Genomic DNA, 115,343 nt, shown 5'->3' on the forward strand with positions numbered 1-115,343 from the left:
CACCGGTCAGTTGGAAGGAATAAACAATCGAATAAAGGTGATCAAGCGGATGGCGTACGGTTACCGGGATAGCGAGTTCTTTTTCATGAAGATCAAGAGCGTCTTTCCCGGTAATCCGTGAAGAACCAAAAAAAAGCCCGCAGGAGCGCGGGCGAACCGTAGTTTCTTGAATGAGCGAGCGGACTGTACAAGGCTTGGCCGCGCAGCTGCAGTGAAGAAAAATTCATCTCGATGGGCGGCTCCAATGCAGTCCGATGCGCAACCGAGCGCCGGGGTTTCGCCCGTCAATGGCGGGTTTCAGGCCCGGTAGTGTTCAGCGGTTTCTGCGGATCAAGATTGTCCCGTGCCCGACAAATCAGGATCTCGGCCAGTGCGCTCAATTGCTTCATGGCCACCGCCACATGGCGTTTCGAGCCGTCGAACTCATCGGCAAAGGTTGCGCTGATGGCCGCGAGGGAATCGAGGATCTCACTGGCGTGGGTGAGCAGGGTCAGGGTGTCGACATCGTCGCGCACCCTGATGAGCTGATTGAGCGGGATGCTACGGCGCCGCTTGTGCGCTTCGCTGCGTGCGCTGGTATTCGATGGCGGTTGGGTGCTGGACGTTGGCGCATCGGACGGTGCCGGGCCAACCAGCGAAAGGCGGGGGATTTTCTTCATGACGTAGCTCCGTGGAGTGAACATTCACTGCAATTGCGGCTGCCAAACCGTCCGCTGGATGGCAGTGGTCATGGAGCGTAACGCCCTGAGGAACTGTGCACCAGTTCATCAAAGTCGACGCGTGTTGCGGGAATTTTCCTAGGACGTTCGATGTGGGAAGGAGGGCGTGGCGACAAAACCAATGGCAGTCGCGGTGATCACGGACGTCATTTCAAGGCAGGTGGTCAGCAGCAAAGTCAGCCTCTGACCGGGCACGCAACTGCCCCTTGCGACACGCCGTCTGGAAGCGTTCGAAGTCACGCTCGTTCTGCGCGGTGTAATGTTGCGCGTACTTCAACAGCGCATCCGCCAGCGCATCGCCTTTGCCGATGTAGCCACTGATCTGCGCAGCGAGACCGGAGGCCTTGGCATGTGCTCGAGCGAGGGCGCGGCCGCAAACGCGACCGTAGGCAGCAAAGGTTTCACCGTCGAAGTTTTCCAGTTCGGCAGAGATCTTCATGTCGCGTAATTGCCGCACGTAGAATTGCCGACCGCTGGGGCCGGTCGTCCAGCCCAGAAACAGGTCGCTGGCCGCCTGCATCAGGCGCTGCCCCTCGACCACGCGCTGCCCTTCATGACGCACCCTGGATTTGCTTTTGACGTAGTCGGCGAGCACCGAACGCCGGGCTTCCTTGAATTGCAGGAACAGCGGGAACTCCTGATCGTCCGTCAGCAGCGCCACCAGACAACGCGTGCCGACACTGCCGACGCCCACCACTTTGAACGCCAGATCCTGCACGTGAAACCGCGACAACAACTCGCGGCGGTCGGGTTGCAACGTGCTGCGATACTCGCGCATGAAGGTGCCGAAGAGCGGCCGCCAGTCCGCGAGCCGCAGCCAGTCATCCTCGGCATCCAGCAGCGTGGTGTTTTTGTGCAGGTGAAAAATTTCCGGCAGGTCATCGCGAATGATCAGACGCCCGTGGGTATCGCGCTCGCTGATTTTCGGCAGCAGCTCGGCGTGTGTGCGCCGTTCGGCCTTCTCGATGGCGCGCTCCACATGTTCAAGGGTACTTTTGCGTGCCTGCGCCAGCAGGTCGTTGTAGCTGATCGACTCGTACCAGTTTTCCAGCGTGCTCTGCTCGGCGCACTCCAGAAGCGTGGTCTGATAGGCGCCGACCATTTCACGACACACCTGTTCCTCGACCGACTCACCGTGGCGCAGGTCGCGGGCTGCCACCACGCAACTTGCCGCCAGACGCTTCAGATCCCACTCCCACGGCCCGGGATGTGCTTCGTCGAAATCGTTGACGCTGAACAGCAGATTGCGCTCAGGCGTGGCGAAACCGCCGAAATTCATCAGATGGCTGTCACCACAGATGGGCAAGTTCAGGCCCATGTTCGCCGTGCCCGACAAATCGTGCGCCTGCAACAAGGCATTGCCGCGAAAGAACGTGAACGGCGACACCAGCATGCGCCCGTAACGCAGTTCGACCAGCGACGCGACGCGGCCCTGGCTGGAGGCCTTGATCAACGGAATCGGGTCACGGTTCATCTTGCCGGTGGATGCCTGAGCGCTGCGCGAGCACTGCTTGCGGGCGTCCTTGCCTTGTTGCATGCGGTCTTTGAGTGAGGTCATTGGGCTCGGTCCGGCGGAAGGGGCGCTGTGAGTGTAGAAGCGCTTTTGGGGTTTATCCGTTGGCGTGAGCCCGGTGACGTCAACTCAATACTCCGCCACCTTATCTTCGCGCAAAACCCACCCGGCCTCGCCCGCCATCAACGTGTATTGAACCTGGCGCATCTTCCCCGTGCGGCCTGCGCCTGCGTCAGTGCTGTCATACACCGGGAAGCGCTGCACCAGCGCGTTTTCCACCACTGCAAACGAATCCTCGCCCTGATAGCCTTCGGCGATTTTCGGATTGTCGCTGACCGGCGGCAGGTAGATTTCGCTCAGGGATTTCTTGTTGTTGGCGGAATAGGCGATCAGATCGCTCGGCATGCCGCGTCCGGGCGAGCGGGTAAACACGTAGAGTTCGGGGGAGCCGTCGTTATTGAGGTCAGCAACCTCGGCACGCACGACCTCACCGGTGAGCGCCCGGCTGATGACCGCGTTATCGATCTCCAGACCTTTGGGGGTGATGCGCAGCGTCGGTTTGCCATCGACCTGTTCGGTGCTGGCGTGAAAGGCAATGCCCTGCAATTCCAGCGTCTGCTCGAATGGCTGTCTCCCGCTGGTGGCGTCGCCATTGACCCGTCTCAGAGACAGCTCGTAGTTGGCCACTTCGTTGCGCCGTGCGGCATTGCGCATGAGATAGACCTGAACCGTGTACTCGCCATCGGCCGGCAGTGTTCCGAGGAAATGATTGCCCATGATCGAACCGTTGAACAGCGCGTAATCCGCGCCCTTGGCGGTGATGTTGAAGTAAGCGGAGGTGTTGGACGGTTTGAAATCGACGGTGAGCAACTGGCCGGCCTTGGCGTTGAATCTGTACTCCGCCGTCTGGTTGCCCTTGATCGACTGTTTGCGCTGAACACTGTCGGCGCTGGTTGGGAAATCGATCGGTTCGACGCGCACAGCGCCAGTATCTGCTGCGAGGACCGGCAGAGAAATCAGTGCGGCCAACGCGGCGGCAATCCAGGTTTTCATCTTCAACTCCATTGCATCTCGATGTACGCAGCATAGAGGCTGCGTCGAGCAGGCACCCACTGATTACGCGGTTTATATGTTGCTGGATTTGAGCGCGTGCTTGAGGTGATGTTTCTGACACGAATCAGCTGTTCACATAATTCTCACCTCAGTTTTGCCATGATCATTACCGGTATTCCATCGGCCCGAGCGAGTGATCCCGTCATGAATGTGAGCGTTCTCTACGCTTTGGTTGCGGCAGCATTGTTTGGCGCCAGCACGCCACTCGCCAAGCTGCTGGGGGTACAGATTTCACCGATTCTATTGGCCGGTTTGCTCTATCTGGGCAGCGGTCTGGGTTTGGCCGTCCTGCGTTTCGCCCGCGATCGAGGCTGGCAGCGTTCCGGACTGGGCACAGGCGAATGGCCGTGGCTGGTCGGAGCGATTGGCTTCGGCGGTGTGCTGGCGCCAGTGGCATTGATGTTCGGTTTGACCAGAACGTCCGGCGCGAGCGCGTCACTGATGCTCAATCTGGAATCAGTGCTCACGGCACTGCTGGCCTGGGTCGTGTTCAAGGAAAACGCTGATCGACGAATCGTGATCGGCATGCTCGCCATCGTGGCCGGCGGTGTCGTGTTGTCCTGGCCGCAAGAGACCGTGTCGGCGCAGGACTGGACAGGCCCGCTGGCCGTCGCCTTCGCCTGCTTTTGCTGGGCCATCGACAATAACCTCACGCGGAAAGTCTCTGCCTCGGACGCACTGTTCATCGCCGGCAGCAAAGGCCTAGTCGCCGGTCTGGTCAACTGCGGCCTGGCCTTGCTCATCGGCACGCAAATGCCTGCGGCCACCACGCTGGTGCCCATCCTGCTGGTCGGATTTCTCGGCTACGGCGTCAGCCTGGTGATGTTCGTCCTCGCCCTGCGCGGGCTGGGCAGTGCGCGCACCGGCGCATACTTTTCCACCGCACCGTTTCTGGGCGCAGCGATCTCGATTCTGCTGCTGGGCGAGTCGGTATCGCTGATGTTCCTGCTCGCAGCAGCGTTAATGGCCGTGGGGGTGTGGATTCATCTGATGGAGAACCATATTCATGAACATCAGCACGAATTGCTCGAGCACGATCATCGCCACATACATGATGAGCATCACCAGCATACGCATGGGTTTGAATGGGATGGTAGGGAGCCGCACAGTCATCCGCATGTGCATACGCCGATGCGGCATAGCCATGCGCATTTTCCGGATGTGCATCATCGGCATGAGCATTGAAGTGTGTGGGGAGGGATTGGTTTTTTGCGGTAGGGGCAGGATGGGATGGCCAGATGCGACAAAGCCCGCACTTGGCGGGCTTTGTCGTTGAAAGTTGGGCCGGGGTAAGTTGAATTATGTTAGCAACATATTGATTAATTGTGGGAACTCCGGTTTGTATTTTGAGCTGGAATACCGATTGGAATACTGCGGCACGTATTCATGGCCTACCGATAACCAGCGCGGCCGCCCACTGTCGGGCGACCCTGTTCCAAGAAAAACCACTGAGCTAAAGCACTACGGCTTAACAGGCGTTTCTAGTCTGTCCAGCATCAGCAGAACAATGAGTGGAAGCCGCGTGCCGGGTTGGCGCAATCATGCATTTGATCGCGGTTGACGCTTCGAAGAGCTAAGTGTCAGAACTTCATCAGTCACGGCTGCAGTTCCTGGAGGTTGCTCACCACCAGTTGCTGGGCCTCAGGCAGTATTGCCATGTTGCGGTGGTCGATCTGATAGCGCTGCAGCACATACTTCACCAGTGCCCGGCGGCTGGAGACCACCAGTTGTCCCTGCGTCATGCCGAAGTCTGTTTCGATAATTGCCTTCTGCGCCGCGTTCAACCGCCAGTCAGGCTCGAAGATGATCGGTACCTCGACATTCCAGTCTTCGTCCTGCTCGCGGGTGTTTGGCGATGCGTCGAGCAAGTCTGGCTGCCCACGCAGGCGGCTGAGGACAAAGTCGCGGTACTGGCCGTTCTTTTCGCAGTAGGCCCGCACGTGCCAGCGCATGCCGGTGTAGACCTGCGTGTGCGGTGCGATCAGGCGCACCTCGACGTTGGGGGTGTTGAAGGAAACGTATTCGGTTTCCAGGCGCAGGCCTTCGTGGCAGCCCTTGAGCAAAGGGCGCAGCACCTCGGGCCGAATGGGCCGATCAGGCACTTCCAGCACCCTGGTATGCGCATAAGCCAGTGCCAGCCCGTCGATGTGCAGGGCATATCAACATTATGGCTATATGCCATTTATGGTCGAGCGTTTACCATAGCCTCGGCTACCCCGCATGTTCAGGGCTCCAGTTGATTGCGTTTATTGGCAAACAAAATCCTGCCTGACATTACTTCATTACAAGGACGCGCAATGAACGCCACTGAAGATCTCAACCGCCTCTATACCGATGTCTCGGACAGTATTGGCAGCGCCATGGAAGACATCCTCGCGCTTAACGTCGAGCACAAAGATGGCAAGCGTGAAATCGGTAACATCACCGAAAAACTGCGTGACATTCGGGGGCGGTTCGACAGCGAACTGGAACAGTTGAAAACCCACGCTGAGTGGGACACGTTCACCCTGGCGTTTTTCGGTGAGACCAACGCTGGCAAGAGCACGATCATCGAATCACTGCGCATCCTGTTCAAGGAAGAATCCCGCGAGGCACTGCTGCAACAGCATGCCGATGACTTGGAGCAGTTCTCGCAAGCCCTTACCGCTCGCTTCGAGCATGTGCGCGAAGGCTTGCACGCCTTGTACAGCGAGTACACGGGTGAAGTGGTCAGCATTCGCCAAAGCACAGCCCAGCTGACGCAAATCGTTCAGCGCGAAGCCCAGGAGCGAAATGCGATTGATCAAGCTGAAGCCGATGCTAGAGTGCGGCTTGCCCAGCAAGAAACTCAGGCACGACTAGAGTTGCAGCAGCATGAAGCCGCGCATCGCCAACAAGTAGTTGAGGTAGAAGCGGAGGCCAAGCGCACCCTCGCCGAACAGGAGTCCAGCGCTCGCCTGGTACTGGAGCAACAGGAAGCCTCACAGCGTCTGGACATTGCGCGAGCGCACGCGATATCGAGCCTCAAGGCCCGGCTGTCGATGTTCGCCATCGGTGGAGTGCTGTTCGGCGCTGTTGCTGCGGTGGCGGTACTGAAGTTGGCAGGAGCCTGAAATGTCCCAGCACGAACTTGATGAGTTGTTCGATGAGGCCGTCTCGACCCCTTCGCCTGTCTCCCCCGATGACACGCCGGTTCTCCAACGCATTGAGACGCGCTCTCCTGCACTGGATGGCCTGCTCAATCAGCAGTTCAAAGGGCTGCACGACGATCTGTTGGCTTATGAACATAAGAAGGCCCAGGCACATCGTGTAGACGGCTCGATCATCGGCACGGGTGAAGCCGATTTCACCAAGGGCAATACGCTCTACCCCCTGAACTACAAGGGCAAACGCTTTCAGTTGATCGACGTGCCTGGTATTGAGGGTGACGAGGCCAAGTATGCGCATATGGTCCGCGAGGCCGTTGCCAAGGCGCATCTCGTTTTCTATGTAAACGGCACCAATAAAAAGCCTGAGAAAGCCACCGCAGAGAAAATTCGTTCTTATCTACGTTTGGGTACTCAGGTGTGCCCCTTGGTCAACGTGCGTGGTAATGCCGACGCCTACGAGTTCGAGGAAGACCGCGAGTCACTGACTGCGCACGGCGACTCCACCGCCGCCTTGCAACAGACCGAGGACGTACTGCGCTCGGTACTGGGCAGCAAAGTTTTACAGACAGGCCACTACGTGCAGGGCTTGCTGGCATTTTCGTCGTTGGCGAGCGATGCGCAAACTGGGCGTACCACAATCGACCCCGCCCGTAGCCAAGACCTGGTGATTCAGCAGCGCAATTATCAGAAGCACTTCGCCTCGTCGAAAGAGATGTATGAATTCAGCCAGATCAAGTCCGTCGCCAAGGTGCTGCATACCAAGCTCGCGACGTTCCGAGAGGACATGATCGAAAGCAACAAGACCAAGGTGTACGAATTGCTGGTTGAAAACATTTCGACCTTGCAAGCGTTGCACGCAACCCATGAAGCCTTCGTTGCCAGGACTGAGCCGGAATTCGAGAAGTGCCGCGAAGCGATCAAGGCGGCCCGGGAGCGATTCGAACGGCTGGTCGTTGCGGGAAGGCGGAATCTTTGGGATAGCCTTTTCAACGACCTCAAGGAAGATGCCGACGATATCGTCGAAAAGAACTTCGGTGAAAACGACGTTATTTCCACCCAGATCAATCGTGCTTTCAAGCGTGGGCAGAATGAGCTCAAGGAGAAACTCCAGGAGCAGTTCGAAGCCTACCTAAATGATTTGGGGCAGGACCTGCATCAAGCCATCCAGCGTCTGATGGAGGACGTTGCGCGGGTAGAGTTCGAGCAGCTTCTCTATGACGCCGAATCCCTGAATATCAACTACAAAACACCTGACTTGGACCTTGGCTTCGAACTGGGTGACTACGGGTGGATGGCCTTCAACATAGGCTCCTACGCATTGGCTGGTGCAGGCATCGGCACCGCGTTTCCGGTGATCGGCAACCTGATCGGCGCCGTTGCTGGCGCTGTGGTGGGCATCTTTGTGAGTGTGTTGAGCATCTTTACCAGCAAGGAAAAACGCATTCGAAAAGCACAGGGGCAAGTTCAGGAGAAGATCGATGACGCATGCACCGAAGCCCGTAACGCCTTGAAGGAAGAACGCAAAACGCTGTTTACCCCTGTTCGCAAGCAAATTGACGAAACCGTATTGCCCCGCGTGCAGCAGCTTGAGGAGTCGCTCAAGCGCCCTCTGGACGTCATCGAGCAGCAGATCGCGCTGATGACCCTTATTAAAGAGCAGTTGGAGAACATGCCGTATGGAACAATTCAATCAGTTCAAAGTTGAGAAGCAGGCAGCGCTCAAGGGGCTGGAGCAACTGCGTGCGGTGCTCGACGAGTTGGGGGAGATGGGCGTCGACGTCGGTAGCGAGTTGAACAAGATCGACTCGGCAGTACAAGCCGTCGAGTCCGATGTGCTGCGCATCGCCTTGCTGGGTGCCTTTTCCGACGGCAAGACAAGCGTTATTGCCGCTTGGCTGGGCAAGATCATGGCCGACATGAACATCAACATGGACGAGTCCTCTGATCGCTTGGCAATTTATTCTCCAGAGGGGCTGCCGGAGAAGTGCGAAATCGTCGACACCCCCGGCCTGTTCGGCGACAAGGAAAAAAGTGTCGACGGCGAGCAGGTCATGTATGAAGACCTGACCAAACGCTACATCTCCGAGGCGCACCTGATTCTGTATGTCGTGGACGCTACCAACCCACTCAAGGAAAGCCACAACGACATCGTCAAGTGGGTGCTGCGGGACTTGAACAAGCTGTCTTCGACCATTTTCGTGATCAACAAGATGGACGAAGTGACTGACCTCACCGAGCAAGTACTGTTCGATGCTCAGGCCACGATCAAGAAGGACAACCTCAAAGGCAAACTGCAGCGTGCAGCCAACCTGAGCCCGGATGAACTGGCCAAGGTGAATATCGTCTGCCTGGCCTCCAACCCGAATGGACGCGGCCTGCCGTTCTGGTTTGGCAAGCCAGAGCACTATGAAAGCCGCTCGCGCATCAACGACCTCAAAGCCATGACCACGCAAGTGTTGCGGCACAATGTGCCTGCGGTGCTGATTGCAAAGACGGGCATGGATGTAGTGCGAGATGTCGTCGGCCAGCATGTGGTGCGCGCCGAAGAACAGTTGGAGCGGCTCAAGGCTTTTGCCGATCAGAATGCCGAAGAATCGGCACGTATCACCCAAGACATTGAATCGGGTCGTCGTGAAGTCAAACGCCTGGCCGGTGAGCTGTTCGAAGAACTTCAGAACCTTGAGAAAGGCATGCTGGGCAAGTTACGTCCGCTTGGCTTGGAAAACATTCGTGAATTCCTTGAGGACGAGCTGGGTTACACCGAGGATGGCGTAGGTTTCAAGTTGAACCTGAAAATCAAGGGCGCAATTGACCGCTCCTTCGACCAGTCTTCCAAAGTAACCAGCCGCATCTCTCAGGATATTGGCCGTCAGCTCAACTCCAGCGAGAGCTTCCTCAATGCCATGGGTGACAGTGCATTGAAGTCGATGGGCGGGGCTGCCAAGGGCATTGCCAACCTGAGCCCAGACATCATCAAGGGGGCGGTATTTGCAGCCCGTGATGCGCTCAGCGCAGTGACTGGCGTGGCGATCAAATTCAAGCCTTGGCAAGCGACCAAAATCGCCGGCGCCATTTCAAAGTGGGCAGGCCCTGCAGGCGCTGCAATCACACTTACCTCGGACCTGCTCAACGCCTATAAAGCGCATGAACTGGAACAGGAGTTGAAGAACGCCAAGGAGTCGATCGCCGAGATGATCAAAAGCGCCTTCAAGGATATCTACGACATCATTTCTGACGACGAAAAGCTGTTGGACTTCTTCGCACCGCAGCTCAAGGCGTTTGAGAAGATTGTCGAGACGGTGGAAGAGCGCTCGCGCTTCATCAGTGCCAACCAAGCCAAGCTGCAAACCGTGAAAGCCAAGCTGAATGCCCTGACATCATCGCCTGCGCGGCTTGAGGCAACTGCATGAAAAAGCTCGGCAAGGAGTAGTGCCAGTCAGTTGAGCCAAATTGGGCTGCCCTGCAGACCTTCGCGAACAAACCTGCTCCTACAAGATTGCGCAGTACCTGTAGGAGCAGATTTGCCCGCGAAGGGCCGCAAAGCGGCCTAAGGTATCTGGCGCACATCTTCACTTCCTGAACCCGCGCTCACTCCCCCAATGAACCCGCGCAAAAAATACTATTGCCACTGCCGGCACCAACGCCGAGTAGCCAGGTTTCAGTGCGGTCTTGAAGTTGGTCGCCCAGCGGCCTTTCATCTGCTTGCCTAGCAATCCGGGTAACGCCGACAGCATGTTCCAGCTTGCCAGTTGCGTGATGTTGAGCGTCCCGCCGGTGACTGTCAGCGATTGGGAGGTTTCCACCTGAGGAGCAGAGGCTGAAGCCTTGACGTAGGAGGCCAGGGTCAATCGCTCAGCCAGTGCGTCGACATGGCTGAAATAGGTGTCCGCAGGCATGGCCTTCACTGCGGCAATAGGCGAACTGCTGAAGGCATGGCCTTCCGGGAACGCGTTGTCGAACACTTGCCGAACCAACACCGCCTCTAACTCCACGACGGCGCCGCAACGTTGTCGGTCATTGCCCAAGTCGAAGTGCTCCACCAGCATGTCCAGCAGCGCGGCGTAGGCAATGCCCCGGCCCCGCACGAAATTCACCATGCAGTGGCCACCCAGGTGCTGCATTTCTCGGATGAAGGAGTGCAGCGGCTGTTGCTCGTCGATGTTGATCCAACTGCTGGTTTTGAGGTGTTTGATGCCTTGGGCCAGTACCTCTTGCGGGACGCGCTGGAGCAGGCCATACAGCAGGACGTCGTTGAGCACCGGGTCTTGCAACTGGGGCTGGCCGAGTTGTTGGCCGTTGAAGCCGGAAAACTGCGTGCGCATGAGCACGTCGTGCAGTTTCGGCCAGTAATCCAGGTGGCCGAACTTGGTCATTTCAACGTTATCGAAGGGCTTAACTTCATGCCGCCCCAGGCACTTTTCATCGGCATTGAGCAGCAACACACCGTCTGACTTGGAGTAGGCGTTAATTACACGTTCTGCGGTGTCGTTCAACGCCTGCGCTTCATCCGCCGACACTTCCACAGCCGCAGCCATCAATAGCACGTCATTGATGACCAAGTCGCACGCATCCCGGTTTTGGGCCAGTTTGCGCAGCGCGCTGATCACCACTCGTCCGCCCAAAGAGTGGCCGACAAGGTTTACGTGGGTGACGTAGGGGTAGTGCTCCAGCAGGTAGTCCCCCAGCTCATCGAGCAGGGCTTCGCCAACGAGATTCGCGCGTTTGCGGGACATCGCGAAATGCACGGCCCTGTCCCCAGCAAACGCCGCCAGCGTTGCTGCGGGGTGCAGGCGCGAGGCGCCGAAGATGACATTGCGCGAAAGCTTGCTGATTGAACCGAAGTGGCTGGATTCCCAGAACATCAGCAGGTTGATATCGGTATTCAGGGCCTGCGGAATCTGGCTGACCAGCAGTGCCCGGTCGGTGAAGTTGTGGCCCGCGGAGTAACCGTGGATAAACACGTTGGCGGTGGTGGTAGTGCTGTTGAAGGATTGGGTGGTGAAACTGAAGTGTTGGGGTTTCAAGGGCGAGAGCTCCGTGCGAGGGCGCGATCCACAGAGGCTTAGCATGTCAGGCTGGGTGGCAAACTGCCAGCTTATCCTCTCGTCTACATTGCAGCGGGAGTTGTCCAGTCCAGTGGATACAGAAATAGTTTTTGTGCTGTTTTTCTGTGCAATTCGCAGGTTTAGATTGGTGCATCGATACTCCTCTCAATGCAGATTGGACCTTCAAACATGAGCAATAACCTGTCAGGAAAAGCGGCCTTGGTTACGGACAGGGGCAATCTGAGCTAACGGCCTAAATATTTGATTTAAAACAAAAAATATCTATCAAGAAATTTTCTTTGGAATACCGTTTGGAATATCAAGGCCTTGAGTTATCGGTTTAAATGGAAGGAGGATATCCGTGTAGTAGCAGTCGTTTCAGTGAGCCTACGATTCTGACGCAGAGTTGTCAGGGGGGCCTGCTTTAGTTGTTTGCCTGTGCGCACGTCGAGCCTTGGCGATGGCAGCTTCAGGAGCTTAATGCGCGTGGAGATCCGTATATACCTGGCCAAAGCTCAATGGAAGGCTGGAGCCTGACTATAAATGTTGATCTGGACGATCGATGTCGATGCGACTACAACGATCCAGCAAGTTGTATGAAATCTTCAAAGAACTCAAGGAGCAAGTCATGACTTGGTTCATCCCTAAGGTCATCTCTTACGGCGGCATCCTCTTAAACTCCAGTGGCTAGGTTCTCCTATGCGAGCCAGTCAATCATTACGATGGCTATGTCTGGGCATTCGCCAAGGGCCTGCCCCTAAGCAATGAGACACCGGAGCAAACGGCTCGACGCGCACTCCGCGGCGAGGTTGGGAACAATTAAGGTTATAGGATTACCACCTAGCGTCTATAAGGGGGGGCAGCACGACCAATAAAAGTTTCCTGATGATCTCTGAGCATAGGCAGGGTTCGACCAGCCAAGAGACCCAAATCGTTCGTTGGGCAAGCCTCGAAGACGCACGGGTGTTTATAAAAATGACAACCAACCCCATTGGCCGGCAGCTTAATCTGCAGCTACTCGAAGGCGCTCAGCGGTGGTTGGAGGTCAACTACAAAGGGTTGATTGCGTTTGAACAAAGAGGCTCAAGCGGATGGGCCATCAAGTAAGACTGGATGACCGAGGAAATGCGGGACACGTTTTGTGACCTTGCCCTTGAATTTCTATCTTGGTCCTCAGGACGCTGAGGCGATCCACAAAGGCTACATTCCGTCTGCGATGGAAGAGAAATGGTTTAGCTATTTTGTGAACAGCAAGCTTTACCAGCACGGGAACTGGACAGGCTTCTAAATCAATAGCATCAGTTTTGTTGAGGAGCGGGGTTGGATTGCTCTCGGTGCAGGTGGATTTTAATAGGCTGTACGAGCAGTATTCAAAAACAGATGATGCAGAAGGTGTCGCTCGGATTGCACTGATGGCTCGCAAATTGGCTGAGCAGAATCAAAGTTTTCGACACTGATTAAATCGCAGATGGGGTAGAGCGGATTTGGTGTCTCTTTACAGTGGTCGCTGGGCACAAACCCGATAAGCCTATAGGGTCTCTCAGATCAGGACCCCATTGATCGCGTCCAGCTTTACGGAGGTCAAGGCTCAGGCTAAGGTGCTGGCATAAGGACATGATTTTCTAACATTTGTCCACGGAAGGTTCCTGATTAGCCGTAGTGAAACTACCGCCCTTCCTTTCCGACTTTGTTGTGCCCTGAAAAACGCGTGCCGAGCAAGTTGCTGTCATCGATTCCCAACGGGATTGGCAATTGACGCGTCAATGTGGGTGTTGCAGGCGTCCCAAACATCAAAAAATTGCTAAATTGAAGGCGGAAAGTATGGAATTTTCGACGCTGTTGCATTTATGGGGTGCAGCTAGCTCCGAGCAGCTGATCGCGCCAATAACGGTAGTTGGCTTCGTTTTTATTTTGTGCGCTTGGTACTTTGTCCGTTATTTTTGTCCATCCTTCAAACTTAGCAGTCAGCTGAAAAAACTGACTAAACGTGTGCACGGTGTGAAAGCGCTCGCCCCGTCTCAACGGCGCTCTGAATTGGAGCGCCTGTTCAATGGAAGCAAGCTGGAGCACTCTTGGCACGAATACGCTGAAACACTGCACGACCAGTTTGAGTTTCAAGAAGGCGAACAGGTTCTTGTCCGGTCGCGCGCCACCGCCGGAGCCGCGCATTTTTTCTCACCTCAAAGCGTGGTCGATACCCCGCTGGGAACCGAGTTTTATAAACACCTGCCTGGTATTTTGACCGGCATCGGTATTGTCGGAACCTTCTTCGGCTTGATGCTAGGCCTACAGCATTTTGATCCAAGCACCCCTGAGCAGGTAAATGCCAGCGTCGATAAGCTGCTCAAGGACGTGTTGTTTGCGTTCATCGGCTCCTTTATTTCAATCATGGCATCTATAGCCGTCACGATTACTGAAAAGTGGCGTCTGGGCCAATGCTACAGGCTTCTTGAAGCGTTCAACGAAACCATCGACGGGCTTTTCGACAGCGGTGTCGGTGAGGAATATCTAGCGGAGCTTGTGCGATCGAGTGCTGAAAGCTCCGTGCAAACCCGTCAGCTCAAGGACAGCCTGGTAACCGATCTGCGGGAAATGCTGCAGAACCTCGTTGATACCCAAGTCCGCGAAAGCCTCAAATTAGCGGATACCTTGTCAACGACTTACCGTGACTCTGGGCAGTTGTTGGCCGATCAGGTAAGCAGTGCGATTGAGAACAGTCTCAAATCCCCCCTTGAAGCTATTGCGGGTGCGGTTCAGGCCGCCAGTGGCGACCAGTCAGGGCAAGTACAGAACCTTCTTCAGGATGTTCTAGTTGCCTTCATGAATAAGCTGGAAGGTACGTTCGGCCAACAGTTCAACGGTCTACACGAACTGATGGGTCAGTCCGTTGCCGCAATGCAGTCGATGCAGCAAGGCTTTTCGACGCTGATCCAAGATATGCGTTTGGCTAGCGAGTCCTCGGCCCAAAACAGCTCGACTATGATCGCTCAGTTACTCTCCGATATGCAGGCCGGACAGAACGCCATGCAAGCGGGGATGAACGAGATGCTCGCCAATCTCCAAGCTTCGGTTGCCCGGATCGGCAACGAAGGGGAGGGGGCAGGTGCTCGAATGGCCGAGCAGTTGGAGAAGTTGTTTGCTCAAAGCGAGGCTCGCCAACAGGCAATGGCTGAGAATCTCCAGGCTTTTGTTGACACGATCAAGCAGAACATCGGCCAAGGTCAACAGGAAACCATGGCGAAAATTGCGGGCTCCGTTGAGGTGCTGGGTGAGCAACTCTCGGCAGTCTTCAAGCAATTGGAGCACGGCCAGCAGCAGATGGATCAAATCACCCGCGCTGCACAGGCTGACCTGCATCAAGGCACCCGTGACTTGGTGGGCGGTCTTGACGAACAGGTCAAGGCGTTGCTGCAAACAGTGTCAGAGCAACAGAAATCTGCACAGGACACCGTTAAGGCATTAAGTGCCCAAACAGAGCAGCATTTGCAGAGCATGCAGCTAGGAGCAGACAAGATGCGGGCGGCGGCTGAACGGTTTGAAACGGCCGGACAAAGCGTTGCGCGTGCCAGTGAGTCGACTGCGGGGCTGATGGGCACAGTCCAGGGCGCAGGTACTGAGCTTGCACAGGCATCACGTGAGTTGAACACCGTGGTTGCGGACTATCGAAACAATCGTGAAGCGCTGGCGAAAACTCTCGCGGTCATCGAAGGGGTTGTCGCAAGCGCACAAGGGGAGGCCAGCGGCCGCAGCCAGTATCTCCAGGACCTGAAGGTTCAAAGCGAGCGAATGCAGGCGCTTAACCGTGAAGTTTATGAATACCTGGAAAACATCAGTGGTGTGTTGGGTAACGGCTTTAAAGAGTTCGGTGATGGCATGGATCGGACCTTGAGACAGACGCTGGGTAGTCTGGATGCCGAGCTCGATAAAGCAGTCAAGAGCCTCGCTGGCGGTGTAGAAGGGGTCAAGGAAAGTCTCGAAGACTTCGGCGAGATCATGGAACGAATCAGGCAGTAACGGAGGCTAGTCGATGTTTGGTAAGCAAATGCCTTCGGTTGTCCGTTCAAAAGACGAGGGAGAGAAGCCGTTTTGGATCTCCTTCGCTGATTTGATGACTGCGATGATGATTCTATTTCTCGTGGTCATGGTGGCGGCTTTGAGTTCTGTGACGCAGCGTATTAACCAAGCGGAGCAAGGAGAGAAGAAGCGTAATAGGGACATCAGTCAGATCTGCGAGCAACTGAGCCTTAAGGCGAAGACTGCCAGTAAAACTATCGTCGTGGATTGCAAGGACAACCGAATTAGCTTCGGGGATGCTGGCCGCTTTGGGCATAACCAGTACGCGCTGAGCAACGATGGCCAGTCGGCACTTCAGGAGGTTGTGCCAATGATTCTGGACGCGGCTAACAGTGAAGAAGGCCGAAAGTGGTTCAAACAGGTTGTGATCGAGGGATCGACAGACACCGACGGCTCTTATCTTTATAACCTGCACCTTTCACTGCAGCGTTCAGAGTGGGTGATGTGCAGCCTGCTCGATAGCCGCAGCCCGCTCCAAGTCGGATTGTCCCTGGAGCACCAACAGCAAATCAGATCGATTTTCCTAGCGGGCGGTGTGTCGTTCAACAATGCAAAGGACACCAAGGAAGAAAGCCGGCGAGTCGAGTTGCGCATGCAGTTCTTTGGCTTGAAGGAAAAGGAGCAAAACCTCAAACCAGATGTGCCGGTGTTTAATAACACCGATATGGAAAAGTGTCAGTTGGCGATGAACCGATGACCAGCCCAATCGCGAGGCTTTCCGCCGCTATCAACCTGAGTCTTTCCGCGCATCGTACGGGGCCGGCACCTGAGCCGTTAGCGCGATTCCCCCGTCTGGGGGCTGCGGGAATTGATCTTTACGAAAGATTCGAACGCGCTGAAAAGGCGTTGCCGCCACCTCAGGAAAAGCGCCGCGCAGCGATAAACAAATTCCGCAATGTACTCCCACTCAACGCCTCAGAATGGCGTTTGGTTTTTGCCGGTCTCTCGGACAAGAGTGAGCGAGTCGGACCGATACTGGACGATGACCAGCTATTTGACCGAGTGCATAAAGAAATCCATCACCGTATTGAAAAACGGAGACTGAGCCGCCGAGATTGGTTGGCACTGTGCTTTAGCTACTTTGGGTACGAGGCCGCCACGCCTGATCAGAACGCCAATTGGTGTGCGTTGCGGGCAGACGTTCAGCTTGGCTTCGAATGCGTCAGAGGTCAGCAAAAACGCGAGAAGGAATGGGTGCATATCGTTCAGCAGCATCAGGAGCTTTTTTCCAAGCAGGCAGGTGCCAGGCTGGGTGACCAGATGTTCAAGGGAGAGATCAGCGACCTTTCGGCATTGCAGACGATTGCGCAGATCCCTGACAGCAGTTGGCTGTGGCGAAGGATCTTTAACGTACTTATCTCTCGTATTTTTATGTTGGATGACGCCGAGTTTTCTGAGCGCTTAGCCGACCTTGTCGACATCGGCCGGCAGCATCCGCGCTACATGAACGACATTCTGAGTGCATGCCTGTCGCGTTATCATGTGGCTGCTTATCGAGAAAAACCGTCGTCGTTGCTCAAACAGGTTGCGCTCGACAATTGGGGCAGTCCTCAGATCCGCTCCAGGCAAAATAGCTGGTTGCAGTACGTTGAAAAAGACGTCTGTGCGATGGTTGTCGCGTGGTTCGCGAAGGAAGATCTGCAGCACTTCTTCAACCTGTTGAAAGGCGATGATGACGTTGATCAGTCGCGGCTCTTTTATTGGCTACGGTTTGCCAACCAGATGAGCTACACCAGAATCGTCATGGGCTTGGATGCATGGAATAACGGCTTACGAGATTTTGTTCATTTTCGCGAAAAAAACAAAGGGCGCCTTGGTCGACTGGTAAATGCTCCTGGTCATAACAATGCAGTGATCATGCAGATCGGGAATTACTTTTTCGTGGAATTTTCGGGAATGGGTGCCTGCTACGTTTACCAGGCAGACAACTCTCCGTTTAACCCAGACAAATCACATCTTGAGCTTACGACTGAGATTAAGCAGCGCCATCGTGCGGTGGAGTGGATGCGTCACTTTCCGGCACCAAGCCGTCCAGATCGCGTTGAGGGTTGGTTGAGTAAGTTCGATGACACTCTTGAGAGGCTGGGCATTCGCATACAAAACCAGAGCGTTGAGCCAACCGCGCCGAGATTACTGTCGTTTGACTATCAGGTTCGTGAATCCATGAAGTCAGTAAAACACACGTTACACGACCGGCGCGCACAGGGCGGCGCGATCCATATTCACCTAGAAGAAAATGATCCGGCCGCCATCATCGCTCTCCGGCGTTTGGGCTTTAAACCTGAGAACCAACAGCCGCTCAGATTCTGGAGACAGTAATGCTCAAACGCTTCCTCAAAGGCATTGGCCTGCAGCCGAGTTCGGCGGTAGAAAGTACTGAACCTGTTTTTTCCATCGAGGAGCAGGGCATTTGTTATCCCCTGAACTTGGCGGATAACGCAGAGTTCTGGCCGCTGGCAAGCTATTTATATCAGTTGGAAGAAGAGGAGTTTGTCTCCCAACTCAGCGATCGCTGGCTGTTGACGTGGGATGAGCTTTATCGGCTTCTAGATGAGCCAGAACACTTAACAAGTCTGCCGCTATTGGGGTTGCCGCCACAGACAACTCTGATCCCTCAACTGAGCAGCCAGGGCAGTCTTGCCTCCGACGACTTCAAAGTTTCCATCAGTGGATGGCGTGATCCGCAGTCCAATGCAAATGCGCAGGTTCAGCGTACGGGGGCCATCGTCCAGTATCACGGAACGATAGAAGTTCTGCCTGAGTCGTGCTGGAAACTGGCTGGTGCGGTACGGCAACTTTATCTAGCACAACAAAGTGAACCAGGTGAAATAACCAATCAGATTGGCTGGGCTAGCATCAGGAAGTTGGCACGCAAGGCTGGTGCCGGTATGGATGGCTTCCTGGATAAGACCGTAGTTATCAAACCTGAAAGCCTGCGCCTCAACCCGCGAAAATCGACAGTAGGCAATACGCCGGTTATCGAGTTGCAGCCCACCTTCGAGGGGCAGCCGGCAAACTGGCTAGAGAGTTTTGATGGCGCCAGTCAGGTTCAGGATCGATACCGAGTGACCGGTGATGATGGATCGTTGACTCACGTCTTGATTGAGCCTGAAGTTAAATCGGTATTGGACTACGTGCGCTCGTTGCCCGGCCGTCGGGTCGCTGGGGATGATGCTCTTTCTTTTGTCCGCAACCCTTACAGCGCACTTGGCGAAAGTGCCGCGCATGTATTGGATGCCGAGATCTATGAAGATGAGCTGGCTGAGGCCGGGATTTTTTTTCACCGGTTTCATTTGGAGCCAAAGCTGGATGAAAAGGGAGAGCACATCCAGCTGGTAAGTTTGACTCTGGAGCCGATTTCGCCAACCCCCCAGGCATCAATTGAAATTGAGTTCAAAGCTGCTTATGAACTCGTACCATTTGTGCATGAACTACATGTGAAGTTGGCCGCTGGAATGCCAGCTGGTTTCTGGCAAGGCTATGAGCTGGAGCTCAGCGATTTTGATTTGCGCCAATTGGCAGGTATCAGCGACCTGCTTAAGCGTTGGCAAAACGAAGCAGCCGGCATCGAGTTCGATTCGGTTCTAGACCTGTCTCTTTACGGCGACCGAGTGACTGGCATCGGGGAAGCGGAAAGAATTACTTCGCCTTTCCTCGTTAAAGAGGCGACCGAAAACTGGTTGCCGAAGGATGTGGCGGCACTGGGCATTGACGCAGAAACTCTCGGGCGTTGGGACCCATCCGACCGTGCTCAATTTGAAGCGTTTGAACAGCGACTGGACGAAGCTCGTGCTGCCGGTGATGAAACGGTCTATTTACCAGAGTCCGAAACACCGCTCTCGATCGCCGCCGCCGAGCAACTGTTTGATGCTTGGGCCAAGAAGATCGCACCTGCCGAGACAGGCCTGATCCAGCAGCAGGAGAAGGTTGGCCGTGCCGTACTTCAAATCGGTCACAACATTGACGAGCCAACCTACGTTCAAATTCGGCAGGCGGCCTTACGCGCCGCGTTGAATGCAACGCCTGAGCTGCCTAACCTGCTTAAGCCTGAGATCGTACTGCGTGAGCACCAGCTTCAAGGTGTTGCGTGGTTGCAGCATTTGTTCCGCTTGTCCCCTTCGGATGTGTCGGGCTGCTTGCTCGCTGATGACATGGGCCTTGGAAAAACGATCCAGTTGCTTACCTTCCTTGTCTGGTATCTGGAACAGTACCCAGACGACAAGCCAACACTGATCGTTGCCCCGGTTTCGCTGCTCGATAACTGGGAGCGAGAGCTTCACCGGTTCTTCTTTGCTGACGCGTTGCCAGTGCTGAAACTGTATGGGGCGGCCTTGAGTGCGGTGAAGTTCAAGAAGGAAGAAATCCCTGATGACTTGAAAACTAAGGGCATCAAGAATCTACTTCGTCCAGGTTGGATGGGCGGCGCCAGAATCGTCCTGACGACTTACGAGACACTTCGCGATCAGGAGTTTTCACTGGCGCGTCAGCAATGGTCGATCGTCGTATGCGATGAAGCGCAGAAACTGAAAAACCCCGCGGCACTGGTGACTCAGGCGATCAAAGCCGTTCCGGCGAGATTTCGAGTGGCGTGTACCGGTACGCCTGTCGAGAACACCCTGATAGATCTCTGGTGCCTCTTCGACTTCATTCAGCCAGGTTTCCTGGGCGGTTTGAACCAGTTCGGGCGCGAGTATCAGCGTCCAATCGAAGCCGCGTTGGAGCGTGACACGGTTGCCCTGGAGCGCCTTCGCGTGCTTATCGACCCACAGACTCTGCGCCGTACCAAGCAAGACATTGCCAAGGACCTACCTGCCAAAATCGAAGACACGGCATGTCGTTCACTGAGCATGCACGCCTTGCAGCGCAATCTGTACCTGTCCGAAATAGCTGCGTACAGCCAGAAGCAGCAGATCGAAGAACAGCTCGATCAAAAGACCTCCGGCATGCTCGGGTTGCTGCACAAGCTCAAGCTCATTTGTGCTCATCCTTACAGCGTTCAGCCAGACAAACGACTGCGCGACAACTCGCCGAAGCTGCAGTGGTTGATGCAGACGCTTGAGTCGATCAAAAGAGCCGGGAACGGCGACAAGGTCATTGTCTTTACCGAGTTGCGTGATATTCAGCGAGAGTTGCAGTATGCGATCCAAGAGCATTTCGGCTTTCGGGCGACTGTCATCAATGGCGATACTAGTACCAGCAGTCAGAGCGCGAATAGTCGACAGAAATTAATCGACCAATTCCAGGAGCTGCCTGGCTTTGCAGTCATTATCCTGTCCACTATCGCAGTAGGGTTTGGCGTGAATGTGCAGGCGGCTAACCACGTTATTCACTTTACTCGTTGCTGGAACCCGGCCAAGGAAGATCAAGCGACGGATCGTGCCTATCGGATTGGTCAGGAAAAAGATGTCTATGTGTACTACCCAACGGTTCGAGATGCGGCGATGCCTACTTTTGAAGCGACGCTGGATGAGTTGCTAAGTAAGCGACGGTCATTGGCGCGGGATATGTTGAGTGGGGCTTCGGAAATCCAGGCTTCGGATTTTGAGGCGTTGCTGAAAGCGCGCTGAGCCCGCCTGCGGAAAATCAGTGCTGGGCGATATGTCAATCATGGGTACAGGTAAGTTCATCCTCAGCTTTGCAAGTGATCAAAAAACAGCGAAGTGGCGCCTACCTGGCGGCATAGTGCCACTGAAATGTGAGCGGATTACTTACCTGTGCACACGTCCAGTATTGGCGCCGAAAACTCAGCGGCTTACCGTGCGCGACATCCATGTCTGCTGCCCACTTTCTGCTGCTTCTCGGGTGATTGGCTTGTGGTAGTGGATGAAGACTAGAAACAAGGGCGAAATGCTGGCCCGACGAAACTGAAGCAGATAAGGTTCCCCCTTTAACCGCAGGTAAAGCTCCGCTTCGCTACAAATATCTGTCGACCCCCGTCTTTCGCCAGCGCCATGGGCATTATCCCGAGCGCATAACAGGGGCGCCTGCGCACTTACTCTTTACTCCAGTCAGGATTGCCAATGGCTATCAAGAAATCCGATCTTTACTCCTCCCTCTGGGCCTCGTGTGACGAGTTGCGCGGTGGGATGGATGCCAGCCAGTACAAGGACTACGTCCTGTTCATGCTGTTCATCAAGTACATCTCCGACAAATACGGCAATTCCGATGACTTCGCATCACCGGTGACCATCCCGGCTGGTGCCAGTTTCAAGGACATGGTTGCTCTCAAGGGCAATGCCGATATCGGCAACAAGATCAACACACAGATCATTCAACCGCTGATTGACGCCAACGCCCGGCTTGCCCGCAGTGACTTTCCCGACTTCAACGACCCGAATAAGCTCGGCGAGGGGAAGGACATGGTGGAAAAACTCACTAATCTAGTGTCCATTTTCCAGAAGCCCGAGCTGGACTTTTCGCAGAATCGTGCCGACAACGACGACATTCTCGGCGATGCCTACGAATACCTTATGCGTCACTTCGCCACCGAAAGCGGCAAGAGCAAGGGGCAGTTCTACACCCCCTCTGAAGTCAGCCGCATCATCGCCAAGGTCATCGGCATAAGCCCGGCCAATGCCGTAGCCAAGACTACTGTATATGACCCTACCTGTGGCTCGGGCTCTCTGTTGTTGAAAGTGGCCGATCAGGCGGGTACCCACATCACCCTGGAAGGGCAGGAGATGGACGTGACCACCGCCGGTCTCGCCCGTATGAACATGATTCTGCATGACTTCCCGACCGCCAACATTCTGCAGGGCAACACGCTGTCCACGCCGAAGTTCAAGGATGGCGAGCAGCTGCGTACCTATGACTATGTAGTGGCCAATCCGCCGTTCTCGGTCAAGTCCTGGAGCGTCGGCCTGACACCCGCTAAAGATCCGTACCAGCGTTTTGCCTGGGGCGAGCCGCCGGCCAAACAGGGCGACTATGCCTTCTTGCTGCACATCATTCGTTCGATGAAACGTACCGGTAAAGGCGCCTGCATTCTGCCCCACGGCGTACTGTTTCGCGGTAATGCCGAAGCGGTGATCCGTGAGCAACTGGTGCGATCCGGCTACCTCAAAGCCATTATCGGCCTGCCGGCCAACCTGTTTTTCGGCACAGGCATCCCCGCCTGCATTCTGGTATTGGACAAGGAAAACGCCAGCGCCCGCAAGGGCATTTTCATGATCGATGCCGCCAAAGGCTTTATCAAGGACGGCCCGAAGAACCGTCTGCGCGATCAGGATGTGCACAAGATTGTCGATACCTTCCTCCGGCTGGATGAAAGCGACTCGCGCTACGCGCGCATGGTGACCTTCGACGAAATCAGCGATCCGAAGAACGACTTCAACCTGAACCTGCCGCGCTACATCGACAGTACCGAGCCTGAGGACATTCAGGACATCGACGGTCACTTGCGCGGTGGCATTCCCGAGCGTGATATCGATGCCTTTGACCGCTACTGGCAGGTGATGCCAGCGCTGCGCGCGGCGTTGTTCAAGCCGGCCCGCCATCCCGGTTACTTTGAGCTGGTCAGCCCTGAGGTGAAATCGGTCATTTTCGGCCATCCGCAGTTCAATGCCTTCAAAGCGGGCATCGATAAGCTGTTCAACCAATGGCTGGTGGACGGCACCCCTCAGTTGAAAAGTTTCGCAGTCAACAGCCACCCCAAGGAGCTGATTGCCACACTGTCCGAAGACCTGCTCCGTGCCTTCGCCAAAGCGCCTTTACTTGACCATTACGACATCTATCAGCACCTGATGGACTACTGGGCCGAGACCCTACAGGACGACTGTTACCTAATCAGCGCCGATGGCTGGAAAGCCGCCGCTAAAGCGCGCGAAATCCTCAAGGTAAAGGATAAGAACAACAAGTTGGGTTGGGCTGAGAAGCATGACTACTGCCTGGGCAAGCGCCGCTTCAAGTCCGACCTGATTCCGGTCGAGATTCTGATTGCCCGCTATTTCATGGCCGAGCGTAACGCTATTGAAGACCTTGAAGCCCAGTTGGCCAGCGTTGAGCAGAGCATGAGTGAAATGCTCGAAGAGCACAGCGGTGAGGATGGCTCGCTTAGCGAAGTGATCGAAGGCGAGGGAGACAAGCAGAAGGTCACCGCCAAAGCGATCAAGGCACGTCAACGCGAGATTGGCATGGATCCGGATTATGAGGATGAGTTCAAGGTATTGGCCGAATACGACGCCTTGATTGATCAGCAAAGCAGCCTCAAGGCCAAGCTCAAAAAAACGGAGGAAGACATCGAGGACAAAATCCACGCGAAATACCCGCTGCTTGGCGAGGACGAGATCAAAAGTCTGGTGGTGGATGATAAATGGTTGTCTACCTTGGCCGTTGCTGTGCAGGGCGAACTCGACCGAGTCTCTCAGACTCTGACTGGACGCATCCGCGAGCTGAGCGAACGCTACTCTACCCCGTTGCCGCAGCTCACCGATGAAGTCGCCACCCTGGCCAGCCGTGTCGAAGATCATCTGAAAAAGATGGGGGCGGTATGGCAGTGAAGCCCGGCTATAAGCAGACGGAGGTGGGAATTATTCCGGAGGAGTGGGAGGTCGTTGCAGTCGAGAGACTCGTGGAGGAAAGAGCTCTCGCGAAACCGCTCGACGGAAATCACGGCAACATTCACCCGAAGAGCAGCGACTACGTTTACCACGGCATCCCATTCGTGATGGCGAACAATTTTTCGAACGGCCATGTGAATTTTGAAAATTGTAAGTTCATCACCAAGGAAAGAGCGGACAAACTCCAGAAAGGTTTTTCGGTATCTGGTGATGTTCTGTTGACGCACAAAGGAACGGTAGGGAGCACTGCCATCGTTGGCGAGTTGAGCACCGATTACATCATGCTCACACCTCAAGTTACCTACTATCGAGTTCTAGATGCGAATAGCCTGAACAACAGCTTTCTGCGGCATTACTTCGATAGCCAATCATTCCAATCGCTTTTTACTAGCTTGGCTGGAGGCGGAACGCGGGCCTACCTTGGCATTGTTAAGCAATTAGCTTTGCCTATTATCATGCCGCCTATCAAGGAGCAACGCGCCATCGCGGCGGTACTGAGTGATGTGGATGCGTTGCTGGGTGCACTGGAGCGACTTATCTCCAAGAAGCGCGACCTCAAGCAGGCCGCCATGCAGCAACTCCTCACCGGCCAAACCCGGCTACCCGGTTTCCACGGAGAGTGGGAGGTGAAGGCACTTGGCGGCCTCGCAGATATTCGGAGCGGCGGCACGCCAAGCACTGCAGAGCCGAAATTTTGGGATGGAGAGGTCCTCTGGTGTACTCCGACCGATATTACGGCACTCAAGGGACGTAAATATTTGTTTGAGACTAGTCGCAGAATCACTGAGCTTGGGCTGAAGTTCAGCTCGGCAGAGAAAATTCCTGCTAACTCAGTCGTTATGACATCGCGAGCCACAATCGGCGACTGCGCTATCAATACCGTTCCGGTTTCAACGAATCAGGGGTTTAAGAATTTCGTTCCGTTTCATTATGTAGACGTAGACTTTCTCTATTATCTGCTCACGACGCAAAAGCAGGGATTCATCAGTCTCTGTGGAGGCAGCACATTTCTCGAAATTGGAAAAGGGCAGCTCGTTACATATGAAGTTTGGCTCCCGCTCGACAAAGGCGAACAAACCGCCATCGCCGCCGTGCTGTCCGATATGGACGCCGAACTAGAGGTATTGGAGCAGCGCCTAGCCAAAACCCGCACCCTCAAGCAAGGCATGATGCAAGAGTTGCTAACCGGAAGAACCCGACTGCTATGACCAACCTGAGCATGGAAGCGATTCAAACGCAGCAGGCTACTGAACTCTCCAGCAAGATCATCAGCGTTTACGAACTGCTCATGGATTCTGCGCTGGATATTCCCCAGTACCAGCGCCCCTACAAGTGGACCGGCAAGAACATCAATCAATTGTTCTCCGATATCGCCATCCATAAGGACAAGTCGGCTTACCGCCTGGGCACTATCGTGTTTCACCACGAAGGTGGGATCAGGAATATCGTCGATGGCCAGCAGCGGACCATCAGTCTGCTGCTGGCGGTCCGTGCGCTGATCCAGCGGAACAAGGAAAAAAAGCTCGAACACAAAGACTTGCGCGACCGCCTGGTCGAACTTGAACAAGCGATGGTGAACCCCGGTTTTACCAGCGAGATATCGCAGAAGAATATCCACAGCAATTACCTTGAGGTGGCCCGCATCGTTTCCCGTGCGGACTTTACCGAGGCGCATATCGATTTCTTCTTGAACAAGTGCCAGGTCGTGGCGGTGGCGCTTAACGATGTGTCGGAAGCCTTCCAGTTCTTCGATTCGCAGAATGCGCGGGGCCGGGACTTGGAGCCCCATGACCTGCTCAAGGCTTACCATCTACGTGAGTTCAGCCCGCGTGACGAGCAGTTGAAGGTGACCACGGTGGCGCGCTGGGAAAGCAGTGATACCGATGAGTTGGCCACGCTGTTTTCGCAGTACCTGTACCGCATCCGCAATTGGTCGAAAGGGGTTTCGGCGCGTTACTTCAGCAAGGATGACAGTGACTTATTCAAGGGCGTTAATATCGACACGGTGGCCAGCTACCCCTATGTGGAGCAGCTGCGCATCGCCCACCATTTTGTCGATAATTACAACGTGCAATACGAGCGCAAGATCGACTCGCGCGAGCTTGGTTTTCCCTTCCATCTGGATCAGATCATCATCAATGGCCGGCGCTTTTTTGAGCTGATCAGCCACTATCTGGGCAAAGTGGCGCGGATCAGCGCCGAGTCCTGGAACGGACATGAGCTGGTGGGTGCTGAAGAGCTCGATGGCTATGCGAAAAACATCATGGATACCCTCAATAGCTACTCGGCAAGAACCCGCACCGGGGATTGTTATGTGCGGGCGATGTTTGATTGCCTGTTGATTTACTACGTCGACAAGTTCGGTCACGCGGATATCTCCCGCGCCATCGAGAAGATTTTCATCTGGGCCTACAGCCTGCGTCTGAAGATGCAGGTGGTGCAGCTGGCCAGCATGGATAACCACGTGTTGGAGAACAATCTTTTCAGGCTGATCAAGGAAGCCACACGTCCTGCTGACTTTATTAACTGCACCCTGACGGCGTTGAGCGGTACGAAGTCAACCAAAACCGTTGAGATCGAGGCTCTGTTCAAGGCGATGAAATATTATGAGTAGCGAAATCAGTCAGCTCTCCATCAAGGCCCTGCTCAGCGGTCGGGATGAGTATGTCATCCCGATGTATCAGCGCAATTACGCCTGGGAGGAAGGCGAAATCACGCAGCTGATTCAGGACGTGATCGATTACCTGCCGAAGAAGGGTGAAAACGCGCGCAATTATTACATTGGGACCTTGGTGGTGTATGAGCGCCCGGATAGCAAAACACCGGTGTTTGAAACCATTGACGGCCAGCAGCGCCTGACGACCCTCTCGCTACTGACTTCGTACTTGAAAAACACCCGGTTGGTCGATCTTGCCTGGTACTCGAACCTGAGTATCCACTTCGACAGCCGTGAGCATTCGCGCTCGACCTTTGCAGCCATCTTCGAGGGAAAATTCAACGACGACCCTGCCGAGGTATTGACTGAAAAGCAGATCAATACCGGCATCCTCAATGGTTATCGCCTCATTCAGAAAATCTTGCCGCAGAAGCTGAAAGAGAACGGCGTTTTGCTTCAGCAGTTCTACGACTACCTGTTCCGCTACGTGCAAATCATGCGGGTGAAAGTACCGGCGGATACGGACCTGAACCATTACTTCGAGATCATGAATAACCGCGGTGAGCAGTTGGAAAAACACGAGGTGCTCAAGGCGCGCATGATGGAGCAGCTGCAAGGCTGCGAGCAGAGCCAGAACTGTTTGCATGCCGTGTGGGAAGCCTGCGCGAACATGGAGCGCTATGTGCAAATGGGCTTCACGCCTGGCCAACGTGGCAGCATTTTTGGCGAAGGGGACTGGGGACAGTTTCAACTCGCTGACTTCGATTCGCTTCGGGCGGCACTGCACAAAACTCAGGATGTGACTGCCCGGCAGGACACTCGCATAACCCTTGATCAGATCATTGCCAAGGTCCCGGTAGCTGCGAAGCAGGGTGAGTCAGGTGAGGAGGCGCCAGATCGCTTCAACACGGTGATTAACTTTCCCAACTTCCTATTGCATGTACTGCGTGTCGATACGAAAGCTGACATCCCATTGGATGACAAACGTCTGCTCGATACCTTTGAAGCTTATGTGCTCAAGCAGCCAGATCCTGTTGCTGCAGTGAAGCGTTTTACCTTTAGTTTGCTGCGCTGCAAGTATCTGTTTGACCAGTATGTGATCAAGCGCGAGTTCATCAAGGGCGCTGATGGCTGGAGCCTCAAACGCTTCAAATGGAATGATGGCGGAGAGCGTAGCCGGGTGGGGCGCGGGAGCTATGTGAATACCTTCGGCGAGGAGGATGGCAACGAAGACATCAACCGCCGCATCCTGATGCTGCTGTCTGCGTTTCATGTTTCCACACCAACGCTGGTTTACAAGCACTGGCTGAATGCGGCGCTGTTTCACCTGTTTTATGTTGAACAGATTGAGGCTCAGGTTTATCTGCAGCACATGGAGTCGGTCGCCAAGGCGTTTGTCTTTGATCGCTATCTGGCTCCAGACGTAGGCCTGGATTACTTTGCGATGATCTATACCAACCGGGGCGCCTGTCAGACGCGCCGCGAAAGTATTGCGGCAGAAACGATTGAGTCCCGGCTGACGTTCGGCAACATCGAAAACAACCTGGTGTTCAACTTTCTGGACTACTTGCTTTGGCTTGAACTCAGGGCAAAAGAGTCGGTTAAATCCTACGAATTCACCTTCCGTAGTTCGGTTGAGCATTACTACCCGCAGCATCCGCTAGACGGACAAGTTCAGCTGGATGCTGACACGCTTAACTCGTTCGGCAATCTGTGCCTGATCAACCACAGCAAGAACTCTCGCTTGAGCAATTTCATGCCTTTGGCCAAGAAAGAGTTTTATAAAAACAACACCATCGATAGCGTTAAACAGTATCTGATGATGGAAACAGAGTCTTGGGATGCCGACGCCATACGCGCCCATTCCGAACAAATGAATAACGTGTTGCTCAACAGTCTCGTCAGCAAACACGAAACCGAGTAAACCCTGCAGGATGCACCTGATGATTCAACAACCTCGCTCCGAACGTCGCACCCAGAATCGTATTGTGGCCTTGTTTACGGACAAGTCACGGCCTGATTGTCTTGACTACAACTACCTGGGTGAGTGGAGCAAGCGTGGGCAAAATCGCAACATTGAAGTCGACCTGTTGCAGGCAAACCTGAAACAGCGCGGCTACTCCGATGCGCAAATATCAGCAGCTTTGCAAAAGCTGATGACTGCGGCTGATGCAACTGGCATCACGCTGTATCAGACTAATTTGCGTACCTACCAACTGCTGCGTTACGGTGTGCCGGTACAGGTAGCCGTTGGGCAGGCCCACGAAACGGTGCATCTGATTGATTGGGAGCACCCTGAGGTCAATGACTTCGCTATTGCCGAAGAAGTGACCTTGCGCGGTGGCTATGAGCGCCGTCCTGATTTGGTGATTTACCTGAACGGAATCGCCGTTGGCGTAATTGAGCTCAAGCGCAGTTCGGTAGAGGTGGGCGACGGTGTTAACCAACTGATCACTAACCAAGAGGAAATCTTCAACAAAGGCTTCTTCAGTACAGTGCAGTTGGTCTTCGCTGGCAGTGACTCACAGGGTTTGCGCTACGGCACCGCGACTACCCGCGCCGAGTTTTTTGTCGAGTGGAAGGCGTCTTCCCTGAGCGCTGGGTCTGAAGAGTTGAATACTCTGCGCGAGATGCCTGCTCGCTACCAAGTGCTGTTGGGCGAAGAAGTGCCACTGTCTGGTTACTTGCTGGACGACCCACTGGCGCAGATGTGCGAGAAGTCTCGCTTACTCGATCTGATTCGCAACTTCATCATCTTCGATGCGGGAATCAAGAAGGTGCCCCGTCCTCATCAATACGCTGCAGTCAAGACCGCGCAGGAACGAGTTCGACGTAAAGAGGGTGGGGTTATCTGGCATACCCAGGGCAGTGGCAAGAGCATTCTGATGGTGCTGATCGCCAAGTGGTTGCTGGAGCACGATCCTGAGGCGCGCATTCTGGTCATCACGGATCGCGATGAGTTGGACAAGCAAATATCCGGAGTGATGCGTAATGCCGGGGTTATCGGTAACGACTCGCCCTCGCCACGAATTACCTCTCGCGCCGATCTTGTGCAGAAGCTCTCTGCTGCCGCACCACGCCTGCTTTGTGCCTTGTTGCACAAGTTCGAGCCTGATTTGAGCGTACCGCCACCGCCCATGCATGGGCGTTTCTATGTATTCGTGGATGAGTGTCACCGCACCCAAGGCGGTGACATGAACAAACAAATGAAACAGTGGCTGGTCAATGCCCTGTTTATTGGCTTTACCGGTACACCGCTGCTGCGTAAGGACAAACAGACTACGCGCGATGTCTTTGGCACTTACATCCATACCTACAAATTCCATGAAGCTGTGGCGGATAAGGTCGTGCTGGACCTTAAGTATGAAGCGCGCGACGTACCGCAGCGTTTGACTTCGAGGGACGGAATCGATGCATGGTTTGAACGAGCAACCAAAGCTCTGAACAATTACAAGAAATCGATCCTGCGCAAACGATGGGCCACCATGGAGTCGCTCATGAGTGCTGGTGAGCGTAAGCAGCGCATCGTCGCTAGTATCATCGAGGATTTTGGCTTAAAGCCACGACTGAACAATGATCGAGGGACGGCCATTCTGGTGGCCGCCAGCATCTATGATGCCTGTCACTACTTCCGGTTGTTTAAGAACACCTATTTCGGTACGTATTGCGGCATCGTCACGTCGTATGAGCCGAACCACAACGCAATTTCCCGCGAGCCGAAGCAAAGCGATGAGCGTTACAAGTTCGATACCTACACGCAGTACGTGCTGAAGCCGGGCCAGAGCACCACCGCTTATGAAGAAGAGACCAAGCGTCGCTTCATTGAGGAACCAGCCAACCTGAAGCTACTCATCGTGGTCAGCAAGCTGCTAACTGGCTTCGATGCACCTAGTTGCTCCTACATCTATCTGGATAACGAGCTGCGGGACCATAACCTATTTCAGGCAATTTGCCGCACCAATCGGCTCGACGGTGATGACAAGGACTTTGGCTATATCGTTGACTTCAAAGAGCTGTTCGGCGACGTACAAGACGCCATTTCGGTGTACACCTCTGACGAGCTGGATGTCGATGCAGGCAGCGGGGGCAATAACAACGTTGAGCTGAAGAACTGGCTGGTTGAAGGGAAAAAGCAACTGGACGCTGCCCGTGAGGCATTGAGTTACTTGTGCGACCCCGTGCCACCACCGCGTGAGATTGAGCAGTTTATCCATTACTTCTGTGGTGCTGCCGCTAAAGCCGATGGGCTGGATGAGACCGAAGCACTGCGGGTGTCCTTTTACAAGGCGGTGGCCTCATTTGTGCGGGCGTTTGCCGACTTGGCGCAGAACCTCACCGAAGCCGGTTACTCGGCTGCTGAATCTGGGAGGCTTCAGGCAGAAGTGCAGTTCTACGCTGACGTTCGTGAGGCGATAAAGAAACATTCCGGCGAAGAGCTGGATATCAAGCCTTTCGAGGCGGACATGCGGCATCTGCTCAATACCTATATTCAGGCAGACCCTGCCGACCCGATGAGCACGGTCGATAATTTCTCGCTGGTTGAGCTGATCGTTCAGACTGGCGTTCACGATGCCATCGCCAAAAAGCTCAACGCCAAAGGCAACCTCTCCAAGGGAGCGATTGCCGAGGGCATCATCAACAACGTACGGAAGACCATCATTCGAGAGCAACTGACAGACCCTAAGTTCTACGAGGGTATGTCGCGGTTGCTTGAGGATCTGATCAAACAGAGTCGTGACGATGCAGCCGCTTACGAGGAATTTTTGCGTAAGGCCGAGGCGCTGGTCAGACAGTTGGGGCAGAAAGGACCAGGCAACTCCCCGGCTGCACTTAACGGCCATCGGGAAGCGACTGTGCTTTTTAATAACCTGGACAACATTGCAACGACCACCTTCCAGTGCCCGAAAGATGAAGGGGCAAAGGTGAAACTGGCTCTGGATATTGACCTGGCCATGCGCGGATCGGCCCCTGCTACCTGGCGAGGAGACCCTGCGCGGGAAGCGCAGGTTCTTAATGCGCTGTTCCCGCTGATGGGGCGTGACCGTGTAGCGACTTCGGCAATATTCGAGATCATCAAGAACCAACAAGGATATTGATGAACGAGATTATTGAACTGGGTGACATTTCAATTTCGGTAACCAGGAAAGACATCAAGAATGTCCACCTGAGCGTGCACCCGCCCGAGGGGCGGGTAACGTTAGTCACCCCAACAAGCACACGGCTTGAAGTCGCTCGCGCTTATGCTATTTCCAGGCTGGGCTGGATTCGCGAGCAACAGAGCAAACTGGAGGCTCAGGCGCGTGAAGCACCGCGTCAGTTTGTGGAGAGAGAAAGCCACTATGTCTGGGGGCGACGCTACCTGATGGTGATTAACCACTTGGACACGAAGCCATCGGTCGTGCTCGATCACAAACGCATCACCTTAACCGTTCGCCCGGGCAGCGATGCACATAAGCGCGCCGATGTGATCCACGAATGGCAGAAGCGGCAACTGCACGCCGTGGTGCCGGTGTTGATCAAGAAGTGGGAGCGTAAGCTGAAGGTGAAAGTGGCGGGTTATTACCTGCAGCGAATGAAAACCAAATGGGGCAGCTGTAATCATCAAGCAGGCAACATTCGACTGAACACCGAGTTGGTGAAGAAGCCGAAAGACCTGCTTGAGTACGTGATCGTTCACGAGATGGTTCACCTGCTCGAACCCACCCACAATGAGCGCTTCATCTCAATCCTTGGTGAGCATTTTCCAACGTGGCGTGAGGCCCGTGCCGAGTTGAATGAATTGCCGTTGGCTGCTGAGGTTTGGAAAGAGTGAAGTTGCACTAGCACGATTGTAAGTGCGACTGGTGGGCAAGGCTAGGACTCGTCGAATATCACATCAGCAGCTCTTGGACTCTTCCTAGTCGCTTCCAGAGAACTAGAGCTGTGAGTCGATAGTGATGCCGGATGGCCTCGGTATGGTCTTTAAAGTGCTGAGTGAGAACCAGCTCAAATGCTTGAGCTGCCAGGTCCAAGATCCCTTTGTCCTGATCATCACTCCGACCGACCAGTGCCATGGTCATCACCGTTTTCGTTTGTTTGCAGAAAGAGCAGCAGGGCTTTTCATTGGGGGCTGAGGCTGTCCATCTGCTGCCAGTGTGTCGGACGGATCAGGAGGGCATTCTCTTGATGTTGCAGCTGTGCCCCTTCTTCACGCAGTTGCTTGATCAGAAGGGTGAGGTTCGCAAACTCCAGAGGTGGTGTGGCGACAACTTGCTTCGTTTCTGGCCTGGCACGTGGCGAAGGTGGCAGCGACACGCCAGCGATGCTGGTTGCGATTGATGTTGCATCTGATAGCGTCGCGCCGTGTCATTGAGTTGAAACGTGGCGGACCTCGAAACTTTTTCCGTCGTGGCTGCACAGCCAATGATGAGTTATCAGCACAACCAATAAACGGAAGGTATGGCTAGCGCTCTTGTGGGCAAAACGAGGGTTGTTACGATTGACATCGCGGATGGTGAAGTGGGTCCTGCCTTTATGCGCCAACCAGCGCAGAAGTCGATCCGTCTCTTCGCATCGGCTATTGAGCGCCTCCTGTTCGGTCAATTGTTTCACGCTTTCGAGGCTCCCTTTGGCCTCGATTGGGCGAAGGATATTGAAAACCCTCAAAGCAGTGATTGGTCAAACGCGCCGTCTTGCTCGTCGCCAAGAGTCGAAAAAATCACCTGTCGAAGGACAGGTGATTTTCGTGTTTTCAGAATCGCTAAGAAAACTATAAGAAGACTTTCATCGCCCCGATCAAGATGCCGATCGTCACGGCGAGCATGGAAGCCATACGAATGGACAACTTGAGATCAGATTTAGCGATCTCTGCAGTCAGCCTATGATTAGTATTAGCGATCTCAGCAGTCGCCTTGCCGATTTCAGCAGTTGTTCTACCGATCTCGGCAGTCAACCGCTGGTCAAGGTTTGTGAGATCACTTTTCGTCGCGAGTAGTGTGAGCATGTCAGATTCCAATGCTTGGATAACAGCTTCGGCTTTGAGCTCAGGTACGTCGATTGCGCGCAGTGCCTGATACATCGCCAGTTCCATTTTCATTAAGGCCTCCTAAAACAAAAAAAGGCCTTCCCCACGACGGGAAAGGCCCGTCGTGGATGGGAAAGTCATGCTTCCATCGACATTCAAGTCGACTGTCCGCGCTGCCGGAAGCTATGCGGTCATTTGGTGGATCCTGCGGAGACCGCAGCGCCGTCTTGAAGATCCTGGCGGCTTGGGTGCTGAACTAATCAGCTAGATGCATAGCAAAAGTGCCCCTGAGGACTTCGGCTGTCAATCCGGTAATCGGTTTTTGACTGTTTCCTAATGTTGTATGAGGCTCCTTCCTGCCTGCGCTCACCACCACCTTCAGACTCGGGTTGTTGAAGATCGACGTCGAGCGGCCTGAATTATCGGCCGAGGTACGTAGCGGTAATTTGTGTTCTCTCATGCCCGAGTTCACGGCTGATAATTTGGCGAGCAGTACGGTCTTGAGAACGCTGCATTGGGGTCAATTCCTTGGACGATATACCTCCTGCAGCCGGAGCCTTCCATCCTGTCAAAGCTACGTAACGGCTTTGTGCATAATGATGACGCAGTCCATGCATGTGGCTCAGGCCTGCTGCCTTGCACTGACCATCGTAGGTGTTTCTCTGCTGGATGTACGTTTTGTGAGCCGGGATTAATGAGCCGGCTCCCGCTAACTGATGTGCCGCGTTCAGAACCTCGCGCTGTTGCGAAGTAGTGATCGGAACAGAGCGATCACGCCCACCCTTCGTCCATGAGCCCTTGAGGAGAATGTGATCTCCTTGATCCGCATATTTGGGCTGAAATTTGATCGCTTCCTCACGGCGTAATCCAAACGTGGACTGAAGCTGGAGACTTATGCGTACATGGGCATCGGTGATCTTGCCAAGGTCTGTACCCAGTTCCTGAGCTTTGCTGACGTTAGTGACGAAGCGCCGTTCGGCCACACCCAGTTGCGTGTTGTCCGCGGGGAGAATGCCAGCCTTGCCGATCTTTTCAGCCCACCATCGAAGGTGCGCAAGCCGATTTTTGATGGTGCCAACTGACAGGCCTTCGCCTTGCCAGCGATCCAGCAGTGCCAGTACGTGTTTGCCCTTGAGCGAGGGGGCTTTCATCTGGCGGAAACCAACCTCCCGCAGCTGGCGAGCGATCAGCCCCAATGAGCGGATACGGTCGGCCTGAGTGTTGTGACTTCCATCGCGATTGCGCCGGCAAAGTTGCCGCAGGGTGTAGGTCAAATCGTCCATATCCCATCCACGCTCACTGGTGTTGTTTTGTGCTGTTGTCCTGTCCTGAAATCAATTGGTAAGTGTTGGTGCCAACTCGCTAGGCGAGATCCCCGAAGGGCAGGGGCATGGTGTTCAGGAAACACCGGTGTCTCGGCTGAGACGTCCGTCTTCCTTCCTGCTGGAAGGTCGGACGGAGATGGAGCGGGGTGAGTTAGTTTTTAATGTTGATGAGTACTCCAAGGAATGGATGGGATTGTTAAGTGGAAGCAGTTGCCATTGCGCAAAGGCCCGCTATTTGGGACAGCGTAGTAGCGGCATATTAGGGAATAGGTCTACAGACAAAGGCGGCTCCATCCCATGGGTATGGGTCGGTATGCTTCTGGAACCTTGCATACCTGGCTAACTCCATCCTGCTGGATCAGCGCTTGCAGGAGTCCTGCGCTGTTGGGATGACGACTCTCTAACCTGTCGTCTTAGGTTTTTGCTGGACCAGTGTATGGGGGCATCATCATGTATGCCGCACGTTTTAGGATTCAGGATTTGCCCGTGATGTTGAGGCATCGGCGGGGCCGTCACTGCGGTTTGCAGTGACGGCCCATCTCATGAGTTGCGCTTCATTGGGCAGGGGGCAGCCGCTGTGATAGGTGCATATGCATCGATTGCCTGTAGTGCTGACGCGGCCTTCGGCCTTGTCGGCTCCCTGCGCAGGTGCGGCATGGTCCCCAAGCCACGCCTGCGCAGGGAGCTTTGGGAATGGCGGAGCATGGAGCTGCCTTGCCGACCAACGCCGTGAATCGCATGGGCGTGCAAGTCGACAACATTGATATACAGGTTGACCGAGAGCTTTCTGCCGAAGGTCTGGGGCGTATGATAACTAGCAGTTACAACGGGGTAGTTGGGGGCTTTTTCTACCGTTTTGCGACGGGCAGAAAACGGCCAGAAGCAGTCATTCATACTAGCGAGTAGGATCGCATCTCACTACGATCAGGTAATCACACGGAAGGAGCTGCTTAAATGGATTGCCTAACCAACGCAAGGCTCAAAATGGATGATTGGGGCCTGAAAACTGGTGACCGCATGAACAGCGATAGTTCCGCTTCGTGCCCTTGATGGGGCCTGCTAAACTCTCGCACTTCTTGCATGAAATCGAGTAGTCCTTGTAGCACGGGGTATTGCTTTGTATCCCCGATGATCGCTGCTGATTCGCTATCCCATTAAGAACGACAGCAGCACCAACGAACTTTACAACTCCACTCCAAAAACCCATTGATGTTTTCCCCAGTTTCATCCGCGCGAAATTGCGCTTTTTTACCGACCCAGCCCCGCGATGCGAGGTCTGGGGTGCACCAGGTGACTTTCCCTATCCAGCGATACGGTTTAGCTGCATGTTCTCATCCCAATCGATACCAAGGGCTGTTGCGATCTTTGCTGTGTTGATCCAAGCGCCATTCGTTCAGCGAAGAATTTTTCGCGGGCCGCGGTGTAGCAGTTATCAATATTCATTGATTCAATTTTCATGCTTGATCCTAGGACGCGAATAACGTCTCTTTCCTAGCGCATCATCACTGCTTCGTGGCTGATACGGTATAAATGTACTCGACACCGTTCTCCAAAGCCTTGTATTCGCGCTTCTCTCCGCTAGCGAGTATGTCCGTAGCGGAATGCTTGAAGCCTCCGGTCCTAGGCTGATCGATGGTGAGGTTCCCGGCCTTCACCGTTGCCATTTTCTCCAATTCAATGTAGTCCACATTGAATTTCAGACTGATACGACCATCACTGGTGATGTGCGGCGTGATGAATGCCTTGGTACCCAATGCCAAGTCCGCCATGTTGGTCTTACCCTTGGTGACTGAATTTCTATACTTGATGAGACTGATATTGCTGTGTGGTTGGGTGTGTCCATCAGTGGTAGAGCCGGAAAAATTATCGACAACCACACCGTTACGAGTCAGCTCAGTGCTTACGAAGATTGAGTCAGCAGCCGAGGCGCTGGCTGCAAAGGTGGTCACTATTGCGAACAGCATTGCTTTCATGAGTTTTCCGTTATTCATGGATTTAGTCACCAGGGATTTTCGCAAACGCGAAAATTAGCGTCTGACTAAGTTTGACGGCAGGGTTTCTGCGTACTTGAGTAACCTTTCCCTTGACTCGTAGGTGCATTGGTTAGAGCGACCTAGTATGACGTTTGATTTCCATCTCACGGCATGGCCATCGCAGGCAATCGGTACTCCGGGGCGCTATCCTATGCAGCCCAGTGGGGCTGTCGGAATTTCCTACTTGCATGGCCGTTTATGTTTGACCTAAGTCAGTACATTGAGCGGTGACAAATATTTTGATCAATCGGCGATAGACGCGATCATTTAGACGTTTTCTAGTGGTGTAAAAACACCAAGATTTTCCATATCAGCCTCATATTGTCCGAAACTCATCCACCCCAACAGTTCAATTATTGCCATCGAGCGCGAGACAGGTTCGGGGGTGAATTTTCCTGGATGGTGCTGATCTAAAGTCTTGAAGAGAGACGTCCAACTCCCAGGCTTACTATCGTCAAAGTGCATGGCTTGATTACGACCAAACCATATGATTTCTCGGGTATTCGCCCCGGAGGTTATCCGGCCCTCGATAGGACAGTATTCGATTTTTTGACCATATCGCGTAACTAGACCCTGCCTTGCAATCTGAAGAAGTGTTCCAGCTACGATGGTCATCGTCTGCTCGGTCACCTGAATCGCCCGAACGGTTGCACTCAGCTTCAATCTCTGGCGCATCAAAGTGACCTTCGCTTCCTCGCGAAGCTCATCACTACCTTCCAGAAAGGCGATTTCAGTCTGTTGACGCGAGCGCGTGGTGACGTACCGGTCTTTCTCAATTGCTTGTTCACACAACGTGCGCTGCAAATCAATAACAACCGATTTTGTCAGATCGTAATGGATATTAGCCTCAACAATCCTTGTACTCATAAGATCCTTTCCCTTAATAGTCTTGCAATTCAAATACCCCGCCAGACTGAACCATAAGCTCGCGTACCTGTTCGCTTGTTGCAGGCTCATCGGGTCCAATCGTCCATTCGCCTGTAGCATGGTGCACAACCCAGGTATCGCCAATCACCCACGTGATAGGCCCACTTCCGTCCCAAGTGCACAATCGCTTCATGGCCTCCAGTAAAATAGGCATCAACGGATCGTCGGGCAAATCGTCCATGGCCATTTCCTATATTTCAGACCGCGCCCAGCGCAGTCTGCTGATCGCTTTGAATTGATTGATACCGACTGAGCCTCGTTCGTTTCGAGCCTTTGATCCAGGCCTTGTCAGTAACGCCTCAACCGCAGAGCGATCCGCTTCAAAAATCTGGAAAGCGTTGTAATCCGCATCGAGAAGAACCAGTAAAACTGTATCAAAGGGTTGCCTTAAATCGATTGATCCCACTCGACCGCTTCGCATTCGTGGGCTGGTGCAATACCGCCCCTTGATTTGAATTCTGACTTTCAGCCCATCTCTCACCTCTGTCGCGTCGTACCCAGCTTGCCTAGCCAGTTCCAACTCGACGTTGAGGTGCCGAGCTGCCTCGTACTCTGCGATTTCCCCAGTCACACCCAGCGGTTTGCGAGTGAGTTGGTAATAACGGCGAGCCAAAACCTTGGTGTCTCGAAGGATCTGGTACACCTCATCGGCGTCCTCCATGCGAATTTCCTTTAATCGGACGCTAATCCCATGTGCATGACATACCACGCACCGACGTCCATACAACCTTCCCCAACGTAACGGCCACCAAGACGACGAAGAAAACCTTGCTTAGCTTCCTCCGTAGACAGCCTCAACCAAGGGCTATCGTCGCCATACGAGACCAAGAGCTGTCCATTTGGTGCACGCTCGGCTTTGTATTGAGCAAACTCTGTTTCACCGTCAACGGCTTCATGGAGTGCGTACACATCCTCTACGTCCGTCTGCACAGCGCCATCGAGCCATTCATCAAAATCGGTCAGTGTGAGCCTAGCCATTGTTGATTCCTCAAGTTCTCGGGTGCAAAAGTCTCACCCCTAGACGGACATTTCATTATCAATGCTGACTAGCGGTAAGAATTATCGATATCACTATGCCAGTGCAAACTCGAAAGCACGACGGATCACCTCGATGTCGACAGTTAGATACGACTTTCCACGTCGCCGGTCGCAGTCAGCACCTTTGCCGCCAGAGTGTGTGAGCCATAAGAGCATCACGTCGCGCTTTGGCAGACGGCCAGCAACAGATGCAACGCGGATCAATTGTTTGAATTCCCCTGAACGAAGGGATGCGGCGCGGCGGATGAGTATAGTCATAGGGCTCTCTGTGGACTGATGACGAATCGCCGACGGTCATGAGAGAGTTTGCAACGGGCCTCCTGAATAGCTTACAGACCCGAGCGCCGTGGTGTTCGCGGAAAATGAGAGAGGAGCATATGGAGATATACGGTATTGGCAATAAGCCAGAATTGCTTTTGGGTATGCAGTCGCATGCTGCAAGCATTCACTATCGGGCGAAACCAGAACCGAGTCGACTGTCTGCTTCTGGCCGATTTCTGCCCGTCGTAACCCGTAGAAACCAACCATTCCCAGCATCGGGTATAGGGCGCTGATAATGGTGAGCTGTGTCGTGAACACCACGATTAGAGGGGGCAGCGCAAGTCCCTCTCACGGACATAGCCCAATTCCTTCGCGTGGCCACCAGTCAGCAAGTCCATCAAATAAGCGCAGATGTCATGAACGACTAATTTAGATGTACCCGATTTTAACCGGGTGTCCCTCTGCCTTTGATTAAAGGCGAAGACGAGTGCTGTCACTCGCTCGCTTACGCAGCACTACACGCTTAGCTTTCCGGTTCACAAGAAAAAACCACCTGCCATAGGGTAGGTGGTTCTCGGTACTGCCGAAAAAGTAGATCGTTAATCAATCATCGCCATAAAGACGAAGACCGCTGCCACCACTGGGAACATCATCGTGCCAATGTTGAGGGTGAGATCAGATGCGACGCGAGATAGCTCTGTCCGAAAGTGTTCTACGTCTGGATCGGATTTAACGGTAGGAGGTGACTGCAACGCAGTCTCCATAGCTAGGATTACAGCATCGATTTTTGGCTCAGGCACGTCGATCGCTTTCAGTGCTTGATACAGCGCTAGTCGAATGTTCATTAAGGCCTCCGAATAAACAAGAAAGGCCTTGCCCGGACGGGAAAGGCCCGTCGTGGGTGGGGGTGAGTAACATGCTTCCATCGACATTGATGTCGACTGTCCGCGCTGCCGGAAGCGATGCGGTCATTCGGGAGGATCCTGCGGGAAACCGCAGCGCCGTCTTGCAGATCCTGACGGCTTTTGGGTGCTGATCACATCAGCGAGACGAGATGTGAAGTTGCTCCCTGCGGTGTTCGCTGTAAATCCGAAAACGGTTATTCGGGATTTCCTAATGTTCCCCGACTGCTTTATAACCAGTTGCGCAGGGATTACTGACGCATGCTCTAGGCAGGAAGCGGCTGGCAGGCCAAGCTTTTCATGACCTGTGCAGCCAGATCGTCTGCAATCCTTGGCCCCTTCATTATCTTGCGCATCTCGGCAACGTGCGGCAGGCCCTGCTGACTTGTCTTCGATCTTGTGGCGGGCTTTTGTTTGACCTCCGCGGCAGCCCAGGCCATTGCAGGGGGCGTAATGAGGGCGACAGTTTTCTGCTCTTTTTTACGGCCTGCCCACGGTCGGAACTCGCCGGCTAATGCTCGATTTATCAACCCGAAGAAATAGGCGACGACGTTACGCACCGACCCACGTTGACTGCGCGCCTGGAGTTCGTCCAGCACTTGCTGGCGATGTTGCGGTGGCAGTCGAGTCAGGGCTGTCAGCACGTCTTGTTGTTGATCAGCTTTGGCGTTTGCCAGGCATTGCGGCAGTGTCACTGGCCCTTGTGTCAAATGGCGATCCTCACGTGCGCGTGTGCGGTACGTACGTATTTTTTTATATTTGTTTTTATACGTACTGTCGCCGGTGCTGAGGTGTTTCTGGTCGGTCTGCTGCGTGACGGAGGTTCTTGTTGCGGGATGACTCGGTACAGGTTTTCTGGTGGAGACCGGGCGTTTTCCTGAGGGTGGCGGCTCATCGTCCTCGTCACGTTGTGCCGGCGTGAGTGCGGCATTGTCTTTGGACGTTTGCTCCCGCGTAGCTTCGATGTGCTTCGCGATGCAATCGAGATGGGTGTGCTTATGGCCGATGCAGTTCTCGAGAAGCGCTGGAAGGGTGGCGTCTAAGGCGCAGGCTTCGCGGAAGTTCAGGGCACTCTCGTTGATCTGATAGAGCTCGTTCAGAACGTTGCCCGTAATGAGGTCGCTATTCTGGCCGACCAAGCTTATCCAACCAGTTAGGCGCAGAACTGTTAGCGCTCGCGAGGCGGTTTCGTAAGAGGCTCGTTTTGCCAGCGGGGCGCACGCGAGATATGAGCGCAATTGACCCATTCCTGCCAAGGTGTACAGACCTCCAGCCGACCGTAGCGAGTGCATCACGTGCCAGCAATTGCGATCCAGAGGTGTCAGACGGTTATCGACCATAAGCGATAGGACCGCAGAGCGCGGAGCGTCTTGAGCCTGCAAGGTATGGGAGGAGTGTTGGTTGGTCATGAGGTGTCTCCGAGGTCTGGGCCACGTTGGCCTGTTACCCGACATCTCATCTAGGACTGTTCCGTATGTCAGCCAACAATGCGATCTCTGCTACGGACACATTGTTTGGCCTTTGTGATGATTGGTATCTGGGGAGTGATCTAGAACGCTGTGTTAATGATCTCGGGTGATTCGGCAGGCGAATGTCTCAGTAGTGAATACGAGACGAGCGTTATTGCGTCTATCTCACCGAGACTACGTTAAGTCCATTGGCGTTTTGAACGGCTGAAACCGACAAGCTCCCGGTTGCCGCTTGCTGGATATGTTCACTCCACCAAGCCATCATCGGGCGTCTTCGCTCTATGTAGTCCGCCCGGTTGTAGGCGCTACGGACTTCGTCTTTGTCCACATGCGCAAGCGCGACCTCGATCAGCTCCGCATCCCACCCGTGTTCATTCAAGATGGTGCTCGCCATGGAGCGCATTCCGTGGCTTACGAGTCGCCCCTCAAACCCCATCCGTTTCAGCGCCATGTTGGCGGTCTGGCTGTTGCAATGGGTGCGGGGATTACGGTCGGCGGGAAACACGTATTCCCTGTGTCCGCTGTAGGGCTTGATCGCTTCTAGAAGCGCCAAAGCGTGCTCCGTGAGCGGGATGATGTGTGTGCGGCGTTTCTTCATGCGCTCCGCTGGGATCGTCCAGATCTTCTTCTTGAGATCGATGTCAGCCCATCGGGTGGTCGCAGCTTCTGCAGGCCGAGTCATCGTGTGGAGTTGCCACTCGATGAGGCACCGGGTGGTTCTTTTGATGCTGGCGTTGGCAATTGCCACCATGAGTTCATTGAGTTCATCGGGGGGCAATGCCGCCATGTTTTTCTTTTTTGGCTTTTTGAAAACCGATCGAATTCCACTCAGGGGGTTGGCATGAATGAGTCCGTAGTTCACCCCGTAAGTCATGATTTCGTTGAGGCGTTGGGTCAGGCGCTTGACCGTTTCCAAGCTGCCTTTGGTTTCAAGTGGCCTAAGCAACTTGATGACCTGAGGCGCGCTGATTTCAGAAATTGGGGTGGCGTGTAGATCCGGGAAGATGTGCAACGTGAGCGAGCGCCAAATGTCTTCAGCGTAGGCGGTGGTCACGGAGTCTTTCTTGAGTTCAAACCAGGCTGTCGCGACGTTTTGAAAGGTGTGCTCTGTCGCAGCTTTTTTTGCTTGGCGATCTGCATCGCGTTGCTCTTTCGGGTCCAGTCCTTGGGCAACCAGCTCCCTGGCTTCAACCGTGCGTTTTCGCGCATGAGCCAGGCTGAGTTCCGGGAATGTTCCCAGTCCCATGTTGATCCGTTTCTTGGTCACGGGATGGATGTAGTTGAAATTCCAAAGCCTCGAACCGTTGGTTCGGACTCGTAACTGAAGGCCGTCGCCGTCGGTCAATGTGTAGTCTTTGTCCTTAGGCTTGGCGGCTTTGATTTTAAGGTCTGAAAGGCGTGTGGCTCGGGCTCCCATGGGTACTCCAACGCTGTTTGTGTATTCCAAAATTTACCAGTCACGGGCTTGGAATACGCCTTGGAATACATTTCAAAATGGATCTGCCTGAAGCGCTGTGGAGCTCAATGGCCCTGAAAACCCCGTATTCACTGGATTTCAGGCACAAAAAAAGACGTCCGTGGACGTCTTTAGATGTTGAAGTGGTGGAGCCGGGGGGATTTGAACCCCCGTCCGCCAGTACTCCGCTGTCGGTACTACATGCGTAGCCGTTTCTATTAAGTTAACCCTCAGCGACCCGAAGGGCAGGGTGCTTTGGGCGAGTTGTGTAAGTTTTAGCCGCTTCGTCCACAACGTACTGCACGGCGATTCTGTTCTATATGACAATCATTTTGGGTTTACAGACATCCCCTGATGATTGCTGGACCCGAAGGTACCAGGAGCATTGTCAGCTGCAATTAAGCAGCGAGAGCAACACCGTATTGGTCGTCATTGGCAACTATAAGTAGTTGCAACAGTGGATTTACGACTTCTGTTACCAAGTCGGCATGCACCTAAAGTTTCGCAACCGGCGTCGAATCCTAAACGGCCCCGAACTCATTGCTCAGTACATCTGTTTGAGCAACAAGCGTGTGCAGTGTACGCCAATCGGCCCACAAGGCCAACCCGAAGGTTGGCCGGGACGCTGATCAGTTGTTGGTACCGGTGGACTTGCGCAATTCCACGATGGTTTGCGACGTTTCCGCAATGCAATCGTCGATTTTGCCTTGAGCCTTGAGCGCCTCGGCCTTGCTCACACTGGCGTTAGCACGCTGACTCAGTTCCGGGTTCGCTGACAGCTGGCCCTTGGCATTGTTGATGGTCTGAATATTGGCATCACACAGGTCAGCAGGCTTGCCGTCAGCAAACGAAGTGGACGCCATCATCGATGCAGTAACGAACAGACCTAACAGTACAGAACGTTTCATGTGTATCTCCTTGAACCGAGTGGGTCCAGACTTCGCTGGCCGTCAGGACGGGCAACCGTATGGAAGAAAAACCCCGATCAGTCGGGGTTATTCTGTGGACTACAGTCGAACTCAAGGGTTCTATTTTTCTTCAACAGGCCTTCGCCCGGGTCACGCGATCCACCAGATAGACCAGTCCGTGGTAGTCAATTCCGCCATGTTGCGTCAGACCGATCTCACAAGTTCGACTGGTGGAAATCCCCTCGCTGCAATGCTGCACGGCATCCTTGAGCGTGCGCAGCGAGTGGCTGTTCAGCTCCGGCGTGGTGAAGCCCTTGTCGCCAGCAAACCCACAGCAATGAATGCCTTCCGGGATGACCACGTTGTTGCTGCACTTGCGCGCCAGATCGATCAACGCCTGGCTTTCGCCCAGATGCTGCGTGCTGCAGGTCACGTGTACGGCAATCGGTGCCTCTTGCGGGGTGAAGTCGAGTCGATCGAGAAGGTGCGTACGGATGAAGCGCACCGGGTCGTACAGATCCAGGCGGGTTTCTCCTACGTCCTGAACCAGTCGCAACGTGCACGGGCTGGTGTCGCAGTAGATCGGATCGAGTCCGCCGCGACTCGCATGCAGCAGTGCGCTGATCAGTTCCTGACGCTTGTGTTCGGCCTGTTCGGCGTAGCCTTTCGAGGCGAAAGGCTGACCGCAGCAGAGATTGTCCTGATTGTCCGGGAAGACCACTTGGTAGCCGGCCTTCTCCAGCAAGCCACGGGTTTTGTCGTAGAGCGACATTTGCTCTTTGTCACCCGCCGCCGGGCCCATCACTCGCGACACACACGCGGCCAGATAGACAACGCGCGGGCGCTCGTCCGACACGCTGGGGCTGAAGCGAATGGCTTTCTCCGGTTGCGGCATCGCATTCGTCCACAACGGCACCTGACCTTTGGACAGGCGCGTAATGGTTGCCGAAAGTTTCGCCAGACGCGGCGCGCCGAGCATCATTCGTGCGCCGTTGGCCACGTGTAGGGTGAAGCGTGCGCCTTGCAGGGTCTTGGCGAAATTTCCTTCGATCCAGTCAGCGGTTTTCTGATGCGTCGCGTGTCGGGCTCGGAGTTTTTTCACCAGCTCACCGGTATTGATGCCTACAGGGCAACGTTGCGCGCACAGACCAGTGGCGGCGCAGGTTTCGATGCCTTGGTACTCGTAGGCTTTTTCCAGTTCGGTGGTGTCGACACCTGCACGTTTTTTCGCCTGAATATCGCGCCAGATGACAATGCGCTGGCGCGGGCTGAGGGTCAGGCCTTTTGACGGGCAGACAGGTTCGCAGAAGCCGCACTCTATGCACTTATCGACAATCTCATCCGCCGCCGGCAGCGGCTTCAGGTGCTTGAGGTGGATCTGCGGATCTTCGCTGAGCACCACGTCGGGATTGAGAATGCTATTCGGGTCGAGCAGACGTTTGAGCTGCCACATCAACTGATAGGCGTCGCTGCCCCATTCCAGTTCCACGAACGGCGCCATGTTGCGACCGGTGCCGTGTTCGGCTTTCAGCGAGCCGCCGAATTCCACTGCGACCAGTTGCGCGACGTCATCCATGAACGCTTGATAGCGTGCGACTTCTTCTGGGTTGTTGAAGCCTTGGGTGAAGACAAAGTGCAGATTGCCTTCCAGTGCGTGTCCGAAAAGGATCGCTTCGTCGTAGGCATGTTTGTCGAACAACTCGATCAAGCGATTGACGCCGATCGCCAGTTGTTCGACCGGGAAGGTCACGTCTTCGATGATCACCGTGGTGCCGGTTTTGCGCACTGCGCCTACGGCGGGGAAGGTGTCCTTGCGGATCGCCCAGAGCTTGGCGTTCTCGGCAGGGTCTTCGGTAAAGTCGACCTGCTTCTCCACTGGGAAGTCGCTGAGCGACGCCATGATCTGCCCCAGCTGCTCCTGCAGCAAAGTGGAAGATGCGGCGCGGGATTCGATCAGCAGTGCGCAGGCATTGTTCGACAGCTGTTGTACGAAAGCAGGCATGCCCGGTTTGTCTTGCACCGAGCGCAGGCTACGCCGATCGAGCAGCTCTACGGCGGACACCGGTTGGCTTTTCAACACGGTGACCGCGTTGCAGCAAGTCTCCACATCCGGGAACACGATCAGTGCCGACGCCTTGTTCGGATGATCGATCACGGTGTCGTAAGTCACCGCGCTGATGAAGCCGAGGGTGCCTTCGGAACCGACCAGCAAGTGGCTCAAGATATCCACAGGCTCATCGAAATCCACCAAGGCGTTGAGTGACAGGCCGGTGGTATTTTTCAGACGGTATTTGTGGCGGATTCGTGCAGCCAGTTCGGCGTTGGCGCGGGTCTCGCGGCCCAATGTCGCCAAGCGTTCGAGCAGATCGCCGTGGCTTACGCGGAATGCCGCGACACTTGTAGCGTCTTCGGTATCCAGGCGCGTGCCATCGGCCAGCACCAGGCGAATCCCGGCCAGCGTGTGGTAGGTGTTTTGCGCGGTGCCGCAGCACATGCCGCTGGCATTGTTAGCGACGATGCCGCCGATTTTGCAGGCGTTGATCGACGCCGGATCCGGGCCGATCTTGCGCCCGAACGGTGCCAGCCATGCGTTGGCCTGTGCGCCGATCACCCCGGGTTGCAGGCGTATTTGCGTGCCTTGGCCGCGAATCTCGCGAGCGTTCCAGTTATCCCCAAGCACGATCAAAACGGAATCGCTGATCGCCTGACCGGAAAGGCTGGTGCCCGCCGCACGGAAGGTCACTGGAACATGGTCGCGCTGAGCCAGTTTTAGCAGCGCCACCACTTCATCTTCGGACTCGACGCGGATTACCAGTTGCGGGATCAGTCGATAAAAACTGGCGTCGGTGCCAAAGGCCAGAGTCGATAACGGATCATCAAAACGGCGCTCGGCCGGAATCAGTTGTTGCGCATCACGCAGGAAATTCACCGGAAGCGTCATTGGTCCTCCAGGATCAGCACCACGAGGTCTTTCGGGCCGTGGGCGCCGTAAGCCAGCACTTGCTCAATGTCGGCAGTTTTCGATGGACCGGAGACCAGTAGAGCATTGGTCGGCATGCCCTGGGCCCACGCGAATTCCTCTTGCACCTGATAGAAGTTGTCACGGATTTCGCTGGCCTTGAGCAGGGCGAAATGCACCGGCGGGACCAGGCTCATCAAACGCGGTTCTTCGCGGGTTGGCCAGAGGATCAGGCTGCCGGTGGCGGCGATTGCACCGAGGGTGCCGGTGAGGCTGGCCGGGGTGTCGTTGAACAGTTCGGCTTTCCACTCTTCCATTGGCCGGTCGTAGGATTTCAGTGTCGGCAGATCAGGATTGTTCGCCCAATGCTGTGTGATTTTCTGCCCGTGCGCCGTCGTCGGCGCGATCAACAAACTCGGCAACTGGCGGTCGCGCAACAATTGTGCGAGCAACGCCGGCCATTCTGCGTCGGAGGTCAGGTGGATTTCGGTGTGCACCGCTTCCATCAATTTGCGCAGTTGCGGGATGCGTTGTTCGGCGCTGTAGGTGTAAGGCTGCGTCACCAGATCGACATCGAAGTTGTCGGCAATCGGTGTGGCGCCAGTCAGACTTTTCCGCAGTTTGCCGAGGATATTTTGCTTGGCGCTCATCAGCGGTCTCCCTGTTTGGCCAGATGCTCGCGGGCCATGTCGTGCAGTGAGCGGGCAGCGGGTTTCGGCGCGCTGTGATTTTGTGTCCATGGGCCGACATTGCTCGGGGTCAGGGCACGCAGGCGCGTGGCGAAGAAGCCGAACAATCGATACAAGGTCGGAGAGCTGTTGAGCTTGGCCCAGGCGTTCCAGATGAAACGTTCCTTGCGCGAATACTTGCTGCCCTGGCCGCGCATCACTTGATTCGGGCTGTCCGGGGCTTTGACGTTCTCTTCGCGCAGGCGCCGCAGGATTGCCGGGATCGGAATTTTTACTGGGCACACTTCACCGCAGGCACCGCACAGCGATGAAGCGCTCGGGTGATCGGGGACTTTGGCCAGACCGACCATGTGCGGGGTGATGATTTTGCCGATCGGTCCCGGGTACACCTCGCCATAGGTGTGGCCACCGACGCGGGTGTAGACCGGGCAATGGTTCATGCAGGCGCCGCAGCGGATGCAGTTCAAGGTCTGACGCAGTTCACTGTCGGCGAAGGCCTGACTGCGACCGTTGTCGAGCAGCACCAGGTGCACTTCCTGCGGGCCGTCGAGTTCGTGTTCCTTGCGCGGGCCGGAGATCATGTTGACGTAAGTGGTGATCGGAATGCCCAGCGCCGAGCGCGTCAGCAGTGACAGCAGCGGCACCACGTCACGCAGGTTTTCCACGACTTTTTCGATGCCGGTGACGGCGATGTGCACCGGCGGCACGGTGGTGGTCATGCGGCCGTTGCCTTCGTTTTCCACCAGCAGCAGGGTGCCGGTTTCGGCGACGGCGAAGTTGACGCCGGAGACACCGATGTCCGCTTCGAAGAATTTCTGCCGCAGGACTCTGCGACCGATCTGAATGAGTTGGTCAACGTCCTTGGTGTATTCCACGCCAAGTTTGTCGTGGAACAAGGACGCGACCTGACCGGCATTCTTGTGGATCGCCGGCATAATGATGTGTGAAGGCTTCTCGTGGTCGAGCTGGACGATGTATTCCCCCATATCGGACTCCAGACATTCAATGTCCCGAGCCTCGAGGAAATGGTTCATCTCCATCTCTTCGCTGACCATCGATTTGCCCTTGATCACTTGCCGCGCCTCGTGAGCGCGGATGATCGATAAGACGATGCCATTGGCCTCGTCCACCGTTTCCGCCCAGTGCACTGTCACACCGTTGCGGGTCAGGTTCTGTTCCAGTTGCTCGAGCAGGTCGGGCAGCTTGGACAGCGCGCGGGCCTTGATCGAATTGCCCAGTGCGCGCAAATGTTCTCTTTCGTGGGCATCACTGAAAGCGGCTGCCCGCTTGACCATCAGTGAGTCCATGGCAGTGCGGAAATTGTTCCGTAGCTGCTGATCGCCCAAGGCATTGTGTGCCCGGGCGCGGAAATCTTCTTCTACGGCGACCGTAGGAATAATCGCGGAAGTGCTCATTGCGCACCTCCGGTTCGCTGCCACAAGAAGCTCGCGAGATGTTGCCCGCGCAGCGCTTCTTTTTGTTTCTCCAATGCGCCGTTGATGTTCATCAAACAGCCACAGTCGGCGCTCAACACCAGATGCGCGCCGGAATCCTTCAACGCTTGGGTCTTGTCAGCCACCATCGCGCCGGAAATGTCTGGCATACGGACGCTGAATGTCCCACCGAAGCCACAGCATTCGCTTTCGTGGTCATGGTTGACCCGTTCCACGTTGCTCAACTGCGCCAACAACTCGCGGCCGTGCAGGTGGGTGTTCATTTCGCGGCGTGCCGAACACGAAGTGTGCAGCGCGACTTTGACCGGTTCACCGCTGTCCTTGAGTTGCACCTTGCAGACGAACAGCAGAAATTCGGCCAGTTCATAGGTGCGGGCCGCGAGGGCCTGAACCTGTTTCAACGTCTCCGGCTCGTCCTTGAACAAGTCGGCGTAATGCTCGCGCAGCATGCCGGCGCAGGAACCCGACGGCACCACTACCGGATAATGCCCGGCAAACAGCGCCAGTTGCGAGCGCGCCACCGTCCGCGCCTGCTCGGTGTAACCCGAGGTGTAGGCCGGTTGGCCGCAGCAACTCTGCCCTTGCGGATACTCGACCCGGATCCCTTCGCGCTCCAGCAAGTGGATGGCGTCCATCCCGGCTTCGGGGTAGAACAGGTCGACCACACACGTGCCGAACAGGTAGACCCGCGACGGTTTCTCGCTGGGGTATTGCCGAGGTTCGGGCAGTGGCGGTGCCACGCGCGTCGCGTTTGGCACAGCGTTGTAAAAAAGCTCGCTCATCAGGCGTGTCTCCGGGTGGGCCCGGTTATCCGTCTGTGGCGGCTGCTGAATATAAAGAGCGTTGCTTTCAGCAGCCTTACAGACCGGGTTGTGAATTGCTGACGCCGGCATCACGAGCCGGCGTCGGTTTTTTCTGTGTTTCTTGTAGGTTTAGTGCACCAGCATGCCAGTGAACCAGTAGGCCTGGGCCAGGGTGATCAAGCCGACAATCGTTGCAAAGAATAGGCTGTGCTTGAGGGTGAAGCGGAACAGATCCGACTCCTTGCCCACCAGACCGGTCGCGGCGCAGGCCACGGCGATCGATTGTGGCGAGATCATCTTGCCGGTCACGCCGCCGCTGGTGTTCGCTGCCACCAGCAGGGTGTCGTTGACGCCGATCTGGTGAGCGGTGGTCGCCTGCAGCGAGCTGAACAGGGCGTTGGATGAAGTATCCGAACCGGTGAGGAATACGCCCAGCCAGCCGAGGAACGGTGAGAAGAACGGGAACGCGGCGCCCGTACCGGCCAGCACCAGCGCCATGGTCGAAGACATGCCGGAGTAGTTGGTGACGAAAGCGAACGCCAGCACCATGCCGATCGACAGGATTGGCCAGCGCAGTTCGTAGAAGGTCTCTTTCAAAGTGGTCAGACCAATTTTGAAATTGATCTTCAAGACCAGCATCGAGATCAGCGCGGAGAAGAAAATCGCCGTGCCGGTCGCGGAAATCGGATCGAGTTTGAACACCGCTGGAATGGCAGTCGGGACGGCTACGATCGGTGCGGTTTTGATCACTAATTGATCAAGGTGTGGGATCGCGAAGTTGAACACCCAGCTGTACATCGAACCGCCAGCGGCGAACATCGCCTTGAAAGGCTTCAGCGTCCAGATCGTTACCAGCACGGTGAGGATCAGGAACGGTGACCAGGCTTTGAAAATTTCCCCGAGGCTGTAAGGCGACGCCACGGTGGTGCGCTTCTGGCCGAAACCGCCGACGCTGGCGGTGATCGCTGCGCTCGACGTGGCGCCGGCGATTTGCGCGCCTGCGGTGCGTTTTGGCTGCCAGATTTTCAGGAACAGGGTCAGCGATATCAGGCTGGCCAGCGCCGAGGTGATGTCCGGCAATTCTGGCCCAATGAAGTTCGAGGTGAAGTATTGGGTGATGGCGAAGCTCAGGCCCGCAACCAACGCCGCTGGCCAGGTTTCACGTACGCCGCGCAGGCCGTCCATCATGAACACCAGCCAGAACGGCACGAACAGCGACAGCAGCGGCAGTTGGCGACCGGTCATGGCGCCGATCTTGAACGCGTCGATACCGGTGACTTGGCCGGCGACGATGATCGGGATCCCCAGTGCGCCGAACGCTACCGGTGCGGTGTTGGCGATCAGGCACAGGCCAGCGGCGTACAGGGGGTTGAAGCCCAGTCCGACCAGCAACGCGGCAGTAATCGCCACGGGTGCGCCGAAACCGGCGGCACCTTCCAGGAACGCTCCGAAGCAGAAACCGATCAGCAGCACTTGCAGGCGCTGGTCGTCAGTAATCGATAACACCGAGCTGCGAATGACCTCGAACTGACCACTTTTGACCGTCAGTTTGTAGAGGAACACCGCCGCGACAATGATCCATGCAATCGGCCACAGACCGTAGGCGAAGCCATATCCGGCGGCGGCGAAGGCCATATCGACCGGCATCTGGAACGCGAAGATCGCCACGGCAATCGACAGGGCGAGGGTGATGCTCCCGGCCACATGGCCTTTGAGGCGGAACACCGCCAATGCGAGGAAAAAGAACACGATGGGGATGACGGCCGCGAGTGCGGACACGCCGAGACTGCCGAGCGGGCTGTAGAGCTGTTGCCAGGTTTGCATATGGGGTGGCCCCTAATTGTTGTTGGTCAGGCACTGTCAGCGTTCTTGGATAATTGGTAAGACCAATTTACAATCGCTGTTGGCTAGGGTAAAAGCCTTGGTGTCGGTGTGTCAATTTGTCGCCCTGAAACTTTTGTCGAACAAGCGGTGCAGATCGCATCTGATCTGGTTTGGGCAAGTGGTGTCTGGTAGGTGTCGGCAAGGCGCCGATAGGCCAGAATAGAGAGCCCGGCGAGCGGTCGGGATCGTGGAGAAATGAGTTATGGGGTTTGATCAGATACGTCAGCGCCGTTTGTCTGACGATATTGTCGAGCGACTTGAGGGGATGATCCTTGAGGGCACGCTGAAGTCCGGTGAGCGGTTGCCGGCGGAGCGCACGCTGGCAGAACAATTTGGCGTATCACGGCCTTCGCTGCGTGAAGCGATCCAGAAACTGGCGGCCAAAGGTCTGCTGGTCAGTCGTCAGGGCGGCGGCAACTATGTCGTGGAAAGCCTCGGCTCGACGTTCAGTGATCCGCTGCTGCAGTTGCTCGAAAGCAATCCTGAAGCACAGCGCGATCTACTGGAGTTTCGGCATACTTTGGAGGCATCGTGCGCCTATTACGCCGCATTGCGCGCCACCGATGTCGATCGTGAGCGGCTGACCGCCGCGTTTGAAGAGCTGCAGGACTGCTATTCGCGTCACGATGAAGTCAGTCGGGCGGAGGAGGGCGCGGCGGATGCGAAATTTCATCTGGCGATTGCTGAAGCCAGTCATAACGCGGTGCTGCTGCACACCATTCGCGGGCTGTTCGATCTGCTTAAGCGCAACGTGGTCACCAACATCGGCGGCATGTACAAGCAGCGCACGGAAACCCGCGACATGCTGATCACGCAACATCGGGAATTGTATCTGGCGATTATTGAAGGTCGCGCCGAGCAGGCGCGGGAAGTCTCCAGCCGACATATTTTGTATGTGCAGGAAGTGCTGGAGGAAGTGCGGCAGGAGGTTCAGCGCATGGCTCGAGCGGAGCGGCGCAAGGGGATGTAATTCTTTAAAGCAAAAGATCGCAGCCTGCGGCAGCTCCTACACAGGAATATGTATTTCCCTGTAGGAGTTGCCGCAGGCTGCGATCTTTGCTTTAAAGGGGGGGAAGACTAGTCTTCCTTGCCCTTGTTGCGCACCGCACGCTGCAGTTCACGACCGGCATCGCGCTCGCGCTCGGTATCACGCTTGTCGTATTCCTTCTTGCCCTTGCCCAGAGCAATTTCGCACTTGACCATGTGCTTGCTCCAGTACCAGGACAGGCAGACGCAGGCGTAACCCTTTTGCTGCACAGCGGCGGCGAGCTTTTCCAGCTCGCGGCGGTTGAGCAGCAATTTGCGTGTGCGCACCGGGTCAGCGATGACGTGGGTACTTGCGGTCATCAGAGGCGTGATGTGGCTGCCGAGCAACCATGCTTCGCCATCCTTGAGCAGAACGTAGCTGTCGACCAGCTGTAGCTTGCTTGCCCGCAGACTTTTTACTTCCCAGCCGGCCAGGACCAGACCAGCCTCGAACTTGTGCTCGATGAAGTAATCGTGTCGCGCCTTTTTGTTCTGCGCGATGGTCCCTGTTGGGTGTTTCTTCTGTTTAGCCATAGGGGCGGCATTATATGGAGATAAACCGCCGTCGGCTACGGTGATGCTGCGTGCTTGAGCAGGTTGAGTGAATCCCGGACAATGCGGCCTCTTTTTCTAACGCTTGGGCGTGATAAACGATGTCGACAGACAAGGTTTCTGTCCACGGCAGTTGGGCTAGCCGCTGGGTATTCATACTCGCCGCGACCGGTTCGGCCGTGGGACTGGGTAGTATCTGGAAGTTCCCCTACATGGTCGGGGTCTACGGCGGCGGCGCCTTTGTGCTGATGTTTCTGGCGTGCATCGCGCTGATCGGCATCCCGGTCATGCTCGCTGAAACCCTGATCGGCCGGCGCGCCCGCCAGAGTCCGGCGAACGCCTTGAAGGTGCTGGCACTGGAAGCCGGGCACTCGGGCAAATGGTCGTGGGGCGCATTTGCCGGGATGATCACGGCATTGTTGATCCTGTCTTTCTATAGTGTGGTCGGCGGCTGGTCGCTCGACTACATTGTCGATATGGGTCGCGGCGACTTCCAGGGCGCCACAGCCGATCAAGTCGGCGCTTATTTCGGCAATGTCATCTCCAATCCATGGCGTCTGACACTTTGGCATACGATTTTCATGCTGCTGTCGGCCTTCGTCATCGCCAAGGGCGTGGTCGCCGGGCTTGAGCGCAGCCTGCGCATCATGATGCCGCTGCTGTTCGTGATGATTCTGGTGTTGCTGGGTTACAGCATGACCACCGGGCATTTCATGGAAGGCGTGCATTTCATGTTCGACTTCCACCCGGAAAAAGTCCTCGACGGCTTGTTGCCGGCCATGGGGCACGCGTTCTTCTCGCTGAGCGTCGGTGTCGGTTCGATCATGATCTACGGTGCTTATATGCCGAAGAGTTCATCGTTGTCGGGCACCGTTGTCGGCGTGGCACTGCTCGATACCTTTGTTTCGCTGATCGCCGGTCTGGCCTTGTTCCCGATTGTATTTGCCGGAGGCCTGAACCCTAGCGAAGGGCCGGGGCTGATGTTCGTCAGTCTGCCATTTGCCTTTGGTAACGTGGCGTTCGGTCAGTTGATGGGCGTGGTGTTCTTTGTGCTGGTGGCGATCGCTGCTTGGAGTTCGGCGATCTCCCTTCTGGAGCCGATGGTTGCCTATCTGGTTGAGCGGACCAAAATCAGCCGCGCGTGGGTGACTTTCTGGCTTGCCTTCACTTGCTGGTTCGTCGGTCTGGGCACGGTGTTCTCCTTCAATATCTGGAAGGAAGCCAAATTTTTCGTGAACGAAGGCGGGATGTTCCATCTCTACCAATGGGGTGCGCAGAGCGGTCTGGACTTCTTTGGTGTGATCGATTTCTTCACCTCACGGATCATGCTGCCGCTCGGTGGCCTGTGTTTCGTGCTGTTTGCCGGATGGGTGATGGGGCGTGAAGCGGTACGCGACGAGTTGTCGATCCGCAATCCGCTACTGTTCGCCCTGTCTTTGTTCTTGATGCGCTACGTGGCGCCCATCGGCATTCTTGTAGTGTTTGCCGCTCAGCTCTGGAAGTAACGCTCACATGACGACACATATTCAACGATCGGCGTTGCTGCCGTACCCGGCGCAATTTCTCTATGACCTGGTCAACGACGTGGCGCGCTACCCGGAATTTCTGCCGTGGTGCTCCTCGGCGGAAGTGCTGGAAAGCTCGTCGGAGCATATGCGCGCCAGTGTTGGCGTAGCCAAGGGCGGGCTCAGTCAGCATTTCGTGACGCGTAATACGCTGGTGCCAGGGCAGTCGATTGAAATGAACCTGGAAGAAGGCCCGTTCAATCAGTTGCACGGCGTCTGGGTGTTCAAGGCTTTGAATGAGAAGGCCTGCAAGATCAGTCTGGATCTGTCGTTCGATTACGCCGGGCCGCTAGTGCGCGCGACGTTGGGGCCGCTGTTCAATCAGGCTGCGAATACGCTAGTGGACGCGTTCTGCCAGCGCGCCAAGCAGATGCATGGTTGAGCCGGTGATCGAGATAGAGGTGGTATACGCGGCCGTGGATCGTCAGGTATTGCGCTCATTCAGCGTCAATGAAGGCGCGACGGTGCGGGCTGCGGTGCTTGCATCGGGTATCGCTAGCGAGTTTCCCGAGTTGAATCTGGCGGAGTGCCCGCTGGGCATCTTTGGCAAAGTAGTTGCTGACCCGGACTCGCGGGTTATTCAGGCAGGGGAGCGCATCGAGATTTATCGCCCATTGCTTGCCGATCCGAAAGAGGTTCGACGCTTGCGAGCAGCCAAGGCTGCCGAAGCCAAGGCTCGAAACGCGTAAAAAGCCAAATTGCAGGCAATAAAAAACCCGGAATTTCCGGGTTTTTTATTGCCTCGCCAATTATTGCGGCGAGGTGTCCAGCGGCTCAGGTGTCGGAACCGGAACGGTTTCCACACCATCGACGTCCTTCTGGATCTGATCCAGCAAGGAACCTGGCTTGACCGGTTTTTCCGGTTCTGGCTTCTCGGCGTTTTCAGCAGGAGCAGACACGGTCGTGCCACTGTCCTTGCCGAGAATGGCTTCGTCACGGCTTACGCCCGGCATAAAGTCACCGGACAGGCTGACAAGCTGGTCGTTTGAGTTGAAAATAACGCTGATGCGTTCCTGTTGGCGTTCACCGCCACCCGGTTGCAGGCTGTACAGATAATCCCAGCGATCGGCATGGAACGTGTCGACAAGCAGAGGGTTACCCATGATAAACCGTACTTGCGGCCGGGTCATTCCCGGGCGTAACTGGTCTATCATGTCCTGCGTGACGACATTGCCCTGCTGGATGTCGATTTTGTAAACCCCGGGGAATGAACAACCGGCGAGTGCGAGCAGTCCCACAAAGGTGAAACTGGTTAGCAAGAGCTTGGTGTTTTGCATCGGTGGGCGACTTCCACTATCTTGGCTGGGACAACGTAAACGCCGATCATACCCGCATTAAGAGAAGCTGCGAAGCAGCATCGCGAGAAAGCTGACCATGGTTGAAAATAGCGAACTACGCAAAGCCGGCCTCAAAGTGACCCTGCCACGGGTCAAGATCCTGCAAATGCTCGACTCCACCGAGCAGCGTCACATGAGTGCCGAGGACGTCTACAAGGCGTTGATGGAAGCTGGCGAGGACGTCGGTCTGGCCACGGTTTACCGTGTTCTGACCCAGTTCGAAGCGGCTGGCCTCGTGGTCCGTCACAACTTCGACGGCGGCCATGCGGTATTCGAATTGGCCGACGGTGGCCACCACGACCATATGGTCAACGTGGAAACCGGTGAAGTCGTCGAATTCGTCAGCCCGGAAATCGAAAAGCTCCAGAAGGCAATTGCCGAGGAGCACGGTGTTGATCTGGTAGATCACAATCTGGTGCTGTACGTGCGCAAGAAAAAGTAAGCATGTCGCGCGAATTTCACATTCGCGAAACGAACGAAGGCGACCCAAGGGTCGCCTTCGTGCTTTCTGTCATTGCTAAACCTTGGCAGTGACCACCATTTTTTTCGCGTGGGCCAGGGATTCCTTGGTCAGATCGATGCCGCCGAGCATCCGTGCCACTTCTTCTATACGGTCATTCTTGCTCAGTTTGGAAACGGCAGTGTGCGTCGCCTCTTCACCGCGCACCTTGTGCACGAACAGATGCTGATGGCCTTGCGCGGCCACTTGCGGCAAGTGCGTGACAGTCAGTACCTGGCCGCGATCGCCGAGACGGCGCAACAGTTGGCCGACAATTTCTGCGGTCGGGCCACCGATGCCGACGTCCACTTCGTCGAATACCAGCGTCGGAACACGGGATGTCTGTGCGGTGATGACCTGAATCGCCAGGCTGATCCGTGACAGCTCACCGCCGGAAGCGACTTTCGCCAGCGCCTTCAGCGGCTGGCCCGGGTTGGCGCTGACCAGCAATTCGACCTGCTCCAGCCCGTTGGGCAATAACTCGTCGCTGCTGTTGGCCTTCAATTCGATGGTGAATCGTCCCCCCGGCATGCCCAGTCGCTGAATTTCCTGCTCAACAGCACTGGCGAGACTGCCGGCAGCCTGATGACGCAAATCGCTCAGTTCTCGGGCTTTCTCCTGATAGTGGCGGGCGTAGGAGGCCAGTTCTTCACCCAGGCGCTCAATGGATTCGTCATTGGCGTTGAGGGTTTCGATCTCATCCAGCAATTTCTGCTGCATTTCGCCGACTTCGGTGGGTTGAATCCGGTGTTTGCGCGCCAGGGTATAAATAGCGTCGAGACGTTCTTCCAGATATTGCAGGCGCGCCGGATCGGCATCGAAGTTATCTAGGAAGCGATTGAGTTCGCCAACGGCTTCTTCGACCTGAATCTGTGCGCTGGTGAGCAAACTGCTTGCTTCGCCCAATGCGCCAACGGAATTGTTCACGCTCGACAGGCGATTAAGGCTGGCGGTCAGTGCATTCAATACATTGCCGGAATCGCTTTCGCTGCATTGTTCGACCACTTGCCGACAAATGCCCAGCAAGGTTTCGGCGTTGGTCAGGTTTTTGTGTTCCTGCTCCAGTTGCTCCAGCTCGTTATCACCGAGGCCGAGGTTTTCCAGCTCTTCAAGCTGATAGCTCAGCAATTGATGGCGGGCGCGTTGTTCGTCGCCGGAATTGGAGAGGCGCTCCAGCTCCTGGCGAGTCTGGCGCCAGCGCTGGGCGGCGAGCTGAACCTGGCGGGCCAGGTCGGTAGCGCCGGCGTACTCGTCCAGCAAGCGGCGGTGAGTATCGGTTTTCAGCAGGGACTGGTGTTCATGCTGGCTGTGGATATCGATCAACAACTCGCCCAATGACTTGAGGTCGCCGAGCGGGCAGGGAGTGCCGTTGATGTAGCCGCGTGAACGACCTTCGGAGGTGATCACCCGGCGCAGAATGCACGGGCCATCAGTCTCCAGATCGCGCTCGGCCAGCCACGTGCTGGCTTCAGGAATGTCAGCCAGATCGAAGGTCGCAAGGATATCGGCCTTGTCGGCGCCGGGACGAACCACACCGCTGTCGGCGCGATCGCCGAGGGTCAGGCCCAGTGCGTCGAGCATGATCGACTTGCCGGCGCCGGTTTCACCCGTGATCACGCTCATCCCGCGATCAAGTTCGAGATCGAGATGTTCAACGATGGCGTAGTTATGTACGGACAGGTGCACCAGCATAAAGGCCGCTCCCAAGCTAAAGGTCTGGTTATTTATACAGTGTTTTGTTTCGCGCTGACAATGCCCTCCCTTAGCTCGATTTGCTTGAACCACAAATCTGCTTAGTGCATCGAGGAATGAGGATTCGGCACTTTTTTGTAGGGTTAATGTTTGAAGGCCCTTGAAGCCTGATTTTGCGGCCCCATATATCGGGGCAGAAGCGCGAGTCAGGCTCGCGGACGAAATTGAAAGGAGAATTCTATGGCTGACGAACAGACAGTAGATACGCAAAACCCAGAAGCCAATCAGGCGCCCGAAGGTTCGGGTGATGACCTGGCGACCCGTGTACAAGTGCTCGAAGAGCAATTGGCCGCCGCGCAGGATCAATCTCTGCGTGTTGCTGCTGATCTGCAGAACGTCCGTCGCCGTGCCGAGCAGGACGTCGAGAAGGCGCACAAGTTTGCCCTGGAAAAATTTGCCGGCGACCTGTTGCCGATCGTCGACAGCCTGGAGCGCGGCCTCGAGCTGTCGAACCCGGACGACGAAAGCATTCGTCCGATGCGCGAAGGCATCGAGCTGACGCTGAAAATGTTCCACGACACCCTCAAGCGTTATCAGCTGGAAGCGATCGATCCGCACGGCGAACCGTTCAACGCCGTTCAGCATCAAGCGATGGCCATGCAAGAAAGCGCCGACGTAGAACCGAACAGCGTTCTGAAGGTGTTCCAGAAGGGCTACCAGCTCAACGGTCGCCTGCTGCGTCCGGCCATGGTTGTGGTCAGCAAGGCGCCTGCGCCAATTTCGCCTTCGATTGACGAGAAGGCTTGAAATTAGCCGCAAGGCCCCCATTTAGAAGTCAAGCGTTTAAGTATTACCGCAGTCAGCCACCACTGCTGCGGCAAAAAAATCCAAAGTTTCGGGAGAGTTAACATGGGCAAAATTATCGGTATCGACCTGGGGACTACCAACTCCTGCGTCTCCGTGCTGGAAAACGGCAAAGCAAAAGTTATCGAAAACGCTGAAGGCGCGCGTACCACGCCGTCGATCATCGCTTACGCCAACGATGGCGAAATCCTGGTAGGTCAGTCGGCCAAGCGTCAGGCTGTAACCAACCCGCACAACACCCTGTACGCAGTAAAGCGTCTGATCGGTCGTCGTTTCGACGAAGAAGTTGTGCAGAAAGACATCCAGATGGTCCCTTACAAGATCGTCAAGGCTGACAACAACGACGCCTGGGTTGAAGTGAACGGCCAGAAAATGGCGCCGCCACAAATCTCGGCTGAAATCCTGAAAAAGATGAAGAAGACCGCCGAAGACTATCTCGGCGAGACCGTGACCGAAGCGGTGATCACCGTTCCGGCCTACTTCAACGACAGTCAGCGTCAGGCGACCAAAGACGCCGGCCGCATCGCGGGTCTGGACGTAAAGCGCATCATCAACGAACCGACCGCAGCTGCTCTGGCTTACGGTATGGACAAGGCTAAGGGCGATCACACCGTGATCGTTTATGACCTGGGTGGCGGTACTTTCGACGTTTCCGTGATCGAGATCGCTGAAGTTGATGGCGAGCACCAGTTCGAAGTTCTGGCCACCAACGGTGACACGTTCCTCGGCGGTGAAGACTTCGACATTCGTCTGATCGACTACCTCGTTGACGAATTCAAGAAAGAAAGCGGCATGAACCTCAAAGGTGACCCGCTGGCCATGCAGCGCCTGAAAGAAGCCGCTGAGAAAGCCAAGATCGAGCTGTCGTCCGCTCAGTCGACCGACGTCAACCTGCCGTACATCACTGCAGACGCGACCGGTCCTAAGCACCTGAACGTGAAGATCTCGCGTGCCAAGCTCGAAGCACTGGTTGAAGACCTGGTTCAGCGCACCATCGAACCTTGCCGCATCGCCATGAAAGACGCCGGTCTGGACGTTGGCGCGATCAACGACGTGATTCTGGTCGGTGGTCAGACCCGTATGCCGCTGGTACAGAAGCTGGTTACCGATTTCTTCGGTAAAGAAGCTCGTAAAGACGTTAACCCGGACGAAGCCGTTGCCATGGGTGCTGCGATTCAGGGCGCCGTTCTGGCTGGTGACGTGAAAGACGTTCTGCTGCTCGACGTTAGCCCGCTGACCCTGGGTATCGAAACCATGGGTGGCGTGATGACCGCGCTGATCGAGAAAAACACCACGATTCCTACCAAGAAATCGCAAGTGTTCTCGACTGCCGACGACAACCAGGGCGCTGTGACCATTCACGTGCTGCAGGGCGAGCGTAAGCAAGCCACTCAGAACAAGTCCCTGGGCAAGTTCGACCTGGCCGACATTCCACCTGCTCCACGTGGCGTGCCGCAGATCGAAGTGACCTTCGACATCGACGCTAACGGCATCCTGCACGTTGGTGCGAAAGACAAGGCTACCGGCAAGACCCAGTCGATCGTGATCAAGGCCAACTCCGGTCTGTCCGACGAAGAAATCGAGCGCATGGTGCGTGACGCCGAAGCCAACGCTGAGGAAGACCGCAAGTTCGAAGAGCTGGCCGCTGCCCGTAACCAGGGTGACGCACTGGTTCACTCGACGCGCAAAATGATTGCTGACGCGGGCGACAAAGTCACCGCCGAAGAGAAGACTGCGATCGAGGCTGCTGTGGTTGCTCTGGAAGCCGCTGTCAAAGGCGACGACAAGGCCGCTATCGAAGCCAAGGTTGAAGAGCTGTCGAAAGTCTCCGCTCCGGTTGCTCAGAAGATGTACGCCGAACAGGCGCAGCCAGCTGATGGCGCAGCCCCGCAAGGCGAATCGGCTGAGAAGGCTGACGACGTTGTCGATGCAGAGTTCGAAGAAGTCAAAGACCACAAGTAAGTTGTTGGTCGGCCGGTTGACTGCCTTTAGGCAGTGACTGGTAGGATGTCGCCGCGCGGGAGCTAGCTCCCGCGTTGGCGTATCTGGAATACGCGAATTTTTACAGCATGCGACAAGGTTCGGATGTTGGCGGTATGGCCGGGAATGCTCCTGCTTTTCGCGCCGCAAGTACCGCAAGAAACAAAGACCAGGATCGTTGAATTGACGTGAGTTGGGTCCGGGCCTGTATTGGGGCTCAACGAGTTTGGCCATCCTCAGGAGGGGTTTGCCGAACGTCCTCAAGAGTGCAGAAGACTTATGGCAAAGCGTGACTATTACGAAGTGTTGGGTGTTGAGCGCGGCTCAAGCGATGCGGACCTCAAGAAGGCTTACCGTCGTCTGGCGATGAAGCACCACCCGGACCGTAATCCCGATGACAAAGCGTCGGAAGAAATGTTCAAAGAGGCCAACGAGGCCTATGAAGTGCTGTCCGACTCGAGCAAGCGTGCGGCGTACGATCAGTACGGCCATGCCGGCGTCGACCCGAGCATGGGTGGCGGTGGCGCCGGTTTCGGCGGTCAGAACTTCTCGGACATCTTTGGTGATGTTTTCAGTGATTTCTTCGGTGGCGGTCGCGGTGGTTCCCGTGGCGGCGCTCAGCGTGGCAGCGACTTGCGCTACACCCTGGAGCTGAATCTGGAAGAAGCGGTGCGCGGCACGTCGGTGAATATCCGCGTTCCGACACTGGTCAACTGCAAGCCGTGCGATGGTTCCGGCGCTAAGAAAGGCTCGTCGCCATCGACCTGCCCGACCTGCGGCGGCATCGGTCAGGTGCGCATGCAGCAGGGCTTCTTCTCGGTGCAGCAAACCTGCCCGCGTTGCCATGGCCAGGGCAAGATCATTTCTGATCCGTGCGACTCCTGCCACGGTGACGGCCGTGTTGAAGAGTACAAAACCCTGTCGGTCAAAGTGCCGGCTGGCGTCGATACCGGTGACCGCATTCGCCTGTCCGGCGAAGGCGAAGCGGGTACGCAGGGCGGCCCGACGGGCGACCTGTATGTGGTTATCAATGTCCGCGAGCACGACATCTTCCAGCGCGATGGCAAGCATCTGTTCTGCGAAGTGCCGATCAGCTTCGTTGATGCGGCGCTGGGCGGCGAGCTGGAAATTCCGACCCTCGACGGTCGCGTCAAACTGAAAATCCCTGAAGGCACCCAGACCGGCAAGCAGTTCCGCGTACGCGGTAAAGGCGTGGCGCCGGTACGTGGCGGCGGTGCGGGCGATTTGATGTGCCGCGTTGCGGTGGAAACTCCGGTCAATCTGAATCGTCGTCAGCGCGAACTGCTGGAAGAATTCCGCAGCTCGCTGGCCGACGACAATAGCCACTCGCCGAAAACCACCGGTTGGTTCGACGGTGTGAAGCGCTTCTTCGGCGATCTGTAAGGAGTCGGCATGCGACGTATAGCTGTGATGGGCGCTGCTGGGCGCATGGGTAAGATTCTGGTCGAGGCCGTGCAGCAGCGCGCGCCGCTGACCGGTTTGACCGCCGCCGTGGTTCGTCCTGGCAGCACGCTGATCGGCGTCGATGCGGGGGAGCTGGCCTCGCTGGGGCGTATCGGTGTGCCGCTGTCCGGGCATATCGAAGCTGTGGCTGAAGAGTTCGATGTGTTGATCGACTTCACGCTGCCGGAAGTGATGCTGAAAAACCTCGCGTTCTGCCGCAAGGCCGGCAAGGCCATGGTCATTGGTACCACCGGGCTGGACGCGGCGCAGAAGCAGTTGCTGGCCGACGCGGGCAAAGATATTCCGATCGTGTTCGCGGCCAACTTCAGTGTCGGCGTCAATCTGTCGCTGAAACTGCTCGACATGGCGGCGCGCGTGCTGGGTGATGAGGCGGATATCGAAATCATCGAAGCCCATCACCGGCACAAGATCGATGCGCCGTCGGGTACGGCGTTGCGCATGGGTGAAGTGATTGCCAGTGCGCTTGATCGTGATTTACAGAAAGTCGCGGTGTACGGTCGTGAGGGTCATACCGGCGCTCGTGAGCGTGAAACCATCGGCTTCGCCACCGTGCGTGGTGGTGATGTGGTGGGTGATCACACCGTGTTGTTCGCCTGCGAAGGTGAGCGCCTGGAGATCACGCACAAGGCGTCTAGCCGTATGACGTTCGCCAAGGGCGCGGTGCGTGCCGCGCTGTGGCTGGATGGTCGCGAGCCGGGTCTGTACGACATGCAAGACGTGCTTGACCTGCGTTGATACACTGCTGAACCCGGCGCAAACGCCCTGTTTGCGCTGGTTTTTTTCCGCTCGGCGACGACCTGTCGCATTCTCCGGCCTTTTAGGCTCTTTAGCGGTGGACCAAAAAAGCCTTTTTCTGTAAGCTACAGCTTTAGTGTGTCCACTAAAAGCGCGCAGAATAATTCAGTGAAGAAGCGGGGTGACGTGTCCATACGTCACTCCGCTTTTTTACAACCTGCGATCGCCCTTTCATGCGTTATTTACGGGAGGTCTTCTTGACTAAGCCAGCCATACTTGCCCTTGCTGATGGCAGCATTTTTCGCGGCGAAGCCATTGGTGCCGACGGTCAAACCGTTGGTGAGGTGGTGTTCAACACCGCAATGACCGGCTATCAGGAAATCCTTACCGATCCTTCCTACGCCCAACAGATCGTTACCCTGACTTACCCGCACATCGGCAACACCGGCACCACGCCGGAAGATGCCGAGTCCGACCGCGTCTGGTCCGCTGGCCTGGTCATTCGTGACCTGCCGCTGGTAGCGAGCAACTGGCGTAACACGATGTCCCTGTCCGACTACCTGAAAGCCAACAACGTTGTGGCAATCGCCGGTATCGACACCCGTCGCCTGACCCGCATCCTGCGTGAAAAAGGCGCACAGAACGGCTGCATCATGGCCGGCGACAACATCTCCGAAGAAGCGGCCATCGCCGCTGCGCAAGGCTTCCCGGGCCTGAAAGGCATGGATCTGGCGAAAGTCGTCAGCACCAAGACTCAATACGAGTGGCGCTCGACTGTCTGGGATCTGAAAACCGACAGCCACGCGACCATCGACGCTTCCGAGCTGCCTTACCACGTGGTTGCCTACGACTACGGCGTCAAGGTCAACATCCTGCGCATGCTGGTTGAGCGCGGCTGCCGCGTCACCGTCGTACCTGCGCAGACGCCTGCCGCTGATGTGCTGGCACTGAAGCCGGACGGCGTGTTCCTGTCCAACGGCCCTGGTGATCCAGAGCCATGCGACTACGCGATCAAGGCGATCAAGGAAGTGCTGGAAACCGAAATTCCGGTATTCGGCATCTGCCTCGGTCACCAACTGCTGGCTCTGGCCTCCGGCGCCAAGACCCTGAAAATGGGCCACGGCCACCACGGTGCCAACCACCCGGTGCAGGATCTGGACACTGGCGTCGTGATGATCACCAGCCAGAACCACGGTTTTGCGGTAGACGAAGAAACCCTGCCAGCCAACGTGCGTGCGATCCACAAATCGCTGTTCGACGGCACCCTGCAAGGCATCGAGCGCACCGACAAGAGCGCGTTCAGCTTCCAGGGCCACCCTGAAGCGAGCCCGGGCCCGAACGATGTCGCGCCACTGTTCGACCGCTTCATCAACGAGATGGCCAAGCGACGCTAAGCGTTCGCCTTGAGACTGTAGAGAGAAGCCCTCGAGGGCGGCCCCGACACCGGCGGCCCCCTCGGGACTTCAGAAATCGATCAAGACGGCTTGCCGACTGACCTGCGGATTTGAGTGACAAACCCATGCCAAAACGTACAGACATTAAAAGCATCCTGATTCTCGGCGCTGGCCCGATCGTTATCGGCCAGGCCTGCGAATTCGACTACTCCGGCGCCCAGGCCTGTAAAGCCCTGCGCGAAGAGGGTTACCGCGTCATCCTGGTGAACTCCAACCCGGCCACCATCATGACCGACCCGGACATGGCCGACGCGACCTACATCGAGCCGATCAAGTGGCAGACCGTTGCCAAGATCATCGAAAAAGAACGCCCGGACGCCGTGCTGCCAACCATGGGCGGCCAGACTGCTCTGAACTGCGCCCTGGATCTGGAGCGCGAAGGCGTTCTGGAGAAGTTCGGTGTGGAAATGATCGGCGCCAACGCTGACACCATCGACAAGGCTGAAGACCGCTCGCGTTTCGACAAGGCGATGAAGTCCATCGGCCTGGCGTGCCCGCGTTCCGGTATCGCCCACAGCATGGAAGAAGCCAACGCGGTTCTCGAAACCCTGGGTTTCCCGTGCATCATCCGTCCGTCCTTCACCATGGGCGGCACCGGTGGCGGTATCGCGTACAACCGTGAAGAGTTCGAAGAAATCTGCGCCCGTGGTCTGGACCTGTCGCCGACCAAAGAGCTGCTGATCGACGAATCGCTGATCGGCTGGAAAGAATATGAAATGGAAGTTGTCCGCGACAAAAAGGACAACTGCATCATCGTCTGCTCGATCGAAAACTTCGACCCGATGGGCGTGCACACCGGTGACTCGATCACCGTTGCTCCAGCACAAACCCTGACCGACAAGGAATACCAGATCCTGCGTAACGCCTCCCTGGCGGTACTGCGCGAGATCGGCGTCGAGACTGGCGGCTCCAACGTGCAATTCGGTATCTGCCCGAACACTGGCCGTATGGTCGTGATCGAAATGAACCCGCGCGTATCGCGTTCCTCGGCACTGGCTTCGAAAGCCACCGGTTTCCCGATCGCCAAAGTCGCGGCCAAACTGGCTGTGGGTTACACCCTCGACGAACTGTCGAACGACATCACCGGCGGCAAGACCCCGGCGTCCTTCGAACCGTCGATCGACTACGTCGTCACCAAGCTGCCACGTTTCGCCTTCGAGAAATTCGCCAAGGCTGACGCACGCCTGACCACGCAAATGAAGTCGGTTGGTGAAGTCATGGCCATCGGCCGTACCTTCCAGGAATCCCTGCAGAAAGCCCTGCGCGGTCTGGAAGTCGGCGTTTGCGGTCTGGACGAGAAGCTCGACCTGAGCAACCCGGAAAGCATGAGCGTGCTCAAGCGCGAACTGACCGTGCCGGGCGCCGAGCGTATCTGGTACGTGGCGGACGCTTTCCGCGCTGGCCTGTCGGTCGAAGACATCTTCGGCATGAACATGATCGACCCGTGGTTCCTGGTGCAGATCGAAGATCTGATCAAGGAAGAAGAGAAGGTCAAGACCCTCGGTCTGTCCGCTATCGACCGCGACCTGATGTTCAAGCTCAAGCGTAAAGGCTTCTCCGATCAGCGTCTGGCCAAACTGTTGGGCGTGACCGAGAAGAACCTGCGTACTCATCGCCAGAAGCTGGAAGTGTTCCCGGTCTACAAGCGCGTTGACACCTGCGCCGCCGAGTTCGCCACTGACACCGCTTACCTCTACTCCACCTACGAGGAAGAGTGCGAAGCTGCGCCGTCGGGTCGCGACAAGATCATGATTCTGGGCGGTGGTCCGAACCGTATCGGCCAGGGCATCGAGTTCGACTACTGCTGCGTTCACGCTGCTCTCGCCCTGCGCGAAGACGGCTACGAAACCATCATGGTCAACTGCAACCCGGAAACCGTTTCCACCGACTACGACACTTCCGACCGTCTGTACTTCGAACCGGTAACTCTGGAAGACGTGCTGGAAATCTGCCGCGTCGAGAAGCCGAAAGGCGTGATCGTCCAGTACGGCGGTCAGACTCCGCTGAAACTGGCTCGTGCCCTGGAAGCCGCTGGCGTGCCGATCATCGGCACCAGCCCGGACGCCATCGACCGCGCTGAAGACCGTGAGCGTTTCCAGCAAATGGTTGAGCGCCTGAACCTGCGTCAGCCGCCAAACGCCACCGTGCGCAGCGAAGACGAAGCTGTTCGTGCTGCCGCGAAGATCGGTTATCCGCTGGTGGTGCGCCCGTCTTATGTACTGGGCGGCCGTGCGATGGAAATCGTTTACAAGGAAGACGAGCTCAAGCGTTACCTGCGTGACGCGGTGCAAGTGTCCAACGACAGCCCTGTGCTGCTCGACCACTTCCTCAACTGCGCCATCGAAATGGACGTGGATGCGGTCTGTGACGGCAAAGATGTGGTGATTGGCGCGATCATGCAGCACATCGAACAGGCTGGCGTTCACTCCGGTGACTCAGCGTGCTCGCTGCCGCCGTACTCGCTGCCGGCGCACATCCAGGACGAGATGCGCGAACAGGTCAAGAAAATGGCTCTGGAACTCGGCGTTGTCGGCCTGATGAACGTGCAGTTGGCGCTGCAAGGCGAAGACATCTACGTCATCGAAGTCAACCCGCGCGCTTCCCGTACCGTACCGTTCGTGTCGAAGTGTATCGGTGTCTCCCTGGCGATGATCGCTGCCCGCGTGATGGCCGGTAAGACCCTGAAAGAAATCGGCTTCACCAAAGAAATCATCCCGAACTTCTACAGCGTGAAAGAGGCGGTGTTCCCGTTCGCCAAGTTCCCTGGCGTTGACCCGATTCTCGGCCCAGAGATGAAGTCGACCGGTGAAGTGATGGGCGTCGGCGACACCTTCGGTGAAGCATTCGCCAAAGCCCAGATGGGCGCCAGCGAAGTGCTGCCGACCGGCGGCACTGCGTTCATCAGCGTGCGTGACGACGACAAGCCACTGGTTGCAGGCGTGGCCCGCGATCTGATCAACTTGGGCTTCGAAGTGGTAGCCACTGCCGGCACTGCCAAGCTGATCGAAGCCGCAGGTCTGAAAGTGCGCCGTGTGAACAAAGTGACCGAGGGTCGTCCGCACGTGGTCGACATGATCAAGAATGACGAAGTCACCCTGATCATCAACACCACTGAAGGTCGTCAGTCGATCGCTGATTCGTACTCCATTCGTCGTAATGCCTTGCAGCACAAGATTTACTGCACAACCACTATTGCTGCTGGCGAAGCTATCTGTGAAGCGCTGAAGTTCGGTCCTGAAAAAACCGTGCGCCGCTTGCAGGATCTACACGCAGGATTGAAGGCATGATCAAATACCCAATGACCGTCCAGGGCGCCAAAGCCCTGGAAGAAGAACACGCTCACCTGACCAAGGTCGTCCGTCCGAAGCTCAGCCAGGACATTGGTACGGCTCGCGAGTTGGGTGACTTGAAGGAAAACGCTGAATACCATGCTGCCCGCGAACAGCAAGGCATGGTCGAGGCGCGGATTCGTGATATCGAAGGCCGGATTCAGAATCAGGTCATCATCGATGTCACGACCATTCCGCATACTGGCAAAGTGATTTTCGGTACCACCGTCGAAATCGCCAACGTCGAGACTGACGAAAGCGTCACTTACCACATCGTGGGTGAGGATGAGGCTGACTTCAAACTTGGCAAGATTTCGGTCGGCTCGCCTTTGGCCCGTGCCTTGATTGGCAAGGAAGAGGGCGATGTGGTCGCCGTGAAAACGCCAAGCGGCGTGATCGAGTACGAGATTGTCGAAGTCCGTCACATCTGAAAAAGGGCGCCCGCTGCATGCGGGCGCCATGCTTTGGCAGCTGACCCAGATGCTTTGGGTTGGCGGTCTATGGCTGATTCATCTCGGTTTGCAGCCGGCGTTGGGCAAGATTGGCCTGGCACCGCTGCTGATCGATGAGGTGGCCAGTGCATTCGAAGTGCTGGTGGTGGGATTCGCCGCCGCATGCGTGATCTTTCAGGCGCTGGTGCTGGTTCAAGCTGAGGGTCTTGCCAGTCTATGGCGGGATTTTCGCGGGCAGGTGTTGCTGATGGCGTTGTATGCGTGTGCGATGTTTGTCGCAGTGCGTGTCGGCTGGCCGGATGCGCAGCGCTGGCAGGTCTTCAGTTATCTGGTTCTGGGCTTTTCCGGGCTGGTGCTGGTGATGCAGCCGGTGCCGGGATGGAGTGGCAGGGTGCGCGAAGCACACCCTTGACCCTTGTCATCACTTGAAGCGATGAACGTTCGACAGCTGCTTGTTGACGCTGAAGTTCTTGCGGTAAACCAGTGCCATCTTGCCGATGACCTGTACCAGGTCCGCTTTGCCGACCTTGCACAGTTCTGCGATATGCGCCAGGCGCGACTCGCGATCGAGGATGTTGAGCTTGATCTTGATCAGCTCGTGGTCCGCCAAAGCGCGTTCAAGTTCGGCTAAAACACCTTCAGTCAAACCGTTGTCAGCCACCGTCAAAACCGGTTTCAGGTGGTGGCCAATGGATTTGTACTGTTTCTTCTGCTCTGGAGTGAGCGGCATAATCTGACCCTTTCGTCTGGATTCTGTAAAATGGCGGCCATTTTACCCGAGGGCTCGTGGATCCGCCCAATTAATCACGACCCTAATCATCGAGGTGCCCAATGGCGCGTTCCAAGACAAGCCTTGGTTGGCTGAAACGACATGTCAACGATCCCTATGTGAAGCAAGCACAGAAGGATGGCTACCGCTCGCGTGCGAGTTACAAACTTCTGGAGATCCAGGAGAAATACAAGCTGATCCGTCCCGGTATGAGCGTTGTCGACCTGGGTGCGGCGCCCGGTGGCTGGTCGCAGGTGACTAGCCGGCTGATCGGTGGTCAGGGACGTCTGATCGCCTCGGACATCCTGGAAATGGACAGCATTCCGGACGTGACTTTCATTCAGGGCGATTTCACCGAGGACGAAGTGCTCGGGCGGATTCTAGAAGCCGTGGGTAATTCGCAGGTGGACCTTGTGATTTCCGATATGGCCCCCAATATGAGTGGTACGCCTGAAGTGGATATGCCCAAAGCCATGTTTCTTTGCGAGCTGGCGCTTGATCTGGCCGAACGGATCCTCAAGCCGGGCGGTAATTTCGTGATCAAGATTTTTCAGGGCGAAGGGTTTGATGTTTACCTGAAGGATGCTCGCAAGAAGTTCGACAAGATCCAGATGATCAAGCCGGACTCCTCTCGTGGCAGCTCCCGCGAGCAATACATGCTGGCTTGGGGTTATCGCGGGCGTAGCGAGTAAAACGAGGTTTTTGTGCAGGGTGATAGGTTTTTAGTATTTCGCCCGGCGAGCATTAACGAATATTGTGTAGAAAGTGTTTCACAAAGGGTTACAGACGGCGCCTGCCAGAGTCGTAGGTAATGTAGTAAGTTAGGCCGGTGAATATCATGCGAAGCGCGCGCCAGTAGCGGAGCTTGCTTCAGAGGGTAGTTAATTGAACGATATGGCAAAGAATCTGATCCTGTGGTTGATCATCGCGGCTGTCCTGGTGACGGTGATGAACAACTTCTCCAGCCCTAACGAGCCGCAGACCCTCAACTATTCCGACTTCATCCAGCAGGTCAAGGATGGCAAGGTCGAGCGCGTAGCCGTTGATGGTTATGTGATTACCGGCAAGCGCAATGATGGCGATAGCTTCAAGACCATTCGTCCGGCAATCCAGGACAATGGCCTGATCGGCGACCTGGTCGACAACCACGTTGTGGTTGAAGGCAAGCAGCCTGAGCAGCAAAGTATCTGGACTCAGTTGCTGGTGGCCAGCTTCCCGATCCTGGTGATCATCGCGGTGTTCATGTTCTTCATGCGCCAGATGCAGGGCGGTGCCGGCGGCAAGGGCGGACCGATGAGCTTCGGCAAGAGCAAGGCGCGCCTGCTCTCCGAAGATCAGGTGAAAACCACATTGGCTGACGTTGCCGGTTGCGACGAAGCCAAGGAAGAAGTCGGCGAGCTGGTTGAATTCCTCCGTGACCCGGGCAAATTCCAGCGCTTGGGCGGTCGTATTCCTCGCGGTGTGCTGATGGTCGGTCCTCCGGGTACCGGTAAAACCTTGCTGGCCAAGGCGATTGCTGGTGAAGCCAAGGTTCCGTTCTTCACCATTTCCGGTTCTGACTTCGTCGAGATGTTCGTCGGTGTCGGTGCCAGCCGTGTTCGCGACATGTTCGAGCAGGCCAAGAAGCATGCTCCTTGCATCATCTTTATCGACGAAATCGACGCCGTCGGTCGCCATCGTGGCGCCGGCATGGGTGGTGGTCACGATGAGCGTGAGCAGACCCTCAACCAATTGCTGGTTGAGATGGACGGCTTCGAAATGAACGATGGCATCATTGTTATCGCTGCGACCAACCGCCCAGACGTCCTTGACCCAGCGCTGCTGCGTCCGGGCCGTTTCGACCGTCAGGTTGTCGTTGGTCTGCCAGATATCCGTGGTCGTGAGCAAATCCTCAAAGTACACATGCGCAAAGTGCCAATGGGTGACGACGTCGCTCCGGCCGTTATCGCGCGTGGTACTCCGGGCTTCTCCGGTGCTGACCTGGCTAACCTGGTCAACGAAGCGTCTTTGTTCGCTGCACGTAGCGGCAAGCGCATCGTCGAAATGAAAGAGTTCGAACTGGCCAAAGACAAGATCATGATGGGCGCCGAGCGCAAATCCATGGTCATGTCCGAGAAAGAGAAGCAGAACACCGCTTATCACGAAGCTGGGCACGCCATTGTCGGTCGCGTCGTGCCTGAGCATGATCCGGTCTACAAGGTGTCGATCATTCCACGTGGTCGTGCGCTGGGTGTGACCATGTTCCTACCGGAAGAAGATCGTTACAGTCTGTCCAAGCGTGCGCTGATCAGCCAGATCTGCTCGCTGTACGGTGGCCGTATCGCTGAGGAAATGACCCTCGGTTTCGACGGTGTGACCACCGGCGCTTCCAACGATATTATGCGTGCTAGTCAGATTGCGCGGAACATGGTCACCAAGTGGGGCCTGTCGGAAAAACTCGGTCCGTTGATGTACGCCGAAGAAGAGGGTGAAGTGTTCCTCGGTCGCGGCGGTGGCGGTCAAGCTGCCAGCTTCTCCGGTGAGACAGCCAAGCTGATCGACTCCGAAGTGCGCAGCATCATTGATCAGTGCTACGGCACGGCCAAACAGATTCTGACGGACAACCGTGACAAGCTTGATGCCATGGCTGATGCGTTGATGAAGTATGAAACGATCGATGCTGAACAGATCGACGACATCATGGCGGGTCGTACACCACGCGAGCCACGTGACTGGTCGGGGGGCACTGGTACACCACCACCTCCGGTGGTTCATGACGAGCGTCCGGAAACACCGATTGGCGGTCCGGCTGCTGACGTTTAAGGTTTGAAATGACTTCTGTACAGTCCCTGACCCGGTTGCCTTGCGGCAACCGGGTTCTTGATTTGGCCCAGACGCATGTCATGGGTATTCTCAATGTCACCCCTGATTCTTTCTCCGACGGCGGCCAATACAGCCAGCTCGATGCGGCTTTGCGCCACGCCGAGGCTATGGTTGCAGCGGGTGCGACGCTGATTGATGTCGGTGGCGAGTCCACTCGCCCAGGCGCGCGCGCAGTGTCACCGCTCGAAGAGCTTGAGCGTGTGGCGCCGATCGTCGAGCTGATCAATCGCGAGTTGGATGTGATCATTTCGGTGGACACTTCTACGCCAGCCGTTATGCGCGAAACCGCACGATTGGGTGCCGGGTTGATCAACGATGTGCGGTCACTGCGGCGCGATGGCGCGCTGGATGCGGCGGCGGCTACGGGTTTGCCGGTGTGTCTCATGCATATGCTCGGTGAGCCTGGAGACATGCAGGACAATCCGCAGTATCAGGATGTCACGCGCGAAGTCGGTGATTTTCTAGCCGAGCGCATGGCGCAATGTGCGGCGGCCGGTATTCCTGAGGAGCGGATCATTCTTGACCCGGGTTTCGGTTTCGCCAAAACCCTGCAGCACAACCTAAGCTTGTTCAAGCACATGGAAGCCCTCCATGCCCTGGGCAGGCCTTTGCTTGTCGGTGTTTCCCGAAAAAGCATGATCGGGCAGGCCTTGAATCGTCCTGTCGGCGAGCGGCTGCATGGTGGTCTGGCACTGGCGGCGCTGGCATCGGTGAAGGGGGCGCGTATATTGCGCGTCCATGATGTAGCGGAAACGGTAGACGTGGTGCGCATGATCGCAGCCGTGGAATCAGCCGAATAAGAATGATGGAGCACTTATGAGCAAGAAATACTTTGGTACTGACGGCATTCGTGGTCGAGTCGGTGAATACCCGATTACTCCTGACTTCATGCTCAAGCTCGGCTGGGCTGCCGGCATGGCGTTCCGCAAAATGGGCGCTTGCAAGGTGCTGGTCGGCAAGGACACGCGGATTTCCGGTTATATGTTCGAGTCGGCACTTGAGGCTGGTCTGACATCGGCGGGGGCCGATGTGATGTTGCTGGGTCCTATGCCGACGCCGGCCATTGCCTATCTGTCGCGCACGTTTCAGGCTGAGGCCGGTATCGTGATCAGTGCCTCGCACAATCCGCATGACGATAACGGCATCAAGTTTTTCTCCGGTAAGGGCACCAAGCTGCCAGATGAGCTGGAGTTGATGATCGAGGAGTTGCTCGATACCCCGATGACTGTGGTCGAGTCGAGCAAGATCGGCAAAGTGTCGCGAATCAACGATGCATCAGGTCGCTACATTGAGTTCTGCAAGAGCAGTGTGCCAACCGGGACCAGTTTTTCCGGTCTCAAGATCGTTATCGACTGTGCGCACGGTGCGACCTATAAGGTGGCTCCGAGTGTCTTCCGCGAGTTGGGGGCAGAAGTCGTTGTGCTGTCAGCGCAGCCAAACGGTCTGAATATCAATGAAAACTGCGGCTCGACCCATATGGGTCAGTTGCAGGCTGCGGTGCTCGCCGAGCATGCCGACCTGGGTATCGCTTTCGATGGTGATGGTGATCGGGTGCTGATGGTCGATCACACTGGCGCCATCGTCGATGGTGACGAATTGCTGTTTATCATCGCTCGTGATCTGCATGAGCGGGGTAAATTGCAGGGCGGCGTTGTTGGTACCCTGATGAGTAATCTGGGGCTGGAACTCGCGCTGGCTGATCTTTCGATTCCTTTCATTCGTGCCAATGTGGGTGACCGCTACGTGATAGCCGAGTTGCTTGAACGCAACTGGCTGGTCGGCGGAGAAAACTCGGGGCATATCGTTTGCTTCAATCACACCACGACCGGTGATGCGATCATCGCTGCGTTGCAGGTGCTGATGGCGCTGAAGACCCGTAATGAAGGTTTGGCGCAAACCCGCCAGGCATTGCGCAAGTGCCCTCAGGTACTGATCAATGTGCGTTTTGGTGGTGGCGAAAGTCCGCTGGAACACCCGGCTGTCAAGGAGGCCAGTGCGCGCGTCACCCAGGCAATGGCGGGGCGCGGGCGCGTGCTTTTGCGCAAGTCCGGGACAGAGCCTCTGGTGCGCGTAATGGTCGAAGGCGAGGACGAAACCCAGGTTCGCAACTACGCCGAAGAGCTGGCAAAACTGGTAACTGAAGTTTCTGCCTGATACGGCTTGCAAGCCATGATTGTGTTGGGTAACATCTGCGCCCACTTTGACCGACGAGGTACAGCATGCGTCGCCCTATGGTAGCTGGTAACTGGAAGATGCACGGTACCCGCGCCAGCGTCGCTGAGCTGATCAACGGCCTTCGTCATCTGGCCTTGCCAAGCGGTGTTGATGTCGCGGTATTCCCGCCTTGCTTGTATATCAATCAAGTGATTGATGGCTTGAAAGGCAAATCGATTTCGGTCGGTGCGCAGAATTCTGCGGTGGAATCCATGCAAGGTGCATTGACCGGTGAGATTGCGCCGAGTCAGTTGGTGGATGCAGGTTGTTCCCTTGTGCTTGTCGGGCACTCCGAACGCCGCCAGATAATGGGCGAGCGAGACGGGATGCTGAATCGCAAGTTCGCAGCGGCACAGGCATGTGGCTTGATTCCGGTGTTGTGTATAGGGGAAACCCTGGAGCAACGCGAAGCTGGAAAAACTCTTGAGGTTGTCGGGCGTCAGCTGGGCAGCATCATCGAGGAGCTGGGTGTAGGTGCCTTTGCCAAGGCAGTCATTGCTTACGAGCCGGTCTGGGCTATTGGTACCGGACTGACTGCTACGCCGCAGCAAGCTCAGGATGTGCATAAAGCCATCCGCGAGCAGCTGGCGGCAGAGAATTCTGAAGTCGCACGAGGTGTGCGGCTTCTATACGGCGGCAGCGTGAAGGCGGCCAATGCGGTCGAACTGTTCGGCATGCCGGATATCGATGGGGGGCTCATTGGTGGAGCTTCCCTGAATGCAGATGAGTTCGGTGCGATCTGTCGCGCCGCGGGAAACTGAAAAAATGCTGGAAACAGTCGTAGTCGTTTTTCATCTGCTGGGTGCATTGGGCGTAGTTGCTCTGGTTTTGCTGCAGCAGGGTAAAGGTGCGGACGCTGGCGCGTCTTTCGGAGCAGGTGCTTCAAATACTGTGTTCGGAAGCCAAGGTTCCTCTACCTTTCTTAGTAAGTTTACTGCTATACTTGCCGCCGGTTTCTTCATAACCAGCTTGGGGTTAGGTTACTTTGCTAAAGAGAAGGCTCATCAGCTGACTCAAGCAGGATTGCCAGATCCAGCAGTGTTGGAAGTACCTAAGCAACAACAACCGGCTTCTGATGATGTCCCGGTGCTTCAAGAGCAAAAGTCGGCTACTCCAGCGACTGACGTGCCTCCAGCTCAAGAGCAGAAGTAAGAAGAGTTTCAAACGTAGTTTTGCCGAGGTGGTGGAATTGGTAGACACGCAACCTTGAGGTGGTTGTGCCCATAGGGTGTAGGGGTTCGAGTCCCCTTCTCGGTACCAATTAGTCAGGAGAGCCCGCTGTTGCGGGCTTTCTTGCAGGTGGAAGGTTACATTGACCCTATAAGGGATCGGTCGTATACTTCCGCCCCAGCTTTGTCGCGGGGTGGAGCAGTCTGGTAGCTCGTCGGGCTCATAACCCGAAGGTCGTCGGTTCAAATCCGGCCCCCGCAACCAGTTTAAGGAGCCCCTTTTAAGGGGCTTTTTGTTAGCTGGACACTTTCAACGCCGCTGTTCGACGGCGTTTCAAGGATGGGCGTTAAGCCCATTTTTTTATTTTGCAAAGCATGCACATATCATGCACTAGGGGGTTCAGGTGTCGAGCAAGCTAGAAGAGTTGCAGGCCTTGCTGGCCCCGGTGGTCGTGGCCCTGGGCTATGAATGCTGGGGTATCGAGTTTTCGGCTCAGGGTCGTCACTCGATGTTGCGCGTTTATATCGATAAAGAGGGTGGCGTGCTGGTGGACGATTGCGCCATTGTCAGCCGTCAGATCAGCGGTGTACTGGATGTTGAAGATCCAATTTCCGTTGAATACACCCTCGAAGTTTCCTCGCCTGGCATGGAGCGCCCACTGTTCACTCTTGAGCAGTTTGCAAAATTTGCCGGTGAACAAGTGAAGATCAAGCTGCGCTCGCCTTTTGAAGGTCGACGCAACTTTCAGGGCCTTCTGCGCGGTGTAGAAGAACAGGATGTCGTGGTGCAGGTAGACGACCATGAGTTCCTGTTGCCGATCGATATGATCGACAAGGCCAACATTATTCCCAGTTTTGACTGAGACGCGGATCCCGCGGATCCAATGGCTTGCGAAAGGCGAGGCGTACGATGAGCAAAGAAGTACTGCTGGTTGTTGAGTCGGTATCCAATGAAAAGGGCGTACCGGCAAGCGTAATTTTTGAAGCGCTGGAGCTGGCTCTGGCCACTGCTACCAAAAAGCGTTTTGAAGACGAAGTAGACCTGCGTGTGGAAATTAACCGCCACACCGGTTCTTACGAAACTTTCCGTCGCTGGACGGTCGTTGAAGAGAATGATCTCGACGATCCGGCCATCGAAACCTGGCCAACCAAGGTTGCTGAAACGCATCCTGGCGCCAAGGTTGGCGACGTCGTTGAAGAAAAGATCGAATCCATCGAGTTCGGCCGCATCGCTGCACAGACTGCCAAGCAGGTCATTGTGCAGAAAGTTCGCGAAGCCGAGCGCGCTCAAGTGGTCGACGCCTATCGCGAGCGCCTGGGAGAAATCATCTCCGGCACCGTGAAAAAAGTCACCCGCGACAACGTGATCGTCGATCTGGGTAACAACGCTGAGGCGTTGCTGGCCCGTGAAGACATCATTTCTCGCGAAACTTTCCGTGTCGGCGTGCGCCTGCGTGCGCTGCTCAAGGAAATCCGCACCGAGAACCGCGGCCCGCAGCTGATCCTGTCGCGTACCGCGCCGGAAATGCTGATCGAGCTGTTCCGCATCGAAGTGCCGGAAATTGCCGAAGGCCTGATCGAGGTAATGGCAGCGTCCCGTGATCCGGGTTCGCGCGCCAAGATCGCCGTCCGCTCCAAGGACAAACGCATCGACCCGCAGGGCGCTTGCATCGGTATGCGCGGTTCGCGCGTCCAGGCAGTGTCGGGTGAGTTGGGCGGTGAGCGTGTTGATATCGTCCTGTGGGATGACAACCCGGCTCAGTTCGTGATCAACGCCATGTCCCCGGCTGAGGTTGCGGCAATTATCGTTGACGAAGATGCCCACGCCATGGACATCGCCGTTGGCGCAGACAATCTGGCTCAGGCCATCGGTCGAGGTGGTCAGAACGTGCGTCTGGCGAGCCAGTTGACTGGCTGGACCCTGAACGTGATGACCGAATCGGACATCCAGGCTAAGCAGCAAGCAGAAACCGGCGACATCCTGCGCAACTTCATCGACGAGCTGGAAGTCGACGAAGAACTGGCTCAGGTGCTGGTAGATGAAGGCTTCACCAGCCTGGAAGAGATTGCCTACGTACCGTTGGAAGAAATGCTCAACATCGACGGCTTTGACGAGGACATCGTCAACGAGCTTCGCGCTCGTGCCAAGGATCGTTTGTTGACCAAAGCCATCGCTACTGAGGAAAAGCTGGCAGACGCCCATCCGGCCGAAGACCTGCTCTCGCTTGAGGGTATGGACAAGGATTTGGCGATGGAACTGGCGGTGCGCGGCGTAATTACCCGCGAAGACCTGGCCGAGCAGTCTATTGACGACCTGCTCGACATCGACGGCATTGACGATGATCGTGCCGGCAAGTTGATCATGGCCGCCCGAGCCCACTGGTTCGAGTAATTAGGCGCGGCCTGAGGAGAGAAGTGCATGACGCAAGTCACGGTGAAACAACTGGCCGATGAGGTCAAAACACCGGTAGAGCGCCTGTTGCAGCAGATGCGTGAGGCAGGTCTGCCGCACACCGCCGCCGAAGAAAATGTGACTGACAGTGAGAAGCAGTCCCTGCTGACTCACTTGAAAAGCAGCCACAAGGCGAAAGTGGAAGAACCACGCAAGATCACGCTGCAGCGTAAAACCACCAGCACCCTGCGTGTGGCTGGTAGCAAAAGCATCAGCGTAGAAGTTCGCAAAAAGAAAGTTTTCGTACAGCGTAGCCCGGAAGAAATCGAAGCCGAACGCAAGCGTGAACTGGATGAGCGTCGCGCAGTAGAAAATGCTGCTCGTCAGAAGGCTGAAGAAGAAGCCAAGCAGCGCGCCGAAGAAGAAGCGCGTCGCCAGCCTGCTGCTGCGCAGACCGCTACCAGCGACGCCGTTGCGGCGCCGGCTGCAGCTGCCGAACCTGTTCGCGAAAGCGCGCCGGTGGTTGCCGCTGCTCCAGCTCCGTCTGCTGAAGTTCGCAACAAGCAGAACGAACAGCGCCGTCCGGACAAACCACGTGCTGACGACAACAATCGTCGCAGCGGTGGTGGTGATGGCGAGCGCAAAAACGCTCCGCATCGCGCATCGGTCAAAGAAAAAGCGCCGGCTCCACGTGTGGCGCCACGCACTACCGACGAAGAAAGCGATGGCTTCCGTCGCGGTGGTCGCGGCAAGGCCAAGCTGAAAAAGCGCAACGCCCACGGTTTCCAGAGCCCTACCGGCCCTGTCGTGCGTGACGTGCAGATCGGCGAGACCATCACTGTTGGCGATCTCGCCAATCAGATGTCGGTCAAGGCTGCTGAAATCATCAAGTTCATGTTCAAACTGGGTACTCCAGCGACCATCAACCAGGTACTTGATCAGGAAACTGCTCAACTGGTTGCTGAAGAGCTGGGCCACAAAGTGACCCTGGTCAGCGACACCGCCCTGGAAGATTCCCTGGCCGAGTCCCTGAAGTTTGAAGGCGAAACGTTCTCCCGTGCACCGGTCGTGACCGTAATGGGCCACGTTGACCACGGTAAAACCTCGCTGCTCGACTACATCCGTCGTGCCAAGGTAGCTGCTGGCGAAGCCGGCGGTATCACTCAGCACATCGGTGCGTACCACGTTGAAACCGAACGCGGCATGGTCACCTTCCTCGATACCCCGGGTCACGCCGCGTTTACCGCAATGCGTGCCCGTGGTGCCAAGGCGACCGACATCGTGATTCTGGTGGTTGCAGCGGACGACGGCGTGATGCCGCAGACCATTGAAGCTGTTCAGCACGCTGTAGCGGCTGGCGTTCCACTGGTTGTTGCAGTGAACAAAATCGACAAGCCGGGCGCCGATCTCGATCGCATCCGTAGCGAACTGTCGGTTCACGGCGTGACTTCTGAAGAGTGGGGCGGTGATACGCCGTTCGTACCGGTGTCGGCGAAAGTCGGTACTGGCGTGGACGAGCTGCTTGAAGCCGTTCTGCTGCAAGCTGAAGTGCTTGAACTGAAAGCGACTCCATCGGCTCCTGGCCGTGGTGTTGTGGTTGAATCGCGTCTCGACAAAGGTCGTGGCCCGGTTGCAACCGTTCTGGTTCAAGACGGTACCCTGCGCCAAGGCGACATGGTACTGGTCGGTTCGAACTATGGCCGCGTTCGCGCCATGCTCGACGAGAACGGCAAGCCAATTAAAGAAGCCGGTCCTTCCATCCCTGTCGAGATTCTCGGCCTGGACGGTACTCCAGACGCTGGCGACGAGATGAGCGTGGTTGCTGACGAGAAGAAAGCCCGCGAAGTGGCTCTGTTCCGTCAAGGCAAGTTCCGCGAAGTCAAACTGGCTCGAGCTCACGCCGGCAAGCTGGAAAACATCTTCGAAAACATGGGTCAGGCCGAGAAGAAGACGCTTAACATCGTCCTCAAATCCGACGTCCGTGGTTCGCTGGAAGCTCTGCAAGGCGCTCTGAATGGCCTGGGCAACGACGAAGTGCAAGTGCGCGTCGTCGGCGGCGGTGTCGGTGGTATCACCGAGTCCGACGCTAACCTGGCACTGGCTTCCAATGCTGTACTGTTCGGCTTCAACGTGCGTGCCGATGCTGGCGCACGGAAGATCGTCGAGCAGGAAGGTCTGGACATGCGTTACTACAACGTGATCTACGACATCATCGAAGACGTCAAGAAAGCCCTGACCGGCATGCTCGGCAGCGATGTTCGCGAGAACATCCTGGGTGTGGCCGAAGTGCGTGACGTGTTCCGTTCGCCGAAGTTTGGCGCGATCGCTGGCTGCATGGTGATCGAAGGTGTTGTGCACCGTAACCGTCCGATCCGTGTACTGCGTGAAGACATCGTTATCTTCGAAGGCGAGCTGGAATCCCTGCGCCGCTTCAAGGATGACGCTTCCGAAGTACGTGCCGGCATGGAATGCGGTATCGGCGTGAAGAGCTACAACGACGTCAAAGTCGGCGACAAGATCGAAGTCTTCGAGAAGGTTCAGGTTGCTCGCAGCCTCTAACTCGCGCACTTCAGGAGCCGTGATGGGCTGCCGTACTCAACGGTGCGGCGCATCACCCGGACTCTAAACGCAACGCCCGGTCTGGCTTTTGTCAGGCCGGGCGTTTGCCGCTTTCAGACCTTGCGGGTTTCACCGCAGGGCAGTAACAGGTAACAAATCATGGCAAAAGAATACAGCCGTACCCAACGTATCGGCGATCAGATGCAGCGTGAGCTGGCCCAACTGATCCGTCGTGAAGTCAAAGATCCACGCGTGGGTCTGGTCACCATTACCGCTGTGGAAGTCAGCCGTGACGTCGGTCACGCCAAGATTTTCATTACCGTGATGGGCCAGGACAACGCTGAAGATATCGCACAAAGCATCAAGGTGCTCAACGCCGCCGCAGGTTTCCTGCGCATGCAGCTGGCCCGTGAAATGAAGCTGCGCAGCGTGCCGCAATTGCACTTCCACTACGACGAATCCGTCGTGCGTGGCGCGCACCTGTCGGCCCTGATCGAGCGCGCCGTGGCTGAAGACAATCAGCACCTGGACGTCGCTGCACCTGAAGACACCAAGGAGTAATTCGGTGGCTCAGGTCAAACGTATCCGTCGTAACGTCAGCGGCATCATCTTGCTCGACAAACCGTTGGGGTTCACCTCCAACGCTGCGTTGCAGAAGGTCCGCTGGCTGCTCAACGCCGAGAAAGCCGGTCACACCGGTAGCCTCGACCCGCTGGCCACCGGCGTCTTGCCGTTGTGCTTCGGTGAGGCCACCAAGTTCTCGCAATACCTGCTCGATTCCGACAAGGGTTATGAAACCCTGGCGCAACTGGGCAAGACCACCACCACGGCTGATGCTGAAGGTGAGGTTTTGCAGGAACGCCCGGTGACCGTTGGTCGCGCCGATGTCGAAGCGGCATTGCCGAAATTTCGCGGGCAAATCAGTCAGATACCGCCGATGTACTCGGCGCTCAAGCGTGATGGCCAACCGCTGTACAAGCTGGCTCGTGCAGGCGAAGTAGTGGAGCGCGAACCGCGTTCTGTTACTATTGCGCGCTTGGAATTACTGGCCTTCGAAGGCGATACTGCGCGTCTTGCGGTGGACTGCAGCAAGGGCACCTATATTCGCACCCTGGTGGAGGATATCGGTGAGCAACTTGGTTGTGGTGCGTACGTCGCTGAATTGCGTCGTACCCAGGCCGGGCCTTTCACCCTGGCGCAGACGGTTACCCTCGAAGAGCTGGAAGCAGTACATGCCGAAGGCGGCAACGAAGCGGTTGATCGCTTCCTGATGCCATCGGACAGCGGCCTGCTGGATTGGCCGTTGCTGCACTTTTCGGAAGCGAGCGCGTTCTACTGGCTCAATGGCCAGCCGGTACGTGCCCCGGATGCTCCGAAGTTCGGCATGGTACGGGTACAGGATCACAATGGTCGCTTCATCGGTATCGGTGAAGTGAGCGAAGACGGGCGCATCGCGCCACGTCGTTTGATTCGGTCAGAATGACCGGAACCGGCCTGTGTAACAGCAGGTCGGCGAGTGTGGCTGTTAACAGGCACGGTCACGACTCATTTATAGATACAGGGATTTGTCCCTGGCCTGTTGAAGCTGTTTCCCTGAAACAGTTTCCTGATAAAAGGATTGCCTCATGGCTCTCGACGTTCAAGAAAAAGCTCAAATCGTTGCTGACTACCAGCAAGCTGTTGGTGACACTGGTTCGCCAGAAGTGCAAGTTGCACTGCTGACCCACAACATCAACAAACTGCAAGGTCACTTCAAGGCCAACGGTAAAGATCACCACTCCCGTCGTGGTCTGATCCGCATGGTAAACCAGCGTCGCAAGCTGCTGGACTACCTGAAAGGCAAGGACGTGAGCCGTTACAGCGCTCTGATCGCTCGCCTGGGTCTGCGTCGCTAATCAGCGATTGCGCTATGAGGTTGGTGGTCTGCAAGACGTCCGCGGTTTACCGCGGTCGCCTTGCAGGCTCCCAGCCTCAAGTTTTATCTGGATGCACGTTTTACCCCGGACAAGGGTTGGGCCGATTCCCGACATTGCCCAAGAATTCGCAAGAAACCAGTTCCCCCAAGAGCCACAAAGAAGGTAGGACACCGTGAACCCGGTAATCAAAAAATTCCAGTTCGGTCAATCGACCGTTACCCTCGAGACTGGCCGTATCGCCCGTCAGGCCTCCGGCGCAGTATTGGTCACCGTTGACGACGACGTCAGCGTATTGGTGACTGTAGTCGGTGCAAAACAAGCCGATCCGGGCAAGGGCTTCTTCCCTCTGTCCGTTCACTACCAGGAAAAGACTTACGCTGCCGGTAAGATCCCTGGCGGTTTCTTCAAGCGCGAAGGCCGTCCTTCCGAGAAAGAAACCCTGACTTCCCGACTGATCGACCGTCCGATCCGTCCACTGTTCCCTGAAGGCTTCATGAACGAAGTGCAGGTTGTCTGCACCGTCGTTTCCACCAGCAAGAAAACCGATCCGGACATCGCTGCGATGATCGGTACCTCGGCTGCCCTGGCCATCTCGGGCATTCCGTTCGACGGCCCGATCGGCGCCGCTCGTGTAGCTTTCCACGAAAGCACCGGCTACCTGCTGAACCCGACTTACGAGCAGCAAGCTGCTTCGAGCCTGGACATGGTCGTTGCCGGTACTTCCGACGCCGTACTGATGGTTGAATCGGAAGCCAAAGAGCTGACCGAAGACCAGATGCTGGGCGCTGTACTGTTTGCTCACGACGAATTCCAGGTTGTGATCAACGCTGTGAAAGAACTGGCCGCTGAAGCTGCCAAGCCAACCTGGAACTGGGCTCCGGCTCCAGAAGCCACCGAACTGCTGGGCGCTATCCGTGCCGAGTTCGGCGAAGCGATCTCCCAGGCTTACACCATCACCATCAAGGCCGACCGTTACGCTCGCCTGGGTGAGCTGAAGGATCAAGTCGTTGCCAAGCTGTCCGGTGAAGAAGGCCAGCCTTCGTCCAGCGAAGTCAAAGCTGCTTTCGGCGAAATCGAATACCGCACCGTTCGCGAAAACATCGTAAACGGCAAGCCACGTATCGACGGTCGCGACACCAAAACCGTACGTCCGCTGAACATCGAAGTCGGCGTTCTGCCGAAGACTCACGGTTCGGCGCTGTTCACCCGTGGTGAAACCCAGGCTCTGGTCGTTGCAACACTGGGTACTGCCCGTGACGCACAACTGCTGGACACCCTGGAAGGCGAGAAAAAAGACCCGTTCATGCTGCACTACAACTTCCCTCCGTTCTCGGTGGGCGAGTGTGGTCGCATGGGTGGTGCTGGTCGTCGTGAAATCGGTCACGGCCGTCTGGCCCGTCGTTCGGTTTCGGCCATGCTGCCAGCCGCTGACGTGTTCCCGTACACCATCCGTGTAGTTTCGGAAATCACCGAATCCAACGGTTCGAGCTCGATGGCTTCCGTTTGCGGCGCTTCCTTGGCCCTGATGGATGCTGGTGTGCCGATGAAGGCGCCGGTTGCCGGTATCGCCATGGGTCTGGTTAAAGAAGGCGAGAAATTTGCCGTCCTGACCGACATCCTGGGTGACGAAGACCACCTGGGCGACATGGACTTCAAAGTAGCCGGTACCGCCAAAGGCGTTACTGCGCTGCAGATGGACATCAAGATCAAGGGCATCACCGAAGAGATCATGGAAATCGCTCTGGGCCAAGCCCTGGAAGCGCGCCTGAACATTCTCGGTCAGATGAACCAGATCATCGGTCAGTCGCGTACCGAACTGTCGGCCAACGCTCCGACCATGATCGCGATGAAAATCGACACCGACAAGATCCGTGACGTTATCGGTAAAGGTGGCGCGACCATCCGTGCGATCTGCGAAGAAACCAAGGCTTCGATCGACATCGAAGACGACGGTTCGATCAAGATCTTCGGCGAAACCAAGGAAGCGGCTGAAGCAGCACGTCAGCGCGTTCTGGGTATCACCGCTGAAGCCGAGATCGGCAAGATCTACGTCGGCAAGGTTGAGCGCATCGTCGACTTCGGCGCATTCGTCAACATCCTGCCGGGCAAGGACGGTCTGGTGCACATCTCGATGCTGAGCGACGCTCGCGTAGAAAAAGTGACCGACATCCTGAAAGAAGGCCAGGAAGTGGAAGTGCTGGTACTGGACGTGGACAACCGCGGCCGTATCAAGCTGTCCATCAAAGACGTGGCAGCGGCCAAGGCTTCGGGCGTTTAATCATCCCATAGCTTTAGCGCAATAAAAATGCCCCGCCGTGAAAACGGCGGGGCATTTTTTTGTCTGCGAAATATCGCGACATTCTGCGAAGTTGCCGGACTTCAAGACCGGTGCTAGGTTTAGCCCACCGCCCGTGTAGCTCAGCCGGTAGAGCAGCGCACTCGTAACGCGAAGGTCGCAGGTTCGATTCCTGTCTCGGGCACCACCTTATTCATCTCTCTCACTTATCGCCATGCGGATTTATGTTCCGCAGGTCAGCTTTTTGTGGGAGAGATGTAAAGACCCGTGTAATTCGTCATGCAAACGTCCTATATTCGGTGCCTGCATGAGCATCGCTTAGCAGTTTTCAGATGATCCCGAATGGTTCCGAAGGCCGGTCAATCCGCGTCAGAGAGATCCTTGATGATCCAGATCCATCCTCCATTCCTAAGATCAGCGAGAACGCCATGACCGAATTAACTCAAGAGCAACGTCACGAACAAGCGCTGGGAAAGTACATTCTGGACGTACCGGACCTCAAGGAAGAGATCAAGGATCTCAGTCCCGACGATCAGAAAGACCAGATCCAGTGGGCCTTCGAAGATGAAGCCGAAGCCCAGGGCTTGCAGCCGTGGGAACTGACGCTCAAGTACACGAGCACGCCGGAAGAGTTCGAGGCGCAGCGCATCGTGCTGCACAAAGAGGCGGCTGAAGTGCTGGGTGTCGAGTGGGAAGAATACTGCGAGATGAATAATCTGGTGGTCTGAAACAAAAACGCCAGCCTCAACCGGGCTGGCGTTTTTTATTGCGTGAAACCTTCAAAGGCTCAAGCGCATCGACAGATCCACCGCTTTGACATCCTTGGTCATCGCACCGATCGAGATGTAATCCACTCCAGTTTCGGCGATCGGCAGCAGCGTGCTTTCGTTGATGCCACCGCTGGCTTCCAGTTTCGCCTTGCCGCCATTCAGGCGCACGGCTTCGCGCATGTCATCCAGGCTCAACTCATCAAGCATGATGATGTCGGCGCCGGCGGTCAGTGCTTCTTTCAGCTCATCCAGACTTTCCACTTCGACTTCCACCGGTTTGCCCGGCGCAATCTTGTGCGCGGCGGCAATGGCTTGTGGAATGCCACCGCTGGCGGCGATGTGGTTTTCCTTGATCAGGAACGCGTCGTACAGACCGATGCGATGGTTATGGCAGCCACCGCAGGTCACCGCGTATTTCTGCGCCAGACGCAGGCCCGGCAGGGTTTTGCGGGTGTCGAGCAACTTGACCTGAGTAGCGCCGACGAAATCCGCCAGGTACTGCGCGCGAGTCGCCACACCCGACAGCAGTTGCAAGAAGTTCAGCGCACTGCGTTCCCCGGTCAGCAGCGAACGGGCCGGCCCTTCCAGATGAAACAGCGGCTGATTGGGTTTCACCCGCTCGCCATCGACCACTTGCCAGTGCACCGCGACCCGTGGATCGAGCTGACGAAACACCGCATCGACCCAAGCGGTGCCGCAGATGACGGCGGCATCGCGCGTGATAATGGTGGCTTTGGCCAGACGTTCGGCCGGGATCAGTTGCGCGGTGATGTCGCCGCTGCCGATGTCTTCGAGCAGCGCACGGCGCACGTTGGCTTCGATTTCGGCGGTCAAATCGGCGAGACGTAGATTCGGCATAACGGGCTCCACAAACAAAGTGGTTCGATTATAGGGGCATGGCGCGAGCCAACCCAAGGCGAGAACGCGCGTGCTTGCCTGCATCCGGTCGATTTTCTTTGAGCAAAACGCGCCCGGACAGGGTCATTGAGAGGGCATAGGGGAAACCCTGACGACTATGGCGCCGTGGGCAAGTTATGAAAGATAATCTGCCTTGCATTTGACGTCATAGCTTTGACGTCCTGATTGAACTGGTGGGAGCGAACCTGCTCGCGAATGCATTCTTTCAGTGACATTGCTGCGGCTGACACACCGCCATCGCGAGCAGGCTCGCTCCCACACGGGATCCGGGTTGGCTTACCCGAACGAATCACCGTTTCAGGAGGCTTGGATGCACAACGACGGGAAAGTGGTGCCTTTGCACAAGAGCGCTACCGATCAGGCGAATCACTCGCTGCTCGCCCGCCTGCCTGTGATTCTGCTTCAGGTTCGCGACAAGGCTGCCCAGCAACTGCGCCACGGTTTACAGGAGCTGTTCGATAACGCTGACGACACGCTGTTTGAAATGGCCGACCGGGCGCGCAACGACGTCGAGCAGAACATCTTCTTCGAAGCCATGCGCGACCTGCGCCTCAAGCGCAAAAACATCGAGCGTGGCTTCCTTGAGCAATTTTTCGAAGCCTTCGTCGGCCTGACGCAATACGACCCCACGCACAACACGCTGCCGCACGCCCTGATCTACGACGAACTGGCACCGCGCAGCGACGACATGGAGCGCAGCGTGGCGGTCGAGACCATGGTCGGTCGCGTGCTCAAGCGTGACGGCTTCGCCCTCGATCAACTGACCGCGCGCCTTAACGCGCTGCTCGGCAACACCCTCGACGATCAGCACAACCCGCTCGGCCCGGCGCGGCTCTGTGAGTTTTTCCTCCAGGCCGGGCGTAATCTGGGCGTGGAGATCAAGGTCAAGCTGATCCTGCTCAAACTGTTCGAGCGTTATGTCTTGGCCGACACCGAACAGCTTTACGCCGAAGCCAATCAATTGTTGCTCGCCACCGGTGTGTTGCCCGAGTTGAAAGCAGCCCCTGCACGTCGCGCAATTGATCGTGCGATCGCCAATGTGCACAGCGAGGAACGCGACGACACGCCGCCCGTCGACGAAGGCGTGCAGGAGGTTTTCGCCGCGTTGCAGCAGTTGCTCGCGCAGGTGCGCGGCAGTGTTGCGCCGACCTTGGAGTGCAGCGTCGCGGCGCAACCGATTTCCTCCCGCGACCTGCTGCGCCTGCTCTCGCATTTGCAACAATACGTGCCGGCGCTGGCGGCGCAGGATGACTTCGATCTGCGCAATCAGCTCGAACAACTGTTGACCCGAGTCAGTGTCAGAAGCGGCAAATCGCGGATCGTCGGCGATGCGGACGAAGACGTGATCAACCTGATCGCGATGGTCTTTGACTGCATTCTTGAAGACCGTAATGTGCCGGATTCGCTCAAGGCGCTGATCGCCCGGTTGCAGATCCCGATGCTCAAGGTCGCGGTACTTGATAAGAGTTTCTTCAGCCGCAGCACCCATCCGGCGCGGCGCCTGCTCAACGAAATCGCCGCGGCGGCCATGGGCTGGGGCGATTGCGACGGTGAGGCACGCGACAGCTTGTACCTGCGTATCGAACAAGTGGTGCAGCGCCTGCTCAACGATTTCGTCGACGACCCGGCGATTTTTTCCGAGTTGCTGGCTGACTTTCTCGCCTTCACCAGCGATGAACGCCGCCGCAGCGAGCTGCTTGAACAGCGCCTGCGTGATGCTGAAGAGGGGCGGGCAAAAACCGAACTGGCGCGGCGTCGGGTCGAGCGCGCGTTGAATCAAGCGCTGCTGGGCAAGACTCTGCCGCCGACCGTGGTCACCTTCGTCCAGGACGCCTGGAGCAAAGTACTGCTGCTGACCTGTCTCAAGCATGGCGATCAGTCCGCTGAATGGCAGGCCGATGTGCAGACCATGGAGCAGCTGATCTGGAGTGTGCAGCGCCATGACGACGCTGAATCCAGCCTGCGCTTGCTGGCACTTGTGCCGGGTTTGCTCAAGGCACTGCGTGATGGTCTGAGCAGTTCGGCGTTCGATCCGTTCGCCACCAGCGAGTTTTTCAGTGAGCTGGAAGCCCTGCATGTGCGGGTGCTAGAGCGCTCCGAGCAGGCCGATCAGGCTTTGCCCATGGTCGAGGTGTCGCAACAGATCATCCTGCAAACCGCTGATGAGGGCAGCGCGGGGCTGACCTCGGTACGTTTGCCCCACGACGCCGTGGGTCTGCGCCAGGTCGAACAACTGCGCCTGGGCAGTTGGGTGGCGTTTCAGGAAGACGAAGACCATAGCCTGCGCTGCAAGCTGGCAGCCATTATCGAAGCCACGGGCAAGTATGTATTTGTCGATCGCACCGGGATGAAGGTGCTCGAGCGCAGCCGCGTTGCGCTGGCCTTGGAGTTCCAGCGTGGCGCGGTGCGTACGCTGGACGACACCTTGTTGTTCGATCGCGCGCTGGAGTCGGTGCTGGGCAATCTGCGACGACTCAATCGCGGCAAGTGATCGCGCGCCGGGGGCCGATCACGGCATACTGGGCGCCAACACAGTCGGCGTTGAAGGAATCGGTATGCAGTTGGATCCCGCTAGCGGGTGGTGTCACGGGGTGCAGGTCTGCCCATCGCCCAACTTCAATGAGCGCCCGGCGGGCGAAATTTCCCTGTTGGTCATCCACAACATCAGCCTGCCGCCGGCGCAGTTCGCCACGGGCAAGGTGCAGGAATTTTTCCAGAATCGTCTGGATGTCACCGAACATCCCTATTTTGCAGGGATTGCTGACCTGCGCGTCTCGGCGCACTTTCTGATTGAACGTGACGGCAAGGTCACCCAGTTTGTCTCCTGTCTTGAGCGCGCGTGGCATGCCGGCGTCTCGGTCTTCGAAGGACGGGAAACCTGTAACGATTTTTCCGTGGGCATCGAGCTCGAAGGCACCGATGATCTGCCGTTCACCGACGCGCAGTATCAGGCGTTGACGGCGTTGACCCGCCAGTTGCAAAGCGCATTTCCGGCCATCACCGGCGCCCGCATTTGTGGGCACAGCGACATAGCACCCGGGCGTAAGACCGATCCTGGCCCGGCATTCGACTGGGCGCGTTACCGCGCGGCCCTGGCACAAGAGGAAGGACAATGAGTTTTCTAGTGTTACTGCTGGCGTTGTGGATCGAGAAGTTTTCGGCCCTGCGTCATCGGGTTCAACGCGATGGCGGATGGATCCGCGAACTGAACAAACTCGAAACCAGCACGCGCCTGGCCAGACAGCCTTGGCTGGTGCTGACGATTCTGGTGCTGTTCCCGGTGGCGCTGTTGGCGTTGTTGCTATTGGTATTGGAGCCTGTGGCCTACGGCTTGCTGGCGTTGCCGGTGCATTTGCTGGTGGTGATTTACAGCCTGGGGCGCGGCGATTTGCTCGGCGGTCTCGGGCCGTTCCGTGATGCCTGGCGACGTGAGGATTTGCAAGCCGCAGCGCATGTGGCCAAGCGTGATCTGGATATTTGCGCCGACAGCGGCGAGCAGTTGCTTGAAAGCGTGCAGGGGCATCTGCTGTGGCAGGCCTATCAGAGCTTTTTTGCGGTGATCTTCTGGTATTTCGTACTTGGCCCGGTCGCGGCGTTGGCGTATCGCCTGTTGGCGCTGGCGCAGGAGCACGGCCAGAACCCGGCGCTGGTCGAGCGCGCGGCGCAACTGCGGCATGCCTTTGACTGGCTGCCGGTGCGCTTGTTGGCGGCGAGCCTGGCGCTGGTCGGCAATTTTGTCGCGGTCAGTCGGGTGATGCTGCATGAACTGCTGAACTGGAACATCAGCGCTGCGCAATTGATCAACCGGGTCGGTCTGGCGGCGGGCGAGATTCCACCTCCCGTGGTCGGGCCGGACGGCATCAACACCCTCGATTGCTTGTGGGAATTGCTGCTGCGCGCGGCGGTGCTGTGGTATGCCGGGTTTGCCTTGTGGACGGTTCTGGTTCACTGATTTCAAGAAAGATCAAAAGATCGCAGCCTGCGGCAGCTCCTACGAGGAGATCTGTGTGTCGCGGGCTGCGATGTCGTTAACCTTAAGTTACAAAACCTCCCTCCGATTTGAGCTATACAGAGATGGCGCTCGATAGTGGCTATCTGCTGTCGCCCCGCGCCTGCCAATAAAAACAAGAAAAACCAAGGGAGACTTCCAGTGAAGAGCTTGCTCTATCCCGCCGTCTCGCTGATGAACCGTCTGAGCTTCGGCATGAAGTTCAGCCTGATCAGCGTGCTGTTTCTGGTGCCGATGCTGGTGACCAATTTTTATCTGGTGCGCGATTCCTATCGCGAATTCCAGGGCACTCGGGTCGAGCTGCAAAGCCTTGATCTGCTGGGCAGTAGCCTGGCCCTGCGTCGGGATCTGGAAACCCTCAATAACCTGGTACAAATCAACGTCACCCTCGGCCAGTCCGGCAAGGCCGGCAACGTCGAGGCGCAGATAACCACCCTCGAACAAGCCGTTTTGGCGCGCCTGCAAGGGCTGACGGGGATGACCGAGGATCCCGAGCAGATTCAGGTCTTCGACGGTAAGCGCGATGAAATGATTGCCGCGTTCAAGGCCCAGCAAACGGAAAACTCGCTGCAAAGCAAAAGTGCGTTGATCGGCAAATTGCTCGCCAGTGCGCAGATTTTCAGCCAGATCATTACCAGCCAGGCCGGCCTGAGCCGCGACAACCAGAGCGATATCCGTCAACTCAGCGAACTGGTCACCCTGATCACGCCGACCGTCACGCAAACCCTCGGTGAAGGCCGGGCCATGGGCTCGTATTCATTGGGCCAGGGTTTTCTCAACAGTTCTTCGAGCACCCGTTTCGATGAGCTGATGGTGCAGATCGAAAAACTCCAGGCCGAGTACGCGCTTAAACTGCAGGACGCCCTCGGCTCCAGCAAAGCCGCGCGGGATAACCTCAGCACGGTGGCCGACAGCAGCAAGGCCTCGCTGAAACAGGCCAGCGAACTGTTCGAAGAGCAGGTGGTGATGGCCGACACCCTCGATGCGCCGTGGCAGGCGTTCTACGATCAGGTCACCGTGCTGATCGACAGGACTTACCAGCTCAACGAAGCCACCCTCAAATTCCTCGACACGCAATTGCAGCAGCGTCTGGCGCAGAACCGCACACACATGGTCATGCAGGCGGTGGCGCTGTCGGTGGTGTTCGTGCTGATTTTCTATCTCTACGGCGGTTTCTACGCCTCGACCCGCACCACGCTGAAACGCCTCGGGGCGATGATGGACAAGGTCGCGGCCGGCGACATGACCGTCAACTTCAAGGCCAATAGCCGCGATGAGCTGGGCGAGTTGGGCGAAGTCTTCAATGGCACGGTGAGGAAGATTCACGACTTGATCGAGCGCGTAGGTCAGACTGTCGCTGAGGTCGAGCGCCAGGCCGGGCAGGTTGAAAACGTCTCTGCGCAAAGCAATCAGGCGGTCGCCGGGCAACGCACGCAGATCGAGCAAGTGGCGACGGCGATGAACCAGATGTCGGCGACTTCACTGGAGGTGGCACGCAGTGCGGCGGCAGCGGTGAGCAGCGCCCATAGCGTCAATGACGAGACCATCAGTGGCCGTGGCCTGGTCGAGTCGCAGCAGGGCAGCATTGCTGCGCTGGCCAGCGAAATCGACCAGTCGGTGTTGGTGATCAACCAGTTAGCCAGCGACAGCCAGGCGATCAGTCGAGTACTGGAAGTGATCAAGAGTATTGCCGAACAAACCAACCTGCTGGCGCTCAACGCCGCGATCGAAGCCGCCCGTGCTGGCGAGCAGGGGCGCGGTTTTGCTGTGGTCGCCGATGAAGTACGCACCTTGGCCAAACGCACCCAGCAATCAACTGAAGAAATCGAACAGATGATCGCCAAACTGCACGGCGGTGTCGGCGCGGCCGTGAAGGCCATGGGCGTCAGCCATCAGATGGCCAATGGCACGGTCGGGCAGTCGGAAAAGGTCCAGCAGGCGCTGGAAAACATCCTTGGTGCGGTCGGTATGATCGTCGATCAGAACCAGCAGATCGCCGCTGCGGTTGAACAGCAAACTGCGGTGGCCCACGACATCGATCAGAACATCGTCGAGATCAACCGCGCCGGCGAGCGCACGGCGCAAGGTGCGCATCAGACCGAAGATGCCAGCCGGGCGCTGTCAGCCCAGGTCGTTGAGCTTAAACAACTGATCAGCGCGTTCCGCGTCTGAGGCACGCACGAAAACTGTGGGAGCGAGCCTGCTCGCGAATGCAATCTGTCAGTGACATCTCTGTCACCTGACACACCGCCTTCGCGAGCAGGCTCGCTCCCACAGGGTTTTGGGTTTTGTCAGAACCCTTTGTAGTACTTCTTCACTTCCGACCGTAAGCCTAATCCTGTTTCCCTCCAGGCTCTGGCATTTCCCCATCAATGAGCCAGTATCCATACCCAATCGTTCGCGTAGAGGAGGTCGCTCATGTCTGCCGCAACCTTGGGGGTGCGGGGCCGTTGTGCTCATTGCCTGACCACGCTGCTGCTCAAACCCTGGCAGCTCAATGCCATCTCGATCAATGAACCGTTTACCTGCGAGCATTGCCAGAAAGCGCTGGAGCTGCGATGCCCGCAACAGATCAAACGCTTCAAGTCGCTCGACTCACTGGCGCTGCTGCGCTTCAGCGCTTCGTTGGCGGTGTGCACTGCGCTGCTGGTGGCGTTGGTGATGGAGTGGGTGGGGCTACTTAGCGTCACTGAGCAACTGAACGCGTCACTGATCACGATCTTTGTGTACTTCTTGGTCGTCCGTTACGCGCGCCAGCGTCAACACCTGACGCTGATTCTGGAGGCCGCCAAGGCGCACGCCGACTGATTACCAGCCGAATACTTGGCAGCTATTGGCGGTACTGGCCGTCGCCAGTTGTTGCGGGCTGATATTCATCAGTCCGGCCAGCGCCTCGCAGATCGCCGGCAAGTGCGCCGGACTGTTGCGCTGACCGGGAAACATGACAGGTGCCATGTCCGGTGAATCGGTTTCCAGCACAATCGAATCCAGTGGCAGTTCCGCCAGCACCCGATGCATGCGCAACGCTTGTGGCCAGGTCGGTGCGCCGCCGAGGCCCAGTTTGAAACCGAGTTTGATGTATTCCCGAGCCTCTTCACGGCTGCCGGCAAAGGCGTGGATGATCCCCGCGCGTTTGAGCTTGAAGCGCTTGAGCGTCGCAATCACCGCCGCGTGGCTGCGACGCACATGGATCAGCGCCGGTAACTGAAAGTCAGCGGCCAATTGCAGTTGCGCCTCGAACAGCGCCTGTTGCCGCTCGCGGTCGAGGGTTTCGATAAAGTAATCCAGACCGATCTCGCCCACCGCACACAACTGCCGATGACCGCGTAATCGAGTCAGCCAATCACCAAGCGCCGACAAATCCTCAGGACGATGCTGATCGAGATACACCGGGTGCAGACCGAATGCCGCGTACAAATCTACATCGCTCTGCACCAGATCCCACACCCGTTGCCAATTGCCCTCATAGACGCCCAACACCACCATCCGCCGCACCCCGAGCGCGCGGCTTTCGGCGAGCAACGCCGAGCGGTCGGCGTCGAAGTCGGGGAAGTCGAGGTGGGTGTGGCTGTCGATCAGCTCCACGGTTCAGCCCCGGTGAATACGCTGCTTGAAGGTCCGCGCGATAGCTTGCACGCCGGGCTTGTACTCCGACTGCTCGACCGCCGCCAGGGCCAGTTCCAGCGCCTTGTCGGCGATCAACTGGTGCTGCTGTGCCATGGCGTTGACCGGCAGCGGCAGGAAATCCAGTAACTGCGTATCGCCGAAGGTGCCGAGGCGCAGCGGCCGCGATTTCAGCGGGAAGTCATGCAGCGCATCGAACACGCCTTGCAGCAGCACGTAGGACGTTGTCACCAGCGCATCCGGCAAATGCCCCAGACGTTGCAGGAGTTCTTCCATCAATTGCTTGCCGCATTCGCGACTGAAGGATTCGGCGTGTTCGACCAGCACTTCGCCTTTGAAGTCGGCCAGCGCCTCTTTGAAACCGGCGGCACGTTCCTGGCTGATGCTCAGTTCCGGGCGCGCACCGAGCAGCACGATCTGCTTCGGTTGCGGATCGAGCAGGCTCTGGGTCAGGTGCAGGCTGGCTTCGCGGTCGTCACTGATCACCGAGCAGAAATGCTCGGGTTCCATGACGCGGTCGATGGCGATGATCGGCAGACCTTTGGCCTGCAACTGCCGATAACTGTCATCGCCGGCCGGAAGGCAACTGGCGACGATCAGCGCATCGCAGCGGCGCGCCTTGAATAGTTGCAGCAACTGCCGCTCGCTGTCTGGCGCATCGTCGGAGCTGGCGATCAGCAATTGATAGCCGCGCGCCCGCGCACCTTGCTCGAGCAGCTTGGCGATCCGCGCGTAACTGGGGTTTTCCAGATCCGGCAGAATAAAGCCCAGCGTGCGCGTGTGCCGACTGCGTAGCCCGGCTGCTTGAGGGTTTGGCGTAAAGCCGTGCAGATCGACCACTGCGCGCACCCGCTCGACGGTGGCGGTGCTGATGCGTTGCTGTTCGGCCTTGCCGTTGATGACGTAGCTGGCGGTGGTCACGGACACTCCGGCCAACCGCGCGATATCACTGAGTTTCAACCCGGGATTTCCTTGTTTTTTCGAGCTTGCCGCGACATTTTCGCCAATCCTACCCGATTAGGGCAGGCGACTATTGTCGCAGCGCATCCGACAAGTTGGACTTCAAGGATGGGACATTATCGAGTAACGTGCCGATCAATCTAGATTAAACGTTTCAGCAAGCGTATTTTCTACGTTTTAGAAGTCTTTGGCCGGTTCTGCCGTGAAACCGCCAAAACTGCCGCTGAAAAGCAAAGCGGTAAAGCGCCTAAGCTGCAAACCATCCAAAACAATACCTGGCACTCATAAAGCGCCAAAAAGGAGATCGCATGCTCGAGCTCACTATAGAGCAGATATCCATGGGCCAATCGGCTGTGGATAAACCCGCTGCCCTGCAACTGCTCGCCAATCACCTGGTGGCCGATGGTCTGGTTGCCGACGGTTACCTCGCTGGATTGCAGGCACGGGAAGCCCAGGGCTCGACCTTTCTCGGTCAAGGTATTGCCATTCCCCACGGCACCCCGGAAACCCGCGATCAGGTGTTCGCCACTGGCGTGCGCCTGATGCAGTTCCCGGAAGGCGTGGATTGGGGCGATGGCCAGATCGTTTATCTGGCCATCGGCATCGCCGCCAAATCCGACGAACACCTGCGCCTGCTGCAACTGCTGACCCGCGCCCTCGGCGAGACCGATCTGGGCCAGGCTCTGCGTCGTGCCAGTTCCCCCGAAGCGCTGCTGAAATTGCTGCAAGGCGCGCCGCAGGAACTGGCGCTGGATGCACAGATGATCGGCCTCGGCGTTTCGGCCGATGATTTCGAAGAACTGGTCTGGCGTGGCGCGCGTCTGTTACGGCAGGCCGATTGTGTGAGCAACGGTTTTGCCGGTGTGTTGCAGCAGGTCGAAGCGCTGCCCCTGGGCGATGGCTTGTGGTGGCTGCACAGCGAGCAAACCGTGAAGCGTCCGGGGCTGGCGTTCGTGACGCCGGACAAACCGATGCGCTACCTCGGTCAACCGCTCAGCGGTCTGTTCTGTCTGGCCAGCCTTGGCGAGGCGCATCAGGCGTTGCTTGAACGTCTTTGCGCGTTGTTGATCGAAGGTCGCGGCCATGAACTGGGTCGCGCCACCAGCAGCCGTAAAGTCCTTGAAGTGCTCGGCGGTGAATTGCCCGCCGACTGGCCGAGCGCACGCATTGCCCTGGCCAACGCCCATGGTTTGCATGCGCGCCCGGCAAAGATCCTTGCGCAACTGGCGAAGAGTTTTGATGGCGAAATTCGTGTGCGCATCGTCGACAGCCAGGACAGCGCCGTGTCGGTGAAGAGCCTGAGCAAGCTGCTCAGCCTCGGCGCCCGTCGCGGTCAGGTGCTGGAGTTGATCGCTGAACCAAGCGTCGCCGCTGACGCCTTGCCGGCACTCTTGGCCGCTATCGAAGAAGGCCTTGGCGAAGAGGTCGAGCCGCTGCCAGCCGTAAGCCAGCAGCGCGAGGTCATTGCCGACATCGCCGAAGTGCTGATCGCCCCGGCGTCCGGCGCTCAGTTGCAGGCGATCCCGGCAGCCCCTGGCATTGCCATCGGACCTGCGCATATTCAGGTTCAGCAAACCATCGATTACCCGCTGCGCGGCGAGTCTGCCGCCGTTGAGCGCGAACGCCTCAAGCAAGCGCTCAGCGACGTGCGCAGTGATATTCAGGGCCTGATCGAACGCAGCAAAGCCAAAGCCATCCGCGAGATCTTTATCACCCATCAGGAAATGCTCGACGACCCGGAACTCACCGATGAAGTCGACACCCGCCTCAAGCAAGGCGAAAGCGCCGAAGCGGCGTGGATGGCGGTGATCGAAGCGGCGGCCAAACAACAGGAATCGCTACAGGACGCGTTGCTCGCCGAACGGGCGGCGGACCTGCGTGACGTCGGTCGTCGCGTGCTGGCGCAACTGTGTGGCGTGCAAACTCCGAGCGAGCCTGAGCAACCGTACATTCTGGTGATGGACGAGGTCGGTCCGTCCGATGTCGCACGGCTGGATCCGGCGCGCGTGGCGGGGATTCTCACCGCGCGCGGCGGCGCCACGGCGCACAGTGCAATCGTTGCGCGTGCTCTCGGGATTCCAGCGCTGGTCGGCGCTGGCGCAGCGGTGTTGTTGCTGGCGCCGGGCACACCGTTGCTGCTCGACGGCCAACGCGGTCGCCTGCACGTCGACGCCGATGCGGCGACCCTGCAACGCGCCACCGAAGAACGCGACACCCGTGAGCAACGCTTGAAGATTGCCGCCGAACAACGCCATCAACCGGCACACACCACCGATGGCCATGCCGTCGAAGTGTTCGCCAACATCGGCGAAAGCGCGGGCGTGATCAGTGCGGTGGAGCAGGGCGCCGAAGGCATTGGCCTGCTGCGTACCGAACTGATTTTCATGGCCCACCCGCAAGCGCCGGACGAGGCCACGCAAGAAGCCGAATACCGCCGCGTTCTTGATGGTCTCGCCGGTCGACCGCTGGTGGTGCGCACGCTGGACGTCGGCGGCGACAAACCGCTGCCGTATTGGCCGATCGCCAAGGAAGAAAACCCGTTCCTCGGTGTGCGCGGTATTCGCCTGACCCTGCAGCGTCCGCAGATCATGGAAGCGCAATTGCGCGCCTTGCTGCGTTCGGCGGACAACCGTCCGCTGCGGATCATGTTCCCGATGGTTGGCAGCGTCGAAGAGTGGCGTCAGGCCCGCGACATGACTGAACGTCTGCGCCTGGAAATCCCGGTTGCTGATCTGCAACTGGGGATCATGATTGAAGTGCCGTCCGCCGCTCTGCTCGCGCCGGTACTGGCCAAGGAAGTCGACTTCTTCAGTGTCGGCACCAACGACCTGACCCAGTACACACTGGCCATCGACCGTGGTCACCCGACGTTGTCGGCGCAGGCTGATGGCCTGCATCCGGCGGTGTTGCAACTGATCGACATCACCGTGCGCGCGGCCCATGCCCACGGCAAATGGGTCGGCGTCTGCGGTGAGCTGGCGGCAGATCCGCTGGCGGTGCCGGTGCTGGTCGGTCTCGGTGTCGATGAACTCAGCGTCTCCGGGCGCAGCATTGCCGAAGTCAAGGCACGCATCCGCGAACTCAGCCTGACCCAGGCGCAAACCCTTGCTCAACACGCCCTGGCCGTGGGCAGCGCGAACGAAGTGCGCGCATTAGTGGAGGCCCTGTAATGGCCAAGATTCTTACCCTGACCCTCAACCCGGCGCTCGACCTCACCGTCGAACTGCCACGCCTGGAGGCGGGTCAGGTCAATCGCAGCGACGAGATGCACACCCACGCTGCCGGCAAAGGCGTGAACGTCGCGCAAGTGCTGGCCGACCTTGGCCATCAACTGACGGTCAGCGGCTTTCTCGGTGAAGACAACCTGCAAGCGTTCGAAACCCTGTTCGCCAAGCGTGGTTTTGTCGACGCGTTTATCCGCGTGCCGGGCGAGACGCGCAGCAACATCAAAGTAGCTGAACAGAGTGGCCGCATCACCGACATCAACGGCCCTGGACCGGTGGTCGATGCCGCCGCGCAACAAGCGTTGCTCGATCGACTGGTGCAGATTGCACCGGGTCACGATGCGGTGGTGGTCGCCGGCAGTTTGCCGCGTGGCGTTACGGCGCAGTGGTTGCGTGAATTGATCGAACGGCTCAATCAACTTGGCCTGAAAGTCGCTCTCGACAGCAGCGGCGCAGCATTGCGCGAAGCTTTGAAAGCCAGTCCATGGCTGATCAAACCGAACACTGAAGAACTCGCCGACGCGCTCGGTTGCGACGTGGTTTCTCACGCGGCCGAGGCTCAGGCAGCGGCGCGCTTGCATGCGCAAGGTATCGAGCACGTGGTGATCTCCCACGGTGCTGACGGCGTGAACTGGTTCAGCGTCGGTTCGGCACTGCATGCCACGCCGCCCAAGGTCAGCGTCGCCAGCACAGTCGGTGCCGGTGATTCGTTGCTGGCCGGCATGCTCCACGGTTTGCTCAGCGCCGATACGCCCGAGCAAACCCTGCGCACGGCCACCGCAATTGCGGCGATGGCGGTGACCCAGATCGGTTTTGGCATCAACGATGCGGCGCAACTGGCGCAGCTCGAACAGGGCGTGCGCGTGCGTCCCCTGACAGAACAATAAGAGGGTTTGTCATGAAATTAGCCATTGTTACGGCTTGCCCGAACGGCATGGTCACCAGTGTGCTGTGCGCACGTTTGCTCGATGCGGCAGCGCAGCGTCAGGGCTGGAGCACCAGCGTGGAAGTGGTCGATGCGGCGCACCCGGAACGCGAGTTGTCGGCGGCGACCATTGCAGCGGCGGAGTGGGTTTTGTTGGTCGCCACAGGCGCGGTCGATATGACGCGTTTTGTCGGCAAACGGGTTTTCCAGATTGCTCCGGCGCAGGCATTGCAAGATGTCGAGGCGGTGCTGCGTCGTGGTGCTGAAGAGGCTGAGGTTTACGTCGCCAGCGCGGCAGAACCGGTTGCTGATGCGCCGCGCGCGCCACGCCTCGTCGCCATCACCGCGTGCCCGACCGGTGTAGCCCACACCTTCATGGCCGCCGAAGCCTTGCAGCAGACCGCCAAGCGTCTGGGCTACGAACTGCAGGTCGAAACCCAAGGCTCGGTGGGCGCGAAAACCCCGTTGAGCGCAGCGGCGATTGCCGAAGCAGACGTGGTGTTGCTGGCGGCGGATATCGAAGTCGCCACCGAGCGTTTTGCCGGCAAGAAGATCTATCGCTGCGGCACCGGGATCGCCTTGAAGCAGTCCGAAGCCACGCTGAAAAAAGCCTTGGCCGAAGGTGCAGTGGAAAGCACTGCGAGTGACGGCAAGGCACCGGCCAAGCAAGAGAAAACCGGCATCTATAAACACCTGCTGACCGGCGTGTCGTTCATGTTGCCTATGGTCGTGGCCGGTGGTTTGATGATCGCGCTGTCGTTCGTCTTCGGCATCACCGCGTTCAAGGAGGAAGGCACGCTGGCGGCGGCGTTGATGCAGATCGGTGGCGAGACCGCGTTCAAGTTGATGGTGCCGTTGTTGGCCGGTTACATCGCTTATTCGATCGCCGACCGTCCGGGCCTGGCGCCGGGGATGATTGGTGGTTTGCTTGCCAGTACGCTGGGCGCCGGGTTTATCGGCGGCATCATCGCCGGGTTTATCGCCGGTTATGCGGCCAAGGCTATCAGTCGATATGTCGCCTTGCCGCAAAGTCTCGAAGCGCTGAAACCGATTCTGATCATCCCGTTGTTTGCCAGCCTGATCACCGGTCTGGTGATGATTTACGTGGTCGGTAAACCGGTCGCCGGCATGCTCGGTGCGCTCACGCATTTCCTCGACAGCATGGGTACCACCAACGCGATTCTGCTCGGTGTGCTGCTCGGTGGCATGATGTGCGTCGACCTTGGCGGGCCGATCAATAAAGCCGCGTACGCGTTCTCGGTAGGTCTGCTGGCGTCGCAGAGTTATGCACCGATGGCCGCGACCATGGCCGCAGGGATGGTGCCGCCGATTGGTCTGGGCATCGCCACATTTATTGCGCGGCGCAAATTCGCCCAGACTGAACGCGAGGCCGGCAAGGCTGCCTTCGTGCTGGGGCTGTGCTTCATCTCCGAAGGGGCGATTCCGTTTGCCGCGAAAGATCCGTTGCGGGTGATTCCGGCGAGCATCGCCGGTGGCGCGCTGACCGGTGCGTTGTCGATGTACTTCGGCTGCAAACTGATGGCGCCGCACGGTGGCTTGTTTGTGCTGGCGATTCCGAATGCGATCAACCATGCGTTGCTGTATTTGCTGGCGATTGTCGCGGGGAGCCTCTTGACCGCCGTTGTCTATGCGACGGTCAAACGCCCGGAGGCCGTTGAGCTGGCGCTGGAACCGGCGAAGGCCTGACCGACAACACAAAACCCTTGTAGGAGTGAGCCTGCTCGCGATAGCGGTCTGTCAGTGACATGAATGTTGGCAGATATACCGATATCGCGAGCAGGCTCACTCCTACAATTGGTTCTGTGGTGTGTCTGGTGTCATGTCTGTTTCATGATCGCGTGCTTAAGTTTTCCTTTTTTCAGGGAGAACACCATGAGCGATTTCAACCCCGGTCGCCGGCGTGTCATGCAAGTCGTTGGTGCCGGTCTGCTGATGCCAAGCCTGGCGCCGGCGGTGATTGCGTCGGTCAAGGATCGCCCGCAGTTGACCGACGGCGTGCAGTCCGGCGATCTGCAAGGCGACCGAGCGATGATCTGGAGCCGCAGCGATCGCCCCGCGCATATGGTGGTCGAGTGGGACACCCGCAGCCAGTTTCGCCACCCGCGCCGGGTAGTCTCGACGCTGGCCGATGCCCGCAGCGACTTTACCGCCCGCGTTGAACTGACCGGGCTGCCCGCCGATCAGGCGATTTTCTATCGCGTGTATTTCAAGGACGCCCGTACCGGCGTCGCCAGCGAGCCGTGGCTCGGTCACCTGCGCAGCGCTCCGACGGCGCGGCGCAATATTCGTTTCGTCTGGAGCGGCGACACCGTCGGCCAGGGCTTCGGTATCAACCCGGACATCGGCGGCATGCGCATCTACGAAGCGATGCGTTTGCGTCTGCCGGACTTCTTCATCCACAGCGGTGACACCATCTATGCCGACGGCCCGGTGCCGGCCCAGCTCACCACGGAAAACGGTCGCATCTGGCGCAACCTCACCACCGAAGCCAAGAGCAAAGTCGCGCAGACCCTCGCCGACTATCGCGGCAATTACCGCTACAACCTGATGGACGAAAACATCCGCCGCTTCAACGCCGAGGTGCCGCAGATCTGGCAGTGGGACGACCATGAAGTGGTCAACAACTGGTCGCCCGGCAAGCAGCTCGACGAGCGTTATCAGGAAAAAGATATCCACACCCTGGTCGGGCGCGCACGCAAGGCGTGGCTGGAATACTCGCCGATGCGTTTGCAGGCTGCCGATGCTGGCGGAAGGATTTATCGCAAGTTGAGCTATGGGCCAATGCTCGATGTGTTCGTGCTCGACATGCGCAGTTATCGCGGCGCCAATGACGACAACCTCGGCGCGGCGAAACCGTTTCTCGGGCGTGAGCAACTGAACTGGCTCAAGCGCGGCTTGAAGAAATCCAAAGCCCAGTGGAAGGTCATTGCCGCCGACATGCCAATCGGCCTTGGCGTGCCGGATGGTGAGGTCAGCCCGGGTGTCCCGCGTTGGGAAGCGGTGGCTAACGGTGACCCGGGACCGGCCCAGGGGCGCGAGGTGGAAATCGCCGAATTGCTCGGCTATCTGCGTGCGCAGCAGGTGCGCAATTTCGTCTTCCTCACGGCGGATGTGCATTACTGCGCGGCGCATCACTATCACCCGGACCGCGCGGCGTTTCAGGATTTCGAACCGTTCTGGGAGTTTGTCGCGGGGCCGCTGAATGCCGGGAGTTTCGGGCCTAATCCACTGGATAAAACCTTTGGCCCGGAGGTGGTGTTCGAGAAGGCGCCGCCGGCGCAGAACACTTCGCCGTTTGCCGGGTTTCAGTTTTTTGGCGAGGTGAATATTGAAGGGGGGAGTGGGGAGATGAGCGTGGTGTTGCGGGATTTGAATGGGGTGGCGGTTTTCGAGAAAAAATTGCAGCCTGCTTAAAGATCAAAGGCTAACCCTCATCGGAACGCCGCCCGCCCAGCCCTCTCCCGGAGGGAGAGGGGGCCGACGGAGGTGTCTAAAGAGGTACGCCGACCTGGAAGACCGTGTCGATTATGGATTCGGCAGAGGACGTTCAGGTCGGCGTATTGCGTGAATCTCTAACGGTCAGTCCCCTCTCCCTTTGGGAGAGGGTTAGGGTGAGGGGCTCTTTAATAGACATCACGCCGATAACGGCCCTGCTCAATCAGGCGTTCGACTTCGGCGGCACCAAGAATATCGTTTAGCACCTGATCAACCCCCGAAGCCATTCCCTGCAAGCTGCCACAGATATAAATAACCGCCCCGTCCGCCAGCCATTTCTTCAACTCTGCAGCCGACTCACGCAAGCGATCCTGCACATAAACCTTCTCAGCCTGATCCCGCGAAAACGCCAGATCCAGCCGCTCCAGATCACCATTGATCAACCACTCTTCCAGCTCCGCGCGACAGAGGAAATCGTGTTCACGATTGCGCTCGCCAAACAGCAACCACTGGCGCTGTTGACCATCGGCAATCCGTGCCTTGAGCAAGCTGCGCAGTCCTGCGATGCCGGTGCCGTTGCCCAAAAGAATCATCGGCACTGGTTCGTTCGGCAGATGGAAGCCACTGTTGCGTCGAACCCGCAAACTGATGCTGCCGCCCACAGGCGCGTGCTCAGTCAGCCAGCCGGAACCGATGCCCAGGGTGCCGTCGGCATGCTGTTCCTGACGCACGATCAACTCCAGCACGCCGTCGGCGGCAATCGAGGCGATCGAGTATTCGCGCATGGCCAGCGGCACCATCGCGTCGACCAGCGATTGCGCATGCAGACCGACCAGATGTGCGCGGTGCTCGGGCAATTGCCGCGAGGCCAGCGCAACTTCCAGCGGCTCGTCGAGGCCGTTGATTTTCACAGTGGTTTCGCCACGAATGCCGAGGCCGTCGAGGAAGTGTTCGATGGCCCACGGGCAGTTACGCGGCAGCACTTCGACCAGATCACCGGCCAGCCAACTGCTGGTGTTCGGTGCGCTCAGGCCCAACAAGTAAACCGGCGCACCGCTGCTATCCGGGTTCATCAGTTCGCGGCGTACCAGCGTCCAGTTGTCGTAGCTCGGCGCCTGCCAGGTGTCGACCGGTGCTTGGCCGGTGAGCAGGCCAAGTTGGGTTTGCCAGTGGCGCAGGGCATAGGGATCACCGCTATCGACTTCCACCGGCGCGAACAATGTCTTGCCGCCGTGCTCCGCCAACCATTGGTGCAGGCGTTTGGCGAAACCACAGAAGTGCTGATATTGACGATCGCCGAGACCGAGCACCGAGTAATTCAGACTGTCGAGCGTTGCCGCTTTGCCCAGCACTTTGCGCTCGAATCCGCGCGCGCTGTCCGGCGCTTCGCCGTCGCCGAACGTGCTCACCACAAACAGTGCGTTGTTCGATTCACGCAGATCCTGCTCGCTGACATTCGCCAGCGGCTGCACTTTCACCGGCAGTCCGGCGGCCTGTAATTGCCCGGCGGTCTGCCATGCCAGTTGCTCGGCGAAACCGCTCTGGCTGGCGAAACCGATCAGCCATGCCGAAGCATCGCCGCCCGGCTGTGCGAGGCCTTGGCGGGCATCCTTGATCTGCTTTTTCTTGCGCCGACGATCGAGGTACAGCAGCCAGCCGGTGATGAAAAACAGCGGCATGCACACCGCTGCGAGCGTGATGATGATCCGCCCGACCAGACCGAAATAGCTGCCGACGTGCAGCGCATAAATGCTGGTCAGCAGTTGCGCCTTGAAGCTCTTGTCGGCGTAACGGTCGACACGTTTGACGATGCCGGTGGCCGGATCGAGGGTGATCTGGTTCAGCGCGCGATCATGCGGCGAGCTGTCGAGCAGGTAGAACACGGTCGCCGGTTGGCCAGCGACGGCCGGCATACGGATGTTGTACGCCGCCAGACCCGGGCCGGCAGCGCTGTAAATGCTGCTCCACATCGCTGCGTAATCGGCGATCGGTGCCGGGCCTTCCGGCGCCGGGCCGCGACCACCGCGCACGCGCTCGTTTTGTGGCGAGTCGGAAAGCAGTCGGGTCAGGCCTTTGTTGTACCACTCGTACGACCACGACAACCCGGTCAGCGCCAGCAACAGATAGACCAGCAGGCACCAGGTGCCCGCCACCGAGTGCAGATCCCAGTTGAAGGCGCGGCCCTTTTTCTTCCAGTCCAGCGTCAGCCAGACGCGCCAGCTATGCCACTGACGCGGCCAACGCAGGTACAGGCCGGACAGGCAGAAGAACAGCAGGATCAGCGTGCAGGCGCCGGTGATGTTGCGCCCGGTATCGCCCATGGCGAGGAAGCGGTGCAGTTGCAGCATCAGGCCGAAGAAATCCTGGCCGACCGCGTCGCCCATGAACTCGGCGGTGTACGGATCGAAGTAGCGCATCTCGCCGCGACGTTCACCCTTGGGCGGGGTGAAGAACACTTTCGCCGCGTTGCCGCTGTCGGTTTCGACCCAGAGCATCGAGACTTTTTTGCCGGATGTGGCTTCGATACGCTCGACCAGTTCGACGGGCGGCAAGACACCGGCGACTTGTTTCTCTACCTGCAGGACGGAGGGATTCAGCGCCCGCAGGATTTCGTCCTGAAACGAATAGGCCGCGCCGGTGATGCCCATCAACGCCAGCACCAGGCCTGCGGTGATGCCAAAAAACCAGTGCAACTGGAACAGGGTTTTCTTCAACACGTCACTCGCCGTCCATTCGGAAATTGTCTTCACGGCGCGCATTATGCCGTGGGTTATCGAGAAGCGTTCTTTATTACGCACAAAAGCCCCGTTCAATTGAATGAACGGGGCCAAGCCTTGCGGCGCATACCTTGTGGGAGCGAGCCTGCTCGCGAAGGCGTCGTGTCAGTCAGCCTCTACTTGACTGACCCAGCGCTTTCGCGAGCAGGCTCGCTCCCACAGGTTTCCACATCGGTCAGAAGTGGAAGTTGGTGCTCAACAGTGCCGTACGGCCCGCCGCCTGGTTGGCGAAGTGGGTCGAGAAGGCTTTGTCGTAGTAGGTTTCGTTGGTCAGGTTCTGCACATTGAGTTGCAGGTCGACGTTCTTGGTCAGCTTGTACGCGGCCATTGCGTCGTAGCGAACATACGAGTCAACCATGGTGGTGTTGGCCACGCTGCCGTACACGTCGTCGACGTAGAACGCGCCGCCACCGATGGTCAGCTTCGGCGTGACCTGGTAAGTGGTCCACAGGCTGGCGCTGTTTTTTGGCGTGTTAGGCAGTTCGTTGCCGTCGTTGGCTTTGCCCAGCGGGCCGCCATCGACTTGTTCGCTGTCCATGAAGGCGTAACCGGCGAACACTTGCCACTTGTCAGTGATCTTGCCGCTGGCCGAGAGCTCGACACCTTGCACACGGGTCTTGCCGGCGTTTTCGTACGACGTGGTGTCGACTTGCACACGAGCGTTTTCTTTCTCGGTGCGGAAGATGTCAGCGGTCAGCGACAGGCGATCGTTGAGCAGATCCCACTTGGTGCCGATTTCATAGTTCTTGGTGGTTTCCGGCTCCATGTCGCTGCTCAGCAGGTTGCCGCTGCGATCCGGGGTGCCGCCCAAGGGGTTGCCTTCCTGACCCTCGCCCAAGGTGTTGCCCGGTGGCGTGGCCGAGGTGGCGTAGGAGGCGTAGATGCTGCCGTTTTCCGCCGGCTTGTAGACGACGCCGAACTGACCGGTGACGAACTCGCTGGTGTCATCGCCCTTGGACGTGGTGGTGCCAGCGGCGTTGTAGGTCTTGTAGTCGGTGTCGAAGTGGTCGTAACGCAGGCCCATGTTCACCAGCCACTGCTCGTTCAGCTCCAGCGTATCGAACACATACAGCGCGTAGGTGTTGGCCTGGGTGTCGGTGCCGGCGTAGTTACGCGAAATCGCGCCGTTCCACGGATCGTTCGGGTTCGGGTTCGACAGCGAGGTGCAGTTGTAGTTACTCGACGCGCCGATCATCGACGGCGTGCAGTTGCTGCTCGCGGCCACATTAGTGGTGCGCGGTGTGGTGTCGGTGTTGACGTTGTACGAAGACTTCTGGCTTTCCTCACGGGTGTATTCAACGCCGGTGGAAAAGCTGTTCTTGAAGCCGGCAACGTAGAAGTTGCCGAACAGGTCAGTCTGGTTGGTGGTGGTCTCGGTGTTGCTCACCCGAGTATTGGCCCGGCGCCAGAGGCTGCCATTGTTGACGTTGCCCTTGCTGTCGTCAGGTTGGGTCAGGATGTAGTCCTGCATGCTGGTGCCGTGACGCAGGGTGTTCTTGATCGTCAGCGAGTCGCTCAGGTCATGCTCGATGGCGAAGGTCGCGGTGTCGGTGCGGCCCTTGCGGAAGTCGCGATCCAGGCCGTAGAAATTGCTGTGGTCACCGCCAGCGTAAGGCTTGTCCGGATTGGACTTGGTGCGTGCAGCGGAGCCGCCGGCCGGAATGGTGTACGGCACGCCCGAGTCCGGGGTGTCGTTGCTTTCGAGGTGGTAGTAGTCGAGGTTGACGCGGGTGTCGGTGCCCAGGCCAAACGCCAGGGACGGGGCGATGCCCCAGCGGTCATAATCGACTTTGTCGCGACCGGCGACGTTGCTCTCGTGGCTCATCAGGTTCAGACGGCCGGCGGCGGTGTCGCTGAACTGGTAGTTGCCGTCGAGGGTGTAGCGCTGAGTCTGGTCGGAGCCCCAGGTGAAGCCGCCATCGAACGAATTGCCCAGGTGCGCTTTCTTGCTCACCAGGTTGATGCTGCCGCCTGCCGCGCCACGACCGCCGATGGCGGAATTCGGGCCCTTGCTGACTTCAATGTTTTCCACGGCGAAGATTTCGCGGCTTTGCGAACCGGTGTCGCGCACGCCGTCGAGGTAGGTGTCGCCCTGCGCGTCGAAACCACGAATGAACGGACGGTCGCCCTGTGGATTGCCGCCTTCACCGGCGCCGAAGGTGATGCCCGGCACGGTGCGCAGCGCGTCCTGCATGTTCAGGGCACCGGTGTCTTTGAGCACTTGTTGCGGAATAACGGTGACCGAGCGCGGCGTGTCGACCAACGGCGCGGTGTACTTGGGCGAGGAGGCTTTTTCGACCTGGTAGGACGTTGAGTCCTGCGCTTCGCCGGTGATGGCGGTGGCGTCCAGGGCGATGGCATTGCCGGTGGCTTTGCTGTCGGTTTTTTCCGCGGCGAACACCATCTGGCCAGCGGAACCGGCGGTGATTGCCACACCGATTGCAGAGGCGAGCAGACGTGGTGAACTGACCGGTAATTGTGCGTGTTGACGTGCCATTTTTATTCCCCTCCCCAAGGATTTGAGGCGGCGGAATATAGGTTAAACAAGTATTCGTATCAATTGCGAAACATTGTTATTCGCACTGAATTTACATTCTTTACAATTTAACCTTACGGTTTTTGCCAGTTCATTCGTCTCTCGGGTTTTACACAGTCAATAAGAATCAATACCATTGCCGCCTCTTTGCCATCAGGTGACATCGCCATGCTGCTGCACATCCCCGGACTGTTCGCAAAAGACGAAGTGCAGCGCATTCGTGAGGCGCTAGAGCAGGCCGATTGGGCCGATGGCAAGATCACCGCCGGCTTTCAGTCGGCCAAGGCGAAGCACAATTTGCAGCTGCCCGAAGGCCATCCGCTGGCCAAAGAGATCGGCGCAGCGATGCTGGAGCGTTTGTGGAAAAATCCACTGTTCATGTCCGCCGCGTTGCCGCACAAAGTCTTCCCGCCGTTAGTGAACTGTTACACGGCCGGTGGCAGTTTCGATTTCCACATCGATAACGCCGTGCGCCAACCCAAGGGCAGCATCGAGCGGGTGCGCACCGATCTGTCGGCGACGCTGTTCTTCAGCGAGCCCGATGATTACGACGGCGGCGAACTGGAGATCCAGGACACCTTCGGCACGCAACGGGTGAAGTTGCCGGCCGGCGACATGGTTTTGTACCCCGGCACCAGCCTGCATAAGGTCAACGCGGTCACGCGTGGCGCGCGTTATGCGTCGTTCTTCTGGACACAAAGTCTGGTGCGTGAAGATAGCCAGCGCGCGCTGTTGTTCGAGATGGACGGGGCGATGCAGCAACTGACTCAAGATCTGCCTGATCACCCGTCACTGATTCGCCTCACCGGCACGTATCACAACTTGCTCCGTCGCTGGGTCGAGGTATGAGTTTTCAACTGCGTCGTGAAGAAGTCCTCGACGGCGAACAACTCAGCTCCATGCTCGCCGAAAGCCCGGCCCGTGCCGCGCAGGCGATTTTGCTAGCGGCGGGCGAGGGTGAAGTTGAAGCACAGGCGTTGCTTGGGCAAATCCTGCTCGACGGCCTAGGCATCGCCCAGGATCAAGCGCTGGCGCTGCGCTGGTTCGGCATCGCTGCCGGGCGTGGGCACCTGATGGCGCGCAACATGCTCGGGCGTTGTCATGAGCATGGTTGGGGTTGCGTGGCGGATGCGTCGGTTGCTGCGCAGCATTATCGGATTGCAGCGGAGGCCGGACTGGATTGGGCGATGTACAACCTCGCCAATCTGCTGGCGACCGGGCGTGGTGTGGCGGTGGATCATCTGCAGGCGCTGGCGCTGTATCGCCGCGCGGCTGAACTGGGCCATGCGAAATCGATGAATCTGCTGGGGCGGTATCTGGAAGAAGGGCTGGTGTGCCCGGCGGATCCGGTTGCGGCGCGCGATTGGTATCGGCGTTCGGCCGACGGTGGGGATTTTCGTGGGCAGTTCAGTTTCGCTGCAGTTTTAGCGGATGAGGGGCGGATTGATGAGGCGGTCGATTGGCTTGAGAAAGCTTTGGCCGGCGGCAATCTGAATTTTCTGCGGGTGGCGAGTCAGACGTTGGCGAGTGCTGTAGATCCGAAGATTCAGGCGTTGGCTGGGCGGTATGCGCTTCGGTGCCAATAGCCCTCACCCTAACCCTCTCCCAGAGGGATAGGGGACTGACCGAGTTGGATGTTCCAACTACACCGACCTGAGATATCCAGTCGACCTCAGGTTTTGAAAAGCCCCCGATCTGCTCCCTTTCCCCCTCGCCCCCTTGGGGGAGAGGGCTGGGGTGAGGGGGATAGATCGAAAGCACACCACAAATTTTGAAGCCAGACACAAAAAAGCCCATGACACGTCATGGGCTTTTCACTTGCAGCTAGCAGCTTGAAACTCGCAGCTGCTCTTACACGTAAAACGACTTCAACGGCGGGAAGCCATTGAACTCAACCGCGCTGTAACTGGTGGTGTACGCACCGGTCGACAGCCAGTACAGACGATCACCGATCGCCAGGTTCAGCGGCAGGCCGTACTTGTAGTTCTCGTACATGATGTCGGCGCTGTCGCAGGTCGGGCCAGCGATGACGACTTCTTCCATCTCGCCTTTTTTCTCGGTCCAGATCGGGAACTTGATCGCTTCGTCCATGGTTTCGATCAGGCCGGAGAACTTGCCCACATCGGTATACACCCAACGCTCGACGGCGGTGCGCGACTTGCGTGCAACCAGTACCACTTCGCTGACCAGAATACCGGCGTTGGCAATCAACGAACGGCCCGGCTCGAGAATGATTTCCGGCAGGTCATCACCGAAGTCTTCTTTCAGGAAGCGAATGATTTCTTCGGCGTAGGTTTCCAGGCTGTTGGTGCGGGTGATGTAGTTGGCCGGGAAGCCACCGCCCATGTTGATCAGCTTCAGGTGGATGCCGTCTTCTTCTTTCAGGCGCTCGAAGATTACTTTGACCTTAGCGATCGCCGCATCCCAGACGCTGATGTCGCGCTGTTGCGAACCGACGTGGAAGGAGATGCCGTAAGGCACCAGGCCGAGGTCGCGAGCGAGGATCAGCAGGTCCATGGCCATGTCGGTCTGGCAGCCGAATTTGCGCGACAGTGGCCAGTCAGCCGTGGTCGAGCCTTCGGTGAGGATGCGCACATAGACTTTCGAACCCGGTGCAGCCTTGGCGATGTTGCGCAGGTCGGCTTCGGAGTCGGTGGAGAACAGACGCACGCCCTTCTCGTAGAAGTAGCGGATGTCCTTGGATTTCTTGATGGTGTTGCCGTAGCTGATACGGTCCGGGCTGACGCCACGATCCATCACCTTGTCCAGCTCATAGATCGAGGCGATGTCGAAGCTCGAACCTTTTTCTTTGAGCAGGTCGATGATCTCGACGGCCGGGTTGGCTTTGACCGCGTAGTAGACCTTGGCGAATTCGAAACCGGCGCGCAGGTCATCGTAGGCCTGGGCGATCATCGCGGTGTCGATCACCACGAACGGGGTTTCCTGTTTGTCGGCGAACGCCTTCATTTTGTCGAATGTAGCGCGCGCGAAATAGTCTTCGACCTGGATCGACATACTTGGGACTCCTAGTGGCAAACGTCGTTAATCAATGGGTGCAAATGAACGTCCTCCGTATCCCCACTTTGGTTCGCCTACTTCCCAAGGCATGTCGCCGAAAGCAAAAAGGCCATGGGGCGTTGCCCTTGGCCTTGCTGTCTCGTCGTCAGTACTTGAGCCGGATGGATCGTTTCCAGCATGGACGTTCGGCGCGAACTTTAGGGCGTGAGGGGCGTGAGATCAACTAAAAATGTCGCGTTTTTGCACGCTTCTGACGTGCGTCGCGTTCAGCACTCTTTGTAGCCGACCGAGATGACGGGCAGATGTTCCCCGGGAATTTTCGAGTGTTAAAAATACCTGCACGTTCGCGGCTTTTGTCGGCGAAGTCGTGGGTAAGTGTGATGGCGGCAATATCGGCGACGTTGGCCGCGAGGGGAGAGGGTGAGGGGGATTTTGGCTGTTTCGCGGGTTGTCTCATACATGCTGTTCGATCCGCAGGTGTTGAGATTCTTTTCCGCTAGGCGAATGAAGAAAAAATCACGCAGATCCTGTGGGAGCGAGCCTGCTCGCGAAGGCATTTTCACAGCCAACATCATTGTTGACTGATATTGCGCTTTCGCGAGCAGGCTCGCTCCCACAGGTTTCGTGTTTTATGCGACTACGGCCTCAGCCGGCGAGACTATGCTGGTCTTCATCCCGCGCGAACGACCCGAACTCAGATAAGCGGCAATCGACTCCTGAGTCACTTCCCCGAGGAACACCCGCTCGGCATCCATCACCGGCAGCCACGAACGGTTGAACTCGTACATCCGCGACAGCAGGATGCGCAAATGCTCGTCGTACGCCGCCGTGGCGTTGAACTCACGCAGGAACTGCGCGCACGTGCCGGTCTGGCGGTGCAGATCGCGACGACGCACATAACCCAGCGCCTTGTTCTCGGCACAGGTGACCACCACGTAGCGACGGTCATGCTCGTCCATCAACTCCAGAGCGTCGGCCACCGGCGTCTCCGGGCTCACCGACGGCGCGTTGTCCGCCGCATCTTCGGCTTTCACCAACAGCAGGCGCTTGAGCGTGCTGTCCTGGCCAACAAAGCTGCTGACAAAGTCGTCTGCCGGGTGCGCGAGCAGCGTGTCCGGGTGATCGATCTGCAGCAGTTTGCCGGCGCGGAAGATGGCGATCTTGTCACCGAGTTTGATCGCTTCATCGATGTCGTGGCTGACCATGATCACGGTCTTGTTCAGCGCGCGCTGCATCTCGAAGAATTCGTTCTGGATCATTTCGCGGTTGATCGGGTCGACCGCGCCGAACGGTTCGTCCATCAACAACAGGGGCGCATCAGCAGCCAGTGCGCGGATCACACCGATGCGTTGTTGCTGACCACCGGACAGTTCACGCGGATAACGATGCAGATATTGCTTGGGCTCCAGCTTGATCATGCTCATCAACTCGCGGGCGCGGTCATGGCATCTCTGTTTGTCCCAGCCGAGCAGTTTCGGCACGACCACGATGTTCTCTTCGATGGTCATGTTCGGGAACAGGCCGATCTGCTGGATCACGTAACCGATGTTGCGACGCAGGGTCACTTCGTCGAGATCGGTGGTGTCTTCACCGTTGATGAGGATCTTGCCCGAAGTCGGTTTGATCAGGCGGTTGATCATCTTCAGCGTGGTGCTTTTGCCGCAACCCGATGGCCCGAGGAACACACAGATTTCGCCTTCATTGACGGTCAGGCTTACCGAGTCCACGGCTTTGACGTCTTTGCCGTTGCTTTGGAAAGTTTTGCTGAGGTTTTGAAGTTCGATCATTTGAGCAGTCCTTTTGGAGTCAACGAGCGTTGCAGCCATTGGAGAAACAGGTCAGCGAAAATGGCCAGAAGACTGACCAGCAGCGCGCCGACGATGAGCATCGACATGTCACTGCGGCTGATGGAGGCGAGGATCAACACACCGAGGCCGCCGGCGCCGATGGTCGCGGCGATGGTCATCACGCCGATGTTCATCACCACGGCGGTGCGCACACCAGCGAGGATCACCGGCACGGCGATCGGCAGTTCGACCATGCGCAGGCGCTGGCCGAAGGTCATGCCGATGCCGCGAGCGGCTTCACGGATACCCGGCTCTACACCCGTCAGGGCGAGGTAGGTGTTGCGCATGATCGGCAGCAGTGAATAAAGGAACACGGCGGTGATCGCCGGCATCGGCCCGAGGCCCTGGCCGAACTTGGAGTAGAACGGCAGCAGCAAACCGAACAGGGCAATCGACGGCACGGTCAGCAGCACCGTGGCGCTGGCCTGCAACGGCCCGGCAAGGGTCGGAAAGCGGGTCATCAGGATGCCCAGTGGCACGCCAACGACAATCGCCAGGGTCACGGCGATGCCGACCAGGGTGATGTGCTGCCAGGTCAGGTGCATCACCTGCTGCCAGTCGAGGTGGGAAAAGGCGTTCAGAAATTCCATGACTTTTCCTCCTTAATTAAGTGGGTGCTGGCGCAGAAAATCGGCGGCAACTTTCGATGGGCTTTCGTGATCGACGTCGACCCGCGCGTTGAGCTGGCGCATGGTTTCGTCATCGAACAGTTCGGCCAATGGCTTGAGTTGCTCGGCCAGTTGCGGGTGCGCGTCGAGGTAAGCCTGACGCACCACCGGTGCGGCGGTGTAGTCGGGGAAGTAGTGCTTGTCGTCTTCCAGCAGTTTCAGGCCGAAGGCGTTGAGGCGACCGTCGGTGGTGTAGACCAGACCGGCAAACACCTGACCGTTGCGCAGCGCGGTGTAAACCAGCCCCGCGTCCATCTGACGAATGTTCTTGCGGGTCAGGTTCATGCCGTAGAGATCGACCATGCCGATCAGACCGTCGGAGCGGTTGGCAAACTCGGTGTCCAGCGCCACCAGATGATTGGTCTTGGCCTCGGCGCGCAGCACTTCGTTCAACTGGCTGATGTTGTTGATCTGCGGATATTCCTCGGCGACTTTCTTCGGCAAGGCGAGAGCGTAGGTGTTGCTGAATTTCGACGGGGTCAGCCAGACCAGGCCTTTTTTCGCGTCGAGTTCTTTCACCCGGGCGTAGGACTGGGCGCTGTCGAGTTTTTCAGTGACATGGTTGTAGGCCACCAGCGACACGCCGGTGTATTCCCAGAGCATGTCCAGTTGTCCGCTTTCGTGGGCGCTGCGGGCGAGGTTGCTGCCCAGACCGCCGGTAATCTGCGCGTCGTAACCTTTGCTGCGCAGGTATTGCGCGGTGATTTCCGCGAGCAGGGTTTGCTCAGTGAAGACTCGGGCGCCGAGGCGGATAACCGGTTTTTCAGCGGCTTGGGCGACACCTGCGAACAGCAGGATGCAGCCCACTATCAATCCCAAAGACGAGCTAAATCGTTTCATAAATATTCCTTCGCAAAAGCCTTAAGACGGGCGCAAACCGCGTTCCAGCCAGAGGCGGCTGGCGAGGGTGACGACGCCATCGAGCAGCAAGGCCAGCAGCGCGGTGCACGCGGCGCCGAGCAGCAGTTGCGGCTGATTGTTCAGGGCGATGCCAGGGAAGATCAGGCTGCCGAGGCTGTTGGCGCCGATCAGGAACGCCAGCGGCGCGGTGCCGACGTTGATCGCCAACGCCACGCGCACACCACCGACGATGATCGGTACGGCGTTGGGCAATTCGACTTTCCACAGCACCTGGCGCGGGGTCATGCCGATGCCGACGGCCGCTTCTTTCAGCGAACCCTGCACATTTTTCAGGCCTTCGTAGGTGTTGCGCACAATCGGCAACAAGGAAGCGAGGAACAAAGCGAAGATCGCCGGGCCACTGCCGATGCCGAGGACGCCCAGGGCAATCGCAAGCACGGCCAGCGGCGGCACGGTGTTGCCGATATTGAAGATTTGCATGAAGCGTTCAGCACGGCCGACCATGGTCGGGCGACTGAGGAAGATGCCGGCGGGGATGCCCACGACAAGGGCGGCCAGCATTGAAGCGAGGACGAGAATCAGATGAGCTTGCAGGTAAAACAACAAATCGTCGCGGTAGTGTTCGATCGTGTTGATGCCGATCCAGTGGACCAGCAGGGCCAGGAGCGCGATCACCACCGCACCTC

The 115,343-nt window shown here is 57.2% G+C and carries 88 protein-coding genes, 3 tRNA genes, 1 other RNA gene and 3 pseudogenes (1 of these 95 running past the window's edge); 57 read left to right on the plus strand and 38 right to left on the minus strand.

Annotation, left to right across the window (positions count from 1 at the left end; translation table 11 throughout):
• The coding region (locus CKW14_RS11520) for a transposase (RefSeq protein WP_141228961.1) at positions 1 to 121 on the plus strand (121 nt) is incomplete at its 5' end.
• 163 nt (positions 122 to 284) lie between these two features.
• On the opposite strand, the gene CKW14_RS11525 is transcribed toward CKW14_RS11520, so the two are convergent.
• The 3 genes from CKW14_RS11525 to CKW14_RS11535 form a co-directional block, all read right to left on the minus strand.
• On the minus strand, positions 285 to 659 hold the full coding sequence (locus CKW14_RS11525) for a DUF6124 family protein (protein WP_095049694.1): 375 nt from the start codon (positions 657 to 659) through the stop codon (positions 285 to 287).
• Between the two features lie 211 nt (positions 660 to 870).
• Positions 871 to 2,277 (minus strand): DUF2252 domain-containing protein, encoded by a 1,407-nt coding sequence (locus CKW14_RS11530; protein WP_095125339.1) that lies wholly within the window; start codon positions 2,275 to 2,277, stop codon positions 871 to 873.
• A gap of 84 nt (positions 2,278 to 2,361) precedes the next feature.
• On the minus strand, positions 2,362 to 3,285 hold the full coding sequence (locus CKW14_RS11535) for a hypothetical protein (RefSeq protein ID WP_095125340.1): 924 nt from the start codon (positions 3,283 to 3,285) through the stop codon (positions 2,362 to 2,364).
• Positions 3,286 to 3,489: 204 nt separating this feature from the next.
• On the opposite strand from CKW14_RS11535, the gene CKW14_RS11540 reads away from it, so the two are divergent.
• Positions 3,490 to 4,530, plus strand: a complete 1,041-nt coding sequence (locus CKW14_RS11540; RefSeq protein WP_095125341.1) for a DMT family transporter — start codon at positions 3,490 to 3,492, stop codon at positions 4,528 to 4,530.
• A 410-nt stretch (positions 4,531 to 4,940) separates the two neighbouring features.
• Here the strand turns inward: CKW14_RS11540 and CKW14_RS11545 are convergent.
• Positions 4,941 to 5,501 (minus strand): annotated as a pseudogene (locus CKW14_RS11545) (WYL domain-containing protein); the annotation flags it as partial.
• A 141-nt stretch (positions 5,502 to 5,642) separates the two neighbouring features.
• Here CKW14_RS11545 and CKW14_RS11550 point away from each other — a divergent pair.
• The 3 genes from CKW14_RS11550 to CKW14_RS11560 are packed head-to-tail and all read left to right on the plus strand — an operon-like array spanning position 5,643 to position 9,883.
• Complete coding sequence (locus tag CKW14_RS11550; protein WP_095125342.1) at positions 5,643 to 6,437, plus strand: hypothetical protein; 795 nt, start codon at positions 5,643 to 5,645, stop codon at positions 6,435 to 6,437.
• A 1-nt stretch (position 6,438) separates the two neighbouring features.
• The gene (locus tag CKW14_RS11555; protein WP_095125343.1) at positions 6,439 to 8,178 is read left to right on the plus strand and encodes a hypothetical protein; all 1,740 of its coding nucleotides are present in this window, start codon (positions 6,439 to 6,441) and stop codon (positions 8,176 to 8,178) included.
• Positions 8,150 to 9,883, plus strand: coding sequence for a LeoA/HP0731 family dynamin-like GTPase (locus tag CKW14_RS11560; RefSeq protein ID WP_095125344.1), 1,734 nt, complete (start codon positions 8,150 to 8,152; stop codon positions 9,881 to 9,883). The genes CKW14_RS11555 and CKW14_RS11560 overlap by 29 nt, the downstream gene beginning before the upstream one ends.
• 159 nt (positions 9,884 to 10,042) lie before the next feature.
• Here the strand turns inward: CKW14_RS11560 and CKW14_RS11565 are convergent, their stop codons facing one another.
• Positions 10,043 to 11,497 (minus strand): DUF726 domain-containing protein, encoded by a 1,455-nt coding sequence (locus tag CKW14_RS11565; protein WP_095125345.1) that lies wholly within the window; start codon positions 11,495 to 11,497, stop codon positions 10,043 to 10,045.
• Between the two features lie 724 nt (positions 11,498 to 12,221).
• On the opposite strand from CKW14_RS11565, the pseudogene CKW14_RS30450 reads away from it, so the two are divergent.
• From CKW14_RS30450 to CKW14_RS11620, 11 genes and pseudogenes are all read left to right on the plus strand, one after another.
• Positions 12,222 to 12,341: pseudogene (locus CKW14_RS30450) on the plus strand (NUDIX domain-containing protein); the annotation flags it as partial.
• 998 nt (positions 12,342 to 13,339) lie between these two features.
• Positions 13,340 to 15,532 carry a type I Zorya anti-phage system protein ZorA1 gene (zorA1, locus tag CKW14_RS11575; protein ID WP_095125347.1) on the plus strand — a complete coding sequence of 731 codons (2,193 nt, stop codon included), beginning with the start codon at positions 13,340 to 13,342 and terminating at the stop codon, positions 15,530 to 15,532.
• A 13-nt stretch (positions 15,533 to 15,545) separates the two neighbouring features.
• Positions 15,546 to 16,289, plus strand: coding sequence for a type I Zorya anti-phage system protein ZorB1 (zorB1, locus tag CKW14_RS11580; RefSeq protein WP_095125348.1), 744 nt, complete (start codon positions 15,546 to 15,548; stop codon positions 16,287 to 16,289).
• Positions 16,286 to 17,911: a type I Zorya anti-phage system protein ZorC gene (gene zorC / locus CKW14_RS11585; protein ID WP_095125349.1), complete on the plus strand. Its 1,626-nt coding sequence runs from the start codon at positions 16,286 to 16,288 to the stop codon at positions 17,909 to 17,911. Before zorB1 ends, zorC begins: the two co-directional genes overlap by 4 nt.
• Complete coding sequence (gene zorD / locus CKW14_RS11590) at positions 17,911 to 21,159, plus strand: type I Zorya anti-phage system protein ZorD (protein WP_095125350.1); 3,249 nt, start codon at positions 17,911 to 17,913, stop codon at positions 21,157 to 21,159. The genes zorC and zorD overlap by 1 nt, the downstream gene beginning before the upstream one ends.
• A 453-nt stretch (positions 21,160 to 21,612) precedes the next feature.
• Positions 21,613 to 24,090, plus strand: a complete 2,478-nt coding sequence (locus CKW14_RS11595) for a class I SAM-dependent DNA methyltransferase (protein WP_095125351.1) — start codon at positions 21,613 to 21,615, stop codon at positions 24,088 to 24,090.
• Entirely contained in the window at positions 24,081 to 25,358 is a 1,278-nt protein-coding gene (locus tag CKW14_RS29945; protein ID WP_176471281.1) for a restriction endonuclease subunit S, read from the plus strand. Before CKW14_RS11595 ends, CKW14_RS29945 begins: the two co-directional genes overlap by 10 nt.
• Positions 25,355 to 26,764: a DUF262 domain-containing protein gene (locus CKW14_RS11605; protein WP_095125352.1), complete on the plus strand. Its 1,410-nt coding sequence runs from the start codon at positions 25,355 to 25,357 to the stop codon at positions 26,762 to 26,764. The genes CKW14_RS29945 and CKW14_RS11605 overlap by 4 nt, the downstream gene beginning before the upstream one ends.
• Complete coding sequence (locus CKW14_RS11610; protein ID WP_095125353.1) at positions 26,757 to 28,730, plus strand: DUF262 domain-containing protein; 1,974 nt, start codon at positions 26,757 to 26,759, stop codon at positions 28,728 to 28,730. Before CKW14_RS11605 ends, CKW14_RS11610 begins: the two co-directional genes overlap by 8 nt.
• 19 nt (positions 28,731 to 28,749) lie before the next feature.
• Positions 28,750 to 31,902: a type I restriction endonuclease subunit R gene (locus CKW14_RS11615; RefSeq protein ID WP_095125354.1), complete on the plus strand. Its 3,153-nt coding sequence runs from the start codon at positions 28,750 to 28,752 to the stop codon at positions 31,900 to 31,902.
• Positions 31,902 to 32,618, plus strand: coding sequence for a M48 family metallopeptidase (locus CKW14_RS11620; RefSeq protein ID WP_095125355.1), 717 nt, complete (start codon positions 31,902 to 31,904; stop codon positions 32,616 to 32,618). Before CKW14_RS11615 ends, CKW14_RS11620 begins: the two co-directional genes overlap by 1 nt.
• Positions 32,619 to 33,151: 533 nt before the next feature.
• Here CKW14_RS11620 and CKW14_RS11630 read toward each other — a convergent pair.
• From CKW14_RS11630 to CKW14_RS11725, 19 genes and pseudogenes are all read right to left on the minus strand, one after another.
• Positions 33,152 to 33,391: pseudogene (locus CKW14_RS11630) on the minus strand (DUF3987 domain-containing protein); the annotation flags it as partial.
• Between the two features lie 163 nt (positions 33,392 to 33,554).
• Positions 33,555 to 33,881: a hypothetical protein gene (locus tag CKW14_RS11635; RefSeq protein ID WP_058543814.1), complete on the minus strand. Its 327-nt coding sequence runs from the start codon at positions 33,879 to 33,881 to the stop codon at positions 33,555 to 33,557.
• A gap of 347 nt (positions 33,882 to 34,228) precedes the next feature.
• Complete coding sequence (locus CKW14_RS11640; RefSeq protein WP_095125356.1) at positions 34,229 to 35,092, minus strand: integrase domain-containing protein; 864 nt, start codon at positions 35,090 to 35,092, stop codon at positions 34,229 to 34,231.
• Between the two features lie 1,544 nt (positions 35,093 to 36,636).
• A complete protein-coding gene (locus CKW14_RS11650) occupies positions 36,637 to 37,107 on the minus strand; it encodes a hypothetical protein (RefSeq protein ID WP_176471282.1) in 471 nt (156 codons plus the stop codon).
• A 327-nt stretch (positions 37,108 to 37,434) separates the two neighbouring features.
• Positions 37,435 to 38,034, minus strand: coding sequence for a hypothetical protein (locus tag CKW14_RS11655; protein ID WP_095125358.1), 600 nt, complete (start codon positions 38,032 to 38,034; stop codon positions 37,435 to 37,437).
• A gap of 13 nt (positions 38,035 to 38,047) precedes the next feature.
• Positions 38,048 to 38,275 (minus strand): hypothetical protein, encoded by a 228-nt coding sequence (locus tag CKW14_RS11660; RefSeq protein WP_095125359.1) that lies wholly within the window; start codon positions 38,273 to 38,275, stop codon positions 38,048 to 38,050.
• 9 nt (positions 38,276 to 38,284) lie between these two features.
• Positions 38,285 to 38,755 (minus strand): hypothetical protein, encoded by a 471-nt coding sequence (locus tag CKW14_RS11665; protein ID WP_095125360.1) that lies wholly within the window; start codon positions 38,753 to 38,755, stop codon positions 38,285 to 38,287.
• Positions 38,756 to 38,766: 11 nt separating this feature from the next.
• A complete protein-coding gene (locus tag CKW14_RS11670; protein ID WP_095125361.1) occupies positions 38,767 to 39,072 on the minus strand; it encodes a hypothetical protein in 306 nt (101 codons plus the stop codon).
• Between the two features lie 93 nt (positions 39,073 to 39,165).
• Positions 39,166 to 39,390, minus strand: coding sequence for a hypothetical protein (locus CKW14_RS30170; RefSeq protein ID WP_242205407.1), 225 nt, complete (start codon positions 39,388 to 39,390; stop codon positions 39,166 to 39,168).
• 602 nt (positions 39,391 to 39,992) lie between these two features.
• Positions 39,993 to 40,238 carry a hypothetical protein gene (locus CKW14_RS11680; RefSeq protein ID WP_095125362.1) on the minus strand — a complete coding sequence of 82 codons (246 nt, stop codon included), beginning with the start codon at positions 40,236 to 40,238 and terminating at the stop codon, positions 39,993 to 39,995.
• 323 nt (positions 40,239 to 40,561) lie between these two features.
• Entirely contained in the window at positions 40,562 to 41,704 is a 1,143-nt protein-coding gene (locus CKW14_RS11685; protein WP_218233160.1) for an STY4528 family pathogenicity island replication protein, read from the minus strand.
• Between the two features lie 220 nt (positions 41,705 to 41,924).
• Positions 41,925 to 43,181 (minus strand): integrase domain-containing protein, encoded by a 1,257-nt coding sequence (locus tag CKW14_RS11690; protein ID WP_095125364.1) that lies wholly within the window; start codon positions 43,179 to 43,181, stop codon positions 41,925 to 41,927.
• Between the two features lie 183 nt (positions 43,182 to 43,364).
• Positions 43,365 to 43,753, minus strand: a transfer-messenger RNA (tmRNA) gene (ssrA, locus tag CKW14_RS11695).
• 96 nt (positions 43,754 to 43,849) lie between these two features.
• The gene (locus CKW14_RS11700) at positions 43,850 to 44,128 is read right to left on the minus strand and encodes a hypothetical protein (RefSeq protein WP_095049699.1); all 279 of its coding nucleotides are present in this window, start codon (positions 44,126 to 44,128) and stop codon (positions 43,850 to 43,852) included.
• A gap of 130 nt (positions 44,129 to 44,258) precedes the next feature.
• Complete coding sequence (locus CKW14_RS11705) at positions 44,259 to 47,069, minus strand: FAD-binding and (Fe-S)-binding domain-containing protein (protein WP_095125365.1); 2,811 nt, start codon at positions 47,067 to 47,069, stop codon at positions 44,259 to 44,261.
• Positions 47,066 to 47,737, minus strand: a complete 672-nt coding sequence (locus tag CKW14_RS11710) for a lactate utilization protein (RefSeq protein WP_095125366.1) — start codon at positions 47,735 to 47,737, stop codon at positions 47,066 to 47,068. Before CKW14_RS11710 ends, CKW14_RS11705 begins: the two co-directional genes overlap by 4 nt.
• Positions 47,737 to 49,191, minus strand: a complete 1,455-nt coding sequence (locus tag CKW14_RS11715) for a LutB/LldF family L-lactate oxidation iron-sulfur protein (protein ID WP_095125367.1) — start codon at positions 49,189 to 49,191, stop codon at positions 47,737 to 47,739. The genes CKW14_RS11710 and CKW14_RS11715 overlap by 1 nt, the downstream gene beginning before the upstream one ends.
• Positions 49,188 to 50,012 carry a (Fe-S)-binding protein gene (locus tag CKW14_RS11720; RefSeq protein WP_095125368.1) on the minus strand — a complete coding sequence of 275 codons (825 nt, stop codon included), beginning with the start codon at positions 50,010 to 50,012 and terminating at the stop codon, positions 49,188 to 49,190. Before CKW14_RS11720 ends, CKW14_RS11715 begins: the two co-directional genes overlap by 4 nt.
• A 150-nt stretch (positions 50,013 to 50,162) precedes the next feature.
• Positions 50,163 to 51,857, minus strand: coding sequence for a lactate permease LctP family transporter (locus CKW14_RS11725; protein WP_095125369.1), 1,695 nt, complete (start codon positions 51,855 to 51,857; stop codon positions 50,163 to 50,165).
• A 262-nt stretch (positions 51,858 to 52,119) separates the two neighbouring features.
• On the opposite strand from CKW14_RS11725, the gene CKW14_RS11730 reads away from it, so the two are divergent.
• Positions 52,120 to 52,887, plus strand: coding sequence for an FCD domain-containing protein (locus CKW14_RS11730; protein WP_007915207.1), 768 nt, complete (start codon positions 52,120 to 52,122; stop codon positions 52,885 to 52,887).
• A gap of 107 nt (positions 52,888 to 52,994) precedes the next feature.
• Here the strand turns inward: CKW14_RS11730 and smpB are convergent, their stop codons facing one another.
• Positions 52,995 to 53,477, minus strand: coding sequence for an SsrA-binding protein SmpB (gene smpB / locus CKW14_RS11735; protein ID WP_007915208.1), 483 nt, complete (start codon positions 53,475 to 53,477; stop codon positions 52,995 to 52,997).
• A gap of 119 nt (positions 53,478 to 53,596) precedes the next feature.
• Here smpB and CKW14_RS11740 point away from each other — a divergent pair, with 119 nt between their 5' ends.
• Genes CKW14_RS11740 through CKW14_RS11750 form a run of 3 tightly spaced genes read left to right on the plus strand, consistent with a single transcriptional unit; the run spans position 53,597 to position 55,749 of the window.
• The gene (locus tag CKW14_RS11740; protein WP_095125370.1) at positions 53,597 to 55,000 is read left to right on the plus strand and encodes a sodium-dependent transporter; all 1,404 of its coding nucleotides are present in this window, start codon (positions 53,597 to 53,599) and stop codon (positions 54,998 to 55,000) included.
• A gap of 7 nt (positions 55,001 to 55,007) precedes the next feature.
• Positions 55,008 to 55,442: a type II toxin-antitoxin system RatA family toxin gene (locus tag CKW14_RS11745; protein WP_095125371.1), complete on the plus strand. Its 435-nt coding sequence runs from the start codon at positions 55,008 to 55,010 to the stop codon at positions 55,440 to 55,442.
• Positions 55,435 to 55,749, plus strand: coding sequence for an RnfH family protein (locus tag CKW14_RS11750; protein WP_095049704.1), 315 nt, complete (start codon positions 55,435 to 55,437; stop codon positions 55,747 to 55,749). The genes CKW14_RS11745 and CKW14_RS11750 overlap by 8 nt, the downstream gene beginning before the upstream one ends.
• Positions 55,750 to 55,809: 60 nt before the next feature.
• Here the strand turns inward: CKW14_RS11750 and CKW14_RS11755 are convergent, their stop codons facing one another.
• Entirely contained in the window at positions 55,810 to 56,337 is a 528-nt protein-coding gene (locus CKW14_RS11755; RefSeq protein WP_095049705.1) for an outer membrane protein assembly factor BamE, read from the minus strand.
• A 97-nt stretch (positions 56,338 to 56,434) separates the two neighbouring features.
• Between CKW14_RS11755 and fur the strand changes: the two genes are divergently transcribed.
• Positions 56,435 to 56,839, plus strand: a complete 405-nt coding sequence (fur, locus tag CKW14_RS11760; protein WP_003221515.1) for a ferric iron uptake transcriptional regulator — start codon at positions 56,435 to 56,437, stop codon at positions 56,837 to 56,839.
• 75 nt (positions 56,840 to 56,914) lie between these two features.
• On the opposite strand, the gene recN is transcribed toward fur, so the two are convergent.
• On the minus strand, positions 56,915 to 58,588 hold the full coding sequence (gene recN / locus CKW14_RS11765) for a DNA repair protein RecN (protein ID WP_095049706.1): 1,674 nt from the start codon (positions 58,586 to 58,588) through the stop codon (positions 56,915 to 56,917).
• A 240-nt stretch (positions 58,589 to 58,828) separates the two neighbouring features.
• Between recN and grpE the strand changes: the two genes are divergently transcribed.
• From grpE to CKW14_RS11805, 8 genes are all read left to right on the plus strand, one after another.
• On the plus strand, positions 58,829 to 59,395 hold the full coding sequence (grpE, locus tag CKW14_RS11770) for a nucleotide exchange factor GrpE (RefSeq protein ID WP_007915219.1): 567 nt from the start codon (positions 58,829 to 58,831) through the stop codon (positions 59,393 to 59,395).
• A gap of 102 nt (positions 59,396 to 59,497) precedes the next feature.
• Positions 59,498 to 61,414: a molecular chaperone DnaK gene (gene dnaK, locus CKW14_RS11775; protein ID WP_007915221.1), complete on the plus strand. Its 1,917-nt coding sequence runs from the start codon at positions 59,498 to 59,500 to the stop codon at positions 61,412 to 61,414.
• A gap of 297 nt (positions 61,415 to 61,711) precedes the next feature.
• Positions 61,712 to 62,836 (plus strand): molecular chaperone DnaJ, encoded by a 1,125-nt coding sequence (gene dnaJ / locus CKW14_RS11780; RefSeq protein WP_016986506.1) that lies wholly within the window; start codon positions 61,712 to 61,714, stop codon positions 62,834 to 62,836.
• A 9-nt stretch (positions 62,837 to 62,845) separates the two neighbouring features.
• Complete coding sequence (gene dapB, locus CKW14_RS11785) at positions 62,846 to 63,652, plus strand: 4-hydroxy-tetrahydrodipicolinate reductase (protein ID WP_095049709.1); 807 nt, start codon at positions 62,846 to 62,848, stop codon at positions 63,650 to 63,652.
• Between the two features lie 257 nt (positions 63,653 to 63,909).
• Positions 63,910 to 65,046 carry a glutamine-hydrolyzing carbamoyl-phosphate synthase small subunit gene (carA, locus tag CKW14_RS11790; protein ID WP_007915228.1) on the plus strand — a complete coding sequence of 379 codons (1,137 nt, stop codon included), beginning with the start codon at positions 63,910 to 63,912 and terminating at the stop codon, positions 65,044 to 65,046.
• A gap of 125 nt (positions 65,047 to 65,171) precedes the next feature.
• Positions 65,172 to 68,393: a carbamoyl-phosphate synthase large subunit gene (gene carB, locus CKW14_RS11795; protein ID WP_007915231.1), complete on the plus strand. Its 3,222-nt coding sequence runs from the start codon at positions 65,172 to 65,174 to the stop codon at positions 68,391 to 68,393.
• Entirely contained in the window at positions 68,390 to 68,866 is a 477-nt protein-coding gene (greA, locus tag CKW14_RS11800; RefSeq protein ID WP_003221530.1) for a transcription elongation factor GreA, read from the plus strand. Before carB ends, greA begins: the two co-directional genes overlap by 4 nt.
• A gap of 28 nt (positions 68,867 to 68,894) precedes the next feature.
• On the plus strand, positions 68,895 to 69,299 hold the full coding sequence (locus CKW14_RS11805) for an MFS transporter (protein WP_095049710.1): 405 nt from the start codon (positions 68,895 to 68,897) through the stop codon (positions 69,297 to 69,299).
• A 9-nt stretch (positions 69,300 to 69,308) separates the two neighbouring features.
• On the opposite strand, the gene CKW14_RS11810 is transcribed toward CKW14_RS11805, so the two are convergent.
• Positions 69,309 to 69,617 (minus strand): YhbY family RNA-binding protein, encoded by a 309-nt coding sequence (locus tag CKW14_RS11810; RefSeq protein ID WP_003221534.1) that lies wholly within the window; start codon positions 69,615 to 69,617, stop codon positions 69,309 to 69,311.
• A 101-nt stretch (positions 69,618 to 69,718) separates the two neighbouring features.
• Here CKW14_RS11810 and rlmE point away from each other — a divergent pair, with 101 nt between their 5' ends.
• From rlmE to CKW14_RS11895, 17 genes are all read left to right on the plus strand, one after another.
• Complete coding sequence (gene rlmE, locus CKW14_RS11815) at positions 69,719 to 70,348, plus strand: 23S rRNA (uridine(2552)-2'-O)-methyltransferase RlmE (protein ID WP_007915237.1); 630 nt, start codon at positions 69,719 to 69,721, stop codon at positions 70,346 to 70,348.
• Positions 70,349 to 70,550: 202 nt separating this feature from the next.
• A complete protein-coding gene (ftsH, locus tag CKW14_RS11820; protein WP_095049711.1) occupies positions 70,551 to 72,458 on the plus strand; it encodes an ATP-dependent zinc metalloprotease FtsH in 1,908 nt (635 codons plus the stop codon).
• Between the two features lie 8 nt (positions 72,459 to 72,466).
• A complete protein-coding gene (folP, locus tag CKW14_RS11825) occupies positions 72,467 to 73,318 on the plus strand; it encodes a dihydropteroate synthase (protein ID WP_095049712.1) in 852 nt (283 codons plus the stop codon).
• Positions 73,319 to 73,334: 16 nt separating this feature from the next.
• Positions 73,335 to 74,672 carry a phosphoglucosamine mutase gene (gene glmM, locus CKW14_RS11830; protein WP_064119464.1) on the plus strand — a complete coding sequence of 446 codons (1,338 nt, stop codon included), beginning with the start codon at positions 73,335 to 73,337 and terminating at the stop codon, positions 74,670 to 74,672.
• 65 nt (positions 74,673 to 74,737) lie between these two features.
• Positions 74,738 to 75,493 carry a triose-phosphate isomerase gene (tpiA, locus tag CKW14_RS11835; RefSeq protein WP_016986498.1) on the plus strand — a complete coding sequence of 252 codons (756 nt, stop codon included), beginning with the start codon at positions 74,738 to 74,740 and terminating at the stop codon, positions 75,491 to 75,493.
• 4 nt (positions 75,494 to 75,497) lie between these two features.
• Positions 75,498 to 75,884, plus strand: a complete 387-nt coding sequence (gene secG, locus CKW14_RS11840; protein WP_027610782.1) for a preprotein translocase subunit SecG — start codon at positions 75,498 to 75,500, stop codon at positions 75,882 to 75,884.
• 22 nt (positions 75,885 to 75,906) lie between these two features.
• Positions 75,907 to 75,992 (plus strand) — tRNA-Leu (locus CKW14_RS11845).
• Between the two features lie 97 nt (positions 75,993 to 76,089).
• Positions 76,090 to 76,166 (plus strand) — tRNA-Met (locus CKW14_RS11850).
• A 139-nt stretch (positions 76,167 to 76,305) separates the two neighbouring features.
• Positions 76,306 to 76,764, plus strand: a complete 459-nt coding sequence (gene rimP, locus CKW14_RS11855) for a ribosome maturation factor RimP (protein WP_007915250.1) — start codon at positions 76,306 to 76,308, stop codon at positions 76,762 to 76,764.
• 47 nt (positions 76,765 to 76,811) lie between these two features.
• Complete coding sequence (nusA, locus tag CKW14_RS11860) at positions 76,812 to 78,293, plus strand: transcription termination factor NusA (RefSeq protein ID WP_093435760.1); 1,482 nt, start codon at positions 76,812 to 76,814, stop codon at positions 78,291 to 78,293.
• 27 nt (positions 78,294 to 78,320) lie between these two features.
• Positions 78,321 to 80,852, plus strand: coding sequence for a translation initiation factor IF-2 (infB, locus tag CKW14_RS11865; protein ID WP_095049713.1), 2,532 nt, complete (start codon positions 78,321 to 78,323; stop codon positions 80,850 to 80,852).
• Between the two features lie 159 nt (positions 80,853 to 81,011).
• Complete coding sequence (gene rbfA, locus CKW14_RS11870; RefSeq protein ID WP_095049714.1) at positions 81,012 to 81,413, plus strand: 30S ribosome-binding factor RbfA; 402 nt, start codon at positions 81,012 to 81,014, stop codon at positions 81,411 to 81,413.
• A gap of 4 nt (positions 81,414 to 81,417) precedes the next feature.
• Positions 81,418 to 82,335, plus strand: a complete 918-nt coding sequence (gene truB / locus CKW14_RS11875; RefSeq protein ID WP_034154423.1) for a tRNA pseudouridine(55) synthase TruB — start codon at positions 81,418 to 81,420, stop codon at positions 82,333 to 82,335.
• 142 nt (positions 82,336 to 82,477) lie between these two features.
• On the plus strand, positions 82,478 to 82,747 hold the full coding sequence (rpsO, locus tag CKW14_RS11880; RefSeq protein ID WP_003197723.1) for a 30S ribosomal protein S15: 270 nt from the start codon (positions 82,478 to 82,480) through the stop codon (positions 82,745 to 82,747).
• Positions 82,748 to 82,940: 193 nt separating this feature from the next.
• Positions 82,941 to 85,046 carry a polyribonucleotide nucleotidyltransferase gene (gene pnp / locus CKW14_RS11885; RefSeq protein ID WP_053117036.1) on the plus strand — a complete coding sequence of 702 codons (2,106 nt, stop codon included), beginning with the start codon at positions 82,941 to 82,943 and terminating at the stop codon, positions 85,044 to 85,046.
• Positions 85,047 to 85,175: 129 nt separating this feature from the next.
• A tRNA-Thr gene (locus CKW14_RS11890) sits at positions 85,176 to 85,251 on the plus strand.
• 241 nt (positions 85,252 to 85,492) lie between these two features.
• Positions 85,493 to 85,792 carry a DUF6388 family protein gene (locus CKW14_RS11895; RefSeq protein ID WP_095049715.1) on the plus strand — a complete coding sequence of 100 codons (300 nt, stop codon included), beginning with the start codon at positions 85,493 to 85,495 and terminating at the stop codon, positions 85,790 to 85,792.
• Between the two features lie 51 nt (positions 85,793 to 85,843).
• Here the strand turns inward: CKW14_RS11895 and nadC are convergent, their stop codons facing one another.
• Positions 85,844 to 86,692, minus strand: coding sequence for a carboxylating nicotinate-nucleotide diphosphorylase (gene nadC / locus CKW14_RS11900; protein ID WP_095125372.1), 849 nt, complete (start codon positions 86,690 to 86,692; stop codon positions 85,844 to 85,846).
• 370 nt (positions 86,693 to 87,062) lie between these two features.
• Here nadC and CKW14_RS11905 point away from each other — a divergent pair, with 370 nt between their 5' ends.
• The 5 genes from CKW14_RS11905 to CKW14_RS11925 all read left to right on the plus strand — a co-directional run bounded on the left by CKW14_RS11905 (position 87,063) and on the right by CKW14_RS11925 (position 93,569).
• Positions 87,063 to 89,243 carry a DUF1631 domain-containing protein gene (locus CKW14_RS11905; RefSeq protein ID WP_095125373.1) on the plus strand — a complete coding sequence of 727 codons (2,181 nt, stop codon included), beginning with the start codon at positions 87,063 to 87,065 and terminating at the stop codon, positions 89,241 to 89,243.
• A gap of 64 nt (positions 89,244 to 89,307) precedes the next feature.
• On the plus strand, positions 89,308 to 89,868 hold the full coding sequence (gene ampD, locus CKW14_RS11910) for a 1,6-anhydro-N-acetylmuramyl-L-alanine amidase AmpD (RefSeq protein WP_007915273.1): 561 nt from the start codon (positions 89,308 to 89,310) through the stop codon (positions 89,866 to 89,868).
• Positions 89,865 to 90,704, plus strand: a complete 840-nt coding sequence (ampE, locus tag CKW14_RS11915; RefSeq protein WP_095049718.1) for a regulatory signaling modulator protein AmpE — start codon at positions 89,865 to 89,867, stop codon at positions 90,702 to 90,704. Before ampD ends, ampE begins: the two co-directional genes overlap by 4 nt.
• A gap of 198 nt (positions 90,705 to 90,902) precedes the next feature.
• Positions 90,903 to 92,933, plus strand: a complete 2,031-nt coding sequence (locus CKW14_RS11920) for a methyl-accepting chemotaxis protein (RefSeq protein WP_095125374.1) — start codon at positions 90,903 to 90,905, stop codon at positions 92,931 to 92,933.
• A gap of 246 nt (positions 92,934 to 93,179) precedes the next feature.
• Entirely contained in the window at positions 93,180 to 93,569 is a 390-nt protein-coding gene (locus CKW14_RS11925) for a hypothetical protein (protein ID WP_095049720.1), read from the plus strand.
• On the opposite strand, the gene CKW14_RS11930 is transcribed toward CKW14_RS11925, so the two are convergent.
• Positions 93,570 to 94,346, minus strand: coding sequence for a TatD family hydrolase (locus CKW14_RS11930; RefSeq protein ID WP_095125375.1), 777 nt, complete (start codon positions 94,344 to 94,346; stop codon positions 93,570 to 93,572).
• A gap of 3 nt (positions 94,347 to 94,349) precedes the next feature.
• Positions 94,350 to 95,345 carry a catabolite repressor/activator gene (gene cra / locus CKW14_RS11935; protein ID WP_095125376.1) on the minus strand — a complete coding sequence of 332 codons (996 nt, stop codon included), beginning with the start codon at positions 95,343 to 95,345 and terminating at the stop codon, positions 94,350 to 94,352.
• 308 nt (positions 95,346 to 95,653) lie between these two features.
• On the opposite strand from cra, the gene ptsP reads away from it, so the two are divergent.
• The 4 genes from ptsP to CKW14_RS11955 all read left to right on the plus strand — a co-directional run bounded on the left by ptsP (position 95,654) and on the right by CKW14_RS11955 (position 102,929).
• Positions 95,654 to 98,515 (plus strand): phosphoenolpyruvate--protein phosphotransferase, encoded by a 2,862-nt coding sequence (ptsP, locus tag CKW14_RS11940; RefSeq protein WP_095125377.1) that lies wholly within the window; start codon positions 95,654 to 95,656, stop codon positions 98,513 to 98,515.
• The gene (gene pfkB, locus CKW14_RS11945; protein ID WP_093435812.1) at positions 98,515 to 99,456 is read left to right on the plus strand and encodes a 1-phosphofructokinase; all 942 of its coding nucleotides are present in this window, start codon (positions 98,515 to 98,517) and stop codon (positions 99,454 to 99,456) included. The genes ptsP and pfkB overlap by 1 nt, the downstream gene beginning before the upstream one ends.
• A gap of 11 nt (positions 99,457 to 99,467) precedes the next feature.
• The gene (locus tag CKW14_RS11950; RefSeq protein WP_095125378.1) at positions 99,468 to 101,201 is read left to right on the plus strand and encodes a PTS fructose-like transporter subunit IIB; all 1,734 of its coding nucleotides are present in this window, start codon (positions 99,468 to 99,470) and stop codon (positions 101,199 to 101,201) included.
• A 186-nt stretch (positions 101,202 to 101,387) separates the two neighbouring features.
• On the plus strand, positions 101,388 to 102,929 hold the full coding sequence (locus tag CKW14_RS11955) for an alkaline phosphatase (RefSeq protein WP_095125379.1): 1,542 nt from the start codon (positions 101,388 to 101,390) through the stop codon (positions 102,927 to 102,929).
• Between the two features lie 209 nt (positions 102,930 to 103,138).
• On the opposite strand, the gene CKW14_RS11960 is transcribed toward CKW14_RS11955, so the two are convergent.
• Both CKW14_RS11960 and CKW14_RS11965 read right to left on the minus strand, forming a co-directional pair.
• On the minus strand, positions 103,139 to 105,667 hold the full coding sequence (locus CKW14_RS11960; RefSeq protein ID WP_095125438.1) for a sulfite reductase flavoprotein subunit alpha: 2,529 nt from the start codon (positions 105,665 to 105,667) through the stop codon (positions 103,139 to 103,141).
• Between the two features lie 235 nt (positions 105,668 to 105,902).
• A complete protein-coding gene (locus CKW14_RS11965; protein WP_095125380.1) occupies positions 105,903 to 108,224 on the minus strand; it encodes a TonB-dependent siderophore receptor in 2,322 nt (773 codons plus the stop codon).
• A 207-nt stretch (positions 108,225 to 108,431) separates the two neighbouring features.
• Between CKW14_RS11965 and CKW14_RS11970 the strand changes: the two genes are divergently transcribed.
• Together CKW14_RS11970 and CKW14_RS11975 are read left to right on the plus strand one after the other, a co-directional pair.
• The gene (locus CKW14_RS11970) at positions 108,432 to 109,112 is read left to right on the plus strand and encodes a Fe2+-dependent dioxygenase (protein WP_095125381.1); all 681 of its coding nucleotides are present in this window, start codon (positions 108,432 to 108,434) and stop codon (positions 109,110 to 109,112) included.
• On the plus strand, positions 109,109 to 109,849 hold the full coding sequence (locus CKW14_RS11975; RefSeq protein ID WP_095125382.1) for a tetratricopeptide repeat protein: 741 nt from the start codon (positions 109,109 to 109,111) through the stop codon (positions 109,847 to 109,849). The genes CKW14_RS11970 and CKW14_RS11975 overlap by 4 nt, the downstream gene beginning before the upstream one ends.
• 265 nt (positions 109,850 to 110,114) lie before the next feature.
• Here CKW14_RS11975 and CKW14_RS11980 read toward each other — a convergent pair whose 3' ends face one another.
• The 5 genes from CKW14_RS11980 to CKW14_RS12000 all read right to left on the minus strand — a co-directional run.
• Positions 110,115 to 111,278, minus strand: coding sequence for a type III PLP-dependent enzyme (locus CKW14_RS11980; protein ID WP_007915304.1), 1,164 nt, complete (start codon positions 111,276 to 111,278; stop codon positions 110,115 to 110,117).
• A gap of 632 nt (positions 111,279 to 111,910) precedes the next feature.
• Positions 111,911 to 113,068 (minus strand): betaine/proline/choline family ABC transporter ATP-binding protein, encoded by a 1,158-nt coding sequence (locus tag CKW14_RS11985; RefSeq protein WP_095125383.1) that lies wholly within the window; start codon positions 113,066 to 113,068, stop codon positions 111,911 to 111,913.
• The gene (locus CKW14_RS11990; RefSeq protein ID WP_007915307.1) at positions 113,065 to 113,718 is read right to left on the minus strand and encodes an ABC transporter permease; all 654 of its coding nucleotides are present in this window, start codon (positions 113,716 to 113,718) and stop codon (positions 113,065 to 113,067) included. The genes CKW14_RS11985 and CKW14_RS11990 overlap by 4 nt, the downstream gene beginning before the upstream one ends.
• A gap of 12 nt (positions 113,719 to 113,730) precedes the next feature.
• Positions 113,731 to 114,636: a glycine betaine ABC transporter substrate-binding protein gene (locus tag CKW14_RS11995; protein WP_095049729.1), complete on the minus strand. Its 906-nt coding sequence runs from the start codon at positions 114,634 to 114,636 to the stop codon at positions 113,731 to 113,733.
• A 21-nt stretch (positions 114,637 to 114,657) separates the two neighbouring features.
• Positions 114,658 to 115,343, minus strand: the 3' portion of a protein-coding gene (locus CKW14_RS12000; RefSeq protein WP_169844036.1) for an ABC transporter permease. It continues 4 nt past the right edge of the window; 686 of the gene's 690 nt are visible here — the last part of the coding sequence; the start codon falls outside the window, past its right edge; it ends in the stop codon at positions 114,658 to 114,660.

Origin of the sequence: Pseudomonas sp. Irchel s3a12 (assembly GCF_900187485.1) — a bacterium.
GTDB lineage: Bacteria > Pseudomonadota > Gammaproteobacteria > Pseudomonadales > Pseudomonadaceae > Aquipseudomonas > Aquipseudomonas neuropathica.

What these genes read in the sequence shown, in the direction of transcription:
- CKW14_RS11525 (WP_095049694.1), bottom strand. Translation starts at nt 659, where the DNA reads ATGAAGAAAATCCCCCGCCTTTCGCTGGTTGGCCCGGCACCGTCCGAT.
- CKW14_RS11530 (WP_095125339.1), bottom strand. Translation starts at nt 2,277, where the DNA reads ATGACCTCACTCAAAGACCGCATGCAACAAGGCAAGGACGCCCGCAAG.
- CKW14_RS11535 (WP_095125340.1), bottom strand. Translation starts at nt 3,285, where the DNA reads ATGAAAACCTGGATTGCCGCCGCGTTGGCCGCACTGATTTCTCTGCCG.
- CKW14_RS11540 (WP_095125341.1), top strand. Translation starts at nt 3,490, where the DNA reads ATGAATGTGAGCGTTCTCTACGCTTTGGTTGCGGCAGCATTGTTTGGC.
- CKW14_RS11550 (WP_095125342.1), top strand. Translation starts at nt 5,643, where the DNA reads ATGAACGCCACTGAAGATCTCAACCGCCTCTATACCGATGTCTCGGAC.
- CKW14_RS11555 (WP_095125343.1), top strand. Translation starts at nt 6,439, where the DNA reads ATGTCCCAGCACGAACTTGATGAGTTGTTCGATGAGGCCGTCTCGACC.
- CKW14_RS11560 (WP_095125344.1), top strand. Translation starts at nt 8,150, where the DNA reads ATGGAACAATTCAATCAGTTCAAAGTTGAGAAGCAGGCAGCGCTCAAG.
- zorA1 (WP_095125347.1), top strand. Translation starts at nt 13,340, where the DNA reads ATGGAATTTTCGACGCTGTTGCATTTATGGGGTGCAGCTAGCTCCGAG.
- zorB1 (WP_095125348.1), top strand. Translation starts at nt 15,546, where the DNA reads ATGTTTGGTAAGCAAATGCCTTCGGTTGTCCGTTCAAAAGACGAGGGA.
- zorC (WP_095125349.1), top strand. Translation starts at nt 16,286, where the DNA reads ATGACCAGCCCAATCGCGAGGCTTTCCGCCGCTATCAACCTGAGTCTT.
- zorD (WP_095125350.1), top strand. Translation starts at nt 17,911, where the DNA reads ATGCTCAAACGCTTCCTCAAAGGCATTGGCCTGCAGCCGAGTTCGGCG.
- CKW14_RS11595 (WP_095125351.1), top strand. Translation starts at nt 21,613, where the DNA reads ATGGCTATCAAGAAATCCGATCTTTACTCCTCCCTCTGGGCCTCGTGT.
- CKW14_RS29945 (WP_176471281.1), top strand. Translation starts at nt 24,081, where the DNA reads ATGGCAGTGAAGCCCGGCTATAAGCAGACGGAGGTGGGAATTATTCCG.
- CKW14_RS11605 (WP_095125352.1), top strand. Translation starts at nt 25,355, where the DNA reads ATGACCAACCTGAGCATGGAAGCGATTCAAACGCAGCAGGCTACTGAA.
- CKW14_RS11610 (WP_095125353.1), top strand. Translation starts at nt 26,757, where the DNA reads ATGAGTAGCGAAATCAGTCAGCTCTCCATCAAGGCCCTGCTCAGCGGT.
- CKW14_RS11615 (WP_095125354.1), top strand. Translation starts at nt 28,750, where the DNA reads ATGATTCAACAACCTCGCTCCGAACGTCGCACCCAGAATCGTATTGTG.
- CKW14_RS11620 (WP_095125355.1), top strand. Translation starts at nt 31,902, where the DNA reads ATGAACGAGATTATTGAACTGGGTGACATTTCAATTTCGGTAACCAGG.
- CKW14_RS11635 (WP_058543814.1), bottom strand. Translation starts at nt 33,881, where the DNA reads ATGAAAATGGAACTGGCGATGTATCAGGCACTGCGCGCAATCGACGTA.
- CKW14_RS11640 (WP_095125356.1), bottom strand. Translation starts at nt 35,092, where the DNA reads ATGGACGATTTGACCTACACCCTGCGGCAACTTTGCCGGCGCAATCGC.
- CKW14_RS11650 (WP_176471282.1), bottom strand. Translation starts at nt 37,107, where the DNA reads ATGAAAGCAATGCTGTTCGCAATAGTGACCACCTTTGCAGCCAGCGCC.
- CKW14_RS11655 (WP_095125358.1), bottom strand. Translation starts at nt 38,034, where the DNA reads ATGAGTACAAGGATTGTTGAGGCTAATATCCATTACGATCTGACAAAA.
- CKW14_RS11660 (WP_095125359.1), bottom strand. Translation starts at nt 38,275, where the DNA reads ATGGACGATTTGCCCGACGATCCGTTGATGCCTATTTTACTGGAGGCC.
- CKW14_RS11665 (WP_095125360.1), bottom strand. Translation starts at nt 38,755, where the DNA reads ATGGAGGACGCCGATGAGGTGTACCAGATCCTTCGAGACACCAAGGTT.
- CKW14_RS11670 (WP_095125361.1), bottom strand. Translation starts at nt 39,072, where the DNA reads ATGGCTAGGCTCACACTGACCGATTTTGATGAATGGCTCGATGGCGCT.
- CKW14_RS30170 (WP_242205407.1), bottom strand. Translation starts at nt 39,390, where the DNA reads ATGACTATACTCATCCGCCGCGCCGCATCCCTTCGTTCAGGGGAATTC.
- CKW14_RS11680 (WP_095125362.1), bottom strand. Translation starts at nt 40,238, where the DNA reads ATGAACATTCGACTAGCGCTGTATCAAGCACTGAAAGCGATCGACGTG.
- CKW14_RS11685 (WP_218233160.1), bottom strand. Translation starts at nt 41,704, where the DNA reads ATGACCAACCAACACTCCTCCCATACCTTGCAGGCTCAAGACGCTCCG.
- CKW14_RS11690 (WP_095125364.1), bottom strand. Translation starts at nt 43,181, where the DNA reads ATGGGAGCCCGAGCCACACGCCTTTCAGACCTTAAAATCAAAGCCGCC.
- CKW14_RS11700 (WP_095049699.1), bottom strand. Translation starts at nt 44,128, where the DNA reads ATGAAACGTTCTGTACTGTTAGGTCTGTTCGTTACTGCATCGATGATG.
- CKW14_RS11705 (WP_095125365.1), bottom strand. Translation starts at nt 47,069, where the DNA reads ATGACGCTTCCGGTGAATTTCCTGCGTGATGCGCAACAACTGATTCCG.
- CKW14_RS11710 (WP_095125366.1), bottom strand. Translation starts at nt 47,737, where the DNA reads ATGAGCGCCAAGCAAAATATCCTCGGCAAACTGCGGAAAAGTCTGACT.
- CKW14_RS11715 (WP_095125367.1), bottom strand. Translation starts at nt 49,191, where the DNA reads ATGAGCACTTCCGCGATTATTCCTACGGTCGCCGTAGAAGAAGATTTC.
- CKW14_RS11720 (WP_095125368.1), bottom strand. Translation starts at nt 50,012, where the DNA reads ATGAGCGAGCTTTTTTACAACGCTGTGCCAAACGCGACGCGCGTGGCA.
- CKW14_RS11725 (WP_095125369.1), bottom strand. Translation starts at nt 51,857, where the DNA reads ATGCAAACCTGGCAACAGCTCTACAGCCCGCTCGGCAGTCTCGGCGTG.
- CKW14_RS11730 (WP_007915207.1), top strand. Translation starts at nt 52,120, where the DNA reads ATGGGGTTTGATCAGATACGTCAGCGCCGTTTGTCTGACGATATTGTC.
- smpB (WP_007915208.1), bottom strand. Translation starts at nt 53,477, where the DNA reads ATGGCTAAACAGAAGAAACACCCAACAGGGACCATCGCGCAGAACAAA.
- CKW14_RS11740 (WP_095125370.1), top strand. Translation starts at nt 53,597, where the DNA reads ATGTCGACAGACAAGGTTTCTGTCCACGGCAGTTGGGCTAGCCGCTGG.
- CKW14_RS11745 (WP_095125371.1), top strand. Translation starts at nt 55,008, where the DNA reads ATGACGACACATATTCAACGATCGGCGTTGCTGCCGTACCCGGCGCAA.
- CKW14_RS11750 (WP_095049704.1), top strand. Translation starts at nt 55,435, where the DNA reads ATGGTTGAGCCGGTGATCGAGATAGAGGTGGTATACGCGGCCGTGGAT.
- CKW14_RS11755 (WP_095049705.1), bottom strand. Translation starts at nt 56,337, where the DNA reads ATGCAAAACACCAAGCTCTTGCTAACCAGTTTCACCTTTGTGGGACTG.
- fur (WP_003221515.1), top strand. Translation starts at nt 56,435, where the DNA reads ATGGTTGAAAATAGCGAACTACGCAAAGCCGGCCTCAAAGTGACCCTG.
- recN (WP_095049706.1), bottom strand. Translation starts at nt 58,588, where the DNA reads ATGCTGGTGCACCTGTCCGTACATAACTACGCCATCGTTGAACATCTC.
- grpE (WP_007915219.1), top strand. Translation starts at nt 58,829, where the DNA reads ATGGCTGACGAACAGACAGTAGATACGCAAAACCCAGAAGCCAATCAG.
- dnaK (WP_007915221.1), top strand. Translation starts at nt 59,498, where the DNA reads ATGGGCAAAATTATCGGTATCGACCTGGGGACTACCAACTCCTGCGTC.
- dnaJ (WP_016986506.1), top strand. Translation starts at nt 61,712, where the DNA reads ATGGCAAAGCGTGACTATTACGAAGTGTTGGGTGTTGAGCGCGGCTCA.
- dapB (WP_095049709.1), top strand. Translation starts at nt 62,846, where the DNA reads ATGCGACGTATAGCTGTGATGGGCGCTGCTGGGCGCATGGGTAAGATT.
- carB (WP_007915231.1), top strand. Translation starts at nt 65,172, where the DNA reads ATGCCAAAACGTACAGACATTAAAAGCATCCTGATTCTCGGCGCTGGC.
- greA (WP_003221530.1), top strand. Translation starts at nt 68,390, where the DNA reads ATGATCAAATACCCAATGACCGTCCAGGGCGCCAAAGCCCTGGAAGAA.
- CKW14_RS11805 (WP_095049710.1), top strand. Translation starts at nt 68,895, where the DNA reads ATGCTTTGGCAGCTGACCCAGATGCTTTGGGTTGGCGGTCTATGGCTG.
- CKW14_RS11810 (WP_003221534.1), bottom strand. Translation starts at nt 69,617, where the DNA reads ATGCCGCTCACTCCAGAGCAGAAGAAACAGTACAAATCCATTGGCCAC.
- rlmE (WP_007915237.1), top strand. Translation starts at nt 69,719, where the DNA reads ATGGCGCGTTCCAAGACAAGCCTTGGTTGGCTGAAACGACATGTCAAC.
- ftsH (WP_095049711.1), top strand. Translation starts at nt 70,551, where the DNA reads ATGGCAAAGAATCTGATCCTGTGGTTGATCATCGCGGCTGTCCTGGTG.
- folP (WP_095049712.1), top strand. Translation starts at nt 72,467, where the DNA reads ATGACTTCTGTACAGTCCCTGACCCGGTTGCCTTGCGGCAACCGGGTT.
- glmM (WP_064119464.1), top strand. Translation starts at nt 73,335, where the DNA reads ATGAGCAAGAAATACTTTGGTACTGACGGCATTCGTGGTCGAGTCGGT.
- tpiA (WP_016986498.1), top strand. Translation starts at nt 74,738, where the DNA reads ATGCGTCGCCCTATGGTAGCTGGTAACTGGAAGATGCACGGTACCCGC.
- secG (WP_027610782.1), top strand. Translation starts at nt 75,498, where the DNA reads ATGCTGGAAACAGTCGTAGTCGTTTTTCATCTGCTGGGTGCATTGGGC.
- nusA (WP_093435760.1), top strand. Translation starts at nt 76,812, where the DNA reads ATGAGCAAAGAAGTACTGCTGGTTGTTGAGTCGGTATCCAATGAAAAG.
- infB (WP_095049713.1), top strand. Translation starts at nt 78,321, where the DNA reads ATGACGCAAGTCACGGTGAAACAACTGGCCGATGAGGTCAAAACACCG.
- rbfA (WP_095049714.1), top strand. Translation starts at nt 81,012, where the DNA reads ATGGCAAAAGAATACAGCCGTACCCAACGTATCGGCGATCAGATGCAG.
- rpsO (WP_003197723.1), top strand. Translation starts at nt 82,478, where the DNA reads ATGGCTCTCGACGTTCAAGAAAAAGCTCAAATCGTTGCTGACTACCAG.
- CKW14_RS11895 (WP_095049715.1), top strand. Translation starts at nt 85,493, where the DNA reads ATGACCGAATTAACTCAAGAGCAACGTCACGAACAAGCGCTGGGAAAG.
- nadC (WP_095125372.1), bottom strand. Translation starts at nt 86,692, where the DNA reads ATGCCGAATCTACGTCTCGCCGATTTGACCGCCGAAATCGAAGCCAAC.
- CKW14_RS11905 (WP_095125373.1), top strand. Translation starts at nt 87,063, where the DNA reads ATGCACAACGACGGGAAAGTGGTGCCTTTGCACAAGAGCGCTACCGAT.
- ampD (WP_007915273.1), top strand. Translation starts at nt 89,308, where the DNA reads ATGCAGTTGGATCCCGCTAGCGGGTGGTGTCACGGGGTGCAGGTCTGC.
- ampE (WP_095049718.1), top strand. Translation starts at nt 89,865, where the DNA reads ATGAGTTTTCTAGTGTTACTGCTGGCGTTGTGGATCGAGAAGTTTTCG.
- CKW14_RS11925 (WP_095049720.1), top strand. Translation starts at nt 93,180, where the DNA reads ATGTCTGCCGCAACCTTGGGGGTGCGGGGCCGTTGTGCTCATTGCCTG.
- ptsP (WP_095125377.1), top strand. Translation starts at nt 95,654, where the DNA reads ATGCTCGAGCTCACTATAGAGCAGATATCCATGGGCCAATCGGCTGTG.
- pfkB (WP_093435812.1), top strand. Translation starts at nt 98,515, where the DNA reads ATGGCCAAGATTCTTACCCTGACCCTCAACCCGGCGCTCGACCTCACC.
- CKW14_RS11950 (WP_095125378.1), top strand. Translation starts at nt 99,468, where the DNA reads ATGAAATTAGCCATTGTTACGGCTTGCCCGAACGGCATGGTCACCAGT.
- CKW14_RS11955 (WP_095125379.1), top strand. Translation starts at nt 101,388, where the DNA reads ATGAGCGATTTCAACCCCGGTCGCCGGCGTGTCATGCAAGTCGTTGGT.
- CKW14_RS11965 (WP_095125380.1), bottom strand. Translation starts at nt 108,224, where the DNA reads ATGGCACGTCAACACGCACAATTACCGGTCAGTTCACCACGTCTGCTC.
- CKW14_RS11970 (WP_095125381.1), top strand. Translation starts at nt 108,432, where the DNA reads ATGCTGCTGCACATCCCCGGACTGTTCGCAAAAGACGAAGTGCAGCGC.
- CKW14_RS11975 (WP_095125382.1), top strand. Translation starts at nt 109,109, where the DNA reads ATGAGTTTTCAACTGCGTCGTGAAGAAGTCCTCGACGGCGAACAACTC.
- CKW14_RS11980 (WP_007915304.1), bottom strand. Translation starts at nt 111,278, where the DNA reads ATGTCGATCCAGGTCGAAGACTATTTCGCGCGCGCTACATTCGACAAA.
- CKW14_RS11985 (WP_095125383.1), bottom strand. Translation starts at nt 113,068, where the DNA reads ATGATCGAACTTCAAAACCTCAGCAAAACTTTCCAAAGCAACGGCAAA.
- CKW14_RS11990 (WP_007915307.1), bottom strand. Translation starts at nt 113,718, where the DNA reads ATGGAATTTCTGAACGCCTTTTCCCACCTCGACTGGCAGCAGGTGATG.
- CKW14_RS11995 (WP_095049729.1), bottom strand. Translation starts at nt 114,636, where the DNA reads ATGAAACGATTTAGCTCGTCTTTGGGATTGATAGTGGGCTGCATCCTG.